Source organism: Solibacillus sp. FSL W7-1472 (assembly GCF_037969775.1).
Taxonomy (GTDB): Bacteria; Bacillota; Bacilli; order Bacillales_A; family Planococcaceae; genus Solibacillus; species Solibacillus silvestris.
The window spans coordinates 730,858-846,200 of record NZ_CP150208.1; the positions used below are offsets into that span (position 1 = coordinate 730,858).

106 protein-coding genes, 1 riboswitch and 1 other annotated feature (2 of these 108 only partly in view) are annotated in these 115,343 nt (G+C 38.6%); of the genes, 83 read left to right on the forward strand and 23 right to left on the reverse strand.

The features are described 5' to 3' along the window. The 13 genes from MKY07_RS03490 to MKY07_RS03550 form a co-directional block, all read left to right on the forward strand. Positions 1-886, forward strand: partial view of a polysaccharide pyruvyl transferase family protein gene (locus tag MKY07_RS03490; RefSeq protein ID WP_339263843.1) — the 3' portion only. The gene continues 215 nt to the left of window position 1, outside the view; only the last 886 of its 1,101 coding nucleotides appear in the window; its start codon lies off the left edge, out of view; its stop codon occupies positions 884-886. After that, a complete protein-coding gene (locus MKY07_RS03495) occupies positions 887-2,530 on the forward strand; it encodes a glycosyltransferase (protein ID WP_339263845.1) in 1,644 nt (547 codons plus the stop codon). Between the two features lie 4 nt (positions 2,531-2,534). Then, on the forward strand, positions 2,535-3,611 hold the full coding sequence (locus tag MKY07_RS03500) for an N-acetylneuraminate synthase family protein (protein ID WP_339263846.1): 1,077 nt from the start codon (positions 2,535-2,537) through the stop codon (positions 3,609-3,611). A 402-nt stretch (positions 3,612-4,013) separates the two neighbouring features. Next, positions 4,014-4,400: a flagellar protein FlaG gene (locus tag MKY07_RS03505; RefSeq protein ID WP_339263847.1), complete on the forward strand. Its 387-nt coding sequence runs from the start codon at positions 4,014-4,016 to the stop codon at positions 4,398-4,400. A gap of 31 nt (positions 4,401-4,431) precedes the next feature. Further along, positions 4,432-6,963, forward strand: coding sequence for a flagellar filament capping protein FliD (gene fliD / locus MKY07_RS03510; RefSeq protein WP_339263848.1), 2,532 nt, complete (start codon positions 4,432-4,434; stop codon positions 6,961-6,963). Between the two features lie 18 nt (positions 6,964-6,981). Beyond that, positions 6,982-7,341, forward strand: a complete 360-nt coding sequence (locus MKY07_RS03515; RefSeq protein WP_339263849.1) for a flagellar protein FliT — start codon at positions 6,982-6,984, stop codon at positions 7,339-7,341. A gap of 29 nt (positions 7,342-7,370) precedes the next feature. Then, complete coding sequence (gene fliS, locus MKY07_RS03520; protein ID WP_008407325.1) at positions 7,371-7,775, forward strand: flagellar export chaperone FliS; 405 nt, start codon at positions 7,371-7,373, stop codon at positions 7,773-7,775. Positions 7,776-8,424: 649 nt separating this feature from the next. Next, a complete protein-coding gene (locus MKY07_RS03525; RefSeq protein ID WP_339263850.1) occupies positions 8,425-8,967 on the forward strand; it encodes a competence protein ComK in 543 nt (180 codons plus the stop codon). 238 nt (positions 8,968-9,205) lie between these two features. After that, positions 9,206-9,583: a PilZ domain-containing protein gene (locus tag MKY07_RS03530; RefSeq protein ID WP_014824635.1), complete on the forward strand. Its 378-nt coding sequence runs from the start codon at positions 9,206-9,208 to the stop codon at positions 9,581-9,583. A gap of 284 nt (positions 9,584-9,867) precedes the next feature. Next, positions 9,868-10,425 (forward strand): ribosome-associated translation inhibitor RaiA, encoded by a 558-nt coding sequence (raiA, locus tag MKY07_RS03535; RefSeq protein ID WP_008407321.1) that lies wholly within the window; start codon positions 9,868-9,870, stop codon positions 10,423-10,425. 153 nt (positions 10,426-10,578) lie between these two features. Next, complete coding sequence (gene secA / locus MKY07_RS03540) at positions 10,579-13,089, forward strand: preprotein translocase subunit SecA (protein ID WP_339263852.1); 2,511 nt, start codon at positions 10,579-10,581, stop codon at positions 13,087-13,089. A gap of 270 nt (positions 13,090-13,359) precedes the next feature. After that, a protein-coding gene (prfB, locus tag MKY07_RS03545) for a peptide chain release factor 2 (RefSeq protein ID WP_156732626.1) occupies positions 13,360-14,464 on the forward strand; the annotation gives its coding sequence in 2 pieces (ribosomal slippage) (positions 13,360-13,431 and positions 13,433-14,464; 1,104 coding nt in all). A 167-nt stretch (positions 14,465-14,631) separates the two neighbouring features. Next, complete coding sequence (locus MKY07_RS03550) at positions 14,632-14,985, forward strand: hypothetical protein (RefSeq protein WP_008407316.1); 354 nt, start codon at positions 14,632-14,634, stop codon at positions 14,983-14,985. Positions 14,986-14,990: 5 nt separating this feature from the next. Here the strand turns inward: MKY07_RS03550 and MKY07_RS03555 are convergent, their stop codons facing one another. Beyond that, the gene (locus MKY07_RS03555) at positions 14,991-15,482 is read right to left on the reverse strand and encodes a competence protein ComK (RefSeq protein WP_008407314.1); all 492 of its coding nucleotides are present in this window, start codon (positions 15,480-15,482) and stop codon (positions 14,991-14,993) included. A gap of 187 nt (positions 15,483-15,669) precedes the next feature. Here MKY07_RS03555 and MKY07_RS03560 point away from each other — a divergent pair, with 187 nt between their 5' ends. The 19 genes from MKY07_RS03560 (at position 15,670) to MKY07_RS03650 (ending at position 43,883) form a co-directional block, all read left to right on the forward strand. Next, positions 15,670-15,909 carry an IDEAL domain-containing protein gene (locus MKY07_RS03560; protein ID WP_008407312.1) on the forward strand — a complete coding sequence of 80 codons (240 nt, stop codon included), beginning with the start codon at positions 15,670-15,672 and terminating at the stop codon, positions 15,907-15,909. 360 nt (positions 15,910-16,269) lie between these two features. Beyond that, positions 16,270-18,252, forward strand: a complete 1,983-nt coding sequence (gene uvrB, locus MKY07_RS03565) for an excinuclease ABC subunit UvrB (RefSeq protein WP_339263854.1) — start codon at positions 16,270-16,272, stop codon at positions 18,250-18,252. A gap of 5 nt (positions 18,253-18,257) precedes the next feature. After that, a complete protein-coding gene (gene uvrA, locus MKY07_RS03570) occupies positions 18,258-21,125 on the forward strand; it encodes an excinuclease ABC subunit UvrA (protein WP_014824630.1) in 2,868 nt (955 codons plus the stop codon). Positions 21,126-21,211: 86 nt separating this feature from the next. Continuing rightward, complete coding sequence (locus MKY07_RS03575) at positions 21,212-22,426, forward strand: DUF4097 family beta strand repeat-containing protein (protein ID WP_065216525.1); 1,215 nt, start codon at positions 21,212-21,214, stop codon at positions 22,424-22,426. Positions 22,427-22,963: 537 nt separating this feature from the next. Continuing rightward, a complete protein-coding gene (gene ftsE / locus MKY07_RS03580; protein ID WP_008403596.1) occupies positions 22,964-23,650 on the forward strand; it encodes a cell division ATP-binding protein FtsE in 687 nt (228 codons plus the stop codon). After that, on the forward strand, positions 23,640-24,536 hold the full coding sequence (ftsX, locus tag MKY07_RS03585; RefSeq protein WP_014824629.1) for a permease-like cell division protein FtsX: 897 nt from the start codon (positions 23,640-23,642) through the stop codon (positions 24,534-24,536). The genes ftsE and ftsX overlap by 11 nt, the downstream gene beginning before the upstream one ends. Positions 24,537-24,669: 133 nt before the next feature. Next, positions 24,670-25,974: a M23 family metallopeptidase gene (locus tag MKY07_RS03590; protein ID WP_008403594.1), complete on the forward strand. Its 1,305-nt coding sequence runs from the start codon at positions 24,670-24,672 to the stop codon at positions 25,972-25,974. A gap of 109 nt (positions 25,975-26,083) precedes the next feature. After that, on the forward strand, positions 26,084-26,656 hold the full coding sequence (locus tag MKY07_RS03595) for a TlpA disulfide reductase family protein (RefSeq protein WP_014824627.1): 573 nt from the start codon (positions 26,084-26,086) through the stop codon (positions 26,654-26,656). A 126-nt stretch (positions 26,657-26,782) separates the two neighbouring features. After that, positions 26,783-28,210, forward strand: coding sequence for a S41 family peptidase (locus MKY07_RS03600; protein WP_008403592.1), 1,428 nt, complete (start codon positions 26,783-26,785; stop codon positions 28,208-28,210). 212 nt (positions 28,211-28,422) lie between these two features. Next, positions 28,423-29,592, forward strand: coding sequence for a PDZ domain-containing protein (locus MKY07_RS03605; protein WP_008403591.1), 1,170 nt, complete (start codon positions 28,423-28,425; stop codon positions 29,590-29,592). A gap of 139 nt (positions 29,593-29,731) precedes the next feature. Then, entirely contained in the window at positions 29,732-30,355 is a 624-nt protein-coding gene (locus tag MKY07_RS03610; protein WP_014824625.1) for a TVP38/TMEM64 family protein, read from the forward strand. 127 nt (positions 30,356-30,482) lie between these two features. Continuing rightward, a complete protein-coding gene (gene addB, locus MKY07_RS03615; protein WP_339263855.1) occupies positions 30,483-34,124 on the forward strand; it encodes a helicase-exonuclease AddAB subunit AddB in 3,642 nt (1,213 codons plus the stop codon). Then, on the forward strand, positions 34,099-37,818 hold the full coding sequence (gene addA, locus MKY07_RS03620; protein ID WP_339263857.1) for a helicase-exonuclease AddAB subunit AddA: 3,720 nt from the start codon (positions 34,099-34,101) through the stop codon (positions 37,816-37,818). Before addB ends, addA begins: the two co-directional genes overlap by 26 nt. Positions 37,819-37,830: 12 nt before the next feature. Next, complete coding sequence (locus tag MKY07_RS03625) at positions 37,831-39,009, forward strand: DUF418 domain-containing protein (protein WP_339263858.1); 1,179 nt, start codon at positions 37,831-37,833, stop codon at positions 39,007-39,009. Between the two features lie 139 nt (positions 39,010-39,148). Further along, entirely contained in the window at positions 39,149-40,051 is a 903-nt protein-coding gene (locus tag MKY07_RS03630) for a fumarylacetoacetate hydrolase family protein (RefSeq protein ID WP_339263860.1), read from the forward strand. A gap of 210 nt (positions 40,052-40,261) precedes the next feature. Then, positions 40,262-40,630, forward strand: a complete 369-nt coding sequence (locus tag MKY07_RS03635) for a YisL family protein (RefSeq protein WP_014824620.1) — start codon at positions 40,262-40,264, stop codon at positions 40,628-40,630. Positions 40,631-40,909: 279 nt separating this feature from the next. Then, entirely contained in the window at positions 40,910-41,212 is a 303-nt protein-coding gene (locus MKY07_RS03640) for a transposase (RefSeq protein ID WP_014822792.1), read from the forward strand. Beyond that, the gene (locus tag MKY07_RS03645) at positions 41,209-42,099 is read left to right on the forward strand and encodes an IS3 family transposase (protein ID WP_339263660.1); all 891 of its coding nucleotides are present in this window, start codon (positions 41,209-41,211) and stop codon (positions 42,097-42,099) included. Before MKY07_RS03640 ends, MKY07_RS03645 begins: the two co-directional genes overlap by 4 nt. Before the next feature lie 329 nt (positions 42,100-42,428). Beyond that, positions 42,429-43,883 (forward strand): alpha-amylase family glycosyl hydrolase, encoded by a 1,455-nt coding sequence (locus MKY07_RS03650; protein ID WP_339263861.1) that lies wholly within the window; start codon positions 42,429-42,431, stop codon positions 43,881-43,883. Positions 43,884-43,937: 54 nt separating this feature from the next. On the opposite strand, the gene MKY07_RS03655 is transcribed toward MKY07_RS03650, so the two are convergent. Beyond that, on the reverse strand, positions 43,938-44,744 hold the full coding sequence (locus tag MKY07_RS03655; RefSeq protein ID WP_008403583.1) for a Cof-type HAD-IIB family hydrolase: 807 nt from the start codon (positions 44,742-44,744) through the stop codon (positions 43,938-43,940). A gap of 102 nt (positions 44,745-44,846) precedes the next feature. Between MKY07_RS03655 and MKY07_RS03660 the strand changes: the two genes are divergently transcribed. From MKY07_RS03660 to MKY07_RS03680, 5 genes are all read left to right on the forward strand, one after another. Next, positions 44,847-45,611, forward strand: coding sequence for a prolyl oligopeptidase family serine peptidase (locus tag MKY07_RS03660; protein ID WP_339263863.1), 765 nt, complete (start codon positions 44,847-44,849; stop codon positions 45,609-45,611). Positions 45,612-45,673: 62 nt separating this feature from the next. Then, complete coding sequence (locus MKY07_RS03665; protein WP_039966323.1) at positions 45,674-45,982, forward strand: metal-sulfur cluster assembly factor; 309 nt, start codon at positions 45,674-45,676, stop codon at positions 45,980-45,982. Positions 45,983-46,156: 174 nt separating this feature from the next. Next, entirely contained in the window at positions 46,157-48,286 is a 2,130-nt protein-coding gene (locus MKY07_RS03670; protein ID WP_339263864.1) for an AAA family ATPase, read from the forward strand. Positions 48,287-48,498: 212 nt separating this feature from the next. Beyond that, on the forward strand, positions 48,499-48,801 hold the full coding sequence (locus tag MKY07_RS03675) for a transposase (protein WP_014822792.1): 303 nt from the start codon (positions 48,499-48,501) through the stop codon (positions 48,799-48,801). Next, entirely contained in the window at positions 48,798-49,688 is an 891-nt protein-coding gene (locus tag MKY07_RS03680) for an IS3 family transposase (protein ID WP_311774937.1), read from the forward strand. The genes MKY07_RS03675 and MKY07_RS03680 overlap by 4 nt, the downstream gene beginning before the upstream one ends. 314 nt (positions 49,689-50,002) lie before the next feature. On the opposite strand, the gene MKY07_RS03685 is transcribed toward MKY07_RS03680, so the two are convergent. After that, positions 50,003-50,200: a YjzD family protein gene (locus MKY07_RS03685; protein ID WP_008403579.1), complete on the reverse strand. Its 198-nt coding sequence runs from the start codon at positions 50,198-50,200 to the stop codon at positions 50,003-50,005. A gap of 446 nt (positions 50,201-50,646) precedes the next feature. Here MKY07_RS03685 and MKY07_RS03690 point away from each other — a divergent pair, with 446 nt between their 5' ends. Together MKY07_RS03690 and fabF are read left to right on the forward strand one after the other, a co-directional pair. Beyond that, entirely contained in the window at positions 50,647-51,582 is a 936-nt protein-coding gene (locus MKY07_RS03690; protein ID WP_008403578.1) for a beta-ketoacyl-ACP synthase III, read from the forward strand. Positions 51,583-51,698: 116 nt separating this feature from the next. Continuing rightward, a complete protein-coding gene (gene fabF, locus MKY07_RS03695; protein ID WP_339263866.1) occupies positions 51,699-52,940 on the forward strand; it encodes a beta-ketoacyl-ACP synthase II in 1,242 nt (413 codons plus the stop codon). Between the two features lie 245 nt (positions 52,941-53,185). Here fabF and trpS read toward each other — a convergent pair whose 3' ends face one another. After that, positions 53,186-54,175: a tryptophan--tRNA ligase gene (gene trpS, locus MKY07_RS03700; RefSeq protein WP_014824616.1), complete on the reverse strand. Its 990-nt coding sequence runs from the start codon at positions 54,173-54,175 to the stop codon at positions 53,186-53,188. 64 nt (positions 54,176-54,239) lie between these two features. Continuing rightward, positions 54,240-54,456: a binding site (T-box leader), on the reverse strand. Positions 54,457-54,921: 465 nt separating this feature from the next. On the opposite strand from trpS, the gene spxA reads away from it, so the two are divergent. The 4 genes from spxA to pepF all read left to right on the forward strand — a co-directional run bounded on the left by spxA (position 54,922) and on the right by pepF (position 59,601). Further along, entirely contained in the window at positions 54,922-55,320 is a 399-nt protein-coding gene (spxA, locus tag MKY07_RS03705; RefSeq protein WP_008403575.1) for a transcriptional regulator SpxA, read from the forward strand. Positions 55,321-55,633: 313 nt separating this feature from the next. Continuing rightward, positions 55,634-56,287, forward strand: a complete 654-nt coding sequence (gene mecA / locus MKY07_RS03710; protein WP_339263868.1) for an adaptor protein MecA — start codon at positions 55,634-55,636, stop codon at positions 56,285-56,287. Positions 56,288-56,610: 323 nt separating this feature from the next. Then, entirely contained in the window at positions 56,611-57,738 is a 1,128-nt protein-coding gene (locus tag MKY07_RS03715) for a competence protein CoiA family protein (protein ID WP_339263869.1), read from the forward strand. Positions 57,739-57,792: 54 nt separating this feature from the next. Then, positions 57,793-59,601, forward strand: a complete 1,809-nt coding sequence (gene pepF / locus MKY07_RS03720) for an oligoendopeptidase F (protein WP_014824613.1) — start codon at positions 57,793-57,795, stop codon at positions 59,599-59,601. Positions 59,602-60,545: 944 nt separating this feature from the next. Here pepF and MKY07_RS03725 read toward each other — a convergent pair. The 4 genes from MKY07_RS03725 to MKY07_RS03740 form a co-directional block, all read right to left on the reverse strand. After that, the gene (locus tag MKY07_RS03725; protein ID WP_008403571.1) at positions 60,546-61,367 is read right to left on the reverse strand and encodes a DsbA family protein; all 822 of its coding nucleotides are present in this window, start codon (positions 61,365-61,367) and stop codon (positions 60,546-60,548) included. Then, positions 61,364-61,762, reverse strand: a complete 399-nt coding sequence (locus tag MKY07_RS03730) for a hypothetical protein (RefSeq protein ID WP_008403570.1) — start codon at positions 61,760-61,762, stop codon at positions 61,364-61,366. Before MKY07_RS03730 ends, MKY07_RS03725 begins: the two co-directional genes overlap by 4 nt. Before the next feature lie 309 nt (positions 61,763-62,071). After that, on the reverse strand, positions 62,072-62,839 hold the full coding sequence (locus tag MKY07_RS03735) for a lytic transglycosylase domain-containing protein (RefSeq protein ID WP_275584029.1): 768 nt from the start codon (positions 62,837-62,839) through the stop codon (positions 62,072-62,074). Positions 62,840-62,862: 23 nt separating this feature from the next. Beyond that, the gene (locus MKY07_RS03740) at positions 62,863-63,450 is read right to left on the reverse strand and encodes a CYTH domain-containing protein (RefSeq protein ID WP_339263871.1); all 588 of its coding nucleotides are present in this window, start codon (positions 63,448-63,450) and stop codon (positions 62,863-62,865) included. A 105-nt stretch (positions 63,451-63,555) separates the two neighbouring features. On the opposite strand from MKY07_RS03740, the gene MKY07_RS03745 reads away from it, so the two are divergent. The 6 genes from MKY07_RS03745 to MKY07_RS03770 all read left to right on the forward strand — a co-directional run bounded on the left by MKY07_RS03745 (position 63,556) and on the right by MKY07_RS03770 (position 68,461). After that, positions 63,556-64,002, forward strand: coding sequence for a hypothetical protein (locus MKY07_RS03745; protein WP_339263872.1), 447 nt, complete (start codon positions 63,556-63,558; stop codon positions 64,000-64,002). A 155-nt stretch (positions 64,003-64,157) separates the two neighbouring features. Further along, positions 64,158-64,835, forward strand: coding sequence for a GTP pyrophosphokinase family protein (locus MKY07_RS03750; RefSeq protein ID WP_008403566.1), 678 nt, complete (start codon positions 64,158-64,160; stop codon positions 64,833-64,835). After that, positions 64,835-65,629 carry an NAD kinase gene (locus MKY07_RS03755; RefSeq protein WP_008403565.1) on the forward strand — a complete coding sequence of 265 codons (795 nt, stop codon included), beginning with the start codon at positions 64,835-64,837 and terminating at the stop codon, positions 65,627-65,629. Before MKY07_RS03750 ends, MKY07_RS03755 begins: the two co-directional genes overlap by 1 nt. Positions 65,630-65,640: 11 nt before the next feature. Then, positions 65,641-66,525, forward strand: coding sequence for an RluA family pseudouridine synthase (locus tag MKY07_RS03760; protein WP_339263875.1), 885 nt, complete (start codon positions 65,641-65,643; stop codon positions 66,523-66,525). A 198-nt stretch (positions 66,526-66,723) separates the two neighbouring features. After that, entirely contained in the window at positions 66,724-68,094 is a 1,371-nt protein-coding gene (gene mgtE, locus MKY07_RS03765) for a magnesium transporter (RefSeq protein ID WP_014824608.1), read from the forward strand. A gap of 40 nt (positions 68,095-68,134) precedes the next feature. Further along, positions 68,135-68,461, forward strand: coding sequence for a 4-diphosphocytidyl-2C-methyl-D-erythritol kinase (locus tag MKY07_RS03770; RefSeq protein ID WP_318255096.1), 327 nt, complete (start codon positions 68,135-68,137; stop codon positions 68,459-68,461). Between the two features lie 97 nt (positions 68,462-68,558). Here MKY07_RS03770 and MKY07_RS03775 read toward each other — a convergent pair whose 3' ends face one another. Further along, entirely contained in the window at positions 68,559-69,083 is a 525-nt protein-coding gene (locus tag MKY07_RS03775; RefSeq protein ID WP_008403561.1) for a CotY/CotZ family spore coat protein, read from the reverse strand. 160 nt (positions 69,084-69,243) lie between these two features. On the opposite strand from MKY07_RS03775, the gene MKY07_RS03780 reads away from it, so the two are divergent. The 6 genes from MKY07_RS03780 (at position 69,244) to MKY07_RS03805 (ending at position 71,945) form a co-directional block, all read left to right on the forward strand. Next, positions 69,244-69,645 carry a YhcN/YlaJ family sporulation lipoprotein gene (locus MKY07_RS03780; RefSeq protein WP_008403560.1) on the forward strand — a complete coding sequence of 134 codons (402 nt, stop codon included), beginning with the start codon at positions 69,244-69,246 and terminating at the stop codon, positions 69,643-69,645. Position 69,646: 1 nt separating this feature from the next. Further along, positions 69,647-70,102, forward strand: coding sequence for a stage V sporulation protein AC (gene spoVAC, locus MKY07_RS03785; RefSeq protein WP_014824606.1), 456 nt, complete (start codon positions 69,647-69,649; stop codon positions 70,100-70,102). Next, complete coding sequence (locus tag MKY07_RS03790; RefSeq protein WP_014824605.1) at positions 70,096-71,091, forward strand: stage V sporulation protein AD; 996 nt, start codon at positions 70,096-70,098, stop codon at positions 71,089-71,091. The genes spoVAC and MKY07_RS03790 overlap by 7 nt, the downstream gene beginning before the upstream one ends. After that, positions 71,088-71,462, forward strand: coding sequence for a stage V sporulation protein AE (gene spoVAE, locus MKY07_RS03795; protein ID WP_014824604.1), 375 nt, complete (start codon positions 71,088-71,090; stop codon positions 71,460-71,462). Before MKY07_RS03790 ends, spoVAE begins: the two co-directional genes overlap by 4 nt. Before the next feature lie 63 nt (positions 71,463-71,525). After that, positions 71,526-71,678 (forward strand): YjcZ family sporulation protein, encoded by a 153-nt coding sequence (locus tag MKY07_RS03800; protein ID WP_008403556.1) that lies wholly within the window; start codon positions 71,526-71,528, stop codon positions 71,676-71,678. An 18-nt stretch (positions 71,679-71,696) separates the two neighbouring features. Continuing rightward, a complete protein-coding gene (locus tag MKY07_RS03805) occupies positions 71,697-71,945 on the forward strand; it encodes a stage VI sporulation protein F (protein ID WP_008403555.1) in 249 nt (82 codons plus the stop codon). 93 nt (positions 71,946-72,038) lie between these two features. On the opposite strand, the gene MKY07_RS03810 is transcribed toward MKY07_RS03805, so the two are convergent. The 3 genes from MKY07_RS03810 to MKY07_RS03820 form a co-directional block, all read right to left on the reverse strand. Next, on the reverse strand, positions 72,039-72,467 hold the full coding sequence (locus MKY07_RS03810; protein ID WP_008403554.1) for a GNAT family N-acetyltransferase: 429 nt from the start codon (positions 72,465-72,467) through the stop codon (positions 72,039-72,041). A gap of 3 nt (positions 72,468-72,470) precedes the next feature. Further along, positions 72,471-72,986: a YjcG family protein gene (locus tag MKY07_RS03815; protein ID WP_008403553.1), complete on the reverse strand. Its 516-nt coding sequence runs from the start codon at positions 72,984-72,986 to the stop codon at positions 72,471-72,473. A 189-nt stretch (positions 72,987-73,175) separates the two neighbouring features. Beyond that, entirely contained in the window at positions 73,176-73,895 is a 720-nt protein-coding gene (locus MKY07_RS03820; protein WP_339263884.1) for an alpha/beta hydrolase-fold protein, read from the reverse strand. Between the two features lie 119 nt (positions 73,896-74,014). Between MKY07_RS03820 and MKY07_RS03825 the strand changes: the two genes are divergently transcribed. From MKY07_RS03825 to MKY07_RS03870, 10 genes are all read left to right on the forward strand, one after another. Continuing rightward, on the forward strand, positions 74,015-74,596 hold the full coding sequence (locus MKY07_RS03825; protein WP_008403551.1) for a phosphatidylglycerophosphatase A: 582 nt from the start codon (positions 74,015-74,017) through the stop codon (positions 74,594-74,596). A gap of 257 nt (positions 74,597-74,853) precedes the next feature. Continuing rightward, positions 74,854-75,672, forward strand: a complete 819-nt coding sequence (locus tag MKY07_RS03830; protein ID WP_339263886.1) for a thermonuclease family protein — start codon at positions 74,854-74,856, stop codon at positions 75,670-75,672. Positions 75,673-75,788: 116 nt separating this feature from the next. Beyond that, positions 75,789-76,229, forward strand: coding sequence for a type II 3-dehydroquinate dehydratase (gene aroQ / locus MKY07_RS03835; RefSeq protein WP_014824601.1), 441 nt, complete (start codon positions 75,789-75,791; stop codon positions 76,227-76,229). A 395-nt stretch (positions 76,230-76,624) separates the two neighbouring features. Further along, complete coding sequence (isdC, locus tag MKY07_RS03840; RefSeq protein WP_339263888.1) at positions 76,625-77,401, forward strand: heme uptake protein IsdC; 777 nt, start codon at positions 76,625-76,627, stop codon at positions 77,399-77,401. Positions 77,402-77,421: 20 nt separating this feature from the next. Further along, entirely contained in the window at positions 77,422-79,221 is a 1,800-nt protein-coding gene (locus MKY07_RS03845) for an S-layer homology domain-containing protein (RefSeq protein ID WP_339263890.1), read from the forward strand. Positions 79,222-79,428: 207 nt separating this feature from the next. Next, the gene (gene isdE, locus MKY07_RS03850) at positions 79,429-80,334 is read left to right on the forward strand and encodes a heme ABC transporter substrate-binding protein IsdE (protein WP_014824598.1); all 906 of its coding nucleotides are present in this window, start codon (positions 79,429-79,431) and stop codon (positions 80,332-80,334) included. A gap of 117 nt (positions 80,335-80,451) precedes the next feature. Beyond that, positions 80,452-81,405, forward strand: a complete 954-nt coding sequence (locus MKY07_RS03855) for an iron ABC transporter permease (protein ID WP_339263891.1) — start codon at positions 80,452-80,454, stop codon at positions 81,403-81,405. 8 nt (positions 81,406-81,413) lie between these two features. Then, positions 81,414-82,184 carry an ABC transporter ATP-binding protein gene (locus tag MKY07_RS03860; protein ID WP_014824597.1) on the forward strand — a complete coding sequence of 257 codons (771 nt, stop codon included), beginning with the start codon at positions 81,414-81,416 and terminating at the stop codon, positions 82,182-82,184. A 1-nt stretch (position 82,185) separates the two neighbouring features. After that, on the forward strand, positions 82,186-82,869 hold the full coding sequence (gene srtB / locus MKY07_RS03865; RefSeq protein WP_339263892.1) for a class B sortase: 684 nt from the start codon (positions 82,186-82,188) through the stop codon (positions 82,867-82,869). Between the two features lie 13 nt (positions 82,870-82,882). Then, positions 82,883-83,707: an EfeM/EfeO family lipoprotein gene (locus MKY07_RS03870; protein WP_339263893.1), complete on the forward strand. Its 825-nt coding sequence runs from the start codon at positions 82,883-82,885 to the stop codon at positions 83,705-83,707. Positions 83,708-83,840: 133 nt separating this feature from the next. Here MKY07_RS03870 and MKY07_RS03875 read toward each other — a convergent pair whose 3' ends face one another. Then, the gene (locus tag MKY07_RS03875; RefSeq protein ID WP_339263894.1) at positions 83,841-84,269 is read right to left on the reverse strand and encodes a hypothetical protein; all 429 of its coding nucleotides are present in this window, start codon (positions 84,267-84,269) and stop codon (positions 83,841-83,843) included. 186 nt (positions 84,270-84,455) lie between these two features. Further along, positions 84,456-84,608 (reverse strand): hypothetical protein, encoded by a 153-nt coding sequence (locus tag MKY07_RS03880; protein WP_008403534.1) that lies wholly within the window; start codon positions 84,606-84,608, stop codon positions 84,456-84,458. Between the two features lie 319 nt (positions 84,609-84,927). Between MKY07_RS03880 and MKY07_RS03885 the strand changes: the two genes are divergently transcribed. Beyond that, on the forward strand, positions 84,928-86,316 hold the full coding sequence (locus MKY07_RS03885; RefSeq protein WP_339263895.1) for an aldehyde dehydrogenase: 1,389 nt from the start codon (positions 84,928-84,930) through the stop codon (positions 86,314-86,316). A gap of 46 nt (positions 86,317-86,362) precedes the next feature. Here MKY07_RS03885 and MKY07_RS03890 read toward each other — a convergent pair whose 3' ends face one another. Next, the gene (locus MKY07_RS03890) at positions 86,363-87,940 is read right to left on the reverse strand and encodes an ATP-binding protein (RefSeq protein WP_339263896.1); all 1,578 of its coding nucleotides are present in this window, start codon (positions 87,938-87,940) and stop codon (positions 86,363-86,365) included. A 353-nt stretch (positions 87,941-88,293) separates the two neighbouring features. Here MKY07_RS03890 and MKY07_RS03895 point away from each other — a divergent pair, with 353 nt between their 5' ends. The 3 genes from MKY07_RS03895 (at position 88,294) to MKY07_RS03905 (ending at position 92,038) form a co-directional block, all read left to right on the forward strand. Then, positions 88,294-89,763, forward strand: coding sequence for a UDP-N-acetylmuramoyl-L-alanyl-D-glutamate--2,6-diaminopimelate ligase (locus tag MKY07_RS03895; RefSeq protein WP_339263897.1), 1,470 nt, complete (start codon positions 88,294-88,296; stop codon positions 89,761-89,763). A gap of 76 nt (positions 89,764-89,839) precedes the next feature. Further along, positions 89,840-90,400: a VanZ family protein gene (locus MKY07_RS03900; RefSeq protein ID WP_041865785.1), complete on the forward strand. Its 561-nt coding sequence runs from the start codon at positions 89,840-89,842 to the stop codon at positions 90,398-90,400. 66 nt (positions 90,401-90,466) lie between these two features. Beyond that, positions 90,467-92,038 carry a peptide chain release factor 3 gene (locus tag MKY07_RS03905; protein WP_008403528.1) on the forward strand — a complete coding sequence of 524 codons (1,572 nt, stop codon included), beginning with the start codon at positions 90,467-90,469 and terminating at the stop codon, positions 92,036-92,038. A gap of 634 nt (positions 92,039-92,672) precedes the next feature. Here MKY07_RS03905 and MKY07_RS03910 read toward each other — a convergent pair. Further along, positions 92,673-93,437, reverse strand: a complete 765-nt coding sequence (locus MKY07_RS03910; protein ID WP_339263899.1) for an NRDE family protein — start codon at positions 93,435-93,437, stop codon at positions 92,673-92,675. 202 nt (positions 93,438-93,639) lie between these two features. Here MKY07_RS03910 and MKY07_RS03915 point away from each other — a divergent pair, with 202 nt between their 5' ends. The 5 genes from MKY07_RS03915 (at position 93,640) to MKY07_RS03935 (ending at position 101,861) form a co-directional block, all read left to right on the forward strand. Further along, the gene (locus MKY07_RS03915) at positions 93,640-96,687 is read left to right on the forward strand and encodes an efflux RND transporter permease subunit (RefSeq protein ID WP_339263900.1); all 3,048 of its coding nucleotides are present in this window, start codon (positions 93,640-93,642) and stop codon (positions 96,685-96,687) included. Positions 96,688-97,072: 385 nt separating this feature from the next. Beyond that, positions 97,073-97,837, forward strand: a complete 765-nt coding sequence (locus MKY07_RS03920) for a TerC family protein (protein ID WP_014824588.1) — start codon at positions 97,073-97,075, stop codon at positions 97,835-97,837. 104 nt (positions 97,838-97,941) lie between these two features. Continuing rightward, on the forward strand, positions 97,942-99,291 hold the full coding sequence (locus MKY07_RS03925) for a TrkH family potassium uptake protein (protein WP_008403524.1): 1,350 nt from the start codon (positions 97,942-97,944) through the stop codon (positions 99,289-99,291). Positions 99,292-99,516: 225 nt separating this feature from the next. Further along, positions 99,517-99,657, forward strand: a riboswitch (cyclic di-AMP (ydaO/yuaA leader). Positions 99,658-99,843: 186 nt separating this feature from the next. Beyond that, positions 99,844-101,181, forward strand: coding sequence for a TrkH family potassium uptake protein (locus MKY07_RS03930; protein WP_014824587.1), 1,338 nt, complete (start codon positions 99,844-99,846; stop codon positions 101,179-101,181). Positions 101,182-101,204: 23 nt separating this feature from the next. Continuing rightward, on the forward strand, positions 101,205-101,861 hold the full coding sequence (locus MKY07_RS03935) for a TrkA family potassium uptake protein (RefSeq protein WP_014824586.1): 657 nt from the start codon (positions 101,205-101,207) through the stop codon (positions 101,859-101,861). Positions 101,862-102,184: 323 nt separating this feature from the next. On the opposite strand, the gene MKY07_RS03940 is transcribed toward MKY07_RS03935, so the two are convergent. From MKY07_RS03940 to MKY07_RS03950, 3 genes are all read right to left on the reverse strand, one after another. Further along, positions 102,185-102,607, reverse strand: coding sequence for a ferritin-like domain-containing protein (locus MKY07_RS03940; RefSeq protein ID WP_339263901.1), 423 nt, complete (start codon positions 102,605-102,607; stop codon positions 102,185-102,187). 116 nt (positions 102,608-102,723) lie between these two features. Further along, positions 102,724-102,981: a hypothetical protein gene (locus tag MKY07_RS03945; RefSeq protein ID WP_008403520.1), complete on the reverse strand. Its 258-nt coding sequence runs from the start codon at positions 102,979-102,981 to the stop codon at positions 102,724-102,726. A 206-nt stretch (positions 102,982-103,187) separates the two neighbouring features. After that, positions 103,188-103,475 (reverse strand): transposase, encoded by a 288-nt coding sequence (locus MKY07_RS03950; protein WP_339263902.1) that lies wholly within the window; start codon positions 103,473-103,475, stop codon positions 103,188-103,190. Between the two features lie 125 nt (positions 103,476-103,600). On the opposite strand from MKY07_RS03950, the gene MKY07_RS03955 reads away from it, so the two are divergent. Further along, complete coding sequence (locus tag MKY07_RS03955) at positions 103,601-103,768, forward strand: hypothetical protein (RefSeq protein WP_008403517.1); 168 nt, start codon at positions 103,601-103,603, stop codon at positions 103,766-103,768. 59 nt (positions 103,769-103,827) lie between these two features. Here MKY07_RS03955 and MKY07_RS03960 read toward each other — a convergent pair whose 3' ends face one another. Then, complete coding sequence (locus tag MKY07_RS03960; RefSeq protein WP_339263904.1) at positions 103,828-105,561, reverse strand: B12-binding domain-containing radical SAM protein; 1,734 nt, start codon at positions 105,559-105,561, stop codon at positions 103,828-103,830. Between the two features lie 165 nt (positions 105,562-105,726). Here MKY07_RS03960 and MKY07_RS03965 point away from each other — a divergent pair, with 165 nt between their 5' ends. Then, a complete protein-coding gene (locus tag MKY07_RS03965; RefSeq protein ID WP_065216495.1) occupies positions 105,727-107,187 on the forward strand; it encodes an ATP-binding protein in 1,461 nt (486 codons plus the stop codon). A 308-nt stretch (positions 107,188-107,495) separates the two neighbouring features. Continuing rightward, positions 107,496-107,942 carry a MarR family transcriptional regulator gene (locus tag MKY07_RS03970; RefSeq protein ID WP_014824582.1) on the forward strand — a complete coding sequence of 149 codons (447 nt, stop codon included), beginning with the start codon at positions 107,496-107,498 and terminating at the stop codon, positions 107,940-107,942. Between the two features lie 44 nt (positions 107,943-107,986). Here the strand turns inward: MKY07_RS03970 and MKY07_RS03975 are convergent, their stop codons facing one another. The 3 genes from MKY07_RS03975 to MKY07_RS03985 all read right to left on the reverse strand — a co-directional run bounded on the left by MKY07_RS03975 (position 107,987) and on the right by MKY07_RS03985 (position 109,661). Further along, entirely contained in the window at positions 107,987-108,715 is a 729-nt protein-coding gene (locus tag MKY07_RS03975; RefSeq protein ID WP_014824581.1) for a hypothetical protein, read from the reverse strand. Positions 108,716-108,778: 63 nt separating this feature from the next. Continuing rightward, positions 108,779-109,390 (reverse strand): type II CAAX endopeptidase family protein, encoded by a 612-nt coding sequence (locus MKY07_RS03980; RefSeq protein WP_008403510.1) that lies wholly within the window; start codon positions 109,388-109,390, stop codon positions 108,779-108,781. Between the two features lie 85 nt (positions 109,391-109,475). Beyond that, positions 109,476-109,661, reverse strand: a complete 186-nt coding sequence (locus tag MKY07_RS03985) for a DUF2187 family protein (protein WP_008403508.1) — start codon at positions 109,659-109,661, stop codon at positions 109,476-109,478. A gap of 184 nt (positions 109,662-109,845) precedes the next feature. On the opposite strand from MKY07_RS03985, the gene MKY07_RS03990 reads away from it, so the two are divergent. From MKY07_RS03990 to MKY07_RS04015, 6 genes are all read left to right on the forward strand, one after another. After that, positions 109,846-110,034, forward strand: a complete 189-nt coding sequence (locus MKY07_RS03990) for a hypothetical protein (protein WP_008403507.1) — start codon at positions 109,846-109,848, stop codon at positions 110,032-110,034. Between the two features lie 90 nt (positions 110,035-110,124). Next, positions 110,125-110,310, forward strand: coding sequence for an aspartyl-phosphate phosphatase Spo0E family protein (locus tag MKY07_RS03995; protein WP_008403505.1), 186 nt, complete (start codon positions 110,125-110,127; stop codon positions 110,308-110,310). A gap of 346 nt (positions 110,311-110,656) precedes the next feature. Next, positions 110,657-111,523: an NAD(P)-dependent oxidoreductase gene (locus MKY07_RS04000; protein ID WP_008403504.1), complete on the forward strand. Its 867-nt coding sequence runs from the start codon at positions 110,657-110,659 to the stop codon at positions 111,521-111,523. A 93-nt stretch (positions 111,524-111,616) separates the two neighbouring features. Beyond that, positions 111,617-112,522: a chemotaxis protein gene (locus MKY07_RS04005; protein ID WP_339263910.1), complete on the forward strand. Its 906-nt coding sequence runs from the start codon at positions 111,617-111,619 to the stop codon at positions 112,520-112,522. A gap of 190 nt (positions 112,523-112,712) precedes the next feature. Further along, positions 112,713-114,254 carry a Ppx/GppA phosphatase family protein gene (locus tag MKY07_RS04010; protein ID WP_339263912.1) on the forward strand — a complete coding sequence of 514 codons (1,542 nt, stop codon included), beginning with the start codon at positions 112,713-112,715 and terminating at the stop codon, positions 114,252-114,254. Position 114,255: 1 nt separating this feature from the next. After that, positions 114,256-115,343, forward strand: the 5' portion of a protein-coding gene (locus MKY07_RS04015) for an RNA degradosome polyphosphate kinase (RefSeq protein ID WP_339263914.1). The gene runs 1,087 nt beyond the window's last position; the window shows 1,088 of its 2,175 coding nt (coding positions 1-1,088); it begins with the start codon at positions 114,256-114,258; its stop codon lies off the right edge, out of view.

Genomic DNA, 115,343 nt, shown 5'->3' on the forward strand with positions numbered 1-115,343 from the left:
TAAAGTTATGCCATTAGTAAAAGACTTAAATGCAATAAAGGCAAAAATCTTTATCCTAGGAATGGGATGGTTTAGTCCAAATGTATTAAATGAAACAATTTATAATTACAAATTTACAGAACAAACATTGGAATTATTTGAAAGAGTTTTAAATGATGGTTTTTTGTTAGGTTGCAGAGAATACGAATCCACAGTAGTTTTAAAAAATAATGGAGTGTACGGCTCTGTGATGACAGGATGTCCAGCTTGGTATAATTTAGACGTAGTTACAAAACCATATGAATATCAATTTAATGAGAGCTACAAAATTAGAAATATTTGTTTTTCAGATCCTGCAAATTTTGTTAATTATAATAATATAAAAGGAATTATTGACTATTTAAAGGAAAGATTTCCTAATTCAAAATTAAAGTATGTTTTCCATAGAGGTATGTCTTCCGATGCTTATACTTCTGATAAAAGTGGCAAAATATTAAATTCGGTAGTGGAGTATCTAAAGAGTGAGAACATAGAGTATTTTGATATTTCGTATTCAGCAGATGGTTTTAAAGTATACAACGAAGCAGATTTGCATATAGGTTTTAGAGTTCATGCTCATATTTATTGTTTGAGCAATAGAAAGCTATCGATTTTATTTGAAGAAGATGGTCGAGGAGCAGGCGTTAATAATGCTTTAGGATTAAAAAATATTATGGCGTATTCTTTAAATGGTAGTATAAACTCTTATATCGTAAAGAATTTAGACGATTACTTATTTGAGCTTGAATCAAATAATTACTATAGAATTCAAACGGCATTTAAGAATATTGAAAATTACTTCAGTTTAATGTTACAACATGTTCAAACTATTAAAGAAGTATTAGATAGAGAAAGTTGTGAATTATAAATGTACCGAAGTAAGATATTAGTTATTATACCTGCTAGAGGTGGGTCGAAAGGAATTCCTAAAAAGAATATACGTTTATTAAATGGCAAGCCATTGATTAACTATACAATTGAGGCTACTAAAAATAGTGAATTCAATATTGATATATTGGTAACTACAGATGATTTAGAAATTGCTTATATTGCAAAAAAAAACAATGTAAATGTAATTAAAAGACAGGATTATCTTGCAACTAGTGAAATCACCTTAGATCCAGTAATATTTAATGCAGTTAATCAATGGGAGAAACAATCAGGGGAAGAGTATAACGTTGTTATAACGATACAACCAACATCACCGTTGTTAACATCAAAGACATTGGATGCAGCAATAAAAGAATTCTATTTAAAAAATTATGATACTTTAATTAGTGGAGTAAATAATCCGCATTTGTCCTGGACAAAGGATAGCGGTTGTTTTAAGCCATTATACACAGAAAGAAAAAATAGACAATACTTACCTAGTCATTATGTTGAAACGGGTGCATTTGTAATTACTAAAAGGGAATTTATTGAAAATGATAATAGATTTGGTAATTATGTATCAATTTATGAAATCCCTGAAAATGAGAGCATTGATATTGATACCGCGCAAGATTGGTGGATAGCAGAAAAGGAGCTAAAAAAGAAAAGAATCTTATTTATAGTTGAGGGATTTGAAGAAATTGGATTGGGGCATATTTACAGAACCCTCTCTCTTGCTTATAAATTCATAGATCATGAAATCATATTTGCAGTATCTAAAAGATCTAACTTAGGGATTTCTAAAATTAGTAATAGTAATTTTACTTATTTCATATTTGAATCAGAAAATTGTATATTCGATATTATTAGAACGGAAAACATAGATATTGTTATTAATGATTGGTTAGATACAGATAAAACTTATATAAAAAAATTAAAAAGGTTTAATGTTAAAATAGTGAATTTTGAGGATTTAGGTACAGGTATAGAATTTGCGGATGTAGTTATTAATGATTTATACGGTAAATCAAATAATTTAACTAATGTTTATTGGGGAAGCAAATATTTTTGTGCAAGAGATGAATTTTTATTAGCGGAACCATCAAACTTCAATGAGGAAGTAAAAGAGGTTCTAGTAATGTTCGGGGGAACGGATCCTTCGAATTTAACTAAAAAAGTTTTAGACGCAGTTAAATTATTAAATAATTTATCTATACATTTTACGTTTATACTAGGATTTGGATATAAAGAGAAGCAAAAAATAATTGAAGATGTAGAAAAAAATAATTTAAATGTGAGTGTTGTTTGTGATGTGAAGCATATGACTGAATATATGCAAAAAGCAGATTTAGCAATTTCTTCACAGGGTAGAACAATGTATGAGCTAGCTATAATGCAAGTACCAACAATATTATTGGCCCAACATGAGAGAGAAACTTTACATTCATTTGGTGAGTTGAAAAATGGTTTTATTAATCTAGGGATAGGTAAAGAAATCAGCATAACTACTATTGAAGGAACAGTTAGATGGTTAATTAATAGTCCGCAAATTAGATTACAAATGAAAACGAAGATGGGAGATTTAAATCTTACGCAAGGTATGGACAATGTAATGGAGTTAATTTTTAAGGATATTGGGTGAAAAAATGAATTATAAAAGTGAAATTATAAATAGAGCAATTAAAAATCAATTTACTTTAATTGCTGAAATAGGTGTAAACTATTATGATATTGCTTCAAAAGAACGTATTACGTTAATGAGCGCTGCTCGAAAAATGATTGATGAGGCAAAAAATGCTGGAATCCATGCAGTTAAATTTCAAAGTTATAAAGCTAGCACTTTAGCTTCGAAGAATTCTCCTTCTTATTGGGATTTAACTGAAGAATCTACTACTTCACAGTTTGAATTGTTTAAAAAATTTGATGTATTTGGACAAGAAGAATATAGAGAACTAAAAAAATACTGTGATTATGTGGGAATAGAATTTTTATCTACAGCGTTTGATTTTGAATCAGTAGACTATTTAGATGAGATTATGGATGTCTATAAAATATCATCTTCAGATTTAAATAATATACCATTTGTAATTTATCAAGCTAAAAAAAATAAACCTATGATAGTTTCTACTGGAGCTTCGACATTCGAAGAGATTCAAAAGACATTATTAGAAATCAGAAAATATAATATGCAACCAATAATATTGATGCATTGTGTTTTAGAATATCCAACACCGTATGACCATGCAAATTTAAACAAAATTGTGTCTCTAAAAGAAAGATTTAAAGATGTAATAATTGGATATTCTGATCATACTAAGCCAGACAAATCTGCCGATATTATAAAGACAGCCTATAATTTAGGTGCTGTTGTCGTAGAGAAACATTTCACTTTAGATAAGACTCTTAAAGGAAATGACCACTATCATTCAATGGATCCAAATGATGGAACCAATATTATAGAGGGAATTGAATTTATTAATAAAATTCGAGGTAATTATGATTTAACGTATTTAGATACAGAAATAAAATCCCGTTTAAATGCAAGAAGGTCTATTGTATCAAAAGAAATGATTAGTAAAGGTGCGGTTGTTACAGAAGAAATGTTTATTTATAAACGACCTGGTACAGGTTTAGCACCAGATCAATTAAAAGAGATATTAGGAAAAAAAGCATTAGTAAAGATAGAAGGAGATGAGATAATTAAAAGAGAAATGTTTGAATAGGAAATAAATAGGTGAATTAAGAACCAGTTATATGGGGCATAATTTGTGTTACCTATATGAGAGATTTCATAATATTGTAGTTCAATGATTTTTCAAATAGTTAGGTAAAGAGGAGTTCAAGATTGAACACTATCATGTAAGGGAATAGATTATCACAGAAACTATTCCCTGTAATCACCAAATGTTACCTGAAATATATTATCAAAGAATATAAAAAGGCTTCATAATTAGGTAGAAACTAGCGTGATAATTAATATCAAAATGTCATGATTACTTTGAAATATAATAAGGATAAGAATTTCAGTTATTAATTGTTCATTCATTAAAAACTGGAATTTCTTTTTTTTTGTCCGATATTAAAATAAACCAACGCTAGAATTGAAATCAGAGAGGTTGGATATCATGCGTATTTCAGGAACTACAAGTATAGAATCGACTGCAACAATTAGAGTAGCAACTAATAATAACACAGCAAAAGATGATGAGAAAAAGCAAAGCGACAGTATTGCAAAAAAAGAAACGACTATAATTGAGTCTATGTTTCACTCGAAAAATGACGATGAAACAAAGTCTAAAGTTAAAGAGGCTGTAGATACAATGAACGAGATGCTCGATGTAAATAACAGTACTTCTAAATTTATATTCCACGAAGGACTGGAACGCTATTATGTGACGGTTGTAAATCGTGATACGGAGGAAGTTGTAAAAGAAATCCCTCCGAAAAAATTACTTGATGCTTTTTATGAAATGCAAAAAATGCTCGGTATGATTGTAGACGAAAAAATTTAAGTAGATTAACTAGCTAGAGGAGGAAATATATATGGTAATGCGAGTTGGTGGATTGGCATCAGGTATGGATATTGATGCTTTAGTAGAAAAATTAATGAACGCTGAACGAGTACCTTTAAATAAATTGACACAAAAGAAACAAACATACGAATGGCAACGCGATGCTTATCGTGGAGTAAATACAAAATTAAAAACTTTTGATACGTATATTGCGGATAATTTAGTATTAAAATCTTTAAATTCTAAAACGGCTTCGACTTCAAATTCTAGTCTTGTTAGTGCGACAGCAACAGGTTCGGCAACAGGTTCACTTTCGATTGAAGGGGTTTCACAATTAGCAACTTCAGCACGGGCTGTAGGAAATCAAGTAAGTGCAGTAGGGTCAACAAAAATGAGCGACTTAATTGGTACTGGAACTAAAACAATCGAATTGAAAGCAATTAAAGCTGATGGGACAATGCCTTCTGAAGCAACGAAAATTGTAATTACAGATGGTATGACGGTTAATCAATTTGTTAGTAAGGTAAATGCGACTAATGGGGGAGTATCAGCTGTATTTGAAAATGGCCGTTTCTCATTTACAGCTAAAAATTCCGGGGATAACAAAGCCGGAGAAGAAATTGAAGTTGTGAGTGGAAAAGATACTTTATCGAGTTTAGGTTTTTTCCAGCAAAAGGATGAATTAGGTAATGTGATCGATAAATTTCAAACAACAGATGGAAAAAATGCAATTTTCCAAGTAAACGGCATTGCGACAGAACGATCTTCAAATATATTCAGTCTTTCAGGATATAACGTTACATTAAAAGATACGTTCAATTCCACTCAAACAATTGCTGACAAATATAAATCGTCACAAAAGGAATTGCAATTGGCGACAGAAAATGAAGCAAACAAAGCTTTAGCGCTCACAAATGCACTTACTGCCTATTATGGAAATGGTTCAAGTGACACACCAAACTATACGAACGCACATAACAATAGTTATAATGCAGCATTTGGAAATACATTATCATTATCAGAACAAGCAGAATACCGTAAACTAACTACTTCAGACTGGAAAACCTTGACGGCTGAAGAATTTGAAACAATTAAATTGGCAAGTTCCAATAGTAAAGAAGATGTAATAGCTGCGATAGATGCAAGTAACTTATCGGAAGAATCGAAAACAAAACTAAAAGCGTTTTCTGCAGAAAAATTGTCAACAGTCTACAATACTTCGGAAAATGAATTTAGTCATTTTAAAGTACAGGCAAAATATGTTTCATTTGGCGGCTCAAAATTAAAGGATTTATCGGGTGATGCTATTACAGCTTTAAAAGGCTTAACAATCGATGAAACAACCGAATTAAGTGCAATTCATACAGCTATTGATGAAAATGAATTTTTCACTGATCAACTAAAGTCGGCATTAAAGGCATTGGATAAAGAAACGCTTGTATCACTGCAAAATTCAGAGGCGGCTACATTGAATGAATATGTGGCAAAAGCGCAGTCTGATGAATTAAAATCTCGATACAGTAAATTAGGAGACGCAAAAATTTTAGAAGTGTTTGCAGATTCTTCAAAAGTTTCTTCATTAACAGAGGAACAACAAACAATTTGGAATAGCTTATCTGCAACTGAGCAAACAGCATTTAAAAATTTGGCAGAACAAAACCAACTGCGATCTGCTTATAATACTGCAAAAGCTGAAGTTACTGCGGCAGATGCACGATTGGCAAATGCAGTAAGTTCTTTAAACACGGCTAAAGCAGATGCTCAAAACGCAGGATTACTCAATGGGGACGGATCGATTAATGATGATTTAGTAAATGCAGCGCCATCAGCTCCGCCGGTATCCTTGTCATCCACTACAAACGTAGACGATATGATGAACAAAATTAAAGAATTTGTTACGACTTATAATGGTCTAATTAAAGATTTAAACGATCAAACAAAAGAGACAAAATATCGTGATTATGCTCCACTTACACCCGAGCAGAAAAAAGATATGGATGAAGATGAAATTAAGCTCTGGGAAGAAAAGGCAAAAAGTGGCTTGCTTCGTAATGATTCGGTAGTGCGCAATGGCTTATCAAATATGCGCTCACTTATTTACCAGTCAAATCCTGGCTTAGATGGTACAAAATATAATACATTATTTAATATCGGAATCACTTCTTCTAAGAGCTATAATGACGGTGGAACACTTGAAATTGATGAAGCGAAGTTAAGAAAAGCAATAGAGGAAGATCCAGATGCAGTAGAGCGATTATTTAAGAATAGTGGTGGGCAAAAGTCGGATCCTACTTATGGTGGTTCAGATACTCGTGGCTATCTCGAAAAACTACGTGAATCAATGAAATCATTAGAAGTTAATATAGAGAAAAAAGCTGGTCGTTCTACAATGACAGATGCACAATATGCAATTGGTAAAAGCTTAATTGATAACGAAAAGCGAATTGATACATGGCAAAATAAATTGAAAAATATCGAAGCTCGATACTGGAAACAATTTACAGCTATGGAGACAGCAATTAATAAAGCGAATCAACAGTCTTCTATGTTCATGCAAGGCTAAGAGTTGGAGATGAGTTTTATGGAAAATATACAGCAGTTACTGCAAATCTCAGCAAAACTTTATCAGCATTTGGCAGTCTTTCCAGAGGGAGAACAGAGAGATGCTTATATCGAAAAAACGAATAACTTATTAGATGAGCGTGGTATTATCATTGGAAAGATGCAATATGATGGTTTTCAGGTTGATATGCGACAGAAATCCCATGCCATGTTAGTTGAGTTAGATAAAGGAATTCGCGAGCGTTTAAATAGTACATTGAAAGTAATAAAAAACGATTTAAAAGATCTGCAATATTCCAAAAAGAATGAGCAGCAATACATGAACCCTTATGCGAATGTTCAAATAATGGATGGCCGTTATTATGATAAGAAAAAGTAATACCAGTAGTTTAAAAAGGAGTGTCTTCTTTGACAGCACAAACGAATGCATTTAATGCATACAAACAAAACAGTGTAACAACTGCTTCGCCTGGCGAGTTAACATTAATGTTGTATAACGGATGTATAAAATTCCTTAATCGTGCAAAGGTAGCGATTGAGGTGAAAAATATAGAAGAGCGCAACCATTATATTCAAAGATCTCAAGCAATTATCGGTGAATTAATGTCTACACTTAATATGGACATCGAAATTTCAAAACAAATGTTACCGCTATATGAATATATGAGTCATCGATTAACGGAGGCGAACATCAAAAATGACCCTGCCATCATCGAAGAAGTCGAAGGCCTAGTAACAGAATTCCGCGACACATGGAAAGAAGTTATAAAAATTACACGTCAGCAGCAATATGGTACAGCTGGACAAGTTTAAAATATAGAAGCCGATGTGAAGAGGTTACAATCTTCTCACATCGGCTTTTCAAATAACTTTTCTCTCGAATTTCGACTTCTTTATTTACAAAATTTAAAATAATCAAAATAGTATTGATTATATTGTACTATTTTGTATAATGTAAATAATTAGCAATTCGAACTTAGATATATTCACTACAAAATAAACGTACATAATCAATAGATCTACATAGATTTATAAACATCCACGACCATTAGCATCAACAAATTAATATTTGCCTTTTACTAAATAGAAAACGGTAATATTAAACCCCAAAATGCCACTACATCCTATGAATCCGAAAATTCCATCCGTTTTCCCAAAATACATAATCACTCGGTTAGGCATCTATAGCAAACTTTTATCACGTTTATCACAATCTGTTCCACTGCGATATTGTTTTTGGCTTGAAAAATTCTATTACTTTTATTCATCGAAGAAAGCGGTTACCATGCCAGGTTAACCGATAAAGGGGGTGAGTGAGTATGTGAAATGGCAACATAAAAACCCCAAGTGAGCATCCTCCAAAGATATCACCTGAGGTTTGGAAGCCGGAGTATACCGACATATAGTTAGTATACTCCTTTTTACTAAAAATAATAACTATAAAATGGAAGGAGTATGGAAAATGTATAGAATTTCCTTGTATGATGCCTGTGTATTAAAGCCTAAATTTGATCAGTTCAATAATCTTTATACGCTTATGATCACCCCGAATGGTAACAAAAAAGTCCCTTTCACACCAATGCAATTACTGGATAGCGAGCTGAAAGAACATGGTTCCAGCCTAAAAGGTGCAAAGGAAGCGGCAAAAGCCGTTCTTAGATCCAAATCTGTTAACCCGGTCATGATTCCGAGATTACCTCTTCTTCAGATTTGGTTCCCCACTGAGGCAATGCGCAATGTTGAAAGTTGTATGTACTTTTCATTGCATCACGTCGAAAAAATCGTGCCGTATCTGGAAAATTGCACAATCGTCGTTTTAACAAATTATGAAAGAATTGAAGTGCCTGTATCATACAGTAAACTGCATAAACAATGGAGTAAAGCAAAAGATTATTTCTCGACGGCCTTATTAAAACAATTTTACAGGGATCCTTTATATTCAAAAGCCGAGCAACAAATTATGTTAAAATGTGCAGAAATAAATGAACAATATGTAATCAATTAATAACCATAGAGTTTTACGCAACGGAGCACCCCGATGTGTAAAACTCTTTTTGTTTCGCATTTTTTTATCGATTCCACATTCTTTTATTGCAATGGGGAAAAATTCAGGTTCATTGGTCATGAGTTTGAAGTCACAAATTCTCCTTAAAATAGCAATTAAGCACATAGACATTTAATCGTGTATTGCATCATAATGTGGGTATATAAATTGTAGCACTGAATGGCTAGGGGGAACAGATATGGCGTTTAAACGCACAGAAGGATTTCGCTTTACTTTTGGGATCCCAATCGAAGCAAATTTCACTGAATTGATTAATGGAAAACAGGAACAATTAGAAGTAGTAAAATACCCGTGTGAAATCATCGATGTGAGCCCGCATGGCATGAAAATGTTTTCTTCTCGGGAAATTGGTGAAAATAATAATAACCTGGTGCAGTTGGAACTGGAATTCATTTTAGACGAGGTATTGATTAAGGCTATTGGAGACATCGTATGGAAGAAGAAGTACGGCGATAAGTTTCAATATGGTTTGATCTTCGAAAATCAGCCAGGTATTGAAGAACTGATCGTCAGTGAATTGAAAGTACGCCGCAGAAAAGAAGTCGGACGTAAATAAAATTGGTTGGTTACCATTGAATTTTCCCGCATTAACGGGTAGTTGATCTCCCGCTTCTTAGCTGGAGATCAACTACCCGTAAAAGCCCGATTGGTTCAACTAACAATCAGTTGGGATGAAGAACCCCCACTGATTGAAGTTTTACTTTATATAACGATGCGGTGTCTTTCTAATCAATATTTAGGACAACTTGTCGAAATTTGAAAAAAGTTTCAAGTCGTAACAGGATTTTATTGATGTATGTAGAATTAGATAAGTAGAGCAGTAATGAAGGAGGAGTTCACATGCTAAAGTTTAACATTCGTGGTGAAAATATTGAGGTAACTCCAGCGATTCGTGATTACGTGGAGAACAAAATTGAAAAGGTAGAACGCTATTTCAATGAAGATCTGAACGCGAACGCTAACGTCAATTTAAAGGTTTATAATGATAAACAAACAAAAGTAGAAGTGACGATTCCGATGAAAAATTTAACATTGCGTGCAGAAGAGCGTCATAATGACATGTATGCGGCAGTTGACTTAATTGTCGACAAGCTAGAGCGCCAAATTCGTAAACATAAAACAAAAGTTAACCGTAAATTCCGTGATCGCGAAGGTACTGGTGTTTACTTCGCCAATGTGACATCCCAAATGGAAGCGAACGCAGAATCTTCAGAAGATGAATATACAATCGTTCGTACGAAGCAATTTGATCTGAAACCGATGGATCAGGAAGAGGCCGTTTTACAAATGAACATGCTTGGCCATGATTTCTACATTTTCACAGATGCTGAAACAGATGGCACGAACATCGTTTACAAACGTAAAGACGGTAAATACGGTTTAATCGAAACAAACTAAATGATTGGCTACAAGCGGATTGCCTGAAACGGGCAGTCCGTTTTTTCTTGAAGCGTTCCTAAATTTTCCACATTGCAACAGTCCATTTGCGCCACCGGTATATATAATGCTAAAATATACTTTGAGACTATTTATTGGGAAGTGACCAATTCGATGGCAAACATATTAAATAAATTATTTGATTTCAATAAAAAAGAAGTAAAGCGTTTAGAAAAGATTGCAGATAAAGTAGAAGCATTGGCTGGACAGTTTGAAAGCCTTTCTGATGATGCTTTAAAAGCGAAAACAGAAGAATTTAAAAACCGTTTCCAAAATGGTGAAACAGTGGACTCTTTATTGCCTGAAGCATTTGCGACAATTCGTGAAGCATCCCGCCGCGTTCTTGGTATGTTCCCGTTCCGCGTTCAGATTATGGGGGCGGCTGCATTAAATGAAGGAAATATCGCGGAGATGAAAACTGGTGAAGGTAAAACGTTAACGTCGACAATGTCCGTTTATTTAAATGCGCTTACTGGTAAGGGTGTTCATGTCGTGACGGTCAACGAATATTTAGCAAGCCGTGACGCAACTGAAATGGGAGAGTTATATAATTGGTTAGGCTTAACGGTCGGTCTGAACCTGAACAGCCTGTCAAAAGATGAGAAGCGAGAAGCTTATGCTGCGGATATTACATATTCGACGAACAATGAGCTTGGTTTCGACTATTTACGTGACAACATGGTGCTTTACAAAGAAGACCGTGTACAGCGTCCGCTTTATTATGCGGTAATCGATGAGGTTGACTCGATTTTAATCGATGAGGCGCGTACACCGTTAATCATTTCCGGACAAGCAGGGAAATCAGCACAGCTTTATGTACAGTCAAATGCATTTGCCCGTATGTTAAAGCAGGATGAAGACTACAACTATGAAGAATCAACAAAAGGTGTAACGCTGACAGAGCAAGGGATCGAGAAGGCAGAGCGTGCATTTGGCATCGACAACTTATTCGATTTAACACATGTCCGCTTAAACCATGCGATCAACCAAAGCTTAAAAGCACATGCATCCATGCATAAAGATGTCGACTATGTTGTGCAGGATGGTGAAGTTGTAATCGTTGACGGCTTTACTGGTCGTCTAATGAAAGGTCGTCGCTATTCGGATGGTTTACACCAGGCGATAGAAGCGAAAGAAGGTCTTGAGATTCAAAACGAATCGATGACAATGGCGACCGTTACATTCCAAAACTATTTCCGTATGTACGAGAAACTGTCTGGTATGACAGGTACAGCGAAAACAGAAGAAGAGGAATTCCGCAACATTTACAATATGCAAGTTGTAGCGATTCCGACGAACAAACCGATTGCGCGTGATGACCGTCCTGACCTTATTTTCGCAACAATGGAAGGCAAGTTCAAAGCGGTTGCAGAAGATATTGCAGAGCGTCACCGTTTAGGTCAACCGGTACTGGTTGGTACGGTTGCAATCGAAACATCGGAAATTATTTCAAAATATTTAACGAAATTTAAAATTCCGCATAACGTGTTAAATGCGAAAAACCATGAGCGTGAAGCGGAAATTATTTTAAATGCCGGTCAAAAAGGTGCGGTTACAATCGCGACGAACATGGCTGGTCGTGGTACGGACATTAAACCGGGTGAAGGTGTACTTGAAATCGGCGGTTTAGCGGTAATCGGTACGGAACGTCATGAATCACGCCGTATTGATAATCAGCTTCGTGGTCGTTCAGGTCGTCAAGGGAACCCGGGGGTAACGCAATTCTATCTTTCTTTAGAGGATGAGTTAATGCGTCGCTTCGGTTCAGATAAGATGAAGTCGATGATGATAAGACTTGGTATGGACGATACACAGCCGATCCAATCAGGCATGGTTTCAAAAGCCGTAGAATCAGCACAAAAACGTGTGGAAGGGAATAACTTCGATGCACGTAAACGTCTATTACAATACGACGATGTACTTCGTCAGCAACGTGAAGTGATTTATAAAGAGCGTGAAGAAGTATTGGATTCGGAAAATATGCGTGCATTAGTAGAGTCAATGATTTCTCAGGCAATCGAAAATCAAGTGGCCCTTCATACACAAGGCGAGAAGGAAAACTGGACACTGGATGCACTGGAAGATTATATCGCGGCAAACCTTTTAGATGAGGGCGATATTACGAAAGAGCAACTGGAAAATAAATCACCTGAAGAAATGATTGCGTTCATCTCTGAAAAAGTGACAGCGCGCTATAATGAAAAAGAAGAAGCGATGACACCAGAGCGTATGCGTGAATTTGAAAAGGTTATTTTACTTCGTTCAATCGACTCGAAATGGATTGATCATATCGATGCAATGGACCAGTTACGACAAGGGATTCACTTACGAGCTTACGGTCAAAACGATCCATTACGCGAATACCAGCAAGAAGGTTTCGCAATGTTCGAAGACATGGTCGCAGCAGTACGTGAAGATGTGGCGAAGTACGCATTAAAAGCAGAAATCCGCAGTAACCTGCAACGTGAAGAAGTAGCAAAAGGCCAAGCTGTTAACCCGAAAGAAGAAGGTGCAGCAAAACCGAAGAAACTACCAACACGCAAAGCCGAAAACATCGGACGCAACGACCCATGCCCATGCGGAAGCGGCAAGAAATACAAATCATGCCACGGCGTAGGCCAATAAAAGCAATAAAAACCGAGGTCATTGAAACTATGCTCAATGACCCGGTTTGTTTTTATTATAAAATTTGATGTTAGATATTTATCAACGAATTTAATTTATTCTTAGATGTCACTAGTTGATTGGAGTGGAGGGCGAGGACTCCTGCGGGAACAGCACGAAGCTCGAGACTACAGGCTCGAGCCGTGCCCGCGGAAAGCATTCGCCCGGAACGGAAATCAACGGGATACACAAGTCTTTACTTTATCACCCAACTACGGAGGAAAATATATGATGGAATTAGCAGATGTGCGCAATGCACTCGAAAATACAGCTACAAAACTAGCGGACTTCAGGGGGTCTCTTTGACTTAGAAAACAAAGAGGCACGAATCCAGGAACTAGATGAACTTATGCTTGAACCCGAGTTCTGGAATGACCAGAACGGGGCACAGGCAATTATTAACGAAAGCAACGGCATTAAAGCAGTTGTCAACGAATACAAAGAATTAGTCGATACACAGGAAAATCTCGAAATGACGCTTGAACTGTTACGCGAAGAACCAGACGAAGAATTGCAGGAAGAACTAGGCAAAGAACTAGCCGAATTCCAGACAAAAATGGAAGAGTTCGAACTGCAAATGCTGTTGTCAGAACCATACGACAAAAACAATGCCATTCTGGAACTGCATCCAGGTGCAGGTGGTACAGAGTCACAGGACTGGGGCTCGATGCTATTACGTATGTACACACGCTGGGCAGAGAAGCGAGGCTTTAAAGTAACGACAATCGACTATTTACCTGGTGATGAAGCCGGCATTAAATCGGTTACACTGCAAATTTCGGGCCATAATGCGTACGGCTATTTGAAAGCGGAAAAAGGCGTTCACCGTCTAGTACGTATTTCACCGTTCGATTCTTCAGGCCGCCGTCATACATCGTTCGTATCATGTGATGTTATGCCAGAGTTCAATGATGAAATTGAAATCGATATACGAACTGAAGATTTAAAAGTCGATACGTACCGCGCAACGGGTGCCGGTGGCCAGCATATTAACACGACAGACTCAGCTGTACGTATTACCCATCTTCCAACAGGTGTCGTTGTACAATGTCAGTCAGAACGTTCACAAATTAAAAACCGTGATGCGGCAATGAAAATGCTGAAATCGAAGCTGTATCAGCTGGAAATCGAAAAGCAGCAGGCACAGCTGGATGAAATTCGCGGTGAGCAGAAAGAAATCGGCTGGGGCTCGCAAATTCGTTCATATGTATTCCATCCGTATTCAATGGTAAAAGATCACCGTACAAGCGCCGAAACAGGGAATGTAGGCGCTGTAATGGACGGCGATCTGGATATTTTCATTACAGCCTATTTACGATCAAAAATTTCATATTAATACCTTCCATGTCGAAGAAAATGAAAACCGTGCCTTAGTAAATAAACTAAGGCACGGTTTTTTTTAGTGAAATTTAAGCTAGGTGTTTATTTTCCACTTGTCAAATATAAAAAAATATGTGAAAATACATATACGAACAAACGTTCTTATTAATTGGAGGTATTCGTATGCTGCAAATTCCTTCTAAAACGATTCCGTATTATGAGGCAGGGATTTATTTGCCGTTGCTGTTAATTATTCTTGGGAAGGATTACTCAATAGTGGAGCAAAGTCCGTTCAAATTTAAAAATCCCTATTTGCAATTAATCGATGCTGTACGTATCAAAATAGAGCATGACTTAAAAGAAACGAAGGACTATTTTAAACTTCATCAGATGCGCTTAGTGAGAGGCAAAACGGATGATTTGTTTACCGAGTATCATTTTTACTTTGGGGGAGTCATGGAGTGTAGAAGATATTCGAATATTCGCCTTCGTAATCAAAGTGAGTTACTTCTTGCTGAATATTTTAAAAAAAACTGATGCTCTTATAAGATACTATTGCGCTGTAAAAGCAGATATTTATAGTACATCGCAGCGCGCACATATTGCTGGTTGAATGATTTCATATTGATGTCCAGACTAATTTCAGTATTATCTACAAAAGTTACGAGCGTTTTATCCCCGTCTTCACTAATATTAATAATAGGATTCAAGGATATCCAAATATTTTGAGGTGAATACGGCGAAAACAGCGGGAACAAAATGCACGGGTCCCCGAAATCATAGGCCACCATGATCGGCAATTTATGTTTATTCTCTCCGAAAAATCCCCTCGCCTGATATTTGCTAGCATCATAGGAACTTCCATGCAGACGACATGTATCGCGAATAATTTTTAGAGGCTTATACGGAGAGGTAGATTTGCCGTACTTGTCCAATATAGTAGTGTGAATTTTATCTCGATGCTGATAGGACTTCAAACAAAAGGTGGAATTAGAAATAATGTAATTGGAATTTCGTGTTAAATTACTGATCATTTTGCATCCCCTATCTTTCCTACTTTTTTAATCGCTTAAATTTTCACTATACATCTAAACTACTGCATAAAGTGCTAAAAATCAACATTATATTTAGAAAATTCTGTCATATGATAATTTTTCAGAATATATTGCAAATTGTATGATTTTTAACTTATAATGGTTAAAAGAGGTCGAGGTGATATCGATGGATAAATATTATTCGTATACAGACTTTTTAAAAGCGGTTAGTCAGCAGTCCACTGAACATCATGCAGAGAAGCTATTGAATGAAATTTATTTAGATTTATTTATTAGTCGGTTGCAGCGGATGCAACGTATTGAACAATTAAAGTTACTTATCGATACATCGTTAGATCAAAAGAACGAACAAGCATTTTACAGCTATACTACAGAGTTAAAAGAGTTATTGGAAACTGTTTCGTAAAAGCCACCCTATTCCAGGTGGTTTTTTTTATGGGCAAAATCCGGGCTCAGGTTGTTTTCTAATATATGATGGAAAGACTCTAATAAAATAAAAATAGTTCTAATAAATTGGTTATTTTCCAATAAAAAGGATAATTCTTCTAATAAGTGCTCGGGATTTTCAAATAACCGGCTCGAATCTTCAAATAAGTCACCGTACTTTTCTAATATCCACCACAAAAGTTCTAATAAAACCAACAACGCGCATCTAAAACGCTAACGCCACACTAAATTCGAATGTACGTTCGCAATTTTATCGTAAATTAAAAACGGGTATGTTAAAATAGAAGATACCATAAGTGACAGAAAGGACAATCTAAATATGACAGAAACTTTTACAATAAAGTCCGCCTATCAGCCTGCCGGGGATCAGCCGGAAGCGATTAAACAGCTCATACAGGGAGTTAAAGAAGGCAAGCGTCACCAGACATTGCTTGGGGCGACAGGTACGGGTAAAACATTTACGATTTCCAATGTAATTAAAGAAGTGAATAAGCCGACGCTTGTGATGGCACACAATAAAACACTGGCCGGCCAATTATATAGTGAGTTTAAAGAATTTTTCCCGGATAATGCAGTTGAATATTTCGTCAGCTACTATGACTATTTCCAGCCGGAAGCGTATGTACCGCAAACCGATACGTACATTGAAAAGGATTCAAGTATTAATGAAGAAATCGATAAATTGCGCCACTCGGCAACGACTGCTTTGTTTGAACGGAAAGATGTCATTGTTATCGCATCCGTATCGTGTATTTACGGTCTCGGTAATCCGGAAGAATATCGTGAAATGGTCGTTTCAATTCGTACAGGGATGGAAATCGAGCGCAATCAGCTATTGCGGAAACTAGTCGACATTCAATATGAACGTAATGATATTAACTTTACACGCGGTACGTTCCGAGTGCGCGGGGATGTTGTCGAAATTTTTCCGGCTTCACGCGATGAACACTGTATCCGAATCGAGTTTTTCGGAGATGAAGTTGACCGGATTCGTGAAGTGGATGCACTGACGGGCGAAATTTTAGGGGACCGTCAGCATGTAGCTATTTTCCCTGCATCCCACTTCGTTACCCGTGAAGAGAAAATGAAAATTGCCATAGAAAATATCGAAAAAGAGCTGGAGGAGCGTCTTACAACATTGCGTTCGGAAGACCGTTTACTGGAAGCGCAGCGCCTGGAGCAACGGACAAATTACGATCTGGAAATGATGAAGGAAATGGGCTTCTGCTCAGGTATCGAAAACTATTCGCGCCATTTAACATTGCGTGAAGCAGGGGCGACGCCGTATACATTACTTGATTACTTCCCGGAAGACTTTTTGCTTGTCGTTGATGAAAGCCATGTTACATTACCGCAAGTACGTGGTATGTATAATGGAGACCAGGCTCGTAAAGGAGTATTGGTCGAGCATGGCTTCCGTCTGCCGTCCGCACTCGATAACCGTCCGCTAATGTTTGACGAGTTTCAATCGAAAGTAAGCCAGGCCATTTATGTATCGGCAACACCAGGACCTTATGAATTAGAGCATACACCGGAAATGGTGGAACAGATTATTCGTCCGACAGGGCTGCTTGATCCGACGATTGATATCCGTCCGATTGAAGGGCAAATTGATGATCTGATCGATGAAATTCATGAGCGAATCCGTCGTAATGAACGGACACTCGTTACGACATTGACGAAGAAAATGTCCGAAGATTTGTCGAGCTATTTAAAAGAAATGGGCTTGAAAGTCGAATACTTGCACTCTGAAATCAAAACGCTGGAACGGATCGAAATTATCCGGGAACTTCGTAAAGGGACATATGATGTGCTGATCGGCATTAACTTATTAAGGGAAGGTCTTGATATTCCCGAAGTATCTCTTGTCGCAATTTTGGATGCGGACAAGGAAGGATTCCTCCGTTCGGAACGTTCGCTTATTCAAACTATCGGACGTGCTGCGCGTAACTCGAACGGTCATGTCATTATGTATGCCAATAATATGACGGATTCAATGACAAAGGCGATCAGTGAAACAAAGCGCCGTCGTGAAACTCAAATGGCTTACAATGAAGAACATGGTATTACACCGAAAACAATCATTAAAAAGATTCCTGATATTATCCGCGCCACACAAGCTGCGGAACAGGAAGAAACATATATTACAAAAGTGACAGGCGGTAAAAAGCTGACGAAAAAAGAGCTGGAGAAGCTTGTTGCGACATTGCAAATTGAAATGAAAGAAGCCGCAAAAGCGCTGGACTTTGAACGCGCGGCTGAACTACGTGACATGATATTTGAATTGAAAGCAGAAGGGTGAACAATGTGAAAAATACAGAAATTGTCGTACAAGGTGCACGAGCGCATAATTTAAAAAATATTGATGTCACAATTCCACGCGATAAAATTGTCGTTGTGACAGGGCTTTCAGGTTCCGGTAAATCTTCACTGGCATTCGATACGATTTATGCAGAAGGGCAGCGTCGTTATGTTGAATCATTGTCTGCATATGCACGACAATTTTTAGGACAAATGGACAAGCCGGATGTCGATACAATTGAAGGACTGTCACCAGCGATTTCGATTGACCAGAAGACAACGAGCCGTAACCCGCGCTCAACAGTCGGGACAGTAACAGAAATTTACGATTACTTGCGCCTGCTTTTTGCGCGTATCGGAAAACCGTATTGCCCGACACATGGGATTGAAATAACATCGCAGACAGTTGAACAAATGGTTGACCGCCTGATGGAATATCCGGAGCGCACGAAAATGCAGCTGCTTGCCCCTGTTATTGAAGGCAAAAAAGGAACGCACGTGAAGCTGCTTGAAGACTTGAAAAAACAAGGCTTTGTGCGTATCCGTATAAATGGGGAACTGCGTGATCTCGATGATAATATTGAGTTGGATAAAAACAAAAAACATACAATTGAAGTAGTCGTGGACCGTGTTGTCGTAAAAGAGGGCAATGAAACGCGTTTAAGCGATTCCCTAGAAGCAGCGCTCAGAATTGCGGATGGACGTGTTCTAGTCGATGTGATCGATCATGAGGAGCTGTTATTCAGTGAGCATCATGCATGTCCAATATGCGGATTTTCGATTGGTGAACTTGAGCCGCGCATGTTTTCGTTCAACAGTCCGTTCGGAGCTTGCCCTACATGTGATGGGCTTGGAAGTAAAGCAAAGGCTGATATCGACTTAGTCATTCACAATTGGGATTTAACGTTGCTTGAAAATGCGATAGCACCATGGGAATCCGTCTCGTCCAACTATTACCCGCAGCTGTTGGCATCCGTATGCAAACATTACAACATTCCAATGGATGTACCGGTAAAAGATATTCCTAAGGAGAAAATGGATAAAATTTTATACGGTTCTGGAAAAGAGAAAATTCTATTTGAATATACAAATGATTATGGCAGTGTGCATAAGAAAAATATCGAATTTGAAGGCGTCATCGCAAATATCGAAAGACGCTTTAAAGATTCCTCTTCAGATTATGTACGTGAGTCGATGCAAAAGTACATGACCGAACAGCCTTGTGCGACTTGTAAAGGGCACCGTCTGAAAAAGGAAACACTCGCAGTGAAAATTAAAGACCAGAACATTTCAGAAGCGACACGCCACTCCATTCAGGAAATGTATGAGTTCTTTAGTTCAGTAGAATTAACAGAAAAAGAACGCCAGATTGCGAATTTAATTATTCGTGAGGTGATTGAACGACTGAAGTTCTTATTGGATGTCGGATTAAATTACTTAACACTTGCACGATCTGCTGGAACATTATCCGGCGGGGAAGCACAGCGTATTCGACTGGCCACTCAAATCGGCTCTCGTTTAACAGGTGTACTTTACATTTTGGACGAGCCGTCAATCGGTCTGCACCAGCGTGATAATGACCGTTTAATTAATACACTTGTAAATATGCGCGACCTCGGCAATACATTAATTATCGTCGAGCATGATGAGGACACGATGATGGCAGCGGACCATTTAATCGATATCGGACCCGGTGCCGGTGTACATGGCGGTCAAGTCATTGCACAAGGGACACCGAAGCAAGTTATGAAAAACAAAGAGTCGATTACCGGCCAATATTTGAGCGGGAAGAAATTTATCCCACTGCCTCTTGAGCGCCGTAAATCAGATGGCCGGAAAATAAAGATTAAAGGCGCTTCTGAAAATAACTTGAAAAATGTCAGTGTCGATATCCCGCTAGGTCAGTTCATCGCCGTTACAGGTGTGTCCGGTTCTGGTAAATCGACATTAGTGAATGAGATTTTATATAAATCGCTCGCATCAAAACTGAACCGGGCAAAAGTAAAACCGGGCAAGCATAAAACAATAGAAGGTTTAGAACAACTTGAAAAAGTAATTGATGTGGACCAATCGCCAATCGGACGTACACCACGTTCTAACCCTGCAACGTATATTGGCGTATTTGATGATATTCGCGATGTATTTGCTATGACGAATGAGGCGAAAGTGCGCGGCTATAAAAAAGGGCGATTTTCGTTCAACGTAAAAGGCGGACGTTGTGAAGCTTGCCGCGGAGATGGCATTATTAAAATCGAAATGCACTTCTTACCGGATGTTTATGTGCCGTGTGAAGTTTGTCACGGGAAGCGTTATAACCGCGAAACACTTGAAGTAAAATATAAAGATAAAAATATTTCCGATATTTTGGAAATGACGGTAGAAGATGCATTGGAGTTTTTCGGGAACTTGCCGAAAATTCAGCGTAAACTGCAAACGATTGTCGATGTGGGTCTTGGATATGTGAAGCTTGGTCAGCCTGCAACTACATTATCTGGCGGTGAAGCACAGCGTGTGAAATTGGCGTCGGAATTGCACCGTCGTTCAACCGGTAAGTCTTTTTATATTTTGGATGAACCAACAACTGGTTTGCATGCTGATGATATTTCCCGTTTGCTGATTGTCCTGCAGCGCTTAGTCGAAAACGGTGAGACCGTGCTTGTGATTGAGCATAATCTCGATGTTATCAAAACAGCCGACCATATTATTGATCTAGGTCCTGAAGGTGGCGAAGGTGGCGGTACAATCTTAGCGACAGGTACACCGGAAAAAATAGCCGAAGTGAAGGAAAGTTATACAGGACGCTACTTAAAACCAATTTTGGAACGTGACCGTGAACGTATGGAATCAAGAATTAAAGAAGCGCAAAATAAATAGATTGAAAAACTAAGAGCGCAAACGAAACTTTTCGTCCTCCCTCCTCGTATAATAACTATATACGAAGCAGAGGGAGGAATTTTTTTATGCAAGAAGAACGTAAACGCATTTTAAAATTAGTTGAAAGCGGTACAATTACGGCAGAAGAGGCAATTGTATTACTGGAAAAATTGTCGTCGGAAAAGGAATCCACTCCATCACAAGCAGCACCAGTCGAGCAACCGCTTTTTGAAGAAAAGTTTGGGGAAGAGCCGCATAAGGCAGAACCGGTTTTTGAAGAGCAAAAAGAAAAACGTAAAACAACAGGATTTGAAGATATTTTCGGCAAGTCATTTAACGATAAAGAATTCAATAAAAAGATGGACGAGTTCATGGGCGATATCAAACAGGATTTATCACAATTCAGCACACGCATGACAGGATTGGTCGGTGCAGCATTATCCAAGTTTAAAGAACTTGATATTGATACACCGTTTGGAGAAAAAGTTGAGTTTACTAAAACGTATGCTTACCCTGCAGCTGATGTTAAAGGGGTAGAGCTGGAAATCGCCAATGGTAAAATCGATATCGTACGCGCTGCGGATGAATTAGTTACTGTAAATGTGACAGGGAAAACGCCGTTGAGAGGTACAGAAGAAGAAACGATTGCACAGGCAACGGAAAATATGTCGAAGCTGACAAATGACAAATTATTTATCCAATCTACAAATAAATTTGCACAAGTGAAAGTACAAGTAGCTATTCCAGAGAAGCATTATGACGTAATAATCGCAAAACTATTAACAGGTAGCGTTTCAATCGAACAGGTTGACGCAAAGTTAGTTAAAGCGCGTACACATAACGGGGTAATCCGTCTGGAAAATGCAACATTTGATCATGCGGAACTGCAAACGAGCAACGGTGCAGTAGAAGCCCGTCATATTAAAGGTGAAGATTTGGAAATCGGCACAGCGAATGGACGTATCTACGTTGATGGCGAATTAAATGAAGTAGAAGCTGAATCGATGAATGGACATGTTGTCATCACAACAACGAGTGCGGAAGCGCATAAAATCAAGGCCCGTGCTCTGGCGGGTTCAGTAGAAATTTATGTGCCGAAAACAGTGGCGCTGGACGGTCAGGTTTACTCGAACTTCGGAAAAGCAGATATCGGTTTAAGTGATGTATTGCTTACAGAAGAAGAAGAGCAATTCCTGTCAAAATCGGTACGTTTCACTAAAGAACTGGAAGGCGCGAAACTCTTGAAATTAGTAGGAGAATCTCGCACAGGTACAGTGTTGGTACGCTATACGCTGCAATAGGCGTAGGATTTCAGCTACAGCTTTCCGGATTCCGTGAAGCTCGAGTGACTAATTCTTCAAAGAAATAAATTCCTTATAAAATCAAGCATCCATTTTCTCGCAAAGAATTTGGGTGCTTTTCCTATTCGAACTTTTTGTTTTCCGTCAAATCTCCAATAAAAAGTCACAAATTGCCGCATTCCTACATGGAAAAAGAATTTTTTTAAAAATCCCCCTAAAAATACCATAATAATCCAAATGCTGAGAAGGGTTTTCAGTAAAATCGTCGAATAATTAAAAATAGTGTAGAGTATTTTATTATATTAAGAACATTTCATACTTTAACATTTATATTACGAAAACCAAAAAATAAGTGTAATTCTATGAAATTTTATGAACAAATGAAATTTTGTAATGTTGTCATGGCGCTCCGGGAGCCTGAAAACGAGACGGGGCTTACATTGAAAAGAAAATGTAATAAAATTTGAGCCTGAAAATGCTATAATGGGTAAGACTAAAATTTAAAATTCTAGATATTGAGCTTAGGTGGTTTCGTGAATGATTGAAATGAATAATGTAGTGAAGAAGTATCCTAACGGGGTCGTCGCCGCAAACGGGATTACGGTTCATATAAAAAAAGGTGAATTTGTGTATATTGTTGGCCCGAGTGGAGCAGGTAAATCGACATTTATTAAGTTGATGTACCGTGAAGAAAAACCGACTTCCGGCGATGTCATCATTAATGGCATTAATTTGAGAACGCTAAAAAATAATCGCGTACCTCATTTACGCCGTCATCTTGGTGTCGTCTTCCAGGACTTTAAATTATTGCCGCGCTTAACAGTGTATGAAAATGTAGCGTTCGCGATGGAAGTAATTGAAGAACAGCCAAGCGTCATCCGTAAGCGGGTAATGGAAGTACTTGAACTGGTGGGCTTAAAGCATAAAGTGCGAATGCTGCCGAATGAGCTGTCAGGTGGAGAACAGCAGCGTGTAGCAATTGCCCGCTCGATTGTAAACCGTCCGAAAGTGATGATTGCGGACGAGCCTACAGGAAATTTAGACCCGGAAACATCGTGGGAAATTATGAATATTTTTGAGGAAATTAATCGCCAAGGTACGACGATTTTGATGGCAACACATAACCGTGAAATCGTAAATACTGTGCGTAAAAGAGTTATTGCAATTGAAGGCGGAATGATCGTCCGTGATGAGTACGGAGGTGACTACGGCTATGAAAACTAGAACAATTGCCCGTCATTTCCGTGAAAGTTTTAAATCATTAGGCCGTAACAGCTGGATGACACTGGCTTCCATCAGTGCTGTAACGGTTACATTATTATTGGTCGGTGTATTTGCTGCGATTATGATGAATTTAAACAAAGTCGCTTCCGATTTGGAAAACGATGTTGAAATTCGTGTCATGATTGATATTATTCCGGAAGCGGAAGAAGCAAAATTGGCAGAAGAGCAGCTTCTTGACGAGATTCATAATATGCCGGATGTCGAGGAAGTTACATATTCTTCTAAAGAACAAGAATTAAGTAAGTTAATCAAAGATTTTGGTGATGAATTAAGTTTATTCGAACAGAACAACCCGTTATATAATGTGCTGTACGTCAAGGCTGTCGATCCTTTGAAAACAGCTGATGTCGCCAAGCAGATTGATAGCTTAGACAATACTTTTGAAGTAAAATATGGCGAGGGTAAAGTAGAAAAACTATTTAACTTCTTAGAAATCGCTCGTAATGTTGGACTCGTATTAATTTTAGGACTGCTGTTTACAGCGATGTTCTTAATCTCTAATACAATTCGCATTACGATTATTGCACGTAAAGATGAAATTGAAATTATGAAGCTTGTAGGGGCTACAAATTCTTTCGTCCGCATTCCATTTGTATTGGAAGGAATGTGGCTTGGTTTGATTGGATCTATTATTCCAGTCGCAGCCGTTACAATTGCTTATTACAATATTTATGATTTATTGGCACCTCGATTAAAAGGGGAATTGTTCCAAATGTTAGAAGTAACACCACTTATGTACCAGGTGAACGGATTAATCATCTTCATCGGGATGTTCATCGGTATATGGGGAAGTTTCATGTCAGTTCGTAAGTTTTTAAAAGTATAACTTCTTTCAGCGACTGTCACACATTGCCAAGGCAACATTGACAATGACGAAAATATTGGGAAGTGGCTCGTTTTTTACATCTTAGAGAGACAAAAAGAGCCACTATTACCCATGCATTTAGGGGGAAAAGTTTTTGAAGAAGCTAACGACGCGTTCATTTAAAACAATTGCAGCAATACTTGCGCTAGTACTATTTGTTCAAATACCGGCAGCATCCGCAGCATCATTAAGTGAACTGAAAAAAGAGCGCAGTCAACTCGAAGCAGAAAAGAAATCAATTAATAAATCACTCGAACAAAAAACAAACGAGATTCAAACAAATCAAAACAGACAGCAAAAAATTATTTCGCAGCTGGAGCAACTGGGTGCAAAAATTAATGAAACGAATCATAGTATTGCCGTTGTCGAATTGGATATTGAAATTGCAAACGAAGAGATTTCTATTTTAGAAGATGAAATCGCAGAATTAAAAGAGAAGATTGAGCAACGTAATGAACTATTGCGTGAGCGTGCACGGGCGATTCAGTCATCAGGTACAGTTAGTTACCTTGACGTCCTGCTTGGAGCAAATAGTTTCGTAGACTTTATCGATCGTTTTTCTGCTGTAAGCACACTTATGGACGCTGACCGTCAAATTATGCGTGAGCAAAAGGAAGACCAGGAAAAACTTGAAGTTCAAAAGCTGGAGCTTGTGAAGACGAAAGAAGAGCTTGAAGCGAATAAAGCGAAATTGAAAAGTTTGATGGCTTCGTTAAATCAACAAAAGAAAGAAAAGAAACAGTTAGTAGCAGAGCTAGAAAAAGAAGAAGCGAAACTACGATCTGAGAAAACAGAACTAAAAGCAGAGTACGATGATAAGGTAGAATTAAGTAAAGAACTGGAAGAGAAGTTTCTTAAAGAACAGCGCCGATTAGCGGAAGTTGCCCGTCAAAAGGCATTGGAAGCTGCGGCTGCTAAAAAGAAACAACAAAACAGTAGCAGTAGCAATAGTACTGTAAGTTCCGGAAACTTGCCGGTTGTTTCTTCAGGACATTGGACAAGACCTGCAGCGGGCCGTTTTACATCAGGGTTCGGTGGGCGTGATATTGGACCAATCGGAAGTAAAAATCACTTAGGAATTGACATTGCCAACTCAATCGGAACACCGGTTGTTGCAGCAGCGGATGGTGTTGTTTCCTATGTTGGTTCGATGAATGGTTACGGGAATGTTGTAATGGTTACTCACTCGATTGAAGGACAATTATTCACGACAACGTATGCCCATTTAAGCGGATTTAATACGAGTGTTGGCGCATCTGTTTCAAAAGGTCAGCAAATTGCAAGACTTGGGAATTCAGGTAACTCAACAGGACCTCATGTACACTTTGAGATCCATGTCGGTGAATGGAACGGCAGTCGTTCAAACGCGGTCAACCCATTAAACTATATTTCACTGTAAGTTATATAAAAGGCAAAACTTTAATTATTAAAGTTTTGTCTTTTTCGTTTGAATAATTATCTAAAAGTTATGATAATGTACTAATAGGAAGAAATGTGGGGTGAAGTTGATGAAGAAAAATGTTGGAGTCGGTATTATTTTAGTGCTTGTCATCACGATGCTTGGCACTTACATAAAAGCTGAAATCGATCAAAGTACTGCAATCAACGAGCATGCATTAGGGAAAGAAGTTGAACTGGATGAAGAAGTCGGCCTCGAAAAAGGTCAGTTTGCACCGGATTTTACATTATATAATTTACAGGGCGAGCCGTTGACACTTTCGGAGCTGAGAGGGAAGCGTGTCGTACTGAATTTCTGGGCAACCTGGTGTCCGCCATGTGAAGCGGAAATGCCGCATATGCAAAAATACTACGAAAAATACCGTGAAGAAGACAATGTGGAAATTGTCGGTGTCAATATGACGTACGCAAACGAAAAGCTGGAGCGTGTAGAGCAGTTTCTAAAAAGTTATGACATCACCTTCCCAATCGTACTGGAACAAACTGAAGCTGTTGCCTATCAATATGAAATTATGACGATGCCAACAACATACATGATTGATACTTCAGGGAAAATACAAAAGCAAATAATTGGTCCACTCGATTTGGATGCATTGCGGGAAAATGTCATTCAACTAGATTAAGTGCAGGAATTGAGACGATTTGGATCAGGAACCTTAAAATATCTTCACTTTAGGACGTTTAAATTCGACTTTATAAGTATGAAACTTTCATTCGCTTCATAAATTTTATGGAACGGAGGAGAACTCGTGCGGAAAAGTCGGATTTTTTTATTAGTAGTTGCGATGGTGTGTATCGGAATAATTGTTTATGGTGTAATGAAAATCAAGGCGCAGCCACAGGAGGAACAGGCGAGTTTTGCGGTAGTCAATGAACTGCATCAGTTAATCACGAGCGAATCAGTTTATGATGTCAACTCTGAAAAATTGGTGGAGGGTGCACTGCGAGGGATGGCAAATGCAATAAATGACCCTTATAGTACTTATTATTCGGAGCAAGAAGCAGCATTACATAAACAGACGCTCGCAAGTGAACGAATCGGTATCGGTGTTGAATTGGCAGATGCGAATGGCAAGATTATCGTAGTAGCCCCTATTAAAGCTTCACCTGCAGAAAAAGCGGGCATTCGACCATTGGATGAGCTTATACAAATTAATGAAGTAAGACTTGACGGAAAATCTATGGGGGAAGTTCGTAAGCTGATGTATGGTAAAGAAGGGGAAGCGGTGGAACTTGTCATTTATCGACCGGAACTGGACCAGCATTTAAAGTTGGTCGTGAAAAGAGAACGTTTGAAAAATGATACGGTGGAAGCTGAAGTTCTCGAAGTAGAAGGAAGAAAACTCGGCTATATAACAATCAATCTATTTGGTGAAAAAACAGCAGAAGAATGGAAAGAGGCTCTTGATGGAGTGATGAAGGAGGAAGTAGAAGGGTTAATCATTGATGTGCGGGACAATCCAGGTGGCTATTTACATAGTGTTGCCCAAATGATGAGCATGTTCGAGCAAAAAGAAAAAATCTTTGCGTATATGCAAAATCATGACGGTGTAACAGAGCCACTGAAAACAAAGGAAGTGGAACAGTTCCAGCCTTATGTAAATTGGCTGCGTGACACACCTCTAACACTTATCCAAAATGAAGGAAGCGCATCAGCCAGTGAAGTGTTTGCCGGTGCCCTGCAAGACTGGAAACGTTCGGTCATTATTGGGGTGACGAGCTTCGGTAAAGGAACGGTCCAACAAACATGGGATCTTCAAAACGGCGGAGAAGTAAAATTGTCGACGAATAAATGGCTTACTCCTTCGAAAAAGTGGATCCATGATGTAGGGATTGAACCAGATGTCGAAGTGACACAGCATCCGCTTTATAGTGTAGAAACAAAAATACTGAAAGGCCGCTTTGAAGAGGGAGAATACAGTGAAGAAGTTGCCTACAGCCAGCGCATTTTAAGTGAACTCGGCTACAGCATCAGCCGGACAGATGGATTCTTTGATAAGGATACGGCACAGGAAGTGGAAAGCTTCAGAAAAAAGCATGATATTGCAGAAGGAAGCTATATGGATGAAGTATTTTTCCATGAATTAACAGAAGAACTGCAAACATTCAAACAGTCAAAAGTAAATGACATGCAACTGCAGATGGCGATCAGTTATATTATGCATCAGTTTGAGTGATGGACAGTGTAAAACATATTGAGGGCTCGTTTCATAGTGAAACGGGCTTTTTTATATGATAAACATAAAAACGATCTGAAGAATATCCAATTTATTTAACTCACCCGTAGATTTTCAATTTTCCCGACAAGCCTTTATTTTATTTCCGGTACAAATGGGACTACGCATTACGCAAAGGATTTGGTACAATTATTCGTACGGTAGGTGAGAATATGGATGGAACAATTTTGATTGAAATTTTAAAAGGGATTGGCCGATTTTTTATAAATCCTTTGTTTTATGTCGCCATCATTTCCGCAGTTTATTTAGGATATCGCCGAGTGAAGCGCGAACGAAGGTATTTTAACCGACGGATACTAGGTGGCTGGTCCGAGCTGAAAAATATGCTTGCGATGGGTTTTATGCTGTCCGTTATTATTTCCTTATTTAGTCTTGTAATAGGCTTAACAGTATCACTCGAATTATTGACAATTGTTTTTATTGTAAGTTTCGTAGGTTTACTCATTTATATGTATCAATTATTATCGCCAGCGATTGTGATGGCGGTTGCTTTTTGTGGAATCGTTTGGATGCAATGGCAAGATTGGTCATATACAATCGGAACACTCGAATTGGCAGGCAGAAATGTTACAAATGATCTTGTTATGACAATTCCAATGATGACGGGGCTCTTACTCATGGCGGAGGGAATTTTAATTCGCCGGTATGGTGCCCGTTTTGCTTCACCGATTGTGGAGAAAACAAAGCGTGGATTAAATGGGATAGGCTATTTCAGTAAGCAGCTTTGGATTTTACCTGTCTTTACGATTATTCCAGGTGAAGGCATTCAAAACTTTGCGCCTTATTGGCCACAATTTACAATCGGAGCAGAACAGTTTTCGATCATTGTTTTCCCGTTTATTATCGGATTCCAGCAGATGGTGCGCCAAAAGCTGCCGATGAATGTGTATCCTCAAATGGGACGCTCGATTATTATGATAGGACAATTTGTGCTGGTTGTCGGACTAGCGGCTTATTTCCTGCCGATACTAGGTGCAGCTGCATTAGCACTAGGTGCAATTTCCCGTACAATTATCGGTATTCATTATAGCCGCTCAGAGGACCGCAACAGTTATGCTGTTGTACGCAGTGATAAAGGTGTGATGATTGCCGGCATTTTACCAGATTCTCCTGCTGAGAAAATGGGACTTGCTGCAGGTGAAATTATTAAACGTGTAAATGGACAAGATGTTTTTACAGAAGAAGATTTGTACAAAGCATTGCAGATTAATGCTGCCCATTGTCGCTTGGAAGTGCTTGATCATTCAGGTGAATTGCGTCTAGCCCAGCATGTTGTCCATCGAGATGATAACCATAAAATTGGATTATTAGTTGTTAGTTAATTTCAAAAGAATCTCGTTAAGACGAGGTTCTTTTTTTTGGTGAAAACGGGTATAAAGAAATTATGTTAAGATTAAATTGTACTAGACAACATTGTGTAGCTTCAGGAATTTTTATCGTTTTTGGTAGGGGTGAGCTGTTATGTTAGATTGGATGACAATCGATAATATTGAAACAATTGTAGAAAAATATAAACTGTTAGGTCCGTTTTTCGGCATTTTTTTAACGTTCCTGGAATCATTTATTCCTGTATTGCCGCTGTTTGTAATCATCATCGCCAATGCTGCAGCTTACGGGTTATTTTGGGGGTTTTTACTGTCATGGCTTGGAACGGTCGCAGGCTCCTACATGTTCTTTCTCATGATTCGCATGTTTGGGAAGTATCGTCTTTTCCGTCGGATTAAAGAGCAGAAACAAGTGAAAAAACTGATTAACTGGGTGGACATTAGAGGATTTACACCATTGTTTGTGCTGCTGTGCCTGCCATTTACACCTGTTGTCGTTGTCAATACGGTCGCGGGATTATCCAATATAAAAAAGAAATATTATTTTTTGACTCTCCTTATATCAAAACCGATCTTGATCTTCTTGATTAGCTATTTAGGCAGTGATCTACGTGATATTTTAACCTCTCCTGGAAAACTTATTATTTCAGCTGTGATTATTTTAATTATTTGGGGAATCGGCAAATTGATCGAACACATTTTAAATAAGCGTGTGGAAAGAGATTTGCGTGAGATTGGAAAATTACGAAAACATAAATAAAAATGCTTCAGTCTTGTCTTTTAACAAATTGTGAAAAGACAGGGCTTTTTTGTATGATGGCAATTAATGCGCGAACATGCATTCTTATATTATAATAGAAGAAAGAAATAGAAGTGAGGTGGGAATTGTGACGTTACGAGTTATAACAGGACGGGCAGGCACGGGGAAAACGACTTTGATACACCGTGAAATAGTCAATGAGTTAAAAACAAATATATTTGGATATCCAATTTTTATTTTAGTTCCTGACCAAATGTCGTTTACAACGGAATATGAGCTGACGACGAACTATGACATTGAAGGAATGATGCGTGCACAGGTTATGACATTCAAACGGCTGGCCTGGTTTGTGCTGCAAAATGAAGGAGGTATCGCCCGCGAACGTATTGACGGCACAGGGTACCGCATGCTGTTACGACGTATTTTGGAAGAACATCAGGAAGAGTTCCTATTATTTAAACGCGCGGCAGGTAAACCCGGTTTTACGAAAGAAGTCGAGCAGATTTTAAAGGAATTCAGCCAATATCATATCGATGTGGAAACAATCGAGCCATTGATCGAGTCATTAAGATTAAATGGGGCAAGTGAAGTACTGCTTCATAAATTACATGACCTGAATATTATTTTAAAGCAGCTGCATGAACGGATCGGGACAGATTATATTGATGGCGATGGCTATTTCCCGCTGCTAATTGAACGCATTCCGAAAATGGAAAGCTTGCGCAATACCGATATTTATCTGGACGGGTTTGTTTCGTTTAATGGACAGGAATTTGCCATTTTAAAAGAGCTGCTTATTTATGCGAAGAGTGTCACAATTGTGCTCCCGATGGAAGACCCGCAAATGGATCTACTGGAAGGCTCGGTATTTTACAGAGCTGCGATGACGTATGACAAAATAAAGAATGAGCTGCAAAAGTTACGATTCGAACGAGGAATTGATATTGAAGAGGAGCCGCGTGTTCATTTAGAAGTAAACTACCGTGCGTCAAATCGGGACTTGCTCCATATTGAACATTGCTTCGACAAAATTACCGATAGACCAGTCGAATCAACGGGACACACGAAAATATTGGAAGGCGTAAATCCGCGCGCAGAAGTGCAAGGTATTGCCCAGGAAATTAAACAGCTCGTTCTGGAAAAGGGGCTGCGTTATAAAGATATCGGGATTATGTACCGTCAGGCAGATGTATATGATGCGATTATCGGAACGACCTTTACACAGTATGAAATTCCGTTTTTCTCAAATGAGAAGCGGGCGATGCTTTATCATCCGCTTATCGAATTTAGTCGATCTGTACTGGAAATTATCACAACTAACTGGAAATACGAACCGATTTTCAGAAGTATAAAAACAGATCTGTTCTTCCCATATGGAGCCAACTTAGTCGCGATGAGAGACAGAGCGGATATTTTGGAAAACTTCGTCATTGCGAAAGGGATTGTTCATGACCGTTGGATGAAAGAGGAAGTATGGCATTACCGCCGCTTTAAATCACTGGAAAAAGTAAACGCGGTCCAGACAGAAGACGAGCTGGAGCATGAACAGCTTTTGAAATCGGTACGAGACTTAATCCGTGAACCGGTACTGGCATTGCAAAACCGGTTGAAAGGCAAAAAGACTGGCCGTGAAATTGTCGTTGCACTGTATGAATTTATGGAGCAGCTTGATATTTATAAAAAACTGTTAAAAATGCAAGAGCAGGAAGAGCAGTCCGCTTCACTGCATCAGTCATTGGAGCATGAGCAGGCTTGGAATGGCTGGATTCATATTCTGGAGCAGTTTGACCTGATGTTCGGCGATAAAGTTATGCCGTTGAAAGAAGTTGCGCAAATTTTGGATGAAGGCTTTGAAACACTTGAATTTGCAAGTGTACCGCCGACATTGGATGAAGTGACCGTTTCGACTGTCGAGTTTGCGCGATTTGATAATAAAAAGGCGATTTTCGTAATCGGTGTCAATGACGGGGTGTACCCGATGCGTATGGAAGCGGGAGGTCTGCTGTCTGATGATGAGCGTGAAACATTTGAAAAAATCGATGTGGAACTTGCACCAGGTATAAAAAGCAGGCTCCTGCAGGAAAGCTTCCTGTTTTACCGGGCAATTTCTTCATCGACACAATATCTATATATTACGTATGCAAATGCAGACGAGGAAAGTAAAAGCAAACTGCCTTCACTTTATATTAACCGCCTTCACAGCATGTTTGAAATGACGGAAAACCGCGGTACACCAGATGAACAATCGGTTCGTACACTGCCACATCGGAAAATTGCGATGGACCCGCTTGATGAGTTCCAAAAAGACAATGTGCTCAATTATATACAGCACCCATCACCAGCAATTGGCTTCTTAATGACCCAGCTGAAGCAGGCGCAGCACGAACGACGTCCACTTACCGAAGAATGGGCAGCATTAAAAGCTTTTTACGAACGGGAACAGGGCTGGAAAGATGTGCTGAATGTCGTGGAAAAACCTTTATATACGACAAATGAAGCGGAGCCGCTAACGGAAGAAGTAGCGACAGCATTGTATGGAGAAGATTTCTTGGCGAGTGTATCGCGTATCGAACGCTTTTACAGCTGTCCGTATTCGCATTTTGCGTCCTACGGGCTGAAATTGCAGGAGCGTACAGAATTCAAGCTGGAAACGTTCGCGATGGGCGATCTGTTCCATGAGGCGATCCGGACGATTTTATCCGAGAAAGAGCCATCGATTCCGCTCACAACATATGTAGCGTGCTATAAAAAAGCGGATGAAACGATTTCAAAACTGGCGGATTATTTCTCTTACAGTATTCTGAAGAGCAGCCACCGTTTCGAATATATTAAAACAAAGCTTGTGAAAATTGTTGCCCGTACGATTTATGCGCTCATTAATCAAAGTGAGCTGTCGAAGTTTAAAGCGATTGCTCATGAAAAGCCATTTGGGAAGCGAGACGATAAAAATACGGAACAGGATGACCGCAATCCGCTGGAAGCACTGAAAATTGATTTGGAGCATAACCGGAAAATGTATGTACGCGGGCAAATTGACCGGATCGATGCATATAAAGATGCGGAAAACCTGTATTTGCGTGTCATTGATTATAAATCTAGCGGCCGTAAGCTCGATTTTACAGAAGTATATAACGGGATTTCACTGCAGCTGTTGACGTATTTGGATGTAGCGATGAAAAATATCCCGATAATCGCACGGGAAGGAAAGTTCATCCAGGACTTATCGGAGCTGGAAAATATCATTGTCCAGGCGGCAGGGATGTTCTATCTCCATGTGCATAATCCGCTTATTCCAACAGAGGACTATGAGCAGTATGAGCGTGTGGAAAGTTTACGTCAGGAGAAGTTCAAGTTAAGCGGCTATATGGTAAAAGATGTGGAAGTGGCACAGTTGATGGACAAGTCACTCGAGCCGAGTAAAACATCGATTATCGTGCCGGCAGCGTTTAAAAGCGGCGAGAATCCGGAATTTAACAACCGTTCATCAAAAGTGATTGAACAGGACCAGATGGAAAACCTGCAGGAATTTGTACACTATAAATTCCGTCAAGCGGGCAATGAGATTTACCGCGGAAATACGGAAATTAAACCGTACAGCCTAGGGAATCAAAAGGCTTGTACGTATTGCAGCTTTAAATCGGTTTGCCAGTTCGACCAGTCGGAAACCGGCAACAGCTATAATGAAATTAAAAAACAGCCGGAACAGGAAGTATTCGAAAATATTAAAAAGGTGGTATGTGCAGATGACAATTCCAGTGAAGCCGAATGATGTTCAATGGACAGATGTGCAGTGGAAAGCCATCTATGCATCCGGTCATGACATATTAGTATCGGCAGCGGCCGGTTCGGGAAAAACGGCCGTATTGATCGAGCGACTGATTCAAAAGATGTTAGCGCCTGAAGACAAGCGCATTGATGTAGATGAGCTGCTCGTCGTAACGTTTACAAATGCCTCGGCTGCGGAAATGCGTAACCGTATGGCAGAAGCGCTTGAAAAGGAGCTTGCCCAAAATCCGAACAACCAATTTCTTCGCCGTCAGTTAAGTTTACTGAACAAAGCACAAATCTCTACATTGCATTCATTCTGTTTATCGATTTGCCGTGAATATGCATACACGATAGACCTGGACCCGGGTTTCCGTCTGGCAAGTACGGAGGAAGCTTCATTATTACAGGATGATGTGCTGATGGATGTGCTTGAAAAGGCATACCGCGGTGATATGGAGGCATTGTTCACGAAAGAGGAGCTTTATACATTAATCGACAGCTTTGCGTCTGACCGCAGTGACCAGGCGATTGAGCTGTTGCTGCAGGAAATGTATAAAGTATCGCGCGTACAGCCAAACCCGTATGAGTGGCTGCGTGCATTGCCGGAAAAATATAATATTGATCCGGAAAGTCCAATTGATGAACTGGTCATTGCGCAGGAAGTCCGCCCGTTTATTATCGGGAGCCTGAGAGAAATTGCCACTCGTCTTGAAAAGGGATTGCAAATTGTGTCCGTTACACCAGCGTTAGAGAAAAATAAGCCATTGTTTGAAGCTGAATATACAGGGGTTATGCATGTACTCAAGGCAATGGAAGAAGGTTCATGGGAACAGGCATATGAGCTGATTCCAGCTGTTGAGTTCGGACGGATCAAGCCATTGACGAAAAAGGATACCGAGGAAGATAAACAATATTATGCGGTAGCGAAAAATCATCGTGATACGGCAAAAGAAATGCTGTCTGATTTAAAGGAAACATTTTTTGCACGCCATCCAAAGTTGTATGTACAGGAAATGGCGGCGACAAAGCCTATTTTGGAAACGCTCGTAAAACTGACGATTGAATACAGTGAAGCGTTTAAAAAGGCAAAGCAGGAGCGCGGCCTGCTTGATTTTTCGGATTTGGAGCATTATGCACTGGAAATTTTGAAGGATGAAGAAAGTACGTCAAATCCCCCTCTGCCATCTGATGTCGCATTGAATTTCCAGAAGCGTTTCAAAGAAGTGCTTGTCGATGAGTATCAGGACGTCAATTTTTTGCAGGAAACAATTTTACAGCTTGTGAAAAATGGCGGGGAGCAGGACGGGAATATGTTTATGGTTGGCGATGTGAAACAAAGCATCTACGCGTTCCGACTTGCAGAGCCACGTCTTTTCCTAGATAAATATAAGCGATTTGAAGAAGACCCGTCCGGAACAGGAATGAAAATTGACTTGAATGCCAATTTCCGTAGTCGTTCGGAAGTGCTGGAAGGTACGAACTATGTGTTTGAACAAATTATGGATGAAGAAGTCGGTGAAATTGCATACGATGAACAGGCAAAACTGAAGTTCGGGGCGAGCTATGATGAACAGCAAGTACCGATTGAATTAGTCTTACTGGAAGGTGATTCAAAAGCGCAAATCATTCCGGGAAGCGAAGAGGGTTCAGAGGAAGAGAGCATCAGCTCAGCACAGCAGGAAGCGCGCTACATTATACAGCGCATCCGTGATTTAGTCGATCGTGGTGGACAAGTATACAATCCGAAAACGAAATCGATGCGCCCTGTCAGCTACCGCGATATTGTCGTATTAATGCGTTCGCGTACATGGTATACGACGTTTGCGGAGGAATTCAAATTGGCCGGTCTGCCGCTATATGCCGAAACGGACGGCGGTTATTTTGAATCGCTAGAAGTCATGATTATGATCAACACGTTAAAAGTCATCGACAACCCGTATCAGGATATTCCGCTGGCGTCTGTACTGCGTGCTCCGTTTATCGGGTTAACTGAAAATGAACTGGCAAAAATCCGTTTAATTAATGGAAAAGTCCCTTTTTATGAAGCGTTAAAACAATATAAAGAAGAGGCAACGGGTGACATGCCAATTGAAACTGAAGCTAAGCTTGATAAGTTCTTTACGATGCATCAGAAATGGCGCCAGTTTTCCCGTCATGGGGCATTGGCTGATTTAGTATGGCAAGTGTATTTAGATACGAATTATTATGAAATGGTCGGCGCGATGGCGAACGGCAAGCAGCGACAGGCGAACTTACGGGCACTGCATGACCGTGCATTAAGCTATGAAAAATCGTCATTCCGCGGATTATTCCGCTTCCTGCGTTTTATCGACCGCATAAGTTCGCGCGGAGACGATTTAGGGATTGCGAAATCAACAAGTGAAGCCGATGATGTCGTGACATTGCTTACAATCCATAAATCAAAAGGGCTTGAATATCCGGTCGTGTTTGTAGCGGGGATGAGCCGGACTTTCAATACAAAAGACTTAGGCAGCCGCTATATTTTCGATCAGGATTTCGGTTTGGCGATTAAATCGGTCAATCCAGATTTAAATATCATTTCGACCTCTTTGCCGCATTTATATGTGAAGGAGAAAAAGCTGGCGAAAATGAAGGCGGAGGAAATGCGTGTTTTATATGTTGCGATGACTCGTGCAAAGGAACGACTTATTTTAGTCGGCTCGATTAAAGATTGGGAGAAGCAGAAGGAAGAATGGGCATTTTATCAGGAGCTGGAGGAGACGGTGCTTCCTGCATACATTCGTTCAAAAGCGAACAGTTATTTAAGCTGGGTCGGTCCGGCTGTTGCCCGACATAATGATTTCCTGTTTGCCGATTACGGCTATTCGAATGAAGCGGCAACAACTGAAAAGTGGACAGTCCGCATTATTCCAAACCGCGACTATTTGCTTGCCAATGAAGCGGAAACGGTAGAGCAGGAAGTGGTTGAACAGGCTGTGAATGAAGAGCTGGTGGAGCTGCTGACAAAACGCTTTACAACACCATACCCGTATGCAAATGCGGTGTCGAAAAAATCGAAAACGTCGGTGTCAGAGCAAAAGCGTCTCGAAAGTTTGCAGCAAATGGAAGAAGAGCAGCTTTACAATATGGAAGCGAAGCGCTACGTAAAAACCGATGTACCAAGCTTTATGCTGAAAGGGAAAAAAGAACGTAAACTTTCCGCAACCGAAGTCGGTACAGCTGTCCATGCAGTTATGCAGCATATCCCGCAGCAAGGATTTGCATCGATTAAAGAGACAAAACAGTATATCCAATCACTCGTAGAACGTCAGCTTCTGCAGAAAATTGAAGCAGATGCGGTTTCGGCAGAAAAGGTATTCGCCTTTTTTGAAACGGAAATAGGTGGGCGTTTTAAAAAAGCGAAACAAGTGCTGCGTGAAGAACCATTTACACTTAGTTTGAAAGATCAGGAAGGGGACGCCCAAATTATTCAAGGTGTCATCGACTGTATTTTTGAAGATGAACATGGGAACTGGGTACTTCTTGATTATAAAACGGACTATATCGAACAATATTTATTAGGCGATTTTGAGAAAATTAAACAAAAAATGACAAAGTCGTACCAAATTCAATTAAACTATTATCAGCATGCTGTCCAATCAATTAAGCGTATTCAAATAAGTGAACGCATTTTATATTTATATAGTATTGGACAAGAAGTGAAAATAGATTAGGGGGATTTGACGGTGGATTTTCGCCCAGTAGGTACGAAAGAGCGTGTTGCGACACTCGATATATTGCGTGGGGTAAGTTTGCTCGGCATTCTATTAGTGAATATGTTTGGATTTTACTTACCAATGCCGCATATAGCGGATTTAGGAAGCTGGTTTAACGAAGTGCAGGATATCATACTCCAGCAGCTTTTGGATATTTATGTACAAAGTAGCTTTTATCCGTTATTTTCTATGCTGTTCGGGTATGGACTAGCTATGCAATATATTAAAGCAAAGGAGACGGGTGCCGATTTTTACCGGTTTGCACCGAAGCGTCTCATTTTGTTGTTTTGTATTGGGATGTTTCATGCAGTTGTTATTTGGTGGGGCGATATTTTAGCGACGTACGCGTTTTGCGGTGTATTTTTAATCGCGCTTATTCGGTTAAAGGCAAAATGGCTCCTGCTTATAGCAATTGCGGTAAATGCTTTGTATCATGGTTTTAATTTAAGTTTATATGTTGCGGCAGGCTTTTTTACGTCATCAACGGATAGTTTTTCTGTCGATATTGAAGCAATTCAAAGTGCCTTAACAGCATACGGAATCGGGAACTGGACAGATGCATTTATGCAGCGTCTGGATGATTTATCGATTCAGATGGGTGTCATGATGTGGATTTCGTCTTTATTTACGATATTACCTTATATGCTTTTTGGCGCAGCACTTGCGAAATGGCGTCTCATCGAGCAAGCGAAAGAAAAAATCGCTGTTTGGATCATTCTGGCTGTAGCTGGTATGGGCGGTGGACTTTATATGAAGAGCTTGCCAATTGCCGGTGACCAAACATTCGGCAATGAATACTTGCAAGTTTACATTGGCGGACCGATGCTGGCGATAGGCTATATGGCAGTCATCACATTGCTGACACAATTGCCGGTCATTGTGAAACTGCTGTCGCCAATTGCAAAGGCTGGCCGTATGTCTCTTACGCTCTATCTGATGCAGTCCGTCATTTGTACGGTACTGTTCTACAATTGGGGATTCGGTTTATATGGAAAAGTAGATGTGCAGATGGGGATTTATATGGCGGTCGGAATTTTCGTCATCCAAGTACTGTTTGCGGAAATCTATTTCTCAAAATATAAACAAGGACCGATTGAAGCGTTGCTGAAAAGATTTACTTACGGCAAACCCGCAGAACGTAAATCGTGAACAAAGAATACGGAATTGTAAAAAGTTTTATGCGCCGAACGCTTAGTTTTACGTATTAAGTCCCTTTTTGTCAGAAAAGTAAGGCAATTGTTTTTATTTTAATGTATGATGTAAAAAAACAGAAGGAGTGCTCCACGTTATGAAATTGTTATCATTTAAAGTAAACGAACAAGTAAAGTTTGGCCCAAAAGTAAAAAAAGAAGAGGCAGTTTGGGATGTTATCGAAATCCAAAACCAACTTAATGTACTAAAAGACTTTCCGAAAACAATTATTGACGGGATTGCACATGGCTATGAATTTGTTGAGCAAGTTCGTAAATTAGTAGAGGCAGCTCAGAATCATGAAGATGGTGCTCAGTTCAAACTGGCTTATTCTGATATTGAGTGGCTGTCGCCAGTTCCTCGCACACCGAAAAATATTTTATGTGTTGGTAAAAATTACAGTGATCATGCCCGTGAAATGGGTGCAGAAAAGGCACCGGAACATATCGTTGTCTTCACAAAGTCACCAACTGCAATTGCCCCGGATGAATCAACATTACCTGTGCATGCAGATGTGACGGATTCTCTTGATTATGAAGGAGAGTTGGCTGTCGTAATCGGCAAACGCGGAAAAAATGTTCCAAAAGCAATGGCATTTGATTATGTGTTCGGCTATACAATTGCCAATGATCTTACAGCCCGTGATGCACAGGAGAAGCATAAACAGTTCTTCTTAGGCAAGAGCTTGGAAGGCAGCTGTCCAATGGGGCCGTATTTAGTAACAAAAGATGAGATTCCTGATCCGCATACATTGTCCATTGTGACGAAAGTAAATGGTGAAGTACGTCAAAACGGTTCGACAAAAGATATGCTGTTTTCCGTTTCCGAAATTATTGAGACAGTTTCTAAATATGTCACATTAGAGCCAGGCGATGTTATTTTAACAGGTACGCCGGCCGGAGTCGGAAAAGGGATGAACCCGCCGCAATTTTTAAAAGCAGGCGATGAAGTGAAAATTGCAATTGAAGGAATCGGGACTTTAGCAAATCGATTTGCTTAATGAAATTAGGATATTCATAGCTGCAGATTGCTAGATTCGCTATTAATAGGCAGTAGATTTTCTGGTATAGGGAAATCTACTGCTTTTTTGCGGAAAAGTTTCGTTTTTTTATGACAACTCATAGAACACTTGGCAGATTCAATTGAATTTATAGGGCTTTACATGGTAGGATATTGGCTGTAGAGAATAAATAGAAGAGGTGGAAAATTCGTGGATTTCTTAACTAGTACGACACATATGCACATCACGACTTGGGTAATAGCATTAATATTATTCTTTATCGCTGCATTATCCGGCAAAAAGATGAAAGCAGTACACATGATCTTACGTGTAATGTATATTTTAGTAATCGTTACAGGGTTGTCTTTATTCCTGGAATGGCGCGACAAGATTTCTGAAAGCGGCATGAACTATGATATGAAAGTTTTATTTGGTATTTTAGTAATCGGCTTTATGGAAATGGTGCTAGTACGGAAAAACAAAGGCAAATCTGTCAACATGTTCTGGGTACTATTCGGTATCGTTCTATTAATCACATTATACTTAGGCTTAAGCATGGGTATCGGTGTAAACTTCTAATAAAGGTTGAAGCGTGTAAAAAGTGGAGGTGGCTTTTTACACGCTTTTTTGTATGGCGTAAGGGCAGCGGTGAGAGGTTCTACATTATCTCCGGAAATTTCTACATTCGTCGCAAAACTTTCTACTTTAAGGGAGAAATGTTCCACATTAGATCCAAGTTGTTCTACTTTTCCGGCCCATCGTTCTACATTTCACCCCCAAAGTGAGGTTAGTATAAAAAATGGACACGTCTTAAGAGACACTTTAAGATTAAGATATCTAAAAAAGGACGTGGAACCGATGAAAGAAAAACAAACTCGTAAGCGATTAGACGCACAAACAAAAGAATACATTTTAAAGTCTGTTTTAGAAGATGGCGCAAAAGTTTCGGATCTGGCATTTAAGTTTGAAATTGGGTCTTCAACGATCCATAAATGGATTAAAGATTATCGTGAATCGAAAAACCAGGATGTCACACGTTACTTTACTTCTAGCGAAGTAGATAAGTTGCAGGCAGCGTTTGATAAGAAGTTACGTGATTTGGAAGAAGAGAATGAAATTCTAAAAAAGGCTATGCACATCTTCGCGAAAAACCCCGAGTGATTTATGCATTCATTGAAAAGCATAAAAACGACTTTGGCATTGCGATGATGTGTAAAGTATTGATGGTTTCAAAAAGCGGTTATTATGATTGGCGTAAAAAACAGATACAGCCCTTATCGGAAAAAGAAGTACGTGATACAGAAATTGCCCATCAGATTCATCGATCGTATGCGAGGAGTTTTGGTACATACGGTAGCCCTCGAATTGCGCAAGACTTAGCGAGTTTAGGTTATGTCTGTTCGCAAAAGAAAATTGCGAATATGATGCGAAACCTTGGGTTAAGTGCCATAATCCCGAAAACTGTTCAACGAACAACGGATTCCAATCACCATCAATTTATTTATCCGAATCTAGTCAAACGTCAATTTCAAGTAAAAGAGAAAAATAAAGTATGGGTCGCAGATATAACTTATATCCGAACACTGGAGGGGTGGGTGTATCTTGCGTCAATCATGGATTTATATTCTCGTAAAATCGTCGGCTGGGCCATCGCAGATCATATGGAAGAAACATTAGTAGATCAAGCCTTGAAGCATGCATTAGCAGTTCGAAAACCCGAGAAGGGATTAGTTCATCATTCAGATCGAGGCGCACAATATTGTGCCACAAGCTATACAAGAACTTTAAAAGAACATGGGATTAAAATTAGCATGAGTCGTAAAGGAGATCCCTATGACAATGCGTGTATTGAATCCTTCCACGCCACAATCAAAAAAGAATGGATCTATCGTCACCGTTTCGAATCCAAAAAAGAAGCAAGAAAGAGCGTGGAGTCATATATCGTAAACTTTTACAATGAACGACGACGTCATTCAACAATCGGTTATTTATCACCAAACCAATTTGAGAGAAATCAACAGGAGCCCGTTTGTCAAAGTGCCTCTTAAAATTCTCTTGCAGGGTTTTCATCCGCCCATGCCCTGGTCAGGGCATGGACGGATGAAAAGCAGAGCAACCGAAGGGCGGTAGCAAAAAAGTCTCTTAACGCGTGTCCGAAATATTGACAGAAGACCAAAAGTTCTAATATCCCCGGAAGTTACTACGAAAACTTCTACTAAAAGACACCCCGCTACCAATTTCTAACATTCTGTAATAATCCATACACATTTTTGTCACGTATTTGCCGAATTTCCTATAAATAACTTTTTAAGCTAGCTACGTTTGTACCTTTTTTGGTAAAATGACGTTGGACTGTATATGAAAGAGAGGGAAATGAATGGGATTTAATAAATGGTTTCGTACATTGGCTGCGGGTGTGCTGCTTTCGACTTCATTGTCAGTTGCTGCTGTTGCAAATGCGGAAGAAGAGCGTACGATTGCAGATGAAAGTATATATGACGTTTTAGTGGACCGTTTCTTTAATGGTACCGGTAAAAATGATGATGATACAGTAAATACACAGGACCCGATGATGTTTGCAGGCGGGGATTTCAATGGTTTACTGAAGAAAATCGATTATGTCGCAAATATGGGGTATACGATGCTTTCGATTGGCTCTGTATTTGAGACTGAAAAATATGATGGATCGATGCCAACGAGCTACACAATGTTTGACCACCGATTTGGTACAGCCGAGGAATTTAAAAAAATGGTCGAGGCTTATCAAAAACGTGACATCAAAATAATGGTAGATTTCCCTATTTCCAATGTAAGTCCAAACCATGAACTTTCAGAAAAACAAGGATTTGCAGCATCTGAAAACGAAGGGAAAATACAGTGGGACTTAACGAATGAAGAAGTACAGAATGAGCTGATCAACAGTGCTGTACAATTTGTGAGTACATATAAATTAGATGGGGTTCGTTTGACGAATATTGAACAAGCCGATACTGCATTTTTAAATCGCTTTATCGAGCAGTTAAAAGCAGCAGGTGCTTATACAATTGCGAATGCGGAAAGTGATGCAAATTTTGACGCGAAATTTTACAGTGATACTGCTTCAAACTTTACAAATGCATTTAAAAATGTCGATTTAAATACGACTGTACTAGAGCCTCATATCGAGGAAATGCTTTCAGGGACACCGGTTTTGTCGATGACGGATACGATTTGGTCGGATCGCTTCACATTGGCGGCAACAGAGGAAGGTATGTATCCGCCGACACGGAGTAAAATTTCCATCGCGAGCACACTCTTACTTCCAGGTGTACCAGTAGTGCAATATGGGTCTGAAATTGCGATGAATGGGGAAGCGGGTGTTGAAGCACACCAATACTACAATTTTAAAACGGATTCAGAATTAGCCGATTATGTAGGAAAGCTCCAGTCATTAAGAAATGATTCCGAGACATTGCGTAACGGGGAATTTAAATGGCTTGAAAATGAAGACGGCTATCTTGTATTCGAACGCAAATCCGATGAGGAAACATGGATTGTTGTCATTAATAATAGTAGTAAGACAAAACGTGTGCATATTCCGGTAGCTGAGCTAGGTGAAGGAAAAGAAGTTCGCGGCATGTTCAACAGTGAAATTATTCGTGAAAATAAGGACGGCAATTATGCGATTATTTTAGACCGCGAAATGGTGGAAGTGTACCAGGTGATTGAAGCGCGGGGTATTAACACTTCTTACATTGTGGCACTTGGTTTGGTCGTTGTATTATACACAGCATTTATGATTGCTATTATGAAGCGCGGGAAAAAACGCCGTGCCGAGAATTCAGCACAATAAAAACAGCCTGGAGAAGCAGACACATGCTTTTCCAGGCTGTTTTTATTTTAGCTGTTACAGTTTCAAGCGGTCCTGCAAAAACTTCGCAATACCGTCTTCATTGTTCGATAGCGTAATTTCATTGGCGATTGTTTTCAAATCGTCAATTCCGTTACTCATCGCAACCCCAACACCAGCGTAATCAATCATCTCCAAGTCATTGTCCTCATCGCCAAATGCAATGATGCGTTCGCGCGGAATGCCCATTTCTTTTGCGATATAGTCGATCCCTACCGCTTTACTTAACCCTTTATGGACAATTTCGATAATTGGGAAAGGCGCCCCCCAACGTCGATGCTCAATCAGCTCAGCGTGGACATCCTGCAAATGCTTGCGGATAATCGGTGTATTAACATCGTCGGCTTGAATGAGTAAACTTGTCGGGTCTTCCTTTAATGTATTTTTCAGATCGCCTGTTAAAATATTGGGGTTACCCATATGTAGCAACTGAAGCACACCTTCATCTTCACGATGAAGATATACATCATCCATTACTTCGGCGATTAAGTTGTCGTATTCATATTTATGAACAGATTCTACAACATCGTGGACTACGCTTAAATCGACTGTTGTATGAATCGCTTTCCACATCGGATTTTTAGGGTGGTGGATGAGGGCTCCGTTAAAATTGACAATCGGGGTTGTTAAACTCAACTCCTGATAATAAAGCTGACTCGCACGATACGGACGTCCTGTCGCAATCATCACCTGATGACCGGCTTCCTTTGCTTTCAACAACGTTTCCTTTGTCAGCAAAGAAATCTTTTTCTCGTCCGTCAATAAAGTGCCGTCTAAATCTAATACAATTAAATGTTCGTTCATAAGAGTAAGCCTCCTTTAGCCTGGGTATAATTGTAACGTGCAAATTTAGCATTCGTCAAAGTTTTGAAACATTGACCAATTTTTGCTAATGTAAACAAAGAGGTGAGTAATTTGATAGTTAATAAAGAACAATGGAAGTCCATTCCACTACTGCATGTATATGATGAAACGATGGATGAGCAAACACCGGTCGTTATTTTTCTTCATGGGTTTTTGAGCGCAAAGGAACATAATTTACATTACGCTTATCAGTTTGTGCAGCAAGGTGTACGCGTTATACTACCGGATGCATTATTGCATGGTGAGCGCTCGAATCAATTGACGGAAGATCAGATGAACTTTAACTTCTGGAAAATTGTATTAAAGTCGGTGGAAGAAGTACATACTATTTATGAAGAATTGAAGCTGAAAAACTTAGCTGGGAGCAAAGTTGGGATTGCCGGCACTTCAATGGGCGGAATCGTCACATCAGGCTGTTTAGCAATCTATCCATGGATTGAAACGGCAGGTATTTGCATGGGAACGACAAGCTATACGAAACTGGCTCTTCATCAAGTAGAGGAATTAAAGCAAAAGGGCGTAACCTTCCCATTGTCTGAAGAACAGCAAACTGGTCTGATTCAAATGCTGCAAAAATTCGATATGGAACAGCATGAGGATCTATGGGCAAACAAACCGATTATTTTCTGGCATGGTGAGCGCGATACGGTCGTTCCTTATCATATGAGCCGAGATTATGTTGAACAACTAGAAAAAGAAAAAAAAGCAGAACATATTACTTATTTGGCAGAACAAAAAGCAGGCCATGCCGTATCGAGAAATGGGATTTTGCAAGTCACGCAATTTATGGCGCAATGTTTGGCATAAACCATACGTTCTGCTATGATTAACAATAACACCATGGCGAAAGGGGAAATTTAAAAATGGCAATTGATCACGATATGAAAGAAAGTATGTTAGGTGCATTGGAAAACGTAATTGACCCTGAGTTAGGCATTGATATCGTCAACTTAGGTTTAGTATATGAAGTGGATTTAACAGACGAGGGCTTAGCAATTGTTACAATGACATTAACATCAATGGGCTGTCCGCTTGCTCCGGTAATTGTTGACCAAGTAACAACTGCACTTAGTGAATTACCGGAAGTAAAAGAAGTAAAAGTTGACATCGTTTGGCAACCGGCATGGTCTAAAGACAATATGTCCCGTTATGCAAAAATGGCATTAGGTATTCGTTAATAAAAGTAAATAAATCAGTAGAAATTCGGTCATTTTGCATAAAGGCAAAGTGATCGATTTTTTTTACGAACATATATGCGAAGGAATCTGGGTGTAATTATTTGTTGTTTGACCAATTTTGACTTATAATTGAATTAATCAAAAAAGGTCAAACTAAATGAAAGGGTGCACTGTATGCAATTTAATCAAACTCAAGATAATCGTCCGCCATTAGAACAATTTGGACGTAATTTAATTGAACAAGTAAAAAAAGGTAAGATGGATCCGGTTATCGGACGAGATGAAGAAATCCGAAACGTCATTCGTATTCTGTCACGTAAAACAAAAAACAATCCGGTCCTCATCGGTGAACCAGGTGTTGGTAAAACGGCAATCGTCGAAGGATTGGCACAACGTATCGTGAGACGGGATGTACCTGAAGGATTGAAAGATGCGGAGCTTTATGAACTGGATATGAGTGCGCTCATTGCCGGGGCATCGTATCGGGGACAGTTTGAAGAACGACTGAAATCTGTATTAAAACAAGTGAAAGAATCAGAAGGACGCATCATTTTATTCATCGATGAGATTCATACAATTGTCGGTGCAGGGAAAACGGACGGAGCAATGGATGCAGGAAATATGCTGAAACCAATGCTTGCACGCGGTGAACTGCATTGTATTGGAGCAACAACATTGGACGAGTACCGCATGTATATCGAAAAAGATCCTGCATTGGAACGCCGCTTCCAGCAAGTAATGGTGCGGGAACCTTCTATTGAAGATACGGTATCCATTTTACGCGGTATAAAAGATCGATTTGAAGAACATCATCGTGGCGTACGCATTCATGACCGCGCAATTATTGCAGCGGCCCAGCTGGCAAACCGCTATATTACAGACCGCTTTTTACCGGATAAGGCGATTGATCTCGTTGATGAGGCATGTGCAATGATCCGTATTGAAATCGATTCAATGCCACAGGAACTGGATCAGTTAACGCGCCGTCTTACACAGCTTAAAATTGAGCAGCAGGCTTTGAAAAAAGAAAAAGATGACGCGAGCAAAAAGCGTCTTGAAATAATTACTGATGAAATTGATACATTGGATACTTCGATTAAATCGATGAAAGAACAGTGGGAGCTTGAAAAAAACGGCTTGCAAATCGTGCGGGATAAAAAAGATGAACTGAAAAAAATGGAGGCCGAACGCGATGACTTATTTATTTCAGGCAATAATTTAGCGCGGGCAAGTGAGCTCCAATACAGTAAAATTCCACAGCTTGAAAAGGAAATCTCCGAGCTGGAACAGCAGCTGAAACAGTCGGAAGGTAACCGCATGCTGCGTGAAGAAGTGACGGAAGAGGAAATTGCTAAAATCATTTCACGCTGGACAGGTATTCCGGTAACGAAGCTTGTTGAAGGTGAACGCGAAAAGCTGCTCCGTTTAAAAGATACGCTGCATGAACGGGTAGTCGGTCAGGACGATGCGGTAACTTATGTAACAGAAGCAGTATGGCGTGCACGTTCAGGTATCAAAGACCCGAATAAACCAATCGGAAGCTTCCTGTTCCTAGGGCCAACTGGTGTCGGAAAAACCGAATTGGCAAAAGCATTGGCCGCACAATTATTCGATTCAGAAGATCATTTCATCCGAATTGATATGAGCGAGTATATGGAGAAACATTCTGTGTCACGACTCGTCGGAGCACCTCCAGGCTATATTGGCTATGAAGAAGGCGGTCAGCTGACAGAAGCGGTACGCCGCAACCCGTATTCCGTTGTACTCTTGGATGAAATCGAGAAGGCGCATCCGGATGTCGCGAATATTTTACTGCAAGTGCTGGATGATGGCCGCATTACGGATAGCCAAGGACGGATTGTCAACTTTACGAATACCGTCATTATTTTGACATCGAATATCGGCTCGCAGTTTTTACTGGAAGGATCAGAAGAATCAGAACAGCTTGTCCAAACGGCATTACGCCAACACTTTAAGCCAGAGCTGCTAAACCGTATGGATGATATTATTATGTTCCATGCCTTATCGAACGAGCACTTCCATAAGATTGCCTGGAAATATGTAAAGCAGCTTCAAGATAGAGTTGCCGAACAGGAAATTACGTTATCAGTGGACAGTCAAGTGGTCGACTGGATTGTGAAGCATGGGATTGATCCGCAATTCGGTGCACGTCCATTAAAACGCTTTGTCCAACGCCATTTAGAAACGATTGTTGCACGTGAACTGTTAAAAGGGGAAGTCGCAGCAGGTGGAACATTGTCAATTGCATTGGAAAATGAAGAGCTGGTTATAAATTCAAATTAAGTGGGAAAAAAGCTTGTACGTGAATGGCGTACAAGCTTTTTATATGTAAGGGATATGCTAATAAGGCTGACTGAAGTTCTAATAAAAATGAAGAAGTTCTAATAAAAGCCGGAAGTTCTAATATAAATGTCGGTTGTGAGGTTAGTATAAAAAATGGACACGTCTTAAGAGACACTTTAAGATTAAGATATCTAAAAAAGGACGTGGAACCGATGAAAGAAAAACAAACTCGAAAGCGATTAGACGCACAAACAAAAGAATACATTTTAAAGTCTGTTTTAGAAGATGGCGCAAAAGTTTCAGATCTGGCATTTAAGTTTGAAATTGGGTCTTCAACGATCCATAAATGGATTAAAGATTATCGTGAATCGAAAAATCAGGATGTCACACGATACTTTACTTCTAGCGAAGTAGATAAGTTGCAGGCAGCGTTTGATAAGAAGTTACGTGATTTGGAAGAAGAGAATGAAATTCTAAAAAAGGCTATGCACATCTTCGCGAAAAACCCCGAGTGATTTATGCATTCATTGAAAAGCATAAAAACGACTTTGGCATTGCGATGATGTGTAAAGTATTGATGGTTTCAAAAAGCGGTTATTATGATTGGCGTAAAAAACAGATACAGCCCTTATCGGAAAAAGAAGTACGTGATACAGAAATTGCCCATCAGATTCATCGATCGTATGCGAGGAGTTTTGGTACATACGGTAGCCCTCGAATTGCGCAAGACTTAGCGAGTTTAGGTTATGTCTGTTCGCAAAAGAAAATTGCGAATATGATGCGAAACCTTGGGTTAAGTGCCGTAATCCCGAAAACTGTTCAACGAACAACGGATTCCAATCACCATCAATTTATTTATCCGAATCTAGTCAAACGTCAATTTCAAGTTAAAGAGAAAAATAAAGTATGGGTCGCAGATATAACTTATATCCGAACACTGGAGGGGTGGGTGTATCTTGCGTCCATCATGGATTTATATTCTCGTAAAATTGTCGGCTGGGCCATCGCAGATCATATGGAAGAAACATTAGTAGATCAAGCCTTGAAGCATGCATTAGCAGTTCGAAAACCCGAGAAGGGATTAGTTCATCATTCAGATCGAGGCGCACAATATTGTGCCACAAGCTATACAAGCACTTTAAAAGAACATGGGATTAAAATTAGCATGAGTCGTAAAGGAAATCCCTATGACAATGCGTGTATTGAATCCTTCCACGCCACAATCAAAAAAGAATGGATCTATCGTCACCGTTTCGAATCCAAAAAAGAAGCACGAAAGAGCGTGGAGTCATATATCGTAAACTTTTACAATGAACGACGACGTCATTCAACAATCGGTTATTTATCACCAAACCAATTTGAGAGAAATCAACAGGATTCTGTTTGTCAAAATGCCTCATAAAGTTCTCTTACAGGGTTTTCATCCCTCCATGCCCAGGTCTGGGCATGGAGGGATGAAAAGCAGAGCAACCGAAGGGCGGTAGCAAAAAAAGTCTCTTAACGTTTGTCCGAAATATTGACGGAAGACCAGTTGTTCTAATAAGAAGCCCTACTGTTCAAATAAACAAGCCAACTATTCTAATATCAAGTATGTAACTTCTAATATTGTATAGAAGCGTTCTAATAAAAAATGAGGTTGATAAGCGCCGTAACAAATAGGGCAGTAAATAACAAGGGGCTGTCCAGTAATTTTACCGGACAGCCCCTTGTTATCTATTAATGATGCTCTGCTTCTGCTTCTGGAGTTGATTCGTTTGGAATGATTGCAGCGATAATAATAACTAATACGCTGAATACTAATGATACGATTACGCCATTCATGAAGTTAAAATCTACACTTAATACAGAACTTACTACATAGTTTAGCATTGAAACTAATAAGAATGACCAAAAGAACGTAATGATATATTGCATCAAATTCACCTCATTGAACTTATTTATAACGTTATTGTGAAATTACATCTTCAATATCATACCACAAGCCTTCATGAAATTAAAAGGGCGAATCAAATTATTCTTCAAGTTGTCATAAATGCCTGTTTTTATCGCTTTTATAAGTAGGAATTAACAGGAAAATAGAGAAGATTAGCTCGAATTTGTTTCATTAACAATATTCGTTTTTAACAATTGTTTCATTAAAAAATTTAAACGTAATAAACGTCCATCCGCATTTCAATTTCTGTAAGATGTTTCTCAGTTATTATAGCCAATTTAATGTGGAGAAAAACAAGAATAAATGTCCAATTCCTCGTTTTCCAGAAATTTTAATTGTGTTCAAAATAATTATGCTCTATAATTAGTACCAACTACTAATAATTAGTTATATTTTTTGATTCACGAGAAAACAAGGGGGCTATTATATGAATGCCGGTATTATAGGGATGGGGAAATATGTTCCGGAAAAAGCTATACCAAATAAGGATTTTGAAAATGTTTTAGATACATCAGATGAGTGGATTCGTTCTCGTACAGGTATTGAAAACCGTTTTATCGCTGAGAATGAAGAAACATCGGATTTAGCATATAAAGCAGCAGTGCAAGCGATTGAAAACGCAGGTATTACGCCAGATCAAATCGGTTTAATCGTAGTGGCAACCGTTACACAGGATCAGAATTTCCCGAGTGTAGCTTGTCAGATTCAAGAGCGACTTGGAATATCGGGATGTGGCGCAATGGATGTGTCCGCTGCATGCTCAGGATTTATTTATGGAACGGCTATTGCCAAACAATTTATTGAGAGTAATAGTTATGAATATGTGTTAGTAGTAGGTGTTGAAAAACTGTCGAAAATTGTGGATTGGGATGATCGCAACACGGCTGTCCTTTTTGGAGATGGTGCAAGTGCGGCCGTTCTCGGAAAAGTTTCGGAAGGGCGCGGTATTCTGGCTTTCGAACTAGGAGCTGACGGAACAGGCGGAAAGCATCTTTATTTAAATCCTAAAAATCACATTGCGATGAATGGTCGTGAAGTATTTAAATTTGCGGTTCGTCAAATGGGCGAATCGGCTGTAAATGTCATTGAAAAGGCAGGCATGACAAAGGAAGATGTCGATTATTTAGTGCCGCATCAGGCAAACATCCGCATTATGGAAGCCGCAAGAGAGCGTCTTGACTTGCCAGAGGAAAAAATGTCGAAAACAATCCAAAAATACGGCAATACATCTGCCGCTTCAATCGGAATTTCTATTGTAGAAGATTTGGAGTCTGGTAAAATCAAAGATGATGATATCGTTGTTTTAGTCGGTTTCGGCGGTGGGCTTACATGGGGAGCGCTCGCATTAAAGTGGGGTAAATAAAAACTTGGGCTCTTGGGAGAATGGTACAATATTTTCCCTATGGAAAGTGTTCGAATGAAATGGAAATTAACCTTTAAATAGAGGAAAGAACTTAACTTAGAAAAGGGTGTTAAATAATGGAGAAAAGAAGAGTTGTTGTTACAGGAATCGGTGCAGTTACGCCAGTAGGAAACAGTGCAGAGCAAGCCTGGGAAAATGTAATTGCAGGCAAGTCTGGTATTGGACCATTAACACGAATTGATACGAGTAAGTTTACTGTGTCTGTAGCGGCAGAAATAAAAGACTTTAATATAGAAGAATATATTGAAAAGAAGGAAGCGCGCAAAATGGACCGCTTTACACATTATGCGATCGCTGCTTCTATGATGGCTGCAAAAGATGCCAACTTGACTATTACAGAGGAAATGGCGCCACGCGTAGGTGTATGGATCGGGTCAGGGATCGGCGGAATGGAAACGCATGAGCAGCAGTTTTTAACTTTCCAGGAACGCGGTGTTCGACGTGTGAGCCCGTTTTTCGTACCAATGATGATTCCAGATATGGCTTCAGGTCAAGTATCGATTTATCTTGGGGCAAAAGGGGTCAACTCTTGTTCCGTAACGGCTTGTGCATCGGGAACTAACTCGATTGGTGATGCGTTTAAAGTAATTGAACGTGGAGACGCTGATGTGATGATTACGGGTGGAGCAGAGGCGCCGATCGTAACAATGGCGGTTGCAGGCTTCAGTGCAAACACAGCGTTATCGTTAAATCCGGACACGGCTACTGCATCACGTCCATTTGATAAAAACCGTGACGGCTTCGTTATAGGTGAAGGTGCAGGGATTTTAATTTTAGAAGAATATGAACATGCGAAAGCGCGCGGTGCTAAAATTTACGGAGAAGTCGTTGGTTATGGTTCAACAGGGGATGCCCACCATATTACAGCACCGGCTCCAAACGGTGAAGGTGCAGCACGTGCGATGCAAATGGCGATCGATGATGCACAAGTATCTCCTGACCGCGTTGGTTATATTAATGCCCACGGTACGAGTACACCATATAATGACTTATTTGAAACACAGGCAGTCAAAACTGTTTTTGGTGACCATGCCTATAAATTGGCGATGAGTTCAACGAAAAGTATGACAGGCCATTTATTAGGTGCAGCAGGCGGGATTGAGGCAATCTTTACGGTACTTGCATTGAAGGAAGGTATTTTGCCGCCGACAATGAATTTACAGGATCCGGATCCGGAATGTGACCTGGACTATGTACCAAATGCCGCACGAAAAGCGGAAGTTGAATATGCGTTAAGCAATTCACTGGGCTTTGGCGGACATAATGCTTGTTTATTATTCAAAAAATATACAGATTAATAAATGACAAAAAACGAACGTGCTTCTTCTATCGCACGTTCGTTTTTCGTATAGTTGTACGAAGGATGGTGTTTTGACACGCTTCGTACTATTTTTATTTTTTTATGGGCTCAGTGTCATGTCGATCAGTAATATGATTCTATACTTGAATTACCGCACGCTCGGCTATTCATGGCATGCTGTATTACTGTACATTGTACATGGAGCAGAGTTGTATCTGCTGATTGTTGCTATTGGTGGGATGATTAGCGTCGTTTACGGCCTAAGCCCATCGCGTTCTCCATTTTCTTGAGTGTTTTAGAGGCAATGGCATTCGCTTTTACTGCACCCTCATCCAAAATTTCATCAAGTTCCGGTGAGTCAATCAGTGCATAATAGCGTTCTTGAATTGGTGTTAAATGGTCAATAACAGCCTGCGCTACTCCAGCTTTAAAATCACCATAGCCTTTGCCTTCATACTTTGCTTCTAAATCTGCAATCGCTGTACCGGATAGGGCAGATTCAATAATAAGCAAGTTCGATACACCCGGTTTGTTTTCAATATCAAATTTAACGATTCCCTCAGAATCTGTTACAGCGGATTTGATTTTCTTTTCGATTTCTTTTGCTGTATCAAGCAGGCGAATCGTCGCTTTTGAATTTGTATCGGATTTTGACATTTTTTTCGTTGGCTCCTGCAATGACTTGATACGAGCGCCTTCTTTCGGCAATTGAATATCAGGAATCGTTAATACATCATTGTAGCGCTTATTGAAACGTTCAGCTAAATCGCGTGTTAATTCAATATGCTGTTTTTGGTCTTCACCAACTGGTACGATGTCTGTATTGTACAGAAGGATATCGGCAGCCATTAACGGCGGGTATGTTAAAAGTGCGGCAGAAACGGATTCTTTACCTGTCGATTTGTCTTTAAACTGTGTCATGCGCTCTAATTCTCCGATTGAAGCGACACATTGAAGCATCCAGCCTGCTTGGGCATGGGCAGGGACTTCTGACTGAATAAATAAAATCGATTTTTTCGGATCAATGCCACATGCGATATACATTGCTGCCAATGAGCGAATATTTTTTCGTAACTCAAGGCGGTCCTGTGGCACAGTAATTGCGTGCTGATCCACGATGCAATAAATGGCGTTGTTGTTTTCCTGTAAAGCGGGGAATTGTTTAATCGCACCGATATAATTCCCTAAAGTAATTGTTCCTGTTGGTTGTACACCTGAAAAGATGGTTTTCATTGGGTGTTCCTCCTTAAAAATCAAATGAAAATAAAAAAACATCATGCGTCCTCTATTCGAAAATAGAAGGGACGAATGATGTTAAAATCCGCGGTACCACCCAGCTTGCCTCAATTGGCCACTTTACTTCGTAACGTGAAGGCGACGAGCTGGACTACTAATAGAAACGTTCATCAAGCTAACTCGGAAGTCCATTCCATTTAACGAATGATCTGTTTGCACCAACCACAGACTCTCTAGGCATTCAAATTAAATGTACTACTCTTCGTCATCGTTTTTCATAATCTTGAATGGATTATAACGTAAGTATTGAAAAGAAAGCAATTGTTTTATTTAAAGAAATAGGAATAAAACAAAGTGAAAATGGAAATAGTAGTAAATAGATAATTATATTTTAAGAAATGGCATGATATTATCTGACTTTTTTCTCAATTACAATTTGATAAATGAGAAAAAACTTTAAAAATCAGTACGTTTTATTTTACTATTTTATGGGTAAATTTTAATATGGCGCAAAATTCTAGAAAGTGTGCTTATTAGAGAGAAATATGTAATAAAATTTATTACGTAAGTTGAATTATTTGTTGACATTGTATATTCAAACATGGGTTATTCATGTATAATGGGAACAGAATCTTAAATTAAATTAATTCTAAATTGAGTTTTATTTATACATTTGTGCTTCTTCATAAAAGGAAGCAACATCTAGCAATTGAATTGAAATCAATTAGAGAGGGAGTGAGCCAATGTTAGTAACATTATTTACTTCACCAAGTTGTACTTCATGTCGAAAAGCAAAAGCATGGTTAGAGGAACATGATATCCCATATACAGAACGCAACATTTTTTCCGAGCCACTTACAATTAGTGAAATCAAAGAGATTTTACGAATGACAGAAGATGGTACCGATGAAATTATCTCGACGCGTTCGAAAATTTTCCAAAAGTTGAATGTTGATGTTGAAACATTGCCATTACAGCGATTATATGAGCTTATTCAGGAATATCCAGGATTATTACGCCGTCCGATTATTTTAGATGAAAAACGTCTGCAAGTCGGTTATAACGAAGATGAAATTCGTCGATTCCTGCCTCGTAAAGTACGAGCATACCAGTTGCAAGAAGCCCAACGCATGGTTAACTAAATAGACCGCTCATGATGTTACGGATGCATATTGTGCAATTGTAGCATCTTTTTTTTATTTTAGAACATATTAGAAAGACACCTTAATTACTTGATTTAAATGGAGTGGTGCAATACAATTTCAATTATTCAAATAATTTATGCTGAATAATGTTTTTCCTTTTCATTTTAATCGATTCCATCATACAATAGAGTTATAGATACTTCTAATATTTAAAAGTATCTCAGTTCCGATGCAATAGAACGCCATATTGTATGCCACTTGGAAATAAAGCGACGTTCTATACAATGACTGTGAAGGGGGTTGAGGTCTAATGGACATCGAACGCATTAATGAAAATACGCTAAAATTATTTATTACGTATAGTGATATCGAGGACCGCGGTTATACTCGCGAAGAAATATGGTACAATCGCGCAAAAGGTGAAGAGCTTTTCTGGGATATCATTGGTGAAATAAATACAGATGATTATTTCGATTTAGATGGTCCAATTTGGATTCATATTAACGCTTCAGAAAGTGGATTGGAAGTCGTTGTTACACGCGCGTCTGTAGGTAATGACTCCGAAACTTCTTCAATGACAGGCAACTTTGAAGATGACCTTCATATATCAGATCAATTAAATGAAATGGAAGAATCGATCTTCAATGCGATTGGCAAAGCTGCAAAAGAAGAAGAACAATCGCTTGAAAATGCCCGATTCCGATTTAAAGATATTGACGAACTAGTACCTCTTGCAAAACGCGCAGCACCATTAGGAATAGAGTCTGTGTTGTATAAATGGGAAGATTATTACTATTTATATGTAGATTTAAAAGATTTGGAAAGCGAGAAAGCGAGAAATATCATCGCTTTATGTACTGAGTATTTAGCTGCTTCCAAAATTACAGCGCACCGACTTGAAGAGTACGGGGAAACAATCATTGCTGAAGACTGCTTCGAAACAATCATTACGTATTTTGATTAGGACAGCAGTTTACGAAAGCCACCTGATTTCAGGTGGCTTTTTTGTGTTTGTGCTGGGGGGATATCTGGTTGAGGGAAGTAGAATATAGGGGGAGCAAAAGTAGAATAATGGTTGAGGAAAGTGGAATATAATGCGTGTGAAGCAGAACAGAGCATCGAGAAAGTAGAACCTTGTGACGGAAAAGTGGAAAGTTCGTCTATAAAAGGGAACGGCAAGCAATAAAAGTAGAAATCCTTTGAAAAAACCAGTTTCCAATAGTTACTATTTATAAGTTGAAATTGAATGTTCATTTCATTAAGATGGATAAAAAAGGGGGGTAGCGAATGCTGATCGCTTTGACGGAACAACAGCAATTATTCTATTTAACGTCGAAACTGCCGCCGGATGAGTTACAAAGATTAAAAAAGCAGCAATCCTTTTTTTGCCCTCAATGTAAAGAACAGCTTCTGTTAAAGGTTGGTCAAATAAAAATCCCGCACTTTGCCCATCAAAAAAATAGTGAATGCGATTCTTTGTTTTCAGAAGGGGAATCCGCCGCACATCTCCTCGGGAAACAACACCTCTTTCAACTTTTTACAAGCCTTCAGCTACGTCCCGTTCTTGAACCGTATTTACCACAGCTTCAACAAAGACCAGATCTTCTCATCGCATTTAATGATCGCCAATATGCTATTGAGTTTCAGTGCAGCCCAATCGCGCATCCATCATTTCAACTGCGTACAACCGGCTATTTAAATGCTGAAATCATACCGATCTGGATATTGCACACTCCCGAAAAATTCAAAAGTCCCGGTATTGTAAAAATTTCAATCAATCACACAAACGCGCAGTTTATGCAACGGTATAAAAAGCAGAAATACCTCATCACCTACGATGAGAAAAGTAAAACTTTCTACTATATAAGCAATTTAATCCATCTTCATAAATTGCAGTATTTTGCTGTCGTTAAGCCATTGCCGCTCAGCCAACAACGATTTCCGCTTTTAGTTCCAGAGAAAATATCAAAATCACAATTTCCTCTGCTGCTAAAAAAATACAGGAGTTATCGGGAGTACTATATCCGTCACCGTCTACTATTGAGTAAAAAAGGAGTTAACGATCGATTTTTTCGAGCCATTTATGAATTAAGGCTAATTATGACGAATTTACCGATTTTTTTAGGGATTCCTGTCTGCAATACGCATGCTTTTAACCGATTCTGTATAGAATGGCAAGTAGGGCTTTTTCATTTTATGAACGCCCATGCGCTCACACCTAAAACGATGAATGTGAAAGCGATTCCTTACTTTTTCAAATGGAGTCAATTGGAGCTGACGAATGAGCGGAAAACAGCGGTGAAACATTATTTAACAATTTTAAGACATCTTAAAATTGAGCAACTGGATGAAAATATAGCCGAAGAACAACTTTTTAATGTTCTATACGACGAATTGGTTGCAATTGGATGTTGAAATTGTTTAAATAGATTTATAATTTCGAATATCGGAATAGTAGGAGGCAAATAAATGGCAAAGCAAATTTTAACGCGTGAAGAAGTACCGGAGCAATTAACATGGGATTTAACATCAATCTTTGAATCGGATGAAGCGTGGGAAGCTGAACTGAAGGAAGTTGAGCAATTATCAAAACAAGCTTCAAATTATAAAGGAAAAGTAGCGGATAGTGCGGAAAGCTTATACAACACTTTGCAATTTAGCGATGCATTATACGAGCGTTTACACAAATTATACGTATATTCACATTTAAAACATGACCAGGACACTACGAACAGTAAATATCAGGATCTGGATGGTCGTGTGCGATCTGTTCTTACAAACGTAGGGGCAGCGTGGTCATTTATTACGCCTGAAATTTTAGCTTTGGATGAAGCAACATTAAACAGCTATGTGGAAAGTTATGAACCACTTTCATTATATGAACAAAGCTTAAAAGAACTTAACTTAGGCCGTCCTCATATCCTATCAGCTGAAAAAGAAGAATTACTTGCGCAATTTTCGGAAGTGACATCGACAGCCGGCAAAACATTCAGCGCATTAAACAATGCTGATTTAGAATTCCCAAAAATTAAAGGGGAAGACGGCGAAGAAGTACAAATTACGCACGGTAACTACATTACAATGCTTGAAAGCGACAATCGCGAAGTACGTGAGGCAGCATTTAAAGCTGTTTACAAAACTTATGGTCAATATAAAAATACATTTGCGACTACATTAGCAGGTAATGTAAAAGCACATAATGTAAATGCAAAAGTTCGTAATTACAATTCCGCTCGTCATGCAGCACTTAGCAATAACTTCATTCCTGAAAAAGTGTATGACCAACTTGTTTCAACAATCCATGATTACTTACCGGCATTACACCGTTATGTAGAGCTTCGCAAAAAAGTACTTGGTGTAGATGAGCTGCATATGTACGATCTATTTACGCCGCTTGTTAAAGAAGTGAAAATGGAAGTAACATATGACGAAGCAAAGAAAACGATGGTAGAAAGCTTCGCACCACTTGGTAAAGAATATCAGGAAATCGTTGAAAAAGGTTTGGAAAGCCGTTGGGTAGACGTGCTAGAAAACAAAGGGAAACGCAGCGGTGCCTATTCTTCGGGAACATTCGGTACAAATCCGTATGTCTTAATGAACTGGCAAAATAATGTGAATAACCTTTATACATTGGCACATGAATTCGGCCACTCGATGCACAGTTATTATTCACGTGCCAACCAGCCATATCAATATTCAGATTACTCGATTTTCGTTGCAGAAGTAGCTTCAACATGTAACGAAGAACTATTATTTGATCATCTAATGAAAACATTAGATGATGATAAACAGAAAATCTATTTATTAAATCAATGGCTGGATGGTTTCCGCGGTACGGTATTCCGTCAAACAATGTTCGCTGAGTTTGAGCATATGATTCATGAATTGGATGCAAAAGGCGAATCGATTACATCGGAAAAATTAACATCGATTTATTACGATCTAAACAAACAATACTTTGGTGATGCAATGACAGTTGACGAGGAAATTGGTCTGGAATGGGCACGTATTCCACACTTCTACTACAACTATTACGTATATCAATACGCAACAGGTCAATCAGCGGCAACAGCATTATCTAAACAAATTTTAGAAGAAGGCGAACCGGCAGTTGAGCGTTATATTAATAACTTCCTAAAAGCAGGCTGCTCGGATTTCCCAATCGAAGTATTAAAAGCTGCGGGTGTAGATATGGAATCTCCGGAACCGATTGCATTGGCATGTCAAGTATTCGAAGAGAAGCTAGAAGAGCTTGAAAAATTATTATTAAATAATTAATAGTTTGTGAAAACGCATCTGTTTCAGGTGCGTTTTTTGCTTGAAAAAATGGAAATTTACTTATTAGATAATGAATTTGATGAAAAAAGATTGTAGTTGATATTAAGGGGGAATGGTTTAGAAATGTTGATATATCGGCGTTTGAGGCGGGGATTTGACTACAGATTTATGACATTTTGTTTTAAACCACTTTTCTTTGAATGGAAACGCTTACTATATGACGAATTTGTGAAATTGTGAAAGATACATTGCAAGAAATATTATTCCATGATAGAGTAATACTCGTGAAATAAATCACATAACAAACATACACCCCTTTGTTTGAACGTGAACATTTCTCCCATCCCCTTTGTGAAAAAGAGGCGTCTTATTTCTCGAGAATAAGGCGCCTCTTTTGTTTTGTTCTTCTAATTCGTGCTCTCGGGTTAAAGGGGAAAGGGAGTTCTACTTAATCAGGCCAGTGTTCCACATTTCAATGAAAAGTTTCTACATACGAGGGGAAATATTCAACTTTCACCTCAAAAGAATCTACTTTCCCAATTGAATTGGCGAATAAAGAGAGAACGTTCTACTTAATCAGGCAAGTGTTCCTCATCCCACTCGAAACTTTCCACATTCCAAGGCAAACGTTCTAATTTAATCCTAAAAAATTCCACTTTTCCAATCCGAACGGCGAATAAAACAAGCGCTACTGCACTTCATCCAAAAACGCTTCTGAAACCCTCACAACAGCTTTTATACTCTCCCTAACTGATGCTAGCAAGTTCTCCATTCGCAGCCATATAAACGAGCACAGGGGCAAATTTACCTATATCTATTCTTACAACCCTAAAAGAATTCACTTACCTTATTCCTTCTTCGCACAGCTTCCGGAAAACAAAAAACCAGCCCTGCATGAAAGCATAGCTGGTCAAAATATTGTATAAGTGCGTTTTATAAATTATTTAGTAGGTCGTGCGTTCTTTTGCACGCCAAAGTGTAATTTCGTCAGTCATGATGCGTTCTACTTTTTGCTGAAGCATGCGTTTCTTTAATTCACGTTCTGCCAGTTGTTCATTGATTGAGTAGATTTCGGCTACTTCAGCTGTTGTTAAGGTGCTGAATCGATCGAATAACTCGTCTAATGCGGGAACCGGTTGGCGAATTAATTCTTCCCCAAGCAATTCTGCTAAAATATGCTCGTAAACTTCATAATTATAAGAACCGCTTACTTTCAGGCCTTCATCTTCAATGCATTCATTGAAAAATACGATGCTTGGAATTTCTTCAACTTCCATTTCACGTGTTAAGTATAAATCACATTGGAAGGCACGAGCTGCTTCTTTTGAACCAAAGTCGGACACGAACTCATCCATATCCAGGTTAACTTGTTGGGCGATTTCAATTAACGTCGCATGGGAATTGATATTGCGTGTATTAAGTGTCGCTACTTCTTGAACTTTGTTTAAATAGCGGAAACCTGCTCGCTTTCCTTGAAGTTCAGCCGCTTTAATTGCAATTGAAGGTAATGCTGGATGTGTAATATCCAATTCCGCTCCGGAAACACAGCCTTTCATCCGGCTCGTCATGCTGTTGAGAGCAGAGAGTTCCGTACTAAGGACATATCGACATGTAAAGTAATGACCATATTCTACTTGCAGTTTACGCATTGTCGTTTGAAGAGATAATGCTTTTTCGCAAAGGGGGTCAATAAAAATATAAAGCTCAATCGGTTTATTACATGTGGATGGTGCAACAGGTTGCTGTAAAAGTTGGATATTATTCACTCAAATCCCTCCTCATCATTTGGGGCGTTGACCATATGGTGAGCAGTCATTACGAGACGCTTATAGTAAACTTCACGGAATTTCCCGTCCAAGCCCACTTCGTCCATCGCCTCTGCCATACATTCAAGCCATGCCTGGGCACGATCGGGTGTAATTTTAAAATGCATATGTCTAGCACGCATCATTGGATGACCATGTTCTTCACTGAAAAGGTTAGGCCCTCCAAGATACTGCGTTTGGAATTGTATTTGTTTACGAATTGTTTCCGTCAGATCTTCAGGAAAAATAGGAATTAATAAAGGATGCTTCGCCACTCGAGAGTAGAACGCGTTAATTAATTCAGAAAGCTTTTCAGCACCGAGTTCCTCATAAGGAATCGTATATTTTCGATTCATTAGTTATACTCCTTTGTGTCTTTCTTTGCCAGTATATGAAATATGAATGTCATGTAAGTAATGTAAATTTCATTTAGGCGATACAATCATTCTAGCAACGTAGGGCCATTTTAACAAATAAAGTGCCCTGCCAAAAAATTTGAAGGGCATTCCACTTCTATTAAAAGTATGTTGGAATTGTTGATTTAATAGGTGTCCACATCAATTTTCCAGCAAATCCAAATTAGAGCATTTCAGGAGCATTTACAATTACATCTCAAAATTCCTTTTTGCTTTCGCCTTCCGATTTTCACTGGTTCCTGTAAAAAATTAAACACTCATATAGTTCATTATTTTTTTAACATAATTTTGAGTTTCTTGGAAAGGCGGAATGCCACCATATTTTTTAACATTTCCAGGACCGGCATTGTACGCAGCAAGGGCTGTTTCCACATTATTATCGAACTGGTCGAGCATTTGGCGTAAATATTTTGCACCACCCATAATATTTTGGGCAGGATCAAAGCGGTCAGAAACTCCTAAATACCGTGCTGTTGCAGGCATGAGCTGCATTAAACCGGATGCACCGGCAGCACTTGTTGCAGAAGCATTGAAATTCGACTCTTGTTTAATAACGGAAGTAATCAGTTTTTCGGGTAAATTGTATTTCTTTGCGGCAGCAGCAATTTCTGCTTCATAAGTCTCAGCACCGGCAAAGAAATTTGCTACGTCGGTCTTTCTTGTGAAATCCGTCATATACTGTTCAATTGTGGGTGTTTCACTACTTGCCGAAAGGGTATTGAATGTCCCCGGTAAATTTGTTAAGTTTGTAGAATTGTTCAATAAAAAGGATGCGATATAGTTTTGAGCAGCCGATTTTTGCTGCTGTGAATTAGAAGTTTGGTCGGAATCCGTTAACTGTTGGAAAGTGCTCACATCACCTAGGCCATTTAGCGAACTAGATAATGATTGTCCGTCTAAAATGTCGCTCATTAAATCGGAAAATAAAGTCGACGTAGATGATGACAATACACTTGAGCTTGACTGATTGGATGTATTTAAATTTTGAATTGCCTGAAGTTCAAGCAATGTTCTCATCGATGAAATATCCATCACAGCACCTAGCCTTTCTGATTGTTTAAAGCCATCATAAAGCGCACAATTTTCTTTTGCGCAGGCTGTGGCTCAATTGCATGATGTGCTAAAAATTCAGAGAAAATTTCTTTTCCTACTGCTTCATCATGTGTCTCATATTCTACCTCATAATCGTCGCAGTGCAAATAGAAAGAATGGTCAAACACGAGCAAACCGCCTTTGTATGGGATTTCTACCCGGTCGGTCGTCAATGATCCGTAACAGTGCAGCTCGCCTACCGGAATATTAAATAGCGCCAGTCTTTCGTTTACAGAATACGGGGGCACTCCTTCACCGGCCAGCATACGATCTGCTTCCTCACTTGTTAAGTAATCTGTCGTTTCTAAATGCTGGTGCTTGGAAGCTTTTTCTTTTAACGTAAATTCAATCGAATCTTCCACGACACGAATTCGAAGAGCACTGTGAATTTGTTTTAAATCGTTTTCTTTTGTATCAAAATAATGGTTAACCTGGCGAATAATTTGTTCGTGTCTTATGGAGAATGCTTCAAGAAGCTGTTCATACTGTCGTTTTGTTAGCATATTCTTAAATTCTATTTCAATTTGCTGTGTCATTGTCATCGTCCTTTTTGTTAATAGTTTTCAATTAAATTCAACGGCTTAAAGAAGTCAAACGTTTCTGCACCAATCGAGTGTCCTATGGTAAAATGTGAAGGGTAGATGAATCATCAATTTTATTATCGGACATTTTCCGGTTATGAAAAGAAAAAGGAGATTAATTCATTGCGAAACGTATATATAATTGAACATGTTGAAGTAGTACATAATGAAATCTATTTTATTTTAAATGAAAAGAAACAACTTAGCCAATTGCAATCGACAGGGCAAGTGATCGTCGATTCGGATAATGAGGCGTTTCTATATATCATAGAAGAAAATGAGGCATACAGTTATTTAAGCTTTTCAAAAAATGTATGGCCGCAACTATTACAGCTGTTATTGGCAGAGCAGAATGCATACTTGAAAGTGGAAGACGGTTTGCTGCCGCTACAACAATTTGCTGATGAATTACAAGGATTACTTTATAATATTGAAGGCAACAGCAACTATGGAGATCAATTTGTTGAAAATATCGAAAAGGTATTTGCCGAATTCTTAAATAAATAGCATTTAACTTAATTATTACAAGAAAAAGAATCATTTCACGCGATTTAGGTGTGAAATGTGTATTTCTCGTTCACAAGAAGTATAATTGTTTGAAACAACGTGTTGATGAAATAGTGTGACAGAAATGAACTATTTCTAGTTGGGGGGTTTTTAAATTGGGGCAGTGGGAAGTATTTTTGAGTCCATATCGACAAGCTGTGGATGAACTTAAAATTAAATTAAAAGGGATGCGTTCGCAATTTGGTATTATGAGTGCCAATTCGCCGATTGAATTTGTTACAGGTCGTGTAAAACCACTTGCTAGTATATATGACAAATCGCTTGATAAAGAGATACCATTCGAACCGACTGCGCGTTTAGGAAATGAATTGCAAGATATCGCCGGTGTACGGATTATGTGTCAGTTCGTTGATGATATTGCAACAGTAACCGAGCTAATCCGTCAGCGTAATGATATGAAAGTGATCGAGGAAAAAGATTACATTACACATAGTAAACCGAGCGGCTATCGCTCACACCATATGATTATTGAATATCCGGTAGAAACGATTCAAGGTCGCATCGTTGTCGTGGCAGAAATTCAAATTCGTACATTGGCGATGAACTTCTGGGCATCAATTGAGCATTCCATGAACTACAAGTATAAAGGGATTTTCCCGGAAGAAATAAAAAATCGATTGCAAAGCGCAGCCGAAGCAGCATTTCGTTTAGATGAGGAAATGTCCTCAATTAGAAGTGAAATTCAAGAGGCGCAGGCATATTTCAGTGAAATAAAAGAAGCAACGAATACAGCTATCCATAAGTCAACTGACAAAGAGGAGCGTGACAACTAATGAAGTTTTCAATACAATCACGCAGAGATGACCAATCAAATGAATTGATGGAGCTCGCAAAATCTTATTTAATTGATTTCGGTTTACAATTTGATGAACAAGAGCCGGAAATTGTTCTTTCGATTGGTGGCGATGGGACATTATTGCATGCGTTCCACCGCTATTTGCACCGTTTGGATAAAACAGCTTTTGTCGGCATCCACACAGGACACTTAGGCTTTTATGCCGATTGGAAACCTTCAGAGCTAGAAAAGTTAGTATTATCGATTGCCAAAAAGGAATACAATGTCGTGGAATACCCGTTATTGGAAGTGCAGGTTCATCGCCTGCATTCCGACTCTAGTACGTTTCTTGCGCTGAATGAAGCAACGATTAAATCACCGGACGTAACGCTTGTGATGGATGTGGAACTGAACGGTGAGCATTTTGAGCGTTTCCGTGGAGACGGTTTATGTATTTCAACACCGTCAGGCAGTACAGCATACAATAAAGCATTAGGTGGTGCGATTATTCATCCGACATTGCAGGCCTTGCAAATAACAGAAATGGCATCGATCAATAACCGCGTTTTCCGGACGGTCGGATCTTCTTTAGTATTGCCGGCACACCATAACTGTGTATTAAAACCCGTACATGAGCAGCAATTTAATATGACGGTCGATCATATTAGCATGACGGAAACCGATGTAAAATCGATTACTTTTAATGTGGCAAATGAAAAAGTGCGGTTTGCACGTTTCAGACCATTCCCGTTTTGGGAACGTGTGCACGATTCATTTATCTCGAATGAATAGAATGAGGGTATATGGATAAACGATTTCAGTTACAATTTACGAATAAGGTTGATCAAGAGCTTTTGCGTGATGCAATTGCTCAATGGGGCATTTCAAAGCGTGCATTGACTGCTATCAAATTTGATGGTGGGGCAATTTTGGTTAACGGCGAAGAAAGAAATGTACGGCATCGGCTGGCAGAAGGCAATGATGTGACGATTATTTTCCCGGTAGAAGAAGCAAGTGAAGGGCTGATTCCCGTACAAGGAGAATTAACGGTTGTGTACGAAGATGAGGCAGTGCTTCTTGTCGACAAACCGGCCTTTATGAGCTCAATTCCTTCCCGGGAACACCCCAATAATACGCTTGCAAACCTTGTATATGGCTATTTTGAACAGCAGCAGCATGCTTCAACTGTTCATATTGTGACAAGGCTTGACCGTGATACGTCCGGGTTGATGCTTATAGCGAAGCACCGTCATATCCATCATTTAATGAGTGAACAGCAAAAAAAGGGACAAATTCACCGCGAATATGAAGCAGTTGCAGAAGGCATCATTGTACAAGATCAGCAATCCATCATCGCTCCGATTGGACGGAAAGATACGAGCATTATTGAACGTGAAGTCCGGCCAGACGGGCAATTCGCACATACGGATGTGACTGTGCTGACTCGTAAAAATAACATGACACATATTCGTCTGAAGCTTCATACTGGAAGAACCCATCAAATACGTGTTCATATGGCTTATATTGGCCACCCATTAGTGGGGGATGAATTATATGGGGGTACTCATACATTCATTGATCGTCAGGCACTCCATTGCCGCTACATTGAATTTGAACATCCGTTAACGAAAGAAAGAGTGCACTTTGAAAGCAAGTTGCCAGAAGAGATTTCTACATTGATTTACTAATGTAAGATGCCAAGATTTCATTGGCATCTTTTATTTTTGGGGAAAATGGGAATATACTGTTGAGAAGGAATTTGTGTTAGTCATTGGTCAATTTTTGTATATACAAAAAAATAATGATAAAACGTAATTAGCCTTGACGAGAGATATAAATTAATCATAAAATAACTCGTTATGAAATGTTGAAAGGAGGGGGCAAGCATGATAGAGGAAAAAAATGATGAAGTCCAGTACGATGAAGCGTTTTTGCGAATGCTGCTTGATGAAGAAAATATCGAGTCGTTCCGTGAACATTTCCTAGTACTCCATCCATATGATCAAGCACAGTTTTATGAAGAGGTGGGCCCGGACATACGACAGATTATTTATCGTTACTTGTCTCCTCAAGAAATGGCAATTATTTTTGAAACAACTGAAATTGAAGATGATGAATATAAAACTTACTTAGATGAGATGGATCCATCATACGGTGCAGCGATGTTCGGCTTCATGTATACCGACAATGCGGTAGATATTCTGAATGAATTGGATACTGAGCAACGGGAAAATTACTTGGAAATGATGGATGAAGAAACGGTCGATGAAATTAATGAGCTTTTAGGCTATGAAGAATATACTGCCGGCGCCATTATGACGACGGAATATGTATCGGTAGTAGAAAGTGCAACGGTTCGTGAGGCAATGCGTGTACTGCGTCAGGAAGCCCAAACAGCCGAAACGATTTACTATATTTTTGTCGTGGATCAGGCACATCGACTACTCGGTGTCATGTCTTTAAGGGAACTGATTGTTGCTGAAGGTGATTTATATATTCGCGACATTATGAGCGAACGTGTCGTATCGGTAAAAGTAACGGATGACCAGGAAAATGTCGCAAACTTAATAAAGGACTATGACTTATTGGCAATTCCAGTTGTTAACGAGAACCGTGAACTTCAAGGGATTATTACAGTCGATGATATTATCGACGTTATTGAAGAAGAAGCAGAGGACGACTATTCCAAGCTGGCAGGTATTGCAGATATGGATGATAATGATGCGGGTCCATTACGTGCAGCGGGCAAGCGTTTGCCATGGCTCATTATTTTACTGTTCTTAGGAATGCTGACATCAGGACTTATGGGGATTTTTGAAGCAACGCTCGATAAAGTCGCCTTGCTAGCAACATTTATACCGCTTATTTCCGGTACATCCGGTAATAGTGGAACCCAGGCATTGGCTGTAGCGGTGCGAGGGATTGCAACAGGGGATATTGGCGGGAAAAGTAAATTCAGGCTGATCGTTCGGGAATTAAGTACAGGACTTATTATGGGAATTGTAAGTGGTGCTATTGTTGTCGGAATCATTTTCTTCTGGAAAGGTACATTAATGATCGGACTGCTCGTCGGCGCAGCAATTTGCTGCTCGATTATTGTCGCAACACTTGCTGGATCGTTCATTCCGATTTTAATGCATAAGCTGGGTGTTGACCCTGCCGTCGCATCAGGACCTTTTATCACAACATTGAATGATGTTACAAGTATTATTATTTATCTTGGCCTTGCAACGACGTTTATTAGCCGGATTCTGTAAGGAACGATTTGAAAAGACTTTGCATATTGTATGAAAAAGGATGTGGAATGTGGAAATTCACCCATTACTTTTTATTGCAAGTCCTGTTTATATACAAGAAAAGCGGGTCGAAGTAGAAGAAGAAAGTACATCAATTTATGTACGTCCTGCAACTGAAAAAATAGAAAATGCGCTTATTGCCCGACAGCTCCATTATTTTTCGAAGCCGACGAAAGAGCCAAGGGTATTGGTGTTTATTTTGAAATCTGGCGAAAAAATACACGGATCAATCGATAAAATCAGTGGTAGTCAAGTATTGTTGAATTGCTATGATACGAAACGCTGGATTAAAGCTAATGAGATTGTGTTAATTCATCATACTTTATAAAAAAGAGGAGCCACGTTAATGGCTCCTCTTTTTTAGTACGTTTCATAGAAAATACACCATCTCGCGCTATATGCGCGAGATGTGTTTTTCCTGTGAATTAGTCACAAATGCCAAGGTCTACGTCATCGATACATTGAACAGCACAGAAGCAATCTAAATCAACTGTGATACAGCTATCTGAAGCTTCAAATTGTGTTACTTTACATACTTGACGGAAATCAATAGCAGTTCCGTAGTCGTTTAGTAAATCAACTGTATGCCCATTGTCATCTTGCGGTACAAGAACACGTAGTGTTGCACAGCAGCCATCAAATACATCTTCAACACGGAAATAAATTGATACACAATGACAAGAGCCATTTGGTGTATTGAATGTAGCGAAGAATGGTGATCCATCCTTGTTTAATAATGTAAATACACGTGTGTCAACATTTGATCGCGCCGGGCTAACGATTCCACCAAGCGGCTCTAAGAAACAGTTTGTTGTACAACGGTTACATTCATCCTGTACTGCTGCATTTTGAATTTCTAAAATTGCACGAACAACCTCACAGACACAACCACGTGAGTGATGATGTTCACCTGCTCCACCTACATCATTATTACCTCTTCCACAACCCATAATTTTTCACCTCCGGTATTCTTAACTCTTACTAATAATATGAATCGGTTGTCAAAGGAATCGGGCGAATGAACAGGTTTCCCCAAACTTCTATGCAAGGTGAATAATTCAAAATACGGACGGTTATACTTGGAGAAAAATGGACAAAAGGGGGACTATTATGCGGAAGGCATTCATGGCATTGAGTTTGCTTTTTATTCTTGCAGGCTGCAATGATCGAGAGAAAGTTGCAACGTATTCAATGACAGATAATGTACAAAATCAGCAGGAAGTAGAAAAGCTTTTAAAAGAAGATGATGCAATAGAACAGGCTAATCTTTTAGTATTTGAAGATGAATTATTTGTCGCTATGCAATTAAAACCATTTAAAAAATGGAATCGCGAAAAAATTGAAAAAGATTGGAAAAAAAAGTTGGAAGATAAATTTTCCGATAGTAAAGTCAACGTTTCATCAGATTTTAAAATGTTCTGGGAATCGACCAAATTAATGGAGGAAAATAACCAGAAAAAAATGCTGAAAGAATTGCATGAGCTTAAAAAGCTTGCTAAGGAGGAAACGTAACTTGAAAGAGCAACAATACAATACGTTAAAAGAACAAATTTCACCGAAAACACCTCTTGCCATTAATTGTCTAAAAGCATTTGTTGTTGGCGGTATTATTTGTTGTGTAGGACAAGCAATTTCCTTTTTTTATATGATGTTTTTTGATTTTACGGAAAAAACTGTAGGCAATCCAACAGTGGCAACAATGGTATTTCTCGCCATGCTCCTGACAGGGTTCGGACTATATCGAAAACTTGGCCAATTTGCCGGAGCTGGTAGTGCCGTTCCCGTAACGGGGTTCGGTAATGCTGTTGTTTCTTCAGCTATTGAAGGGAAATCGGAAGGATTTGTATTAGGTGTCGGCAGTAATATGTTCAAACTTGCAGGTGCGGTTATTTTGTTTGGGGTCGTTTCGGCCTTTTTTGTGACATTGGTTAAATTAATTCTGGTATCGGTAGGTGTCGTTTCGTGGTAATAGTTTTTAAGTCAAAGCCATCCATTCTTTCTTCTGGTGTTGTAGTAGGACCTTTGGAAAAGCGGAGTGTCTTTCAAACGTATTTTGACAAAATATCGACCGACGAACGGTGGCAAAAAGATTCGAATGAAAAAGGAAATGCCATGCTTATTTCTGAAGCATGTCAAATCATTTTGAAAAAGTCGAACTTAAACAATTTGGATGTTGATTATTTATTGGGCGGGGACTTAGTTAATCAAATGACGCCTACAAACTTTGCCGCACGGGAATTGGCGATTTCGTTTATCGGCCTATTTTCTGCCTGTGCAACATCGGTTTCTTCTATAGTTATTGCTTCATTATTGACAGAACTGGGTGCAAGTGAGTTTTCCATTGCCGGTGCATCTAGTCAGCACAACTCGGTCGAGCGCCAGTTTCGCTATCCGGTAGATTATGGAGGTCAAAAGCCTGCAACTGCTCAGTGGACCGTAACAGCAGCAGGATTTGTATTGGTTGGCAAACATCAGCCGAAGCTTCCTTATGTAGAAGCCGCAACAATCGGAAAAGTAATTGATTACGGAGCAACAGATCCATTTCATATGGGTGGAGCAATGGCACCAGCAGCATTTGATACGATTCAGGCACATTTAAAAAAGCGTTCACAAACGGTTCAGGATTACGATGTCATTATGACTGGTGATTTAGGGAAAATTGGATTAAAAATTTTAATTGCGATGTTTGCCCAAAGTGGTGTAAAAAAAGAAGATTTATCAAGATTCCGTGATGCCGGGGCTGAATTTTACGGAGAAGATACAGCATTTTTGGCAGGAGCGAGTGGGGCAGGTTGTTCTGCAGCAGTCTATAGCGGCTATATGATGGAACAATTTAAAACTGGTCGTTACAAACGCGTATTATTGGTGGCGACAGGGGCACTTTTATCGCCGCTTTCTTTTCAACAAGGCGAGTCAATTCCGTGCACAGCACATGCAATTGAAATCGGGATGGGGTGATTACAATCGGCTTTACATTTTTAGTGGCATTTGTCGTAGGTGGATTAATTTGTGTAATTGGTCAGTTATTATTGGATGTAGGAAAGCTGACACCTGGTCATACATTGTCCATTTTAGTAGTAGTAGGGGCAATTTTAGATGGACTTAATTTATATGAACCCTTAATAAGTTTCGCTGGGGCCGGTGCGACAATTCCGATTACTTCGTTTGGGAACTCATTGACACATGGTGCAATGGCTGAAGTTGAAAAACATGGCTGGATTGGTCTGTTGACAGGTATGTTCGAGGTGACGAGCTCCGGAATTAGCGCAGCAATATTGTTTGGCTTTATCGCGGCAGTAATATTTAAGCCTAAAGGAAAAGTAGATTAGACGAATACCCTCCTTTTTTTTGAGTGTTTGCATACACTACAAAATAGAAAGGGGGGTATAAGTATGTCTGGATATGGTTGGCAGCAACAAGGTTGGCAACAAGGCGGTTGCGATTATGGTTCCTCAGGCTATGGCGGGGGTAATAACAGTAGTACATTCGTATTGATCGTTGTACTATTTATTTTACTTATCATCGTTGGTAGCGTATTTATTTAAGGGAGGTAAGCAAACAGTATGGATCGTTCGTTTTTTAAAAAAGTGGAGCGCAAAACCGGCGTTGATTTCGATGAAATTATGACTCTTGCCAATGCATTGACGTATGCAGATTTCTCGGATGAAAAACAAGTTCGGAAAATCGTGAAAAAGGTGAGCCGCCTTGCAAATAAACCGATTACGAGTGAACTTGAAGACAAAATTGTCCAATCAATCATTCAAGACGGTAAATCTTTGGATTTTTCAAAAATCGAGAAAATGATGAAGTAAATCGGAACGTTAAAAGTGGCGTAATAATACGAAAAACATCCATTTTCTCCGGCGGAAAATGGATGTTTTTCTCCTTTTATGAGTTTTAAAGAATTAGATTTTCTTTTCCATAGCGCGATGTGGAATCCCTGCATCCATAAATTCCGGAGAAGTGACAGTGTAGTCCAGCTTTTCATAGAAAGGAATTGCATAGCTTTGGGCATTCAACTTAAGCTTTTCAAACGCAGCTTTTTTTGCATATTGTTCAACAGCTTCCATAATCAATGCGCCAAGTCGTTTACCGCGATAATTGTTCAATACGCAAACGCGCTCAACTTTTCCGACTTTCGGTTCGACTTCCCGAAGACGTGCTGTAGCAATTGAATTTTCACCTTCATTTACTAAAAAATGAGTGGCTGTTTCATCGTATTCATCTAATTCCAAACTCAGTGGAACCCCTTGCTCTTTGACGAATACTTCTTTACGTAGTTCAAATGCACGTTCGCGGTCTTCGTCGGTTGTAACTAGTTTTACTTCAAACACGTATTACTCAGCTCCAGTCAATTTGTATGTTTCATAGGTTGTCCATGAGCCGTCTTCCAATTGGTAAAGCAAGTGGAAACGATCGATCGAATCTTTTTCATCTACTCCAACCATACGCAACTGGCCGTGAATATCATCATGCTCGGAAGCGCTCATTTTTTGTGCAATTGTAATATGTGGCACAAACACATGCTTTGGCGCACCAAAATTAATTTTTTCCTGAATTGACTTTTGAATATTTTCCAACTGTGGTGTTGGCTCAACACGGAAGTAAATGGCATTCGTCGTCGGATAAAATGAACTGATTCGTGAGGCGTGAATTTGTAAAGGTGCAAACCTTGATGCCACTTCCTGCAAATGCTTGGAGATTTCTCCGATTTCAGCTTCATCCGCATCAAACGCATCTTTGAGCGTAATATGAGGTGTGATTAAAGCATAGTGCGGGTCGTAGCGTTTGCGATAAGTGTTCGCTAAATCTTGTAATTTTTTAGATGGAAAAGCAACAATACCATATTTCAAATTCATTACCCCCTAAAAATTTTATAATATCATTTAGCACCGTGCTAAATGAAGGTAAGACGTCCTGTAAATGGCATAGATTTTATACAACTATTTATACTAACAAAAATCTAGATACAGCCACACCAAGGCGTAATTGTTATAAGTATAACAGAAAAATTTGTGAATAAACATTTCCAACATACCGTATTATCCGAAAATTTCAATTAGTGCACGTTTTAAATCAGGTTTCCAATAAGTCCATGTATGATTTCCATTGAATTCTTCATAGAATGTATCAATACCATGTTGAACGAACAGTTGATGCAGCTCCCGGTTCGGTGTTAAGAGATCTTTGACCGTGCCGTCCTTTAATGAAACCTGATCTTCCTGTCGACCGATAATATGGTACAACGAAAGAATATCGACGTTTTTCGCATCCTTAACTCCCTGCAATACAAGCTCATCTACATAAGGTGATTGTAAAATGGCTTTCCCGAAAATATTTGGATAATGGATTGCAGTCATTAATGAAATGGTTGCAGCCATAGAATCACCTATTAATGCACGTCCGCCGCCAACTTGTGTAGTTGAAAATTCGTCATCCAAATAAGGCACGAGCTCATGTGCCAAAAACCGCATATACGCTTCAAATTGATCCCCTGCTGGTGTATACTTTCGCTTACGATCTTCGTAATTTTTGTATGGCACACCAACAATGATTGTATTTTCGATTAGATAGCCATCAATCAGTTCATCAGCAAGGCGCGGAATGCCTCCTAGCTGAAAGTAATCTTTACCATCGGACGCAATTAGAATTTTATATTCATATAATGGGGAATAATTTGCTGGAATATAAATTAATAACTCCAGCTCCTCGTTTAATGCATTGCTAAAAAAAGCAACGTCTTTTACTGTGCCTCTCTCCAATGTTGTCACCCCTGTATTTTGATGTATGTAAAATTGTATCATATAGGAAAATAAAGGTGTAATATATAGAAAGAAGACGAGAAATAAATACTTAAAATAAATAGAAGTGAGGATTTCTTATGCATAATAAAAATATTCGCGTACACTCTGACGAAGTGACAAAAGCTACTTATAACGCGTTGGAACGTCGTCATGTAACAATTGAAGATATTGCTGAAATCGTGTTTACGATGCAGTCACCATATAATGAAGGTTTAACGATCGAACACTGCATTCAATCGGTTGTTCGTGTATTAAATAAACGTGAAGTGCAACATGCTGTGCTAGTCGGAATTGAGCTTGATGAACTGGCAGAGAAAAGAATGCTGTCGGCACCGCTACAAGCAATTATCGAGGCTGATGAAGGGCTGTTTGGCGTTGATGAAACATTGGCATTGGGTTCAGTATTTACGTATGGAAGTATTGCCGTAACAACTTTCGGTCATTTGGATAAGCAAAAAATTGGAATCATTGAAAAGCTTGATACAAAAGCGGGCGAATCGGTAAATACATTTCTAGACGATCTAGTTGGAAGTATCGCGGCTTGTGCAGCATCTCGCCTGGCACACCGAATGCGTGATCTGGAAGAAGAAGGCGGAACATTTGCAGATATCCCACCGATCGTGCTGGGGCCGAACCCAAAGGCAAATAAAGAAATCTAAAAGAAGTAATTTAATAAAAAATTACAATCTTCGGTTTTTTAGGCTGAAGATTTTTTTATGTGTTCAATAATGATAAAATGGATTATACGTAATAGAAGAGAGGTACAGAATATGAGTGACAAAGATATTAAAACATTGATTACGAGTGGGACGATTATTTTAGCCGTTGTACTATATTTAATATTTAGTTAAGACTACAGTATGAATTGAACCGCCGTAGTTTAGTTTATAGCAGGTTAAGAAAGCAGGATAGAGATTTGAAAAAGATAATTATGGCTTTGTTTTTTTCTGCACTACTAATAAGCGGATGTACAGAGGAAACGAATACAGCTACTACTAATGAAACCAATACAATTCAAGGAATTGCAGCTTCTTCGAAAGAGACTGCAACAAAATATGATTTAAGCGATTTCGAAGAGTACGAACTGCAGGACATCATTGACGGTGATACAATACGGATTAAATATAACGGCAGTTCAGAAAAAGTACGTCTGCTTCTTATAGACGCGCCGGAAACAAATCATGAAACATTAGGTGAACAACCGTTTGGACCTGAAGCAAAAGAGTTTCTAAAGCAGTTATTAGCTGGACAAGATTCTGTTTATGTCGAATTTGATGTAACGTACCGTGATAAATACAAACGTTTGCTAGCCTATATTTATACAAAAGAAGGTATTAGCGTTCAAGAACAATTATTGAAAAGTGGACTTGTACGGGTAGCTTATATTTATGATCCAAATACGAAACATGTCGACTGGTTTAAATCCATTCAAAAAACGGCCCAACATAATGCGATCGGCATCTGGTCTGTTAAGGATTATGTAACGAATCGAGGCTACGATAAAGAGGTATACTATGCTGCTGTAAACGATGAAAATAAATCTACTGTAGAAGAAGATAGATTGAGCATGTCAGAAAATGACGCAAGTTGTAAAATTAAAGGAAATATAAATTCCAAAGGTAATAAGATTTACCATATGCCAGGACAGCGTGATTTTGAGAATACTGTAGCTGAAGAAATGTTCTGTTCAGAAAAAGATGCCAAGGATGCCGGGTTTGTACCGGCAAAGCAGTAAAATGCTGCAAGGTTAAGGTTAAGGTTAAATTAAATAGTCGCAGAATATGTGAAAAGCGCTTCCCTGAAAAGGGGAGCGCTATTCTATATAACAATTTATTTTAAGGAGTATGGATGATGACAAAAATTTTAATGTTACATGGTGTTAACCACAACATGTTCGGGAAACGTGATCCTGAACATTATGGCACAATTACTTTAGATCAAATTAATAACAACATTCAAGAACTGGCAAAAGAATTAAATGTAGAAGTAGAAACTTTTCAAACGAATCATGAAGGTGAATTTGTAGAAAAAATTCACGAAGCATTCCTTTCGGGAGTTGACGGCATTGTTATGAATGCAGGTGCATGGACTCACTATAGCTATGCAATTCGAGATGCTTTAGCTATTTTTACAGGACCAATCGTTGAAATGCACATGTCAAATATTCATGCACGTGAGAGCTTCCGTGAAAAATCAGTATTCGCGGATATTGTGACAGGGCAAATTTCCGGTTTTGGTGAAGAGAGCTACTTATTAGGAATTCGAGCAGCAGTGCAGGCAGTAAGAAAATAAGTGTTTATATATCTAAATTCAGAATGTGGGTTGTACATAACTAAATAGGTAAATTAATAAGCGATTTCTTTAATTAGAAGTCGCTTATTGTTGGATAGGGGAAAGGGTTATCTGCCAGGCGCTCTTCCACAAGTCAATGAGTAATATACAGGTCGAAAAATACAAGTGTCCGTTGTTTATACTCCTTTTTTGTAAAGAGATGAGTTTCAGTAAAAAAGAGTCAAGTTGTAATTGCGACAAATTCATGAATTATTAAAGGATTGGCCGAAATTTAATGGGAAAGGGGAATGTTGCCATTTGAGCTTCAACCATTTTTATGGCATGCTATATAGTGGAATTGAGAAATATTCTCTATTAGAAACTTTGATATTATATAGAAAAGGAGGAGAAATAGTGTGAGAAAAGGTTTCTTCATATTTTTTGCTGCTCTTTTTTTGGTAGCGTTTACTTTACCGAATAATTCATCTGCAGCAATTGCTGATGGTACATATGATGTTAGTTATCAAGTAAATAAACCCGGGAGCAATTCGGCATCAATGGCAAATGACTATTTTTTAAAGCCAGCCAAGTTAATCGTAAACAATGGGAAAATGACAATGCAGATTACGATTAAAAACAGCAGTTGGGTGACACAGTTTAATCCTCCAGGCGGAGCGAAAGTAATCAGCTCAAATGAATCCTCAGACCACCGTACAGTGCAATTTTCTGTTTCCAATGCAAATTTAGTGACAGTAGCGATGAAAATCGACATTGATGATATCGATTACCATCATAGCTATAGTGTAGACTTTGTATTTAATAGCGGGGGTTTACCTGAAGCAAAAGTCGAGGAACCTAAAGAAACGGTAAAGCAGGAACCTGCAAAAACAACTCCAGCACCTAAGGAAACACCGACAAAGTCGTCAGGAAGTCATACTTCTTCAAATACACCAGCACCATCAACTGAAAAGCAGAATACAGATTCGTCCGAACAGCAAGCGACAACAGAAACGACAGAGACAGATAATTCTACAAAACCAGATGAAGAAATTGCATCTGAAACGGAGCAAGCTGAAGATTCTGAGGTAGTAGAAAATCCAGAGACGAGCGATGAATTACCATTAATGGCAGTTATTTTATTTATCATAGCAGCCGTTGTATTCATTCGCACAAAGAAAACAAAAACTATATAAACAGACAGGGAAAATAAAGAATGGCTAACAAATCAAAAGCAACTAAAGCAGTATTAGCATCATTGCTTGCTACATCAGCAATCGTACCAGCAATGGCAGTATCTGCTGACACGACTACAGAAACAAAGGCAACAGATGCAGAAACTTCGACAGCATCAAAAACAATTGAATTTAATGTTGATGCGAATGATGCACTAAAAGGTTTTATTCCAACTACAGGCAAGTTAGTTGAACGTAATGGTCAGCAATTTATCAATATTGAATTATCAGATGCGGTGTTAGCAATGGTAAATAGCGTAACAGTAGCAGGACAACCTGCAATGGCTGAATATAACGGGAAAAAGCACATCAATATTCCAGTAACGGCAGATTATGCTCCTGTAGAAGCTACTCTTAATATGACAATTCCTTTCGTTGGCAAAGATCCAGTTGATTATAAAGTTACATTAACACCTGATGCAAAATCAATTAAAGAAGTAACGGAAACAACAAAGCCGGTTGAAGAAGAGAAAGAAGAGAAAGTTTATACACCAGGCAAAACTTTCGATTCAGTAGCGGATGGTACTTACGATATTGTTTGGGATGCATATAATTCAGAAAAAGTAGGTAACTACAAAGCAATTACAAACCACTTCACACCTGAAGCGAAATTAATCGTAAAAGACGGCAAATATTCTGTAGAAGTATCTGTAGCGGCAACTTCAAAAGAAATGGTAGCTGGATTTAAAATTGCGGGTAAAGAAGCAACTGAAAAAGATGGCGTTTATACAGTAGAAATTCCTTCAATTAGTGAATTACATGAAGCAGGTGTACATGTTGTTGTTCCTGCAGCGAAAATGGATAAATGGTATGACTTCGGTTTCGCTATCGAAACAGCTGACCTGGAGTTACCAAAAGCTGAAGTAAAACCTACGCCTGTTGAATCTGTAAAAATGGATGTTACAGCATTAAAGAACGGAACTCAAGAATTGTCTATTATGCACAATAAATATTTAGACGACGAGGTAACAGTGACAACAACTGAAGGTGGCTATGATGTAGAATTAACATTCCCTGAAGGTCAACACTTATTAGGCTTCGATGTTGAGGGCGCAACAGTTGCATTAAAGTCAGAAGAAAAAGTTGGCAATAATACAGTAAAAATCTACACGTTATCAGTTAAAGATTTAGAAAAAATCTATACAGCAACAGCAGATTTAAAAGTAGTTCTTAATGGGAATGTATTATATGAAACTGCACATGACTTCCAAATGAAGTTTAGCGATAAGAACTCAACAACTGTTCCATTTAAAGATATCGCAAACAACGGTAACAAAGATGCGATCATTAACCTTTATAACAAAGGGATTTTCAAAGCTGCAGACAAGTTCAACCCTGGCAACAACTTGAAGCGCTCTCAATTCGCATTAATGCTAAACCGTGCATTAAAATTGGATGTACCAGCAAAAGCGAATTTCTCTGATATCGCAAAATATGATGCTGAAACAAAAACAGCAATCAATGCATTAAACGGTTACGGTATTATTAACGGTAAAACAGCTACTACATTTGCACCTGGACAAGATATAACTCGTAAACAAGCGGCGTTAATGATTTACCGTCTATTAGAGAAAAACGGCTATAAAGCATCAGGAGAAGCAGCAAAATTCTCTGATATGCCAAAAGAAGTTGAAGCATCAAAAGCAATTTCTGAATTAAATAAATTAGGTATTATCTCTGGTTTTGAAGGGAAATTCAATCCGGAAAACAAATTAACACGCTCTCAAATGGCAAAAATCTTAAACAATACGTTAACAGTTGTTGATGGTCTAAAGAAATAATTCAATGAAACGTAAATGGCTTATTACAAATAGCCGTTAGCTAATATGAGTTTAGGTAGGGTTGTGTTAAAAGCTGCGGCTTTTAATACAGCCCCAATCCTATTTTTAAGTAAGGAAAGTGGAGATGCTACGCTTAAATTGAACTAAACTTCCATCCTGGATGTGATGAAATTTTACTTCAGTTTAAACAGCTAGGAGGAAAAGGAAATGAAGAAGTGGTTAATCGGTCTCACGCTGAGTATCGCCGTACTTGCGGGATGCGGAAATAGTGAACAGAAAGCAGAGTCATCCAATACCGGCGATGACAATACTTCATCAGAACAGGCTTCGGCAGTTGAAGAGGAGCATCGCATTATTGCGGGAACGGTTGTCATTGCACAAATATTAGATAGACTTAATCTTGATGCTGTCGCAATTCCGGATACGGTAAAGGATTTGCCTGCTCGTTTTGATGATCTGCCGAATATCGGGAATGCAATGGATCCGGATGCGGAAATAATCAAATCGCTCAATCCAACTGAAGTATTGTCTGTTTCAACATTGGAATACGATTTAAAGGATAAATTTGAACAATTGAAAATTCCGGTCGATTTTGTTGATTTAACAAGTATCGAATCAATGATGGGTGAAATTACAGCACTTGGCGAACGTTACAGCCGTGTGGACGAGGCAAAGGCTTTAAATGATGAGCTACAGGCTGAAATTGATGCGGTAGAGGTTGCAGCAAATAATGAAGAGAAGCCGAGGGTACTCATTTTACTAGGTGTACCAGGCAGTTATTTAGTGGCGACCGAAAATTCCTATGCGGGAGATTTAGTACGTCTTGCAGGCGGGGAGAATGTCATGGCTGGACAGGATGCTGAATATTTGCCATCTAATACAGAGCATTTATATTCATCGAACCCTGATATCATTTTACGTTTATCGCACGGTATGCCGGATGAGGTAATTAAAATGTTTGACGAGGAATTTGCAAAAAATGATGTTTGGAAACATTTTAATGCCGTGAAAAATGGACAAGTATATGATTTAGAGGAAGAACTATTTGGTACGACAGCAGCATTGAATGTACCGGAAGCACTCAATCAGTTAGTAGAAATATTTTATCCCTAATTAACGGGTAGTAAATTATTTGCTCCACTGATTGAAGTTTCACTATCTCAATAATAATGTTGGAAAAGCAAAGTCTTGAGGGAGGTTTTGCTTTTCATCATATAAAGGATGTTTTCTGTGACAAAAAAAATTATAAGCTTTATCGCTGTCACTGTATTGCTTGTTATGACAATTATTTATGCAGCGACAACAGGCAGTATACAGATGTCATTTATCGACTTTATAACGAATTTCTTCAATGCCGATAATGCGGATATGGCTGCGATTAAGGATTTGCGTTTTCCAAGAATCATCGTTGCGATCTTTGCCGGAGCTGCTTTATCGGTTGCCGGTGTACTATTGCAGGCAATTATGCGAAATCCATTGGCAGATGCCGGATTTATCGGAATATCCGCGGGAGCTGCATTTACAAAATTATTTATCGTAAGCTTTGTACCGACATTATTCTTCTTCACCCCGATTGCAGCATTTATCGGGGGTGCACTTGCATGTTTCTTCGTTTTCCTGCTTTCCTGGAAGTCAGGGCTGAATCCATTAAAGTTAATTTTAGTCGGGATTGCAATCAATGCGATGTTCTCGGGACTAACGGAAGCAATGATCAGTTTTGGCGCATCGGCAACAGGCGCAATTACATCGAACCTGTCCTTAAAAACATGGGATGATGTATCGCTAATCGTTACATATGGCTCAATCGGTTTACTTCTTGCTTTTATTTTATACGCTTCCTGCAATGTGCTCGTGTTATCCGATAAAACTGCCAAAAGCGTCGGTTTTAATATTACAGGTGCACGCATCCTTATTGCAGCGGTGGCCGTGCTGCTAGCTGCAGCATCCGTCGTGGTGGCAGGGGTCATTTCATTTGTCGGAATTTTAGTGCCGCATATTGCGCGTCGACTTGTTGGTTATGATCATAAAGTGTTGATTCCATTTACGGCACTGCTCGGTGCATTTATTATTTTGTTGGCAGATACCCTTGGACGTACAATGTTCAGCCCGATGGAAGTACCGGCTTCAACGATTATGGCCATTATCGGAGGACCTTTCCTCATATTCCTACTTAGAAAAGAGTGACAACCAATATGGAAATTAAACAAGTAGTCGTTTCCCATGATGGGGCGACCCGCCATTTAAATGCAGTTTCGACCGCCATTCCAAAAGGGAAAGTGACGACAATCATAGGGCCGAATGGCTGCGGGAAATCCACATTGCTAAGTGTTATGTCACGGAACAAAAAACCGCTTGAAGGTCAGGCAACGCTCGAAAATCGGGATTTAGTGGAATATAAGTCGAAAGAGTTTGCAAAGAAATTGGCGATTGTCTATCAGCAAAACGATATTCCTTCAGATTTGACGGTGGAGAAGCTTGTTATGTACGGTCGGATGCCGCATACTTCATTATTCAAGAAGCGAGCTGAAGAGGATGAGGAGGCCGTTACATGGGCGCTTACATGTACGAATCTGCTTGAAAAACGGCATAATGATTTGTCGGCACTTTCCGGCGGAGAACGGCAGCGTGTATGGATTGCAATGGCACTTGCACAAAAATCGGAAATATTGTGCCTGGACGAGCCGACAACGTATTTGGATATATACTATCAGCTGGAACTGCTGGAGCTCGTTAAGCAACTAAATGAACAGTATGGCTTGACGATAGTCATGGTACTCCACGACATTAATCAGGCAATCCGCTATAGTGACCACATTATTTTGATGAAAGCCGGTAAAATCATTGCTGAAGGTGCACCGCGCGATGTTATTACAAAAGAAGTAATTAAGGAAGTATACGGGGTCAATTCCGTGTTTCATGAAGATGAGCAGCTCGGGTTATATATGATGCCGTTAAGTATTTAAAATGCGTAAAATTATTCAAATTGTAAGCGGCATTGTTATGATTATTTGCGCGGCGATTATTATCCGGTATTTTTTCAGCTATCAGGAAGTGGAAAACAAGCTGGAAGATGCGCGGCAAATTGTCGAACAAAGTGAGCTTGCCGCAATTCAACAGCAAAACGATCATATCATCGGCTGGCTCACATTGGAAAATACCCGTCTTAATAACCCTGTTATGCAAAGGGATAATAATGAATTTTACTTAAAACATAATTATTTAGACGAGAAAAGTCGTGGCGGAAGTATATTTGCCGATTTTCGCAATGAGGTAATGGAAGATCGTCATACGATTTTTTACGGGCATGTTTTACGCAATGGTACGATGTTCGGAGATTTGCCTAAGTTTAGCGAGCAGGTATACGCAGAAGCCCATCCTGTATTTTATTATGAAACGAATGACAAGCGCTTTGCATTGCAAGTGTTTGCCGCATATGAAACGACAACCGACTTTTATTATATTGAAACACAATTTACAGACAACACGTATACGCAGTTTTTAGAGAAAATACAGCAACGTTCCAATATAAAATTGCCGGTTCATATAACGGCTGCTGATAAAATAGTTACATTGTCAACATGCACGACATCACAAAACGAAAAGGAACGTTTCGTCGTTCATGCAAAAGTAGTCGAACTAGAAAAATAAGAGGTGAAGTAAGATGAAAAACAGTAAAAAAATTATGACGGCATTACTTGCTGTTTCCGTATTGGCAGCATGTGGGCAAAAAGAAGAAGAACAGAAAGCAGAGCCTGTGGAACAGCAGGAAGCAGTAATCGATGTGAGTGCAGAAGCAGAGCAGTTCAAATCACTTTTAGCAGGGGAAATGGACAGCTTTGTAACAGATACCGAACTTTTAGCGACTGCTATTAACGAAGGAAAGCTGGAAGACGCACAGAAACTATATCCGCTAGTAACGATGTATTATGAACGATTACAGCCGCTTGCCCCGAGTTTCCAGAAGCTTGACGGAAAAATAAACGGTGATATTGTTGAAGGTAAAGAAACGGACACGACAGGTTTTCAGCGTATAGCATATGGATTATTTGGTGAGAAGAAGACAGCAGGTTACGAAGGAATTGCTGAGGAACTTGTTGCTGATGTGAAGTTACTTCAAGCCGATTTTGCGACAATTGACGTTTCTGAAACTAATGTACTTGCTTCAGCAGTAACAATGTTTCAGGATATGGCAAATAACCGATTAACTTTGCCGAGCATTGCTGGAAATGAAGTATATGCAGTGAAAGCACAAACGGATGCAGCAGAAGGTTTAATGGAAGTGTTTGTTCCACGTGTTTCTACTGAAAGCGCCGAAGTTACATCAAATGCTATTACAAAATTAAACGAAATTGTGGCGTACTACGAAGTGGGAAAAGAAGATTACGTAAACTATAATCTCTTCACGACAAAACAAGAACAAGAGCTAATTACAGCGGTAACAAATGTGGAAGCGGCATTACAGCAAATGAATGAATCAATAAAATAGCTGATGCTGATGAATAAACAGAAAAATTTTATTTGCATAAGCAAGTTACAGATAAATCTTGAGACATAAATTAAAGCGGTTCAAATTCTACGACACGTAAAGTTTGAACCGCTTTTTATTTAGTAAATGGACTTTAATCTAAATGTTCATGCTTTATATATTGAGTGGCTGCTTGAGGAATGTCTTTATACGAAATTTCGTTGATAGCAGCCAACGCCTCGTCATCAAAAGTGACAGTGAGAATTTCAGTATTATTGTTCTTTACAGGCATAAACCACTTTAATGTAATATCATTTATTTCTTCCACATGCTGAATTTCTTTTAATAAGTTGTAGCTATCTTTCAAGAGTGTACTTTCTTTAAGAAATTCTGATGCCCGCAATGAGACGATGACATTTTGCTTGTCGTCAACCGGTACGATTTCGATATTCAGCATTATATTTTCGACAAACTGCTTCAGCACAATTTCTGTCATCATAAGCATAGTGTGAGTTTTCAATTGCTCCTGGGTCATTGATGCCTTAGCTTCAATGATTGTTTCTTCCTCTTCGGAATTCTGCATTTTTATAATATATTGTACTGAAACGACGCAAACAAAAATAAGTAAGGCGATTAACATAAATTTCAGTAATTTATTTAAAATAAGGATAACCTCCTATGAACCTAGCGTAATAATCACTATTATATAGTCATTATGCCACAAAAAAATACTAAAAAGGACTGCCAATTGTGACAGTCCTTTTAAAAATTAAGTATTTTGTTCTTCATTAGGAATTGTAGCAACAAATTCGTCAAAGTATAAAAATGATTCATCCTCAAGTTGTTTAACTTTCTGTTCGTTTAATCCAATAGATAATGGCCCCGAAAAAATCTCGCCCCACCAAGTTTCAGTAATAATCATTTTATATAGCCTCCTTGTACGATTGTTTTACATTACTTATTATGTTCGATTATTTATTTAATTATGAAATTCCCATATGCCTTTATTTATAAACATTTCTTTAAAAATTAAGACAAATTTATCATCAAGCCTCCTTTTATTAGCAGGAAAATTTATTAACTTTGTAGTAGTTATTACTATAGTTAATATGTGTGAACAGCTATAATTTATGCATACATTTATCTTCATTCAGAAAAAATGGCCATTTTCTTTAGTCGTGATGAATGAAGCTGAATCTCTGTATATGTCACGGATATTAATTTTGGGAAGGATGAAAAAAATGAATTTTACTGCAAATGATGTTGAACTAATGATTGAGAATCAGCGCGCTTTTTATTTTACTGGCGCAACAAAAGATGTAGAATTTCGTAAAGAACAGCTCTTAAAATTAAAGGACACAATAAAAAAATATGAAGAACAAGTAATAGAAGCTTTGGCATTGGATTTAAGAAAAAGTGAGTTTGAAGCATTTACAACTGAAATCGGTATTGTTTATGATAGTATTTCTTACTTTTTAAAAAATATAAATAGCTGGATGGAACCGCAGCCTGTCAAAACACCGCTTCATTTCCAGCCTGCAAAAAGCTATGTTGTGCGTGAACCATATGGAGTGGCATTAATCATTGGGCCGTTCAATTATCCATTCCAATTAATTATGGAGCCATTGATCGGAGCGATTATCGGAGGAAATACGGCGATCGTAAAACCATCGGAATCCGCAGAACATACAGCATTTATTGTGAAAAAAATTCTCGGAGAAGTATTCCCTCCTGAATATATACGTGTTGTAGAGGGAGAAAAGGATGAAGTTACGGCTTTAATCCATGCATCTTTTGATTATATTTTCTTCACGGGAAGTGTCGCGGTAGGGAAGGTTGTTGCAAAAGCGGCAGCAGAACGTCTTACGCCGATTGCGTTGGAATTGGGTGGAAAAAGTCCGGCGATTGTCGACCAAACAGCAGATTTGGATGTAGCAGCGAAGCGAATCGTGTGGGGGAAATTCAACAATACAGGGCAAACATGTGTGGCGCCTGATTATGTTCTTGTCCATACAAGTGTTGCGAAAAAATTTACTCGTCTCCTAAAGAAAGCAATCAAAGAATTTTATGGTCATGATCCACAGCAAAGTCAGGACTACGGGCGTATTATTAATGAACGCCAATTCGACCGTCTACAGACGATTTTAGATAAGGAACGGGATACTGTCACATTTGGCGGGCGAACTGACCGTGAGGATTTATATATGGAACCGACAGTGCTGGAAAATATTACGTGGGATCGACCTTCGATGGAAGATGAGCTGTTTGGACCGATTTTACCGATTATGACGTATGAAAATTTACCAAAAGCAATTCATGAAATTCGTCAATTGCCAAAACCATTAAGTGCGTATTTGTTCTCGGAAAATGAAAAAGCCATCGCGTATTTTTTAGAGGAGCTTCCGTTTGGCGGAGGCTGTATAAATGACGTCATTACACATGTCGGCAATACGCATTTACCGTTTGGCGGAGTGGGGCCTTCAGGTGTGAAGGCATATCACGGGAAAGCAAGTTTCGAAAACTTCACACATCCGAAATCAATTATGCATCGTTCTAATAAACTGGCAAATAGTTTGCTATACCCACCATATAAACAAAAAGTAAAGCTTGTTCGAACAATAATGAAATAAAATAAGAAGAAGGCTTTCCCGCAAAAATCAGGAAAGCCTTCTTCTATTATTCTGTCATTATCGGGAATGTTAATAAGATTTCAGTACCGACATGCTGCTTGCTTTTAATTTGGATGGATCCTTGATGATCTTGCACAATTTTATTGATAATCATCATGCCGAGCCCGGTCCCTTTTGTTTTCGTCGTATAGAAAGGTTCAAATATCCGCTCCAGTACATGTGGCGGAATACCGCATCCCGTATCAATCATCTGGATATAGATTTCCTTCCCATCCTTACTTTTGCATACTTGCAATGTAATTGAACCGTCTTCATTAATTGCTTCAATTGCATTTTTAAATAAATTGATGAAAACTTGCTTCAGTTGATTTTTGTTACCTAAAATTGTAATGTTCAAAAATTCATTAATAATATTCAAGGAAATCGCTTTTGACTGGAACTCATATTGAAGAAACTGGACGACTTCCGATAATGCTTCCGCCAAATTAATCGGAGCATACTGATTTGCTTGAGGTTTAGATAATACAAGAAACTCTGATAAAATTAATTCGATACGCTCTGTTTCATTTTGAATAAGCTTTGTATACTCATAGTAAGGTGAGTTTGGATCTTCATTCATCATTTGTACATAGCCGGAAATGACCGTCATCGGATTGCGGATTTCATGGGCTACACCCGCAGCAAGCTCTCCAACAAGCTTTAGTTTTTCCGACTGCAATATTAGATTTTCATTTTCTTTAATATAGGAAATGTCCCGTGAAATTACGGACGATCCGATAATTTCGCCATGCGGGCTCAAAATAGGCGATAACGAAAGTTGGGCATCAAAAAATGTGCCGTCTTTTCTCATATCGATCGTTTCATGAAGATGATATTTCTTTCCAAGCTTTAAATCTTCTATTCTTTTTTTTGACTCTTCCACTCTTTCCGGGGGAATGAGCGGTAAAATACGCCCTAATGCTTCCTCTTTGGACCAACCATACAATTTTTCGAATGCAGGATTGACCGCAATGACACGGTCCTCCAAATCAAATACAGCAATTGCATCATTAGCCTGCTCGAAAAACAAATGTAAATATGCATGCTTGGAATTCAAATAGTACTCCCGGTCAATTGCATTTTTTTCTAACTTTAACCAAATCTGTTTTATAAAAAGACTTTGACCAATACTCATGATGATAACGGTAATTAAAAAACTGAAAAGTAAAAGGTGATCTTCTGATTTAAAGCTATGGTAGGGAATCATTGATAATTTATCTAAAATAAAAATTTCAATAAATACAAGGCAAATATTGATTAAAGTAATAATATATGAACGGTAAATGGTTAAAATCGCTATAAGCCATATAAAAGTATAAAACGAAATAATATTTACATTTTGATAATTAAAAAGGAATACGATTAAATGCCATGTACAAATCAAAATAATTTGAAGCATTTTTGGAGGCGTTTTTAAATAATACAAAGCAATGAATATAAAGAAACTTCCAATATTAATGACTAAAAATGAATAAGGATGCTTGAACAGCTGTGTAACAATGACAGTAGTAAAAATAAGCGTTGAGAAAAAATAAGTAATAATCATAAGCAGGTTTCGCTTATTTAAAATTTCATGTTGCTGCATAAAACACCTCGGATAAGTAATATTAACTATAATGATACAGTAATTCATGATGTCGATAAATGGCGAATTTTGATATGATAGATATATCGTATAAATAAAAAAATAAGTAAACAAAAGTGGAGTCTTATCTTAATATAATTTTAGTTCATTTCTTGTATATTGATTTAATATTGAGAAAAATGAACTTATGTATTATATGTCCAAAGTCCTTATTTTGCAAACAAGTTTATTTTATACGGAAACATTACAGTTAATGAAAAGCGTGGAAATTTTAATCTATGCACAGTATGATGATTAGTACATAGAAGGAAATTATCATTCGCAATTATATTGCAAGTGTGGGGGAAAGAATTATGTATGCAGAAGAACTTTTAAGTACACTGATGCAAAAAAAAGTTGTAGGTCAACTACCGAAATTGATTACCGATATTGCGATTGACTCGCGCAGTGTACAGCCAAACAGTTTATTTATTTGTATAAAAGGTTTTACGGTGGATGGGCATGATTATGCTCAAAAGGCAGTTGATGCAGGTGCAACTGTAATCGTTACAGAACGTCTTTTACAGTTAGATGGGGAAATTGCACAAGTAATCGTAAAAAATACAACACGTACACTTGGCATTTTAGCGGCAAAGTTTTTTGATTATCCATCAAAGGATATTATGATGATCGGGGTAACAGGTACAAACGGCAAAACAAGTGTATCTGGAATTATCCACAATATATTAATCGGGCTTGGCGAAAAATCGGCATTGTCCGGAACAATCGGTTTTAATTTAAATGGTGTGTTATACGAGTCGGCAAATACAACAAGTGATTCATTGAATACACAACAGATGATTTTCCGTGCGAAAAGCGAAGGCTGCCGTGCAATGGTGATGGAAGTGTCATCACACGGGTTAGCGTTAGGCCGTTTAGCAGGTGTCGACTATGATGTGGCGGTATTTACGAATTTAACACATGATCATTTAGATTTCCATGGCACAATGGAAAACTATGGTAATACGAAAGGTTTACTGTTTTCTCAACTTGGACAAGACTTGGAAAAGAACAAGCATGTCGTTTTAAATGCGGATGATCCTTGGTCTGAGCGCTATGCGGGAATGACACCATATCCAATTTGGACTTACGGATTGCATAATAATGCAATTTTCCGGGCAGTAAACTGCAATTATGATAATGGAATGACGCAATTTGATATGGAAACGCCGGAGGGTACATTCCCCGTATCAATGCATTTACTTGGTGAATTTAATATTTACAACGTCCTTGCAGCAACAGCCGTATTCTATGCACGCGGTTTCCCGATTGAAGTCATTATTGAACAAATTGAAATGCTGCCACCGGTGAAAGGTCGTATGGAGAAAGTAGATTCGGATTTACCGATTCAAATATTCATCGACTATGCACATACACCGGATGCTATCGAAAAAGCGATCAATGCGGCAATGCCCTATAAAAAACCGGAAAATAAACTGATTTTCCTTGTTGGAACAGGTGGCGGTCGCGATAAAACGAAACGCCCGACGATGGCAGAGAAAGCATCTGTTGCCGATTATGTTATCTTGACGACAGATGATCCTCGCTATGAAGAGTTCGACAGTATTACGGGTGATTTGGCAAAAGGCATGAAACATAAAAATTATGCGTGTATCGGTGACCGTGCAGAAGCGGTTAGACATGCGGTAAGCGTTGCAAATCCTGGCGATATTATTATTTTCGCAGGTAAAGGTCATGAGGATTACCAAATTATCGAAAATACGAAATACCCGCATAGTGATGCGAAAATTGCGATTGAAGCTGGAAAGTTAAAATTTGTATAGATTATGCTATAATTTTTTCAAATCCACCGTGTTAACGTAATAGCGTTAACGGTGGATTTTTTTGGAGGTGACAAAAATGATCCATTCATTTTTACTTAGTATGATTGCTTATTGCACTGTGAGCTTCCCGATTTATTGCATATTGCGAATGTTTTATATGAAGAATAAAACAAGTAGTGCAAGGCGCGAGTTGGTGATGCTCCTATTCTTCTTTTACAGTATCAGTATTTTTTCACAAACGATTATCCCAAGCTTCCAAATCTCAAATGGACAGATCATTTTTGATACTTCCAGCGCATATGTGCGCAGTAATTTCACCCCATTACAAACAATTATGCTGTATTATGATCAATTGAATGGACCATTGGCAAATATCGCATTTTATAATTTGGCAGGCAATATTGTCCTGTTTATTCCTTTTGGCTTCTTTATTCCGCTGTTATGGAAAAAATTTAGAGGATGGCGCATCATGCATATCGTTGCATTCGCAATTCCCTTATTTATTGAAAGTACCCAATATTTTATTGGTCGTAGTATAGATGTCGATGATGTATTATTAAATGCAATTGCCATCGTGATAGGATTTGTGCTCTTCAAAATATTCCGGAGATTACGTAAAATGAGCGCGCCAAAGTAAAAAAGGTTGTAACAACTGACTGTTGTCTTTTAAAATAAGAAAGTATGAAAAAAGGAGACGAAATTAATGACTTTAGAACAAGATATATTAGCGCGTCGTACATTCGCCATCATCAGTCACCCGGATGCCGGTAAAACGACGATTACAGAAAAGCTACTATTATTCGGTGGTGCGATTCGTGACGCAGGAACAGTAAAAGGTAAAAAATCAGGAAAGTTTGCAACATCTGATTGGATGGAAATCGAGAAACAACGTGGGATTTCGGTTACATCTTCTGTAATGCAGTTCGATTATTCAGATTGCCGTGTAAACATTCTGGATACACCTGGACACCAAGACTTCTCGGAAGATACGTACCGTACGTTAATGGCTGTAGACTCGGCTGTCATGGTAGTCGATGCAGCTAAAGGGATCGAGGCACAAACATTAAAGCTATTCAAAGTTTGTAAAATGCGCGGTATTCCTATTTTTACGTTTATCAACAAATTGGACCGTCAAGGGAAAGAGCCATTAGAGCTTATCGAAGAATTAGAAGAAGTGCTTGGCATTAACGCGTACCCAATGAACTGGCCAATTGGTATGGGGAAAGAATTCCTTGGAATTTACGACCGTTACAACAAACGTATCGAACAGTTCCGTGTAGAAGAAGGTGACCGCTACTTACCACTTGATGAAGACGGGCATTTAGCCATTGACAACGATATGAAAAAAACATCGTACTATTCACAAGCTATCGATGATATCGAACTTTTAAATGAAGCTGGTAATGCGTATTCAGAGGATAAAATTGCCCGTGGTGAATTGACACCTGTATTTTTCGGTTCTGCATTAACGAACTTCGGTGTTCAGACATTCCTTGATACGTATTTAAAATTTGCACCGATTCCTCAGCCTCGTATTACAGAAGATGAGCAATTTATCGATCCTGTAGAGCATGGCGAGTTTTCTGGCTTCATTTTTAAAATTCAAGCGAATATGAATCCGGCTCACCGTGATCGTATCGCATTCGTGCGTATCGTATCGGGTAAATTTGAGCGCGGTATGAATATGACACTTTCACGTACAGGTAAATCTTTCAAAGTAACACAGTCAACACAGTTCCTTGCAGATGATCGTGAAACAGTAAATGAAGCGGTTGCAGGTGACATTATCGGTCTTTATGATACAGGGACGTATCAAATTGGGGATACAGTAGTCGGCGGTAAGAAAACATTTAACTTTGAAAAACTACCTCAATTCACACCTGAAATTTTCATGAAAGTTTCGGCGAAAAACGTAATGAAAGGGAAGCAATTCCAAAAAGGTGTGCTTCAATTAGTACAAGAAGGTGCAATTCAGTATTTCAAAACAATGCATACTGAAGAAGTAATCCTTGGTGCGGTTGGTCAATTACAGTTTGAAGTATTCCAGCACCGAATGATTAACGAATACAACGTGGAAGTAATTATGCAGCCGATTGGCAGTAAGATTGCACGTTGGATTGAAAATGAAGAAGATGTGAAAGATTCAATGCACTCTCAACGTTCAATGCTTGTAAAAGACCGTTTCGATAATAAAGTATTCTTATTCGAAAATGAATTTGCAATGCGTTGGTTCTCAGAGAAGAACGAAAACATTCAGTTATACAGCTTGTTATAATTTGATATTAAAAGCCCCGGTAATTTTCTGCGAAGGAAAATTGCCGGTTTTTTTGTGTTTGGAGCTATGCTTTGGGATATGGGGATGGATGAGCTGAGTTGGGCTGGGCGTGATGTTTATTAGAAGTTTAGAGCTGAAATGTAGAACGGTGGACGGGGGAAGTAGAACATTTCCGGGAGAAAGTAGAACGATTTATTGGGAAAGTGGAAAGAAAGCGGGAGAAAGGAGAACCCGGAAAATAATTAGAAGTTTCGGGTTGAAATGTAGAAATTAGAACGCGAAAAGTAGAATATTTCCGGGAGAAAGTAGAACAAATCACCCGGAATGTAGAACAAAAGCGCGAGAAAGTAGAACCCGGAAATTAATTAGAACTTTTGTGCTAAAATGTAGAAATTAGAACGAGAAAAGTAGAATATTTCCTTGAGAAAGTAGAACAAATCACCCGGAATGTAGAACAAAAGCGGGAGAAAAGTAGAACCCGGGAAATTAATTAGAACTTTCCAGCTGAAAAGTAGAAATTAGAACGGGAAAAGTAGAACATTTCCGGGAGTAAGTAGAAAGAATCACCCGGAATGTTGAAAGAAAGCGCAAGAAAGTAGAACTTATCGCCATCCCCAAACTCCTCTCCATATGCTCATTCCTCCGAATCAATATGGTAAGACCGGTCAAATTTATAATCACCGTTCTCATATGTCCGTTCAAGAAAATCGATCTTCCCATTATTGTGATAAACAATGGCTGTCGAGCAGCGAGTACCATAATTAGGAATTTTAACAAATTGAGCGGATAAGGACCTTTCTAGATGGATACCTACACCAGTATTTGGCAATACTTCATCTTGTGCGATTTCATCATTTGCCAATAACGGTATTAAACTGTTTACTTCAATTTTGTCTTTATCGGTTGTTTTCTCCAATATGTGCTTTGCGGCTTCTACTTTTGGCCATGGTGTATTGAAAGTAGCGTTACTTACACCGTGAATGCCGCTTTCTACAATGCGGTGTTCATCGTAAATATTATTGTAATGATGCATGTCTTCGCCGTCGAAAAGCAGGACATTAAAGCCGCCGTACAAATCTCTTTTTGAACGAAGAGACTGAATAAATGAGTCTGTCGATTCCGTTGAAGTTAAAAACAGCCGTACAATTTCGCCGCGTGACAATTGGCCGGTTTCAGGAAGGCGCGGGTCACGGTAATTTGTAATTGCAGCAAAACGACCACTTTTCGACAGCCCCATCCAGCTTCCTTGCTGACGTAAATCCCGTCCGGCTAATATGTCAGATTCATCTTCCCAAAAATGGGCGGCGGCTGTCGGACGGTCATAAAATTCGTCACGATTTGCAACAATGATGAGCGGATATGCTGGATGAACTTTATAAGAAAATGCAATTAAACACATAGATGGACCCCGTTTCTTGAATAGCAGGCAAGAAAAATTCACTGGAATTCACTAGATCAAGTGCTTAACTCCTGCCTACCTTGTATGATTTTTTGTAACATTTTGCTGTAGTAACATAGTTTCTGTCAAATATTAAAGGGAAATAGATAGCTCTACACGAATTTTAATTAATATGAAGATAAATTGAAAGGACTTTCCACCGATGAATATAAGTAAGTTTTCTATAAAACGCCCGGTTTTTACAATTGTTTCAATGATTTTTGTATTAATACTCGGCGCAGTTTCATTATTTAAAATTCCAGTTACGTTAATACCTGATTTAAATCCGCCGATTGGAGTTGTTGTGACAAGCTATCCGGGTGCAAGTCCGATTGAAGTAAACGAAAAAGTGACAAAGCCGCTTGAAGCTTCGCTGGCGACATTGCCGGGGATTAAACGAGTGCAGTCGACATCGCTGGAAAGCTCGAACCTGATTATTTTGGAATTTGATTGGTCAACAAGTATGGATGATGTGCAAACCGACATATTACAGCGAATTGATCTTGTTCCACTTCCTGAAGATGCGGGGAAACCAAGCTTTTTGAAATTTGATCCTTCGCAATTTCCGGTCATCCAAATGGCGCTCGCAGCAGAAAATGAAGAAGTCGATATCCGTCAAATCGCTGAATCACTTGAACAGGAATTGCAGCGGACTGAAGGGGTGGCAAGTGTAACCGTTTCAGGTGAAATTGTAGAAGAAGTACAGATTGAGCTTGATGCCCGGAAGCTTGAGCAGAATAATTTGACGCAAAATGATGTGATGCAAATTATCCAGGCAAGCAATATTTCGATGCCGGGAGCTGAGCTAAGTACAAATGAGAATCAGCTGTTAACGACTCGAGTAGTCAGTTTATTTACAAGTCCGGAAGAAATAGCGAATGTTGCGCTTTCGGTCAACCCATTAACAGGTGAAGCAATAAAAGTTAAGGATATAGCGACTGTAGAACGCAAAGAACAGGAAACGAACACAATTACTCGAGCAAATGACCAACAGGCTGTCCTCATTTCGGTTTTGCAGGAGTCCGGGGCAAATACTGCAAATGTTTCCGGAACTTTTCAGAAGGAACTTGGTCAATTATTGGATGAGCCCCAGTATGATGGGGTTGAAGCAACAATTTTATTTGACCAGGGGGATTATGTTCGCTTAGCAATCGGTAATATTAGCTCCTCGCTTATTTTTGGCGGGCTATTTGCGATGCTTGTGCTTTTCGTCTTTTTATCCGGAATAAAAAGTCCGCTTATTATTGGCATCGCGATTCCGTATTCGGTCATCGTAACCTTTGTACTTATGTTTTTTGCGGACTTTTCTTTGAATATTATGACACTTGGTGCCCTTGCCCTTGGAATCGGGATGCTAGTGGATAATGCCATTGTTGTTATAGAAAATATTGAGCGGCATTTAGAGCTTGGTGAGAATCCGAAAGAAGCGGCAGCCAATGGAACGAAGGAAGTAGCTTTAGCCATTACCGCTTCTACTGTCACGACGATTGCGGTTTTCGTGCCGGTCATTTTTATAAGTGGGTTAATTGGTCAAATTTTTGTGGAATTCGCGTTAACGATTTCATTTAGCTTAATTGCCTCACTATTTGTGGCACTGACGGTTGTACCGATGCTGGCAAGCCGCTTCTTACGTACAAAGCCTTCGAATGTAGTAAAGAAGCGTCAAGATTCATGGCTGTACCGAAATTATACGAAAATACTTAAATGGGGCTTATCGAGACGAGCCCTTATTTTATCAATTACCATCGTCTTAGTCGGTATATCTGGCTTTATGGTATATAAAACAGGTACAGAGTTTTTGCCGCCGACTGATGAAGGATTCGTATCTTTGTCCGTGGAGCTTCCAAACAGTGCAACAGTTGAAAAAACAGAACAAATTGTTTCAGAAATCGAGGAGATGGCAAAGCAATATGAAGAAGTTGATGTAGTGGTCAGTTTAATTGGGGGGAATCAGCAATCTTTATCGCGGGGTACTAGTGAACAAAATGAAGGGGAGATTTCAGTTAAGCTCGTTGAATTATCGGAACGAGATCGCTCCATATTCGAGTTTGTTGAGCTTTTTGAAAAACAAGTGCAACAGCAAATCGGAGAGCGTGCAGAAGTGAATTTCTCGCTTTCATCTTCTTCAGGTTCAACACCGAACTCATTAACATTTCGCGTGACAGACAGCAATGAGTCTCAGCTGAAAGAAACGGTCGCTTCCATCCAGCAACGTATTGCAAAGATTGATTCGGTTACCGAGGTAACGACTGATTTGGATGAAGTTCAAGAGGAAATACAAATTGAAGTAAATCGTGATAATGCACTTCAATATGGGTTAATGCCCGCACAAATTGCTCAAACCGTCAATATGATGACACGAGGTGCATTTACAACACAGATCATTGCCGAAGATGGTGAAGTGCTAGGTGTATATACTGGATTCGGAAAAGCATACCGTGAAGATGTAGAAGCACTTAAAACGATGAAGCTTCGAACAAATGCGGGGGTGTTTGTCGAACTGCAGCAGCTGGCATCGGTTGAAATAAAAGAAACCCAAACGGCTATTCGAAGATCGGATCAGGCATCGGCCGTAGCCGTGTTTGTAAAATACAATACATCGGAGTCCCTTAGCGGCATTTCTAAGAAAGTGGATAATGCGATTGAAGAAGAGGGTATTCCTGCAACATCGAAAGTTGTTTTTGGTGGCGACCGTGAGCTTTTCGACAGTGCAAAACAAGATATGATACTGGCCATTCTGCTGGCTGTTATTCTTATTTATCTAGTAATGGGCGCTCAATTTGAATCCTTTAAGCTACCGTTTGTGATGATGTTCAGTGTTCCGCTTACGGTTATCGGTGTCGCTGTTTCTCTGTTTGTAACTAGTACATTGCTCGGTGTTACAGCCATTATCGGCATCCTTATATTAGTGGGGATTGTTGTAAATAACGGCATTGTTCTTATTGATTATATTAATCAGAAACGACAGCTAGGATTAAATATAACCGAGGCCATTATTACGGGTGCCCAGGATCGAATGAGACCAATTTTGATGACGGCTTTAACGACTATTTTAGGTTTGGTACCATTGGCATTGGGAATTGGTGAAGGTACAGAAATGAATCAGCCAATGGCCATTGTCGTTATTGGAGGGCTGGTTAGTTCAACAGTTTTAACATTATTTATCGTACCGATCATTTACAGCCTGATTGAAAAGGAAGCAAAAGAATAGATTGAAAAACTATTTACCGCACGACAATGTAAAATTTTGATGAATTATAAAAGAATGTTTGATTTTTCGGGACGTTATCGGTAAAATAGCAATATAATTGAATTGAATATCCAATTGACATTTGTCAAAGGGGAGTAGCTATAAGAGATTTAAGTAGCAGCCTGTCATTTTAGATAAGCGCTATTTTTAAATGTACTTACTTCACATTCGTCATTACATGGTTAGGAGCCATCGGGTGTGATAGCATTATGTGCTTAGCAAGACCTTTGCCTATTTACATAGGCAGAGGTCTTTTCTTTTTTGGCCAAAAAGGGTATTTTTTCAAATTCACATTATTAACGCCTAATTTATTGGGTACAAGTAAATAATAAGGAGGAGAAATTTCATGGAAGCAATTTTATTAGAATATGCATGGGTCTTACTTGTATTAGTTTTCCTTGAAGGGCTGTTAGCTGCAGATAATGCAGTTGTAATGGCAGTAATGGTTAAACACTTACCGAAAGAACAACAGAAAAAGGCATTATTTTACGGATTATTCGGTGCGTTCGTATTCCGATTCATCGCGCTGTTCCTAATTACATTCTTAGCGAAATACTGGGAAATTCAGGCGCTTGGTGCGGCTTATCTATTATTCATATCCATAAAACATCTATACGATAATCACTTTAAAAAGCAGGATGAAGATTTGGAATTGAAAGAGAGCAAAGGTTCTGGTTTCTGGATGACCGTATTAAAAGTAGAGCTTGCGGATATTGCGTTTGCAATCGACTCAATGCTTGCAGCCGTAGCTATTGCTATGACATTACCGCACATTAGTGATTACCATATCGGCGGAATTAATGCCGGTCCATTTGCTGTTATGTTCCTTGGTGGCTTTATAGGGCTTGTCATTATGCGTTTTGCGGCCCAAATGTTTGTTAAGCTGTTAAACGACTATCCAACATTGGAAACTGCAGCCTTTTTAATTGTAGGCTGGGTAGGTGTCAAATTGGCGGTATTGGCGTTAGGACATGAGAACTTGGCCATTATCGATCCGCATTTCCCGCATTCGACAACATGGAAAGCCATCTTCTGGGTAGTACTGCTTGGACTTGCAGTAGGCGGCTATTTAGTAAGTGTATACAAAAACAAAAAAGCAAAAGCAGAATAATATATGTTTTAGGAGATACTTCAACTATTAGAAGTATCTTCTTTTCATTTTCCATGATATTCATTATACTAGTAAAAATGTAATCAATTATCGGAGGCCAATCTATGCCTTTTAAAAAATTCGAAAAGCGTAAAATTACGCCTTTCCAAATTTTAATCACTTATTATTCTGTAGCCATTTTAATTTCGTTTTTATTGCTGCGACTTCCGGGAGTCCATTTGGAAGGTGTACACGTATCATTTTTAGACAGTCTATTTACGGCGGTCAGTGCGGTTAGTGTAACGGGTTTAACGACCGTTACTGTTGCAGAAACATACAGTAGCTTTGGGCTTGCCATGATTTTGCTTATTCTGCAATTCGGTGCGATTGGGATTATGTCCATCGGTACGTTTTTATGGCTGCTGTTTGGAAAGAAAATCGGCATGCGTGAACGTCAGCTTATTATGATTGACCATAATCAATATAATTTATCGGGTGTTGTTGCTTTGATTCGTCAAATAGCCAAGCTGCTGTTTATCATTGAATTTACAGGTGCCCTTATATTAACGGTACATTTTAAGCGTTATTTTGCGACATGGGAAGAATCGGCGATTAATGGATTGTTTGCGTCTATTTCTGCGACAACAAATGGAGGCTTTGATATTACGGGAATGAGTTTGCAGCCGTTTCATCACGACTATTTCATACAATTTGTTTGTATGATTTTAATCTTCCTCGGAGCGATCGGTTTTCCCGTATTAATTGAAGTAAAGGCCTACTTAACGAAAAAGGATCCGGCATTTCGCTTTAGCTTATTTACAAAGGTTACGACGTTTACGTATGTTGCCTTATTTGTTTTTGGTTCGGTCGTAATTTTTATTATCGAATCTTTTCAGTCCTTTAAAGGGATGCGATGGCATGAGGCTGCTTTTTCGGCTATGTTCCAATCGATTTCCACGAGGTCGGCTGGTTTAACAACCTATGATGTCACTTCATTCAACGAGGCGACACAGCTCTTTATGAGTGCACTAATGTTTATTGGGGCATCACCAAGCTCTGTCGGTGGGGGAATTCGTACCACGACATTTGCGATCGTTATTTTGTTTTTAATTGCATTCTCCCGCGGGCAGTCGGAAATTCAAATTTTTAACCGGGAGATTCATTTAATCGATGTATACCGTTCGTTTGCGGTGCTTATTTTTGCGATTATTATGGTGCTCGGCGCTGCGATGGTACTGTTTATCACAGAATCTAGCGCCTCTATGATGGAAGTCATATTTGAAATTACATCAGCTTTCGGAACGTGCGGGATGTCGCTCGGCATAACGGGGGACTTAACGGCATTCGGAAAAATGGTCATTATGGTGCTCATGTTTGTAGGGCGAGTAGGGCTCATTTCTTTCCTGTATTCAATCGGAGGATCTGCCAAGAAGAAGAAGTACCATTACCCGAAGGAACGGATCATTATTGGGTAGTTTTTCAAAAGTGTCTTAAAACAAGGCTTTTAAGGGTTTTCGAGGGGGTGAAGTTATTTCACCCCCTTTTAGATCCTCTAAGCTCTAATTTTGGCGAAGTTTATAAATTTATTGAATGATTTATGTTCTTGAGTCGTTTTGACATTACAAATAAACTTATAAATAAATTTTTTTAACCAGTTTACAAGTGTTATGCACAGGAGTAAAATAAGCTCGTAATTAAGAAAACTAACAAAGCCAAATCTCAATCATTGAGAACGGAGGACCCGATCTTTTGGGGTTAATTCTGCATTGCAGAAGGGATGATATATACTCTTTCGCCATCCTAACCCGTCAGCTAACTTCGTCGGCTAATGCGGAGGAGGTCATATAATAGACCGCCTTATTCAAGTATTCCTTTTGTCGTTTACCGCAAAGTTAATGCTTGTTTAAATCGGTCTTTTTGCGTTCATAAAACTTTATTAATTATTTTAGAATAAGAGCTTAGTAGATGCCTAAACTTGGTATAAATTCATGGGTAAATAACTTTTAACTTATTGTTAGGAGGGAGCAATGAAAATTTTCAAAGAGAGCCTTAATCCATCAAAAATACTTGTTATGGGATTTGCCATTTTAATCCTTGTAGGTGCATTTTTGTTGACTTTCCCGGTAGCTACAGCAGATGGTAAAGGACTTCCATTCCTAGATGCGTTATTTACAGCTACTTCTGCTACCTGTGTTACAGGTCTAGTGGTTGTAGATACCGAGGAGGCATTTTCACTGTTTGGTGAATTAGTGATCTTGTCGCTTATTCAAATTGGCGGTTTAGGATTTATGACGTTTGCAACCTTTTTATTTACTCTATTAGGAAAAAAAATCTCTTTAAAAGAAAGAATTTTATTAAAAGAAGCTTTTAATGCTGCTTCGACTCTTGATATCGTCAAAATAGTTAAAAGAATACTAATTTTTACTGTGATAGTAGAGGGTATTGGAGCTATCATATTATCGATCAGATTTTCATTTGATATGACGATTGGCAAAGCAATTTATTTTGGTTTTTTTCATTCAATTTCAATTTTTAATAATGCAGGCTTTGATTTAATGGGGGGATTTAAAAGTCTTACTGAATACGTTGACGATCCATTTGTAGTATTAACTGTTTGCTCTCTGATCGTTATAGGTGGCTTAGGTTTCATTGTCATACATGAATTATATGAATACCCTGTTACACATAAAATTTCATTACATTCAAAAGTTGTATTGTTTACAACACTAATGCTTATCGTTGGAGCATCCATCTTAATTTTCCTGTTTGAATATAGTAATGATAAAACATTGGGACCGTTGTCTTCCACAGGAAAAGCTCTAGGTGCCTTGTTCCATAGTATAACGCCAAGAACGGCGGGAGCAAATACATTACCAATGGCAGATTTGACTCATGCCACGCTATTCTTAACCATTTTCCTAATGTTTATCGGGGGAGGTTCAGGCTCGACTGCTGGAGGTATTAAAGTATCTACTTTTGCAGTTTTAATGGCAACAGCTTTTTCCCAGCTTAAAGGGAGAGAAGATGTGGTTTTATTTAAACGTCGTATTGTTATGCAAAGTATTCTAAAGGCACTTACTGTTGCGATGAGCGGCATCATGATCGTTGTAATCGTCACCTTTTTGCTAAGCATCACAGAACCAGGTCATGACTTTATTCTATATTTATTTGAAGCAACTTCAGCATTTGGTACCGTGGGACTTTCTATGGGATTAACACCAGAGCTATCTCCATTTGGACGCGTTCTAATTATCTTAACAATGTTCGTAGGGAGATTAGGTCCGTTAACACTTGGATTTGCTATTTCCAAACGACGTAAAAAAGAAGCATATCACTATATAAAAGGGAACATAATGATTGGTTAATTAACAAAGGAAAGGGATACAAAATGGCAATAAAACAATATGCTGTGATAGGTTTAGGGAGATTTGGAACGAGTGTTGCTAGAAGACTGCATGAAGCTGGGCAAGAAGTATTAGGAATCGATTTAGTTGAAGAAAAAGTCGAAGCTGCTGAAGGTTACGTAACAGATGCGGTGATTGCTGATTCGACGGAAGAAAAGGCTCTTACTTCATTAGGTATCACAGACTTTGATTGTGTAATTGTAGCGATAGGAAACGATATTCAATCCAGTATTTTAACGGTGGTACTCCTGAAAAATTTAGGAATTCCAAAAATTATTGCTAAGGCACTTGGTAAAAGGCATGGCCAGGTATTAGAGGCGATCGGCGCTGATTGGGTCATTTATCCGGAAAGAGATATGGGGGAACGAGTAGCCAATCAACTCCTCTCACCAAAGTTACTTAACTATATTGAACTCTCGAAAAATTACAATATTGAGGAAATTACAATTCCTTTAAGGATGGCAGGTAAAAATCTAAAAGAACTTGATATTCGTGCTAAATTTAATGTCAGTATTATTGCGATTGTTAGGAATGATGATATCATTGTTTCTCCTTCTCCAGAAGAGTTGCTTCAACCAGAAGATTTACTGGTCACCATAGGGAGTAGAAAAGACCTGGCAAAATTCTCAAGTTTAGAATGAGCTATAAATGATTCCTTTTATTCTCTGTTATTGCACAAACTAAATCACATAAATACGTTAAAACCCATTACCTGTAAAAGTAATGGGTTTTTTTCATACGTAGTATTGTAATAAAACACCATCTCGGAAGTGTTAACCAACGGATTTTTAATCGGATTAGCTATATACGAATTTTACTCTTTATTGGGATCGGTACAAGAATCGGGGAGACCAACTTTTTGAGGATAGAAAGGACGTCAAACCACATGACACCCTAAAATCTCGCCAAAAGGTTAGTTGAGCTGCTGGTATCATGGAAGAATAGGTTGGCTTATTTATATGGCTTAATAATGGGTCATGAAATATAAAAACCAGACTGCGTGATTTTGTTCATCTGATGCATTGGATTGAAATTGATGTGCTATATAGGAATTCCCAGCTTGTCTCGCAGCAAGATGGTAAAATTCAACAGCTTCTTGTTCATCTTTAAATGCACCTAATACACCTTGTTTAAAGTTATTTGGCATTTCTTCTGTAATTTGAGGCGTTGGATAATGGCCGGTAATGGAGAAGTAGGAATTAGAAAAGCCTTGAAAGTGTCTCATTTCATCATTTCGAATTTCAAGAATTCTATTTTGAATTTCTTGAGTTGGTGCGAGTTTAGCTAAGTGCTCATAAAAATGGATTGCCGTGAATTCACCATTGATCGCTTTTGTTAAATTACTAACTAAGTTTGAGGTTGATGAAGGAAAAGCAGAGTTTTGCAAAAATACACTCCTTTTTAACCAATATATTCGATTAAAATTAGAACGAAACTTGTCTTGAAGTTTTAGGCATAAAAATTCGTATTGTATCTACTTGGCTCTAATTAATACAAATAAACTTATTTCATCATTTTTTTAATCTGTTTCAATTCATTAATTAAATAGTCAAGCTGTTTTTGCATGTCTTTTGACTGTGGAGATGAATCGGATTTTTGAGTGCCTTGGTTACTTGAGTTTTCTAATGCCTCCAACGCTAAACCGGCAGCAATCGCAGCTATACCATCACCTAATGTAGCGATGGATGCACCAATAAAAGCAAGCCTGGCAATTTGAATTTCTTGAGAGTCTGGAGACTGTTCTTTTTTATTGGCATTCACTTTTAATATCCTCCTTACTAAAAAAGAATGGCTCTAATTGCATAATATGTATTTTTTGAATATTAGTGAGTTAGAAATAATAATAATGCTTAAATAACATCACTTTCTTACGGAGTAATAATGGTATTTAAAGAAGAACGGGCAATACGTAAAAACGTCCATTTCCTTTTAGAGAATGGGCGTTCTTTAATGTATTTAAAACATAACTATTTTTCATGCAATGTGAGAATCATAAGTCTGTAAATAGTAAATACTCCGATATATGCGCCGGAAATTAAGAAGAGTTCATTTAAAAAAAGACCATGAATTTTTGTCATAAAGACAGCATCGTCAATAATAATCTGATAAATTGAAGTGGATGCAATACTGCCGAAAATGATGACAAAAATAACAGCCAATATATTAAAAATAAAGGCTGACTTGCTGATTATCTTTCTTAGAAGGACCATAATAAGCGGAACAACAATGCTTGAAATAACCAATAAAAATTTCAAAAATAGCACTCCTTTCTATTAATTGAATTATGCCCTCTTTTTTGGGGTATAAAACGAGTATGCCGACTGCAATCAGCAGAATAGATTATAGCTAATTGGTTAATTTATGAATGGAGGTGATCATTATGGAAAAGAAGAAAGGCAATGACCGACAAAATATGAAAGAAGAGGTTGGACCGGAGTTAAACCCGGATGATCTGGATCTTCGCGAAGACAATGATTTAACGGAAGAGCAATATAAAAATGGACCTCAAAAGAAACAATCGGATGGTTCTAAATCAAATAATCGATAAATTTTTCAATTTGAAAAAACGCTGCACACTCTATATTAAGAGTTTGCAGCGTTTTTGAATTAATTGAATGTGTTGAAGTAAGGCTGTTGTCCATTGCGGAAGTATGTGAATAAATAGCCTGTTTTCTTTTCTGGTGCACCGACTTCGTAATTTTCTAAATCGATGTGGAACGGAATAATTAATGAATGCTTAAATAATTCGCGTTCAGTAATTTGCATTGCTTCAAATTCCTCACCTACAAGGGAAGGGCCTTCTTTAATACGCGTATAGACATCTTTCATCTCTTCATCAGAAAGACGGTCATCCCACCAAAGTTTACGCGGCTGGAACTGCTGACCTTGCAGGAAATCGTACTTCATTAAGCTTGTAATCACTTCTAAGTCAGCATGCTCGACCGTTTGAAGGAATTCTAGTAAACGGCGGAATAAATCTTCTAGCTGATGTCCAATACGTGACCAGCCTTTTGTTTCCCAGTATGTGCCGAAACTTTGGAAGAAATCGAATGGCGTTTCAAATACTTTTGTTACTAAATATTCAATCGTATTGTCCATACGATGTGCATTCCAATACTTTTCCAGTACGTCTTCCGCATGTTTAATACGAACAATATCATCGAAAGTTAATACATTATTTGAAAAAATTTCATAAGGCGAAATATCAACATATGTATAGCCGTACTTTTCGGCTTCCAACCGTAAGCCTGTCCCGCGCAGCAGTTTCAGGAAGCCAAGCTGCAGCTCTTCTGGACGCATCGCAAATACATCATTAAATGTTTTGCGGAAAGACGCATAATCCTCTTCAGGCAATCCGGCAATTAAATCCAGGTGCTGGTCAATTTTTCCGCCTTCTTTTACCATTGTGACAGTACGAGTAAGTTTTTCGAAGTTTTGACGACGCTTTACAAGATCGTTTGTTAGGTCATTAGTTGACTGGACACCGATTTCAAAACGGAACAGCCCTTTCGGTGCGTTGTCATTTAAAAATTGAATGACCTCAGGACGCATAATGTCCGCTGTAATTTCAAACTGGAATACGACACCTGGCTGATGTTCATCAATTAAAAATTGGAACATTTCCATCGCATAGCTGCGGCTAATATTAAAGGTACGGTCTACGAATTTAATCGTTTTTGCCCCGTTATTCATTAAGTAACGAATATCTTCTTTAATCTTCTCACGATTGAAATAACGAACCCCGACCTCTATAGAAGATAAGCAGAATTGACAACTGAAAGGACAGCCGCGGCTTGTTTCAATATATTGAATCCGTTTACCTAGATGAGGTAAATCTTCTTCAAATCGGAAAGGGGTAGCAATTTCTCGCAAATCGATTTTCGGTGGCTGTGCATGAATTTTTAATTTTCCTTCTTCTAAATAGCAAATACCCGGCACCTTTTCGAGTGGGATCTCACCATTGAAGTAGCGAAGCATTTCTTTAAATGAAACTTCGCCTTCACCCATAATAATGAAGTCGATTTCTTCATGTTTACGAATCCATTCATGGACATCATAGGAAACTTCCGGACCGCCTAATACAATTTTGACATTAGGCAATACCGTTTTTAGCATACGAATTACCGCAATCGTCTCATTAATATTCCAAATATAACAGCTGAATCCGACAACATCCGGTTTCTTTTGGAAAAGGTCTGATACAATGTTGAAAGCGGGGTCTTTAATAGTATATTCAGCAAGCTCACAGTCGAATTCAGGTAGTGCTGCTGCTTTTAAATAGCGGATCGCTAAATTTGTATGAATATATTTTGCATTGAGTGTACTTAATATAATTTTCATAATTTTATTCTCCTCTTCATAAAGTATATTGTAGCAGTGTAAACAGATACAAACAATATGGGAGAATTTGCCCATTTTATTCCAAATAGTAATGTGAAATAATATACCATAAGTATACAATTCTGAAAATTCTATAATATCTAAAAATGGGGGGTTGTAATTGTAGTGGAAGGTCAATTGAATTTTATGTTAGAAGATCTCTTTCAGCAATCCAATGAACAAATTATTATATTAAACCGCCAAGGTAAGATTGAATTTATGAATAGTAAAGCAGAGGAAATATTACAGTCAACCCATTTACCTAAATGTTTTTGGGAAAGTACGGACAAACTTAGTGGTGAGTGGGAGCGGTTTATCCATTCCGTCAATGAAAAATCACCATCTACTACTACATTTGTATTAATTAATAAATATCATCAGAAAATACCGGTCCAGGTTTGGGGGCATTTTCTTGAACATAAACAACTGATCTTTACTAGAATACAAGTTAACCCATCCAATGTTATTTCATTTGAAGAAAAAAGCAAAACACTTATGTTTCAGAATTTAATTGATGGAATGGCACAAGGGGTAATATTAACAACGTTGAACGGAAAAATATTATCCGGCAATGCAATGGCATTGCATTTACTTGATCGAAAAGCCGCTCAAATAGAAAATAGAAGCTATGATTATCTATTTGAAGATTGCCAGTACGATTCTGAAGTCATCATCCAATATTATAAAAAAATTTCAAATCGGGAAATGGCGAGTATTTTTGTTAAAAGAGAAAACGGAGATGGCACTCCGGTCTATTTAAACTTCATTAGTAAAGTAGATGAAAATTTAGGGATATTAGTAACAACGATTATTGATCAGACGGAAGAGATGATGTTGCTAAAAAGGATTGAGCATCAGCAATCTTTGTCGTTTATTGGTCAAAATATTGCGTCGATTGCCCATGAAATACGCAATCCTATGACATCGATCCAAGGCTTTATTCAGATGATTAAAAGCAGCTTAAATGAGCAGGAATATCCTTACTTCAAAATTCTAGAATCTGAGTTAAAACGTATGGATGATTTGCTTGGAGACCTTCTGAACATTTCAAAACCAAAGAAACAAGTATTTCAAATGCTTGATTTGAAGGATGTTGTAGACCAGTCAATTCAGCGTATGCAGCCTCTCGCAATGAAAACAAATGCAATGATTTTGTTTGAATATGACGAACAAGTAGAATACAGAATTAATGGGGACTATAATCGCCTGATGCAAATGATCATTAACTTGCTGAAAAATGCTATCGAAGCCATGGATACGAATAATTACATTGTTGTACGTTTACTTTACCGCGGCAAAAATACGCTGCAGCTTTCAGTTCAGGATAGTGGAAAAGGGATGAATGCGGTTGATATTGAAAATGCATTAAACCCTTTTTATACAACGAAAGAAACAGGATCTGGACTGGGACTATTGCTTGTACAATCTGTCATTAAAGAACATAATGGGACTCTTCACATTGAAAGTGAGCAAGGTGCAGGATCTAAGTTTTTAATTGATTTTGATTTAAGAAATGAAATTGAATATTTAAATTCTTCTCCTTCTTATTCAATGAGAGTTGCAAGAATGGCGGCAATTTCGAAGTGATTTTGACAAAACTTCCAATCCATCGCTATAATATGTACATCTTCATTTAGCAGATTTAGCAAACACTAGCTGAAATCTTAGCAAATCAGTGTAAGAGCACCGCTTCCATGAAGTAATGAATGAGTACGAATCTCGTGTAAGCCAAGCTTCTTGCAGATGTCACAGATTATTAAAGGGGATTTAAAGAGGAAGTTAGCTTAAAGTGTTCCATTATGGACAACAGAAGTCTGTCCCGTCTTGTGGGCCTCCTTAAATCCTACGCAATTGCGCACAGCGTAATTGATTATTTAAAATAGAGGATGGTTTTTATGGCTTCAGAGGAAGTAAAGCAATCGTTGAAATTATTTATCGTTTTATCAAGAGCACATAAAGCGATAAGTGAAGCTACGAATCAATTTATACAAACAAATGGTTTAAATCCCACAGAATTCGCGGTTTTAGAACTTTTATATCATAAAGGTCGCCAGCCACTGCAGCAAATCGGAAACAAAATTCTGTTAGCAAGCGGATCGATTACTTACGTAGTTGATAAGTTGGAAAAACGGAATTTTTTAGCGCGTGTTTCGTGCCCAACCGATCGTCGTGTCACATATGCGGAAATTACCGATCTAGGTTCCGAATTTATGGACAAGCTGTTTCCTGAGCATGAACAGAAAATTCATGAACTTTTAGGGGCATTATCAGCCGAAGAAAAACAGACAGCAATAGAGTTATTAAAAAAATTAGGATTATCTATTAAAGATTTATCCTATTAATCAAGAAAAGGACGCCCAAAATTTACGGGCGTCCTTTTTGCTCATTATTGAATTGTTAAACCCATTTGTAAAAAGGCATCTGTTAGGTCTGCTTGGACATTATCGTAAATTGTTAACGTAACAAACAGGTTTTCGCGCTCAATTACAACTTTTACAACCTTTTCATCTTCTAATAAAGCTTCATATCCAACAATATTTAAAATTTCTTTACGCTCTGTCAAAGTTGAAGCTAAATCCAGATCTTTCGTGTTTTCAGGAGCAATGGCAGAAATTGTTTCTTTTGCAGATTCTTTTAACTGATCAAAAGTTACATCTTCTTTTTTTACAACTTCAATTTGCATTGACGTTGTTTCATCAGCATTATTTAATAAACTGTCGACACCTGGTTCTTCTGAAGTCAGTGTATAGTTTTCTAAATGTTGAATCGTGTAATTCATTTCATCACTTTTTGAAGTTACTACTTTTTCTTCAAACGGCTGGCCATTTGAAATGTATGTCAATGTAGTAGTATCACTTTTATCTTCTTGTTCAGCTTTTGTTTCTTCTGATGACTCAGTAGTTTCCTCTTGCTGAGCTGAAGAAGATTCATCGGCCTCGCTTGTCTCGCTCGTTTCGTTTGTTTCTTGTTCTTCCTCATTTTGCACTTCTTCTGTTTCAGTAGGCTCTTCTTTTGCTGCATTTGTTGTTGTAGGCTCGTCTGTATCCGTATTACAAGCTGCTAAAAATGCAGATAAAATAACTACGGCCCCGACTTGATAAATTGTTTTCTTCATATGGATCCCCCTTTAACATGTATAGACGAAAATTTAGAAAGATAAGTTTCTGCTTTAATTGTATCAGAATAATGGTAAAACTAAAAATAATAGTAAAACAAAGACAATATGGGTAACGATAATTAACGGTAAACTTTTTTTCCATTCATATAACGCTCCCCAAAGCAAACCAGCGATAATAGCTGCAAGTGCACCTGGCAGGAACCCGCTAATTGCTAGAGACAGTGAAAATAGCATAGAAGTGATTACGACAGCCCAGAAAGGCGTTGTGTATTGTTTTAACTGCTGCTGAACATAGCCTCGCCAAAACATTTCTTCTCCTACAACTACGATAAAAATGAGCATTAAATAATGGAAAATATTTTGTGGGCCATATACATCTAAAAATTTCGATATATCCTTTGATGCGTTTTTATCGAGATAAGGCATTATCATATAACCGAGTTTTACAATTCCATACGTAATTGTCCCGTACCCAATTCCGTATATCAAATATTGCCATGTTGGAATACGGTCTTCAAATTTACCTGCCACTAAGCTGATGGCAATTCCAACTAGTAAGGTAAAGGCATATAAATACCAGAATATCGTCTTTTCATAAAATGTAAAAAACATCATGCTGAAAATAAAAACTAATGCCAGAAGGAGTGTAATGATTTGTTTTTTGTTTTTCAATAGCTTCAACCTCCCCTTACGTATCGTAACAAAAATTACCCTTTTTATCATCATCTCAATGTTAAAAAGGGTAATTTGCATTAAATTATTCGTTATTAGCTAATATTTTATACCGTTTGTGATTAACAACTGTTTTTTCTTCCATTTCTAAATCATGAAAATTATCCATAATCGTTATATCAACGATAACGGAATTCTCATTCACTTTTTCAACGACTCCTTTTAAGCCGTCTTTAAACTCGATTATATTTCCAACTTCCGCAATTTTCATACACAGTCAGTCCCTTCATCGACTACTAATTAACAGTTTGCTTGAAATTATACTACAAAATTCAATTAGTTTGAATAATTTTATTAATTTACTAGGACATATTTGGAATATATTTAATTTTCCTTTTCAATTAATAGTCTGATATATTGGATTTATACATATAAAAATGGAAAGAGGGTACCATATGACAGACTATAAAACAGTTCTCGATCAATTACGCAATGGCGAATTACAATCTGTGATTATAAAGAAGGAGGAATTTCTTCAGTTTCGTGAACACCTTATTAAGGATGAACAATTTAAAAACTTCCGTGGTGAGGCAAAACAAGGTGGGGATGTAGTGTATACATTTTCAGAAAATTCAAGAGCGTAATTATTGTCGAATTTTGAATGATGAAATTTTTGTAAGAAGATTACAAAATGGGTATAATAATGGTAAATGGCTAAAAAAGGAGGAAACAGTTTGGGTAGACCTATCTCGAATGAGGCACTACTATTGGAAATTGAAGAAAAGCGCAAACAAATGATTCAATCAGGTTTAGAAAATGGTTTACGAAGTGCTAAAACGATACAGCTAAGCGTCCAAGTAGACAATCTAATGAATGCTTTTAATCAATCGAGAAGTGCACATCTGTTATTTAAACATTAAATTGAAAATAATTATATATTTTATGTTTAAAACAGTGATGAGAAGGGAAGAGTAATTTTGAACACAGCAACATTCTCATTTCCCCCTTTAGAGTAGAAGCGGACCAACGCTACTGCTCTCTTTTTTTATATATGCAGGAAATTTTAATTTATTCATACATTTTCTTAAATCCAACTAATAAAATATATCATGAGAAGATCTTTCTTTAAGAGGCCACTCCTATGGGATAAGCATATTGGAAACTATCCTAGTGTGGATGTTATTTTTAGAATTATTAAAAAACACTGACATTGAAGTTCTCCCTGAGTTTGTTAAAATAAAAAGAAAATACTAAAGGGGCATACATATGGAATCAAAAAAAATAGGGTTTATCGGTACTGGTGTAATGGGGGCAAGCATTGTTATGCATTTGCTGAATGCCGGACATGATGTAACAATTTATACAAGAACTAAAAGCAAAGCGGCAGATCTTATTTCTGCAGGCGCGAAATGGGCGGAAACACCAGCAGAAGCAAGTAAAGAGCAGGAGATTATCTTTACAATGGTTGGCTACCCAAAAGATGTTGAAGAAGTTTACATTGGTGAGAAAGGTATTTTTTCTGCTGCGAAAGAAGGTGCAATTGTCATCGATATGACGACATCTGAACCGACGCTTGCGAAAAAGCTTTATCATGAAGCAAGGGAACGTGGTTTGCATAGTCTTGATGCACCAGTATCTGGAGGAGACATTGGTGCAAAAAATGGTACATTATCGCTTATGATTGGCGGCGACAAAGATGTATTTGAAAAACTGTATCCTATTTTCGAACTGTTTGGACAAAACATTGTTTACCAAGGTGTTGCGGGCAGTGGGCAACATACGAAAATGTGCAATCAGATTGCGATCGCATCCGGCATGATCGGTGTTTGCGAATCGATGGCTTATGGTTTAAAAGCTGGGTTGACGATGGAGGAAGTTCTTCGTTCGATTACAGCAGGGGCAGCAGGGTCCTGGTCGCTATCCAATCTTGCTCCACGTATGTTGAAGGGGAATCTGGAGCCTGGCTTTTACATTAAACATATTATTAAAGATATAAAGATTGCGCTTGATGAAGCAGAGCGTATGAATCTCCAATTGCCAGGCTTAACTTTAGCGAAATCTATGTACGATCAGTTACTTGCAGAAGGCTATGGGGACAATGGGACACAAGCATTAATCAAGTATTACGAGTAAGTACAAAGGGCACAATAATAGATAGTAGTTAAATAGTTCTTATGATACAATGGGATTATTGTAAGCGTGGCAGTTTGGAAGGAGAGACAAGTAGTGGAAAATCAGAAAGGGATTTTACTAGAAAGTGGAACAAATGAGCTTGAGATTGTTGAATTTGAGGTTGCGAATAATAAGTTCGGTATAAATGTAATTAAAGTAAAAGAGATTATTCAGCCAATACCAGTGACATTTATTCCACATGTACATCCACATGTTGAAGGTATTATTCAATTACGTGGGGAAGTATTGCCGGTTGTAGATATGTTAAAAGTATTAGGGATCCCTACAGAAAATCGAAACCCACAGCAAAAATACATCGTGGCAGAATTTAATAAGCAACGTGTTGTATTCCATGTGGATAATGTTACACAAATTCACCGTATTTCCTGGGATCAGATTGAAAAACCTTCAGATATGTATCAAGGCGGATCATCTCAGGTGATTGGCGTCATCAAGTCTCAAGATGAAATGATTCTACTACTGGACTTTGAACGAATCATGGTTGACATTAATCCTGAATCCAGCATAAGTGTGGACGATGTTAAAAAGCTTGGCAAGCGTGAACGTACCGAAAAAAAAGTAATTATTGCGGAAGATTCGCCATTATTGCGCAAATTGTTATTCGATACGATGAATGAAGCAGGCTATGCAAATACGGAGTTTTTTGAAAACGGCCGTGATGCATACGATTATCTGGAAACGCTGGCTAAAGCAGATAAACAGATCGAAAACCATGTACAGCTCGTGATTACAGATATTGAAATGCCCCAAATGGACGGTCATCACTTAACTAAGAAAATTAAATCACATCCTGATCTTAAAAAACTTCCGGTTATTATTTTCTCTAGTCTAATTACCGATGATTTACGTCATAAAGGTGAGCAGGTAGGAGCGGAAGAGCAAATTTCGAAACCTGAAATTGCGGAATTAATTTTACAGATGGATAAGTTGATTCTGTAAAAAAACTTATCTAATAATTGATGCATCGTTTTAAATTGTATAGAATAATGGGAAAGTCGGATACTTGAAAAAGTAATTCCGGCTTTTTTTGTAAACTGAAAATGAAATGATGTATTATGCAAATTTTCTTGAAGGCGCTTAAAAGAGTGTAATCGAATACAAAGGTATTCAGAAGGAAGTGAAGCGTATTATGAAAAAAATTAAGACAGCCATCATTGATATTGGTTCTAACACGATTCGACTTGTACTATATTCCTATAATAAAAACGAAGGGCTAAAGGAATTTGGAAATATTAAAACCGTTGCCCGCCTGCGCACATACTTATTGCCAAACGGAGAAATGTCCGAAGAGGGCATTCAGCTACTTGGTGAGACGTTAAGATCGTTCCGCTTAATATTGGCGGACTATCATGTAACAGACGTAAAAGCGGCTGCAACTGCTGCCGTACGACAAGCGATCAATAATGATAAAATCATCGCCCGTATGAAAGAAGAAACAGGTATTCTGATTGATATTTTAACGGAAGAAGAAGAGGCATACTACGGCTTTGTTGCAGTAGCCCATTCAATGGATACCCCGTCTGCAGTAACGATAGATATTGGCGGTGGTTCAACTGAAATTACATTATTCATCAACAAAAAACTCCAAAAAACGATCAGTTTCCCATTCGGTACGGTTTCCTTAAAGCAAAAGTTTGTAAGCGGTCCGATTATTGATAAAATCGAACGTGAAAAGCTGCGTACATTTGTAAAGGAACAATTTTCCTCACTAAAATGGATAGTTGATGTAGGATTACCGGTTATTGCAATTGGAGGAAGTGCACGTAATATCGCCCAAGTTCATCAGCAAAAAGTTGGCTATCCGCTATCGGGTGTTCATCAATACGAAATGACTGTGAGCGACTTACAACAACTGCGTGACTATTTGACGGAATTTTCGTACGATAATTTGAGACAGCTAGATGGTCTTTCGTCAGACCGGGCAGATACTATAGTTCCGGCATTGGAAGTATTTATGGAGCTTCTGTCTACTGTAAATTCGAATTCTTTCCAGGTCAGTAAAAAAGGGTTGCGGGAAGGGCTCATTATTAGCCGTGTCTTACAAGGAAATCCCCAGGCCTATGATAAATACAATGTTTTTGAAGAAAGTGGCCGGCAGCTTGCGTTAGCTTATGGACGTACGGAGGAGGAAGTACACACACTGGAATCATTGACAGAACAGTTATACCGGGGCTGCATTAATTTAAAGCTATTTGAATATAGTGAAGTAGATTTACAGCTATTAAAGAAAGCCGCAAAAGTTTATGGAATCGGGGAATATATTGAGCTGGATTCCTCCAGTCAGCATACATTTTATTTGATTTCCAATCAATCAATACCAGGCTTGTCCCATATAGATCGGGTTAAACTGGCACTGCTGGCATCGTATAAAAACCGTGACTACTTTTTGCGTTTCGCACGACCATTCGATTCATGGATTTCAAAAGAAGAATTCAAAAAGCTGCGTGATTTTGGCGCAATTTTAAAATTTGTTTACGCCTTAAATATGACAAAGCGCAATGTCGTAAAAAATATTGCGCTTGAAAAAGTAAACAATCATTTTCAAATAGAAGTACTGACTTCTGAACGGGCAATAGCGGAACTGGCTCAGGCAGAAAAACAAAAAAAGCATATTGAACGTGTTTTCAAAGGCGAGGTAAAACTTAAGTTCAACGAAGAAAGGCAGGGTTGATATGACAATGAATATGGAAAAGGATCCGTTTTTTGATCCGGAACATGAGGAATTCGAAAATAGTACAAGTTACAGCAACGAGCTGCTTGAGGAAATCGCAAAGCCCCAGTACTACAATAACCGTGAACTGAGCTGGCTCGCTTTTAATGAACGGGTATTGGAAGAAGCGGAAGATACAAATAACCCGTTGTTGGAACGGATGAAATTTTTGGCAATATTCAGTTCCAATTTGGATGAATTTTTTATGGTCCGGGTTGCGGGTTTGCAAGACCAAATTCGTGCTGGCTATCATAAACCCGAAAATAAATCGGGTTTAACACCGAAAGAGCAGCTTGCTAAAATTGCTGAACGTACGCAAGCATTGGTAAGACGCCAAACAGAAGTATATCGCCATTTAGTGTATGAACTTTTACCGAAAGAAAGCGTGCATATACTTGATTTGAAAATGCTGAATGAGCAAGAAAAAAGTTATATTAATGAATTCTTTGAAGAAACAATTTTCCCTGTCCTTACACCTGTTGCGGTCGATGCCTACCGTCCGTTTCCTACATTATTAGGCCGTACGCTCAATTTATTTGTCATGCTGGAAAACAGCAATGAGGATTTAGAAAATACTATGGATAAGGTCGCAATTGTTCAAGTGCCTTCTGTATTGAATCGTTTTATTAAAATACCATCAAAAAGTAAGGAAACGTTGTTTGTATTATTGGAAGATGTCATTTCAAGTAATATCGACCGTTTATTTTTAGGTTATAAAGTGAAATCGACACAAGCTTTCCGGTTAACGAGAAATGCAGATTTGACCATTCATGAGGAAGGTGCCCAAGACCTGTTAGTGGAAATTGAAAAGGAGCTGAAAAAGCGCAAATGGGGCGTCGGTTCACGTTTGGAAGTGCGAGACGGTGAGATGAATGACGACGTGCTGGATTATTTACTAAATGAATTTGAACTGGGAGAGTCCGATGTTTTCAAAATTGATGGCCCGCTCGACTTAACGGCAATGTTCGGCTTTGTCAAAGAGATTTCCGCAGGGCGGGAACATTTGGAATATGAAAGTTTTATTCCGCAGCCGCCTCATGATTTACAGTC

Excerpts from the sequence above, each read along its gene's own strand:
- aroQ (WP_014824601.1), top strand. The coding sequence starts at position 75,789 with ATGACAAAAATTTTAATGTTACATGGTGTTAACCACAACATGTTCGGG.
- MKY07_RS03690 (WP_008403578.1), top strand. The coding sequence starts at position 50,647 with ATGAATGCCGGTATTATAGGGATGGGGAAATATGTTCCGGAAAAAGCT.
- MKY07_RS03800 (WP_008403556.1), top strand. The coding sequence starts at position 71,526 with ATGTCTGGATATGGTTGGCAGCAACAAGGTTGGCAACAAGGCGGTTGC.
- MKY07_RS03745 (WP_339263872.1), top strand. The coding sequence starts at position 63,556 with ATGAATCATCAATTTTATTATCGGACATTTTCCGGTTATGAAAAGAAA.
- mecA (WP_339263868.1), top strand. The coding sequence starts at position 55,634 with ATGGACATCGAACGCATTAATGAAAATACGCTAAAATTATTTATTACG.
- MKY07_RS03650 (WP_339263861.1), top strand. The coding sequence starts at position 42,429 with ATGGGATTTAATAAATGGTTTCGTACATTGGCTGCGGGTGTGCTGCTT.
- MKY07_RS03495 (WP_339263845.1), top strand. The coding sequence starts at position 887 with ATGTACCGAAGTAAGATATTAGTTATTATACCTGCTAGAGGTGGGTCG.
- MKY07_RS03730 (WP_008403570.1), bottom strand. The coding sequence starts at position 61,762 with ATGAATCGAAAATATACGATTCCTTATGAGGAACTCGGTGCTGAAAAG.
- MKY07_RS03905 (WP_008403528.1), top strand. The coding sequence starts at position 90,467 with ATGACTTTAGAACAAGATATATTAGCGCGTCGTACATTCGCCATCATC.
- MKY07_RS03515 (WP_339263849.1), top strand. The coding sequence starts at position 6,982 with ATGGAAAATATACAGCAGTTACTGCAAATCTCAGCAAAACTTTATCAG.
- MKY07_RS03575 (WP_065216525.1), top strand. The coding sequence starts at position 21,212 with ATGCAAGAAGAACGTAAACGCATTTTAAAATTAGTTGAAAGCGGTACA.
- MKY07_RS03875 (WP_339263894.1), bottom strand. The coding sequence starts at position 84,269 with ATGCAGAATTCCGAAGAGGAAGAAACAATCATTGAAGCTAAGGCATCA.
- raiA (WP_008407321.1), top strand. The coding sequence starts at position 9,868 with ATGCTAAAGTTTAACATTCGTGGTGAAAATATTGAGGTAACTCCAGCG.
- fliD (WP_339263848.1), top strand. The coding sequence starts at position 4,432 with ATGGTAATGCGAGTTGGTGGATTGGCATCAGGTATGGATATTGATGCT.
- MKY07_RS03920 (WP_014824588.1), top strand. The coding sequence starts at position 97,073 with ATGGAAGCAATTTTATTAGAATATGCATGGGTCTTACTTGTATTAGTT.
- ftsX (WP_014824629.1), top strand. The coding sequence starts at position 23,640 with ATGAAAACTAGAACAATTGCCCGTCATTTCCGTGAAAGTTTTAAATCA.
- MKY07_RS03915 (WP_339263900.1), top strand. The coding sequence starts at position 93,640 with ATGAATATAAGTAAGTTTTCTATAAAACGCCCGGTTTTTACAATTGTT.
- MKY07_RS03685 (WP_008403579.1), bottom strand. The coding sequence starts at position 50,200 with ATGCAATATATCATTACGTTCTTTTGGTCATTCTTATTAGTTTCAATG.
- MKY07_RS03735 (WP_275584029.1), bottom strand. The coding sequence starts at position 62,839 with ATGAGAACATTGCTTGAACTTCAGGCAATTCAAAATTTAAATACATCC.
- MKY07_RS03630 (WP_339263860.1), top strand. The coding sequence starts at position 39,149 with ATGAAATTGTTATCATTTAAAGTAAACGAACAAGTAAAGTTTGGCCCA.
- MKY07_RS03610 (WP_014824625.1), top strand. The coding sequence starts at position 29,732 with ATGTTAGATTGGATGACAATCGATAATATTGAAACAATTGTAGAAAAA.
- MKY07_RS03975 (WP_014824581.1), bottom strand. The coding sequence starts at position 108,715 with ATGAAGAAAACAATTTATCAAGTCGGGGCCGTAGTTATTTTATCTGCA.
- MKY07_RS03805 (WP_008403555.1), top strand. The coding sequence starts at position 71,697 with ATGGATCGTTCGTTTTTTAAAAAAGTGGAGCGCAAAACCGGCGTTGAT.
- MKY07_RS03845 (WP_339263890.1), top strand. The coding sequence starts at position 77,422 with ATGGCTAACAAATCAAAAGCAACTAAAGCAGTATTAGCATCATTGCTT.
- MKY07_RS03910 (WP_339263899.1), bottom strand. The coding sequence starts at position 93,437 with ATGTGTTTAATTGCATTTTCTTATAAAGTTCATCCAGCATATCCGCTC.
- MKY07_RS04010 (WP_339263912.1), top strand. The coding sequence starts at position 112,713 with ATGAAAAAAATTAAGACAGCCATCATTGATATTGGTTCTAACACGATT.
- MKY07_RS03655 (WP_008403583.1), bottom strand. The coding sequence starts at position 44,744 with ATGAACGAACATTTAATTGTATTAGATTTAGACGGCACTTTATTGACG.
- MKY07_RS03505 (WP_339263847.1), top strand. The coding sequence starts at position 4,014 with ATGCGTATTTCAGGAACTACAAGTATAGAATCGACTGCAACAATTAGA.
- MKY07_RS03555 (WP_008407314.1), bottom strand. The coding sequence starts at position 15,482 with ATGATCAGTAATTTAACACGAAATTCCAATTACATTATTTCTAATTCC.
- MKY07_RS03550 (WP_008407316.1), top strand. The coding sequence starts at position 14,632 with ATGCTGCAAATTCCTTCTAAAACGATTCCGTATTATGAGGCAGGGATT.
- MKY07_RS03870 (WP_339263893.1), top strand. The coding sequence starts at position 82,883 with ATGAAAAACAGTAAAAAAATTATGACGGCATTACTTGCTGTTTCCGTA.
- MKY07_RS03880 (WP_008403534.1), bottom strand. The coding sequence starts at position 84,608 with ATGATTATTACTGAAACTTGGTGGGGCGAGATTTTTTCGGGGCCATTA.
- MKY07_RS03740 (WP_339263871.1), bottom strand. The coding sequence starts at position 63,450 with ATGACACAGCAAATTGAAATAGAATTTAAGAATATGCTAACAAAACGA.
- MKY07_RS03760 (WP_339263875.1), top strand. The coding sequence starts at position 65,641 with ATGGATAAACGATTTCAGTTACAATTTACGAATAAGGTTGATCAAGAG.
- MKY07_RS03985 (WP_008403508.1), bottom strand. The coding sequence starts at position 109,661 with ATGAAAATTGCGGAAGTTGGAAATATAATCGAGTTTAAAGACGGCTTA.
- MKY07_RS03530 (WP_014824635.1), top strand. The coding sequence starts at position 9,206 with ATGGCGTTTAAACGCACAGAAGGATTTCGCTTTACTTTTGGGATCCCA.
- pepF (WP_014824613.1), top strand. The coding sequence starts at position 57,793 with ATGGCAAAGCAAATTTTAACGCGTGAAGAAGTACCGGAGCAATTAACA.
- MKY07_RS03605 (WP_008403591.1), top strand. The coding sequence starts at position 28,423 with ATGGATGGAACAATTTTGATTGAAATTTTAAAAGGGATTGGCCGATTT.
- MKY07_RS03970 (WP_014824582.1), top strand. The coding sequence starts at position 107,496 with ATGGCTTCAGAGGAAGTAAAGCAATCGTTGAAATTATTTATCGTTTTA.
- uvrB (WP_339263854.1), top strand. The coding sequence starts at position 16,270 with ATGACAGAAACTTTTACAATAAAGTCCGCCTATCAGCCTGCCGGGGAT.
- MKY07_RS03895 (WP_339263897.1), top strand. The coding sequence starts at position 88,294 with ATGTATGCAGAAGAACTTTTAAGTACACTGATGCAAAAAAAAGTTGTA.
- MKY07_RS03935 (WP_014824586.1), top strand. The coding sequence starts at position 101,205 with ATGGCAATAAAACAATATGCTGTGATAGGTTTAGGGAGATTTGGAACG.
- trpS (WP_014824616.1), bottom strand. The coding sequence starts at position 54,175 with ATGAAAACCATCTTTTCAGGTGTACAACCAACAGGAACAATTACTTTA.
- spxA (WP_008403575.1), top strand. The coding sequence starts at position 54,922 with ATGTTAGTAACATTATTTACTTCACCAAGTTGTACTTCATGTCGAAAA.
- MKY07_RS03890 (WP_339263896.1), bottom strand. The coding sequence starts at position 87,940 with ATGCAGCAACATGAAATTTTAAATAAGCGAAACCTGCTTATGATTATT.
- MKY07_RS03770 (WP_318255096.1), top strand. The coding sequence starts at position 68,135 with ATGTGGAATGTGGAAATTCACCCATTACTTTTTATTGCAAGTCCTGTT.
- addA (WP_339263857.1), top strand. The coding sequence starts at position 34,099 with ATGACAATTCCAGTGAAGCCGAATGATGTTCAATGGACAGATGTGCAG.
- MKY07_RS03955 (WP_008403517.1), top strand. The coding sequence starts at position 103,601 with ATGGAAAAGAAGAAAGGCAATGACCGACAAAATATGAAAGAAGAGGTT.
- MKY07_RS03640 (WP_014822792.1), top strand. The coding sequence starts at position 40,910 with ATGAAAGAAAAACAAACTCGTAAGCGATTAGACGCACAAACAAAAGAA.
- MKY07_RS03860 (WP_014824597.1), top strand. The coding sequence starts at position 81,414 with ATGGAAATTAAACAAGTAGTCGTTTCCCATGATGGGGCGACCCGCCAT.
- MKY07_RS03560 (WP_008407312.1), top strand. The coding sequence starts at position 15,670 with ATGGATAAATATTATTCGTATACAGACTTTTTAAAAGCGGTTAGTCAG.
- MKY07_RS03675 (WP_014822792.1), top strand. The coding sequence starts at position 48,499 with ATGAAAGAAAAACAAACTCGAAAGCGATTAGACGCACAAACAAAAGAA.
- MKY07_RS03925 (WP_008403524.1), top strand. The coding sequence starts at position 97,942 with ATGCCTTTTAAAAAATTCGAAAAGCGTAAAATTACGCCTTTCCAAATT.
- MKY07_RS03755 (WP_008403565.1), top strand. The coding sequence starts at position 64,835 with ATGAAGTTTTCAATACAATCACGCAGAGATGACCAATCAAATGAATTG.
- MKY07_RS03525 (WP_339263850.1), top strand. The coding sequence starts at position 8,425 with ATGTATAGAATTTCCTTGTATGATGCCTGTGTATTAAAGCCTAAATTT.
- MKY07_RS03715 (WP_339263869.1), top strand. The coding sequence starts at position 56,611 with ATGCTGATCGCTTTGACGGAACAACAGCAATTATTCTATTTAACGTCG.
- secA (WP_339263852.1), top strand. The coding sequence starts at position 10,579 with ATGGCAAACATATTAAATAAATTATTTGATTTCAATAAAAAAGAAGTA.
- isdE (WP_014824598.1), top strand. The coding sequence starts at position 79,429 with ATGAAGAAGTGGTTAATCGGTCTCACGCTGAGTATCGCCGTACTTGCG.
- ftsE (WP_008403596.1), top strand. The coding sequence starts at position 22,964 with ATGATTGAAATGAATAATGTAGTGAAGAAGTATCCTAACGGGGTCGTC.
- MKY07_RS03900 (WP_041865785.1), top strand. The coding sequence starts at position 89,840 with ATGATCCATTCATTTTTACTTAGTATGATTGCTTATTGCACTGTGAGC.
- srtB (WP_339263892.1), top strand. The coding sequence starts at position 82,186 with ATGCGTAAAATTATTCAAATTGTAAGCGGCATTGTTATGATTATTTGC.
- MKY07_RS03990 (WP_008403507.1), top strand. The coding sequence starts at position 109,846 with ATGACAGACTATAAAACAGTTCTCGATCAATTACGCAATGGCGAATTA.
- MKY07_RS03670 (WP_339263864.1), top strand. The coding sequence starts at position 46,157 with ATGCAATTTAATCAAACTCAAGATAATCGTCCGCCATTAGAACAATTT.
- mgtE (WP_014824608.1), top strand. The coding sequence starts at position 66,724 with ATGATAGAGGAAAAAAATGATGAAGTCCAGTACGATGAAGCGTTTTTG.
- MKY07_RS03595 (WP_014824627.1), top strand. The coding sequence starts at position 26,084 with ATGAAGAAAAATGTTGGAGTCGGTATTATTTTAGTGCTTGTCATCACG.
- MKY07_RS03960 (WP_339263904.1), bottom strand. The coding sequence starts at position 105,561 with ATGAAAATTATATTAAGTACACTCAATGCAAAATATATTCATACAAAT.
- MKY07_RS03780 (WP_008403560.1), top strand. The coding sequence starts at position 69,244 with ATGCGGAAGGCATTCATGGCATTGAGTTTGCTTTTTATTCTTGCAGGC.
- MKY07_RS03930 (WP_014824587.1), top strand. The coding sequence starts at position 99,844 with ATGAAAATTTTCAAAGAGAGCCTTAATCCATCAAAAATACTTGTTATG.
- MKY07_RS03885 (WP_339263895.1), top strand. The coding sequence starts at position 84,928 with ATGAATTTTACTGCAAATGATGTTGAACTAATGATTGAGAATCAGCGC.
- fabF (WP_339263866.1), top strand. The coding sequence starts at position 51,699 with ATGGAGAAAAGAAGAGTTGTTGTTACAGGAATCGGTGCAGTTACGCCA.
- MKY07_RS03500 (WP_339263846.1), top strand. The coding sequence starts at position 2,535 with ATGAATTATAAAAGTGAAATTATAAATAGAGCAATTAAAAATCAATTT.
- MKY07_RS03775 (WP_008403561.1), bottom strand. The coding sequence starts at position 69,083 with ATGGGTTGTGGAAGAGGTAATAATGATGTAGGTGGAGCAGGTGAACAT.
- MKY07_RS03825 (WP_008403551.1), top strand. The coding sequence starts at position 74,015 with ATGCATAATAAAAATATTCGCGTACACTCTGACGAAGTGACAAAAGCT.
- MKY07_RS04000 (WP_008403504.1), top strand. The coding sequence starts at position 110,657 with ATGGAATCAAAAAAAATAGGGTTTATCGGTACTGGTGTAATGGGGGCA.